This is a genomic window from Streptomyces sp. NPDC102437, assembly GCF_044765565.1.
Lineage (GTDB): Bacteria > Actinomycetota > Actinomycetes > Streptomycetales > Streptomycetaceae > Streptomyces.
Map to the genome: position 1 here is coordinate 111,749 of NZ_JBIWKI010000009.1, position 113,578 is coordinate 225,326.

Consider the following 113,578-nt stretch of genomic DNA (forward strand, 5'->3'; position numbering starts at 1 on the left):
GCCATCTGACGGTCAAGCTGTCCTGGTCCCCCGGCGCGACGGAGGCGGTACCCGCGGCTCCCACGCCCCCGGCAGCACCTGCGGTGCCTGCGGCTCCGGCGGAGCCGACCGTTCCGGCGCCCGCGCCCCCGCCCGCGCCGTAGGAGCCACTCAGTCGCCGGACTCCTCGTCCCGCTTCTCCGCGCTCGGCTTCTCGGGGTCGGACTTCTCCGGGGTCGGCTTCTCCGGCTCCTTGTCGCGGCTCGGCTGCAGCCTGGACACCACATCGTCCGGCGGCAGGAACTTCGACCAGCGCTCCGGGAACTCGGAGGGCATGTACGGGCTGTCGCCGTCGTCGCTCCCGTCCTCATCGTCGTCATCGTCGTCGGCCCAGGGCTCCTCCTGGTTCTCCGCCTGCGTGCGGGCGACCAACTCCGCCGCCTGGGCCGCCCGTACCCGGTCGTTCGCCGCGCGGGCCGCGGCCGTCGCCAGCGAGGGCCACACCCGGTCGATGGCCGCGTTCACCGCCGCTCCGACCAGTACCGCGAACGCGGAGATGCCGATCCACAGCAGCACGGCGATCGGGGCCGCCAACGAGCCGTAGATCGTGGGCCCCTCGACCGTGCTCGTGAGGTAGATCCGCAGCAGGAAACTGCCGAGCACCCACATCGCGAGCGCGACCAGCGCACCCGGCATGTCCTCGATCCACGGCGAACGGACCGGCACGGACACGTGGTAGAGCGTCGTCAGGAACGCGATCGACAGCAGGATCACCAGCGGCCAGTACAGGACGCTTATGAGCTCGGTGCCCCACGGGACGAACTCCACGACCCGGTCCGGGCCGACGACGAGCAGCGGCAGCACCACGGAGCCGAGCAGCAGCGCGACGACGTACAGCAGGAAGGAGAGCAGTCGCGTCTTGACGATGCCGCGCTGGCCGTCGAGGCCGTACATCACGGTGATCGTGTCGATGAAGACATTGACCGCGCGGGAGCCGGACCAGAGCGCGATCGCGAAGCCGATCGAGATGACGTCGGGCCGGGCGCCGGTGGTGACGTCCGCCAGGAGCGGCTTGGCGAAGTCGTTGACGCCTCGCTCGCTGAGCACGGTCTGCGCGGCGTTGAGGATGTTGCGCTCGATGGAGGCGACCGTGGTGGTGCTGGTCCACTCGTCGACGTATCCGAGCAGTCCGATCAGGCCGAGGAGCAGGGGCGGCAGGGACAGCAGGGTGAAGAACGCCGCCTCGGCGGCAAGACCGAGAATGCGGTACTCCATGCACGAGTTGACGGTGTCCTTGAGCAACCGCCAGGCCATCTGCCGCTTGGAGACGTTGCGGTAGAGGACTCGGGCCCGGTGGAGCCGGCCCGGTGGCCGCTCGGGTGTTTCATTTGCTGCCTGCACATCCTTACCGTATCGGCATGGCAGCCACCACCCACACCGTGTCCAACCAGGTACCACCGCTCACCGGCTACGACGTCTTCGCCACCGACCGGGCGCTCTCCGAGGCGGTGCAACGTCACACGTCACCCGACCTCCAGGCCGAAGTACGGGGCGAACTCGGTGGGCTGGGCCGCGCCGCGGGCTCCGCGCAGGTGCAGGAGTGGGGCGCGCAGGCGAACGCGAATCCGCCGGTGCTGCGTTCGCACGACCGGTACGGGCATCGCATCGACGAGGTCGAGTTCCATCCGGCCTGGCACCGGCTGCTCGGCCACGCGGTCGGCGCCGGCCTGACCAATGCCTGGGGCCGGCCCGGCGGCCATGTGCGGCGGGCGGCCGGTTTCCTGGTGTGGACACAGGCCGAGGCGGGGCACGGCTGCCCGGTGTCGATGACGCACGCGGCGGTGCCGGCGCTGCGCACCGATCCGGAGCTGGCCGCCGCGTGGGAGCCGCTGCTCACCTCGCCGGTGTACGAGCAGGGGCTGGGGCCCGCCGAACGGAAGGCCGGTGCGCTCCTCGGGATGGGGATGACGGAGAAGCAGGGCGGCACGGACGTACGGGCGAACACGACCCGCGCCGAGCCGCTGGCCGCGGCGGGCGAGTATCTGCTCACCGGGCACAAGTGGTTCTGTTCGGCACCGATGTCCGACGGCTTCCTGGTGCTGGCGCAGGCGCCCGGCGGACTGACGTGTTTCCTGCTGCCCCGGGTGCTGCCCGACGGCACCCGCAACCCGTTCGCGATCCAGCGGCTCAAGGACAAGCTGGGCAACCGGTCGAACGCCTCGGCCGAGGTCGAGTTCGACGGCACCTGGGCGCGCCGGGTCGGTGAGGAGGGGCGCGGGGTGCGCACCATCATCGAGATGGTGGCGGCGACCCGGCTGGACTGCGTGGCCGGTTCGGCGGCGCTGATGCGGCAGGCGGTCGCGCAGGCGATCCACCACTGCACGTACCGCAGCGCGTTCGGCGGCGTGCTGATCGAGAAGCCGCTGATGCGCAATGTGCTGGCGGATATGGCGCTGGAGTCGGAAGCCGCGACGGTGCTGGCGATGCGGCTGGCGGCGGCGTACGACGACGGCTCGGACAGCGAGCTGGCCTTCCTGCGGATCGCGGTGCCCGCGGCGAAGTACTGGGTGACCAAGCGGTGCACGCCGCTGGTGGGCGAGGCGCTGGAGTGTCTCGGCGGCAACGGCTACGTCGAGGAGTCCGGGATGCCGCGGCTGCTGCGCGAGGCGCCGCTCAACTCCATCTGGGAGGGCGCCGGGAATGTGCAGGCGCTGGATGTGCTCCGGGCGCTGCAGCGTGAGCCGATGGCACTGAACGCGTTCCTCCAGGAGGTCGGCAGGGCGCGCGGGGCCGATCACCGGCTGGACGGGGCGATCAGGGACATGTTGACGGAACTGGCCGATCTGGACGGGATCGAGGCGCGGGCCCGCCGACTGGCGGAGCGGATGGCGCTGGTGCTCCAGGGGTCGCTGCTGGTGCGGTGGGCACCGCCGGAGGTGGCCGACGCGTTCTGCGCCTCGCGGCTGGGCGGGGACCGGGGCGCCGGCTTCGGCACGCTGCCGCACACACTCGACCTGGCGTCGGTCGTCGAACGGGCGCGGCCCGTCGCGCACTGAGAACCGCCCCGGCACACGGCAACGGAGGGTGGTGCTGCGCCGACACGGCACCACCCTCCTTGCTGTGCACACCGGGCTGAGGGGCAGGGGCTCCGCCGCGCGGTGTTCCACCACTCTCGTACGGACCCGTACCCTCTCGCCAGAGTTGCAAAGGGTTGCAACCATTGTGTGGAGTGCACGGTGCCGGGCCCCTCGCGGCGGCAGGATGGGGCCGTGGAGCGTCGAGCCGGCCCTGGCATGTGGGGGGATACGAGAGTGGAGACCAGCGCCTCGGGGGTTCCCCGGCCCGCTGTCCCGCAGTCCGGGGGAGCCGTCCGCGCGATCCACGGGGCCAGGGAGGCCGTGCTCGTCGGCGAGCGCCCGGCTCTCACCCCGCGGGCCGAGATCGGCGCCTCGTGGGACCGGGTGCTGCGCAGCGGCATGGACCCGGACCAGTCCACCGACAGCCTGCTGCTCGATGTGGACGAGATCGAGCACCGGCGCCGGAGCTCGACGCTGGGCGAGGTCATGCCGCTGCTCAACGACGGCCTGCTCACCCTGGCGGACGCCGCCCAGCAGATCATGGTGGTCACCGATGTGGAGTGCCGGGTGCTGTGGCGCCGGGGCAACGCGGCGGTGCTGCGCCGGGCGGACGACGTCTGTCTGGCGGAGGGCGCGGCCTGGGCGGAGGAGAGCACCGGAACGAACGCGATCGGTACGGCGCTGGTCTCCCGCGTCCCGGTCCGGGTCCACTCCTCGGAGCACTTCGTCCGCACCCTGCACAGCTGGACGTGCGCGGCCGCACCGGTCCGTGACCCGCGCGACGGCAAGGTGATCGGCATCCTCGACATGAGCGGCCCCGCCTCCACGTTCCATCCGACGACGCTCGCCCTGGTCAGCTCGGTGGCCAGGCTGGCGGAGAGCGAGATCAGGAACCGGCACCTGCAGGCGATCGACCGGCTGCGGTCGGTGGCAGCACCGCTGGTGTGCCGGCTGGGCGGGCGTGCGCTGGCGGTGGACACCCACGGCTGGCTCGCCGCGGTGACCGGGATGCCGCCGGTCGACCGGCTTCCGCTGCCCAAGTCGTTACGGCCGGGCCGGGTGTGGCTGCCGTCGCTCGGGATGTGCCGCGTCGAGCAGCTGCCCGGCGGCTGGCTGCTGCAGGTCGCGGACGGGCCCTCGGACGGGGCGCCGCAGCGGGTGGTGCTGGATCTGAGCCGGCCACGCGCCCTCACGGTCAATGTGGTGGGCGCGGTGGGCACCTGGACGCAGCGGCTCTCACCTCGCCACGCGGAGCTGCTGTACGCCCTGGCGCTGCACCCCGAGGGGCGTACGGCCTCCGAGCTGGCCCAGGACATCTTCGGTGACGCGACCCGGACGGTGACGGTGCGGGCGGAGATCTCACGGATGCGCCGCCATCTCGCCCAGGTGCTCGCGCACCGCCCGTACCGCTTCGGCGAGGACGTCGAGGTGGAGGTGATCCACCCGGACCACCCGGCCGATCTGCTGCCGCACTCGACGGCTCCGGTGGTGGCCGGGGCGCGTACGGCCGGCTGAGGGCAGTCGCGTTCCGGTTCCGGTTGTGGGCCCGCTCCGTGGGCGGTTCCGCTGTCCGTGGACCGGGACCGGCTTTCGCGCAGGGAGCAGGGCGTGGTTCCCTGGCAGCCATGAGCAACCCCGCATACAGCACTGCCGCAGCCACCACCGAAGTGACCATCTGGTCCCTGGAACAGACCTCCCCCGACGATCTGCGGCCCGCCGCGGCCCCGGAGGGTGATGTGCGGATCGTGCGGTCGGAGATTCCGCTTCCCGAGTTCAGCCGGTTCCTCTACACGGCGGTGGGCGGCGACATCCGGTGGACCGACCGGCTCGGCATGACGTACGCGCAGTGGCAGGAGGCCCTGGACCGCCCCGGCGCCGAGACCTGGGTGGCGTACGAGAACGGCACCCCGGCGGGGTACGTGGAGCTGGACCCGCAGGACGACGGCGCCGTCGAGATCATGTACTTCGGGCTGATTCCGGCCTTCCGGGGGCGACGGATGGGCGGCCATCTGCTCTCGTACGGGATCGCCCGCGCCTGGGACCTGGCGGAGCGCTGGCCGGAGCGGACGCCGACGAAGCGGGTGTGGCTGCACACCTGCTCCAAGGACGGCCCGTACGCCATGGACAACTACCTGCGGCGCGGCTTCCGGCTCTTCGACACGAAGGTGGAGCTGGAGCCGGAGGTGGAGACGCCCGGACCGTGGCCGGGCTCCGGGCGGTAGTACCGGGCGGGGCCGGGGCGGGGTTACGACGGGAGGGCCGCACTCCACTTCCCCCGCACCTTCCAGTGGCAGACAGGGGGGATTGCCGCCATTACGGACAGGCGGACCAGGATACTTTCCGTGATGAGTGCCACTTCATCTCGCATGACGGGACACTCTCGTCCACATCCTGGATAGTGGTGGACTGGCCCGAGATTCGCGTGCCACGCTTCCGCCATGCCTGGAACTGGAATTGCCTTGGTGAGTCGACGCCACGTCGACCTCGGCCGCGTGTCCAGCGCCATCTGTCCGGCGAGCTGAGAGTCCCAGCACCGCCGCGATCCCCCTTTTCTCTGCCCCCCCTGCGCACCGCCGCGCCTCAGCGCGAGTGTGCAGTTCAGAGCCGCCCTCCTGCAGTCCCGAAGGACGTACTGTCATGGCCGCTACCCCGGAACAGCCTGCGACCACCACGCCCCGCCGCAAGGCCGGACGCCACCGTGGCGAAGGCCAGTGGGCCGTGGGGCACCACACCCCGCTCAACGGCAATGAGCAGTTCAAGAAGGATGACGACGGTCTCAATGTGCGGACACGCATTGAGACGATCTACTCCAAGCGCGGTTTCGACTCGATCGACCCCAACGATCTCCGCGGCCGGATGCGCTGGTGGGGTCTGTACACCCAGCGCAAGCCCGGGATCGACGGCGGCAAGACCGCGATCCTGGAGCCGGAGGAGCTGGACGACCGGTACTTCATGCTGCGGGTCCGGATCGACGGCGGCCGGCTGACCACCGCACAGCTGCGGGTGATCGGCGAGATCTCGCAGGAGTACGCGCGCGGCACCGCGGACATCACCGACCGGCAGAACATCCAGCTGCACTGGATCCGCATCGAGGACGTCCCCGCGATCTGGGAGAAGCTGGAGGCCGTCGGGCTCTCCACCACCGAGGCGTGCGGCGACTGCCCCCGCGTGATCATCGGCTCCCCCGTGGCCGGCATCGCCGCCGACGAGATCATCGACGGCACGCCCGCCGTCGACGAGATCCACGACCGGTACATCGGGAACAAGGAATTCTCCAACCTGCCGCGCAAGTTCAAGACCGCGATCTCCGGTTCGCCGGTGCAGGACGTGGTCCACGAGATCAACGACATCGCGTTCGTCGGCGTGGTCCACCCCGAGCACGGTCCGGGCTTCGACGTCTGGGTCGGTGGCGGACTCTCCACCAACCCACGGCTCGCCGAACGGCTGGGCGCGTGGGTGCCGCTCGACGAGGTCCCGGACGTGTGGGCCGGAGTCGTGGGCATCTTCCGCGACTACGGGTACCGGCGGCTGCGCAACCGCGCCCGGCTGAAGTTCCTGATGGCCGACTGGGGCCCGGCGAAGTTCCGCCAGGTGCTGGAGGACGAGTACCTGAAGCGTCCGCTGACCGACGGCCCCGCGCCCGAGCAGCCCAGCAGCCGCTGGCGCGACCACGTGGGTGTGCACCAGCAGCAGGACGGCCGCTTCTACGTAGGTTTCGCCCCCCGGGTCGGCCGGGTGGACGGCTCCACGCTCGCCAAGATCGCCGACCTGGCCGCCGCGCACGGTTCGGACCGGCTGCGGACCACCGTCGAGCAGAAGATGATCATCCTCGATGTGGCGCAGGACCAGGTGGACTCCCTAGTCGCCGGGCTGGAGGCGCTCGACTTCCAGGTGCGGCCCTCGCCTTTCCGGCGCGGCACGATGGCCTGCACCGGCATCGAGTTCTGCAAGCTGGCGATCGTCGAGACGAAGGCGCGCGGCGCCGCGCTCATCGACGAACTGGAGCGCCGCCTGCCGGACTTCGACGAGCCCCTCACCATCAACATCAACGGCTGCCCCAACGCGTGCGCCCGCATCCAGACCGCCGACATCGGCCTCAAGGGCCAGCTGGTCCTGGACGACGACGGCAACCAGGTCGAGGGCTATCAGGTGCACCTGGGCGGCGCACTCGGCCTGGAGGCCGGGTTCGGCCGCAAGGTCCGTGGTCTGAAGGTCACTTCGGCCGAGCTGCCCGACTACGTCGAGCGGGTCCTGGGCCGTTTCCAGGAGGAGCGCGAGGAAGGCGAGCGGTTCGCGACCTGGGCGGCGCGGGCCGGTGCGGAGTCGCTGTCATGAGCGAGCGCGCCGCGCCGTTCCACTGCCCGTACTGCGGGGACGAGGACCTGCGCCCGCACGAGAGCGGCCACGGCGCCTGGGAATGTGCCTCCTGCAACCGCGCGTTCCAGCTCAGGTTCCTGGGTCTGCTGACCCGGGGACTGCGGCGCAACGACGTTGAAGGGGACGGGATATGACGGACACCCTGCAGACCGGAGAAGACCTTGAGGCCCTGGCCGCGCGGGCGGGCCGGGAGCTGGAGGACGCATCCGCGACGGAGATCCTGAAGTGGGCCGCCGACACCTTCGGCGGGAAGTTCTGCGTCACCTCCTCCATGGAGGACGCGGTCGTCGCGCACGTCGCCTCGCGGGTCTTCCCCGGCGTGGACGTGGTCTTCCTCGACACCGGCTACCACTTCCCGGAGACGATCGGCACCCGTGACGCGGTCGAGGCGATGATGGACGTCAACGTCATCACACTGACGCCCCGCCAGACGGTGGCCGAGCAGGACGCCGAGTACGGGCCGAAGCTGCACGAGAGGGACCCCGACCTGTGCTGCGCGCTGCGCAAGGTCAAGCCGCTCCGGGAGGGCCTGACCGGGTACACGGCCTGGGCGACCGGGCTGCGCCGCGACGAGTCCCCGACCCGGGCGAACACCCCGGTCGTCGGCTGGGACGCGAAGCGGCAGAAGGTGAAGGTCTCACCGATCGCCCGCTGGACGCAGGACGACGTCGACGCGTACGTCGCGGAGCACGGCGTACTCACCAACCCACTGCTGATGGACGGTTACGCCTCCGTGGGCTGCGCCCCCTGCACCCGCCGGGTGCTGGAGGGCGAGGACGCCCGCGCCGGGCGCTGGGCCGGACGGGGCAAGACCGAGTGCGGGCTGCACGACTGATGACGGCTGATCAGGAGACTTCGATGAGCGTGACGGAGACGGGAGCCACCATCTGGCTGACCGGTCTGCCGAGCGCGGGCAAGACCACCATCGCGTACGAACTCGCCGGGCGGCTGCGCGGCGAGGGTCACCGCGTGGAGGTGCTCGACGGGGACGAGATCCGGGAGTTCCTCTCCGCGGGACTCGGCTTCTCCCGCGAGGACCGCCACACCAACGTCCAGCGGATCGGCTTCGTCGCCGAGCTGCTGGCGGCCAACGGCGTGAAGGTGCTGGTCCCGGTCATCGCCCCGTACGCGGACAGCCGGGACGCGGTACGCAAGCGGCACCAGACCGAGGGCACCGCGTACCTGGAGGTGCATGTCGCGACCCCGGTGGAGGTGTGCTCGGAACGCGATGTGAAGGGTCTGTACGCCAAGCAGGCGGCGGGCGAGATCAGCGGACTCACCGGGGTCGACGACCCGTACGAGGCCCCCGAGTCGCCGGACCTGCGGATCGAGTCGCACCGGCAGACCGTGCAGGAGTCCGCGGCGGAGCTGTACGCGCTGCTGAGCGAGAGGGGTGCGGCATGACGACCGTCGCGACCGTGTCGGAAGGCACCGGCAATCCGTACGCACTCAGCCACCTGGACTCCCTGGAGTCCGAGGCCGTGCACATCTTCCGCGAGGTGGCGGGCGAGTTCGAGCGGCCGGTGATCCTGTTCTCCGGCGGCAAGGACTCCATCGTGATGCTGCATCTGGCGCTCAAGGCGTTCGCGCCCGCGCCGGTGCCGTTCACCCTGCTGCACGTCGACACCGGGCACAACTTCCCCGAGGTGCTGGAGTACCGCGACCGCACGGTGGCCCGGCACGGGCTGCGGCTCCATGTCGCCTCCGTGCAGGAGTACATCGACGCCGGGAAGCTCCGCGAGCGCCCGGACGGCACCCGCAACCCGTTGCAGACCGTGCCGCTGACCGAGGCGATCCAGCAGCACCGCTTCGACGCCGTGTTCGGCGGCGGGCGCCGCGACGAGGAGAAGGCGCGCGCCAAGGAGCGGGTCTTCTCGCTGCGCGACGAATTCTCCCAGTGGGACCCGCGCCGCCAGCGCCCCGAGCTGTGGCAGCTGTACAACGGCCGGCACGCCCCCGGTGAGCACGTCCGGGTCTTCCCGATCTCCAACTGGACCGAGCTGGACGTCTGGCAGTACATCGCCCGCGAGTCCATCGAACTCCCGCAGATCTACTTCGCCCACGAGCGCGAGGTCTTCAACCGCAACGGCATGTGGCTCACCGCCGGCGACTGGGGCGGCCCCAAGGACCACGAGAGCGTCCAGACCCGGCAGGTGCGCTACCGGACGGTCGGCGACATGTCGTGCACCGGTGCCGTCGACTCGGACGCGACGACGCTGGACGACGTGATCACCGAGATCGCCGCCTCCCGGCTCACCGAGCGGGGCGCGACGCGTGCCGACGACAAGATGTCCGAGGCCGCGATGGAAGACCGTAAGCGCGAGGGGTACTTCTAAATGACCACACACACCCAGCACGCAGAGCAGTTGTCGACGACCACCCTGCTGCGGTTCGCCACCGCGGGCTCCGTCGACGACGGCAAGTCCACCCTCGTGGGACGTCTGCTGCACGACTCCAAGTCGGTCCTCACGGACCAGCTGGAGGCCGTCGAGCACGCCTCGCGCAGCCGGGGCCAGGAGGCGCCCGACCTGGCCCTGCTGACCGACGGGCTGCGGGCCGAGCGCGAGCAGGGCATCACCATCGATGTCGCCTACCGCTACTTCGCGACGCCGCGCCGCCGGTTCATCCTGGCCGACACCCCGGGGCATGTGCAGTACACCCGGAACATGGTGACCGGCGCCTCGACGGCCGAGCTGGCTGTCGTCCTGGTCGACGCCCGCAACGGCGTCGTCGAGCAGACCCGCCGGCACGCCGCCGTCGCCGCGCTGCTGCGGGTGCCGCACGTGGTGCTGGCCGTCAACAAGATGGACCTGGTCGACTACGCGGAGCCGGTGTTCGCCGCCATCGCCGAGGAGTTCACCGCGTACGCGGCCTCGCTCGGCGTCCCGGAGATCACCGCGATCCCGATCTCCGCGCTGGCCGGTGACAACGTCGTGGAGCCGTCCGCGCACATGGACTGGTACGGCGGCCCGACGGTCCTGGAGCACCTGGAGACGGTACCGGTCAGCCATGACCTCACCGCCTGCCACGCCCGCTTCCCCGTCCAGTACGTGATCCGGCCGCAGACCGCCGAGCACCCCGACTACCGGGGCTACGCGGGCCAGATCGCCGCCGGCGCGTTCCGGGTGGGCGAGGCCGTCACCGTCCTGCCGTCCGGCCGTACGTCGACGATCGCGGGGATCGACGCGCTCGGCGAGAGCGTGGACATCGCCTGGGCGCCCCAGTCGGTGACCATCCGGCTGGCCGACGACATCGACATCTCGCGCGGCGACCTGATCGCACCGGCCGCCGACGCGCCGGCCGTCACCCAGGACGTCGAAGCGACCGTCTGCCACGTCGCCGACCAGCCGCTCGCCGTCGGCCAGCGGGTGCTGCTCAAGCACACCACCCGCACGGTCAAGGCGATCGTCAAGGACATCCCCTCGCGCCTGACGCTCGACGACCTGTCCCAGCATCCGGCGCCCGGACAGCTCGTCGCCAATGACATCGGCCGGGTCGTCGTCCGTACCGCGGAGCCGCTCGCGCTCGACGCGTACGCCGACTCCCGGCGCACCGGATCGTTCCTGCTGATCGACCCGGCGGACGGCACCACGCTGACGGCCGGCATGGCGGGCGCCTCGTTCGCCGCCGCGGCCGAGCCCGGTGCGGCGGCCGCCGACGACGCCGGGTGGGACTTCTGATGACCGTCGACATCTTCTCCACGTTCGCGAAGGAGGGCGGCCGCATCGGCAGCGGTGCCCTCGGGAGTGGCCAGGGCGGGGTCGCGCGATGTGCGCGATGACGTACGCGCACTGCCTGCGCGCCCACTCGCTCCAACCGCACCGCCAGTTCAGACGAAGACCTGCCGACTTCCCGGCCGCGTCCCCGTAATCGACCGGGACGCGAGGACCGGGCCAACGAGAGGAAAGCCTCCCGTGCCTGTCCCCCGTACCACGCCGCGCCGCGCCCTCGCCGCCGTCGCCGCCCTGCCGCTGCTCGCCCTGGCGCTCACCGCCTGCGGCTACGGCTCCGAGGCGAAGCAGGACGACGTCAAGGCGGCTGACGCCCCGACCGGCGGCAAGAAGCTTTCCACGGACACCGTGAAGATCGGCTACTTCCCCAACCTCACCCACGCCACGGCCCTGGTCGGCATCCAGGAAGGCATCATCGCCAAGGAGCTCGGCTCCACCGCGGTCAAGCCGTCGACGTTCAACGCGGGTCCGTCCGAGATCGAGGCGCTCAACGCGGGCTCGATCGACATCGGCTTCATCGGCCCCTCCCCCGCCATCAACGGCTTCACCAAGTCCAAGGGCAAGAGCCTGCGGATCATCGGCGGTTCCGCTTCCGGCGGAGTGAAGCTGGTCGTCAACCCGAAGAAGATCAAGACCCTGGACGACATCAAGGGCAAGAAGATCGCCACCCCGCAGCTCGGCAACACCCAGGACGTGGCGTTCCTCAACTGGATCTCCGAGAAGGGCTGGAAGGTCGACGCCAACAGCGGCAAGGGCGATGTCTCCGTGGTCCGTACGGACAACAAGGTGACGCCGGACGCCTACCGGTCGGGTTCCATCGACGGTGCCTGGGTGCCGGAGCCGACCGCCTCCAAGCTGGTCGCCCAGGGCGCGAAGGAGATCCTGGACGAGTCGACGCTGTGGCCGGACAAGAAGTTCGTGATCACGAACATCATCGTGTCGCAGAAGTTCCTGACCGAGCACCCGGACGTCGTAGAGGCGGTGCTGCGCGGCACCGTCGCCACCAACGCCTGGATCAACGCCGACCCGGACAAGGCGAAGGCCTCCGCGAACACCGCGCTCAAGGAGCTGAGCGGCAAGGCGCTGCCGGCCGAGGTCCTCGACCCGGCATGGAAGTCCGTCCAGTTCATCGACGACCCGCTGGCCGCCACGCTCGACGCCGAGGCCAAGCACGCGGTGAAGGCCGGTCTGCTGGAGCAGCCGGACCTGACGGGCATCTACGACCTGAAGCCGCTGAACAAGATCCTCAAGGCCGCGGGCAAGCCCGAGGTCGCCGACGCCGGTCTCGGCGTCAAGTAAGCGCGTCCGGCACCCGAACAGGATTCCCAGGAGGTGACGACCATGGCGACCACCACGCTCACCAAGGCCGAGGACCGCACGGCGGCCGGGCACGCCGCGCGCATCGACCACGTCTCGAAGTCCTTCGGCGGACCGGAGGGGCAGCAGCTCGTCCTGGACGACATCACACTCGATGTCGCTCCCGGCGAGTTCGTCACCCTCCTGGGCGCCTCCGGGTGCGGGAAGTCGACCCTGCTCAACCTGGTGGCCGGACTCGACCGCCCGACCGCGGGGTCCATCGAGACCCCCGGCGGGCGGCCTGCCCTGATGTTCCAGGAGCACGCCCTCTTCCCGTGGCTGACCGCGGGCAAGAACATCGAACTCGCGCTGCGGCTGCGCGGCGTCCCCAAGTCCGACCGCCGCACGGAAGCGGAACGGCTGCTCGAACTCGTACGGCTCGGTGGGGCGTACGGGAAGCGGGTGCATGAGCTTTCGGGCGGTATGCGGCAGCGGGTGGCGATGGCCCGCGCGCTCGCCCAGGACAGTCAACTGCTGCTGATGGACGAGCCGTTCGCCGCGCTCGACGCCATCACCCGGGACGTGCTGCACGAAGAGCTGACCCGGATCTGGCGCGAGACGAACGTCTCGGTCCTCTTCGTCACGCACAACGTGCGCGAGGCGGTCCGGCTCGCCGAGCGGGTCGTCCTGCTCTCGTCGCGGCCGGGCCGGATCGCCCGGGAGTGGACGGTCGACATCGACCAGCCGCGCCGCATCGAGGACACCGCGGTGGCCGAGCTGTCCGTAGAGATCACCGAACAACTGCGTGGGGAGATCCGCCGACATGGCCAGCACTGAGACCGCCGTCAAGGGCGCCGCCCAGGACCTGGCGGGCCTGGAGGCGGGGCTGGACGCACTCGACGAGGTGCGGGTGAGCCGGACCCCGGTCCGCGAAGTGCTGGTGCGCAAGGTGCTGCCGCCGGTCGTGGCCGTGGTCCTGGTGCTCGTCGTCTGGCAGATCCTGATCTGGGCGAAGGTCACCGACGACTACAAGCTGCCGTCGCCGTCCCTGGTCTGGAGCGAGGTGACCGACGCCTGGGCGCAGGGCACCCTGCTCGGCTACATCTGGACCAGCGTCTCGCGCGGTCTGCTCGGCTTCCTGCTGGCACTGGTCATCGGCACTCCGCTCGGGCTGCTGGTGTCCCGGGTCAAGCCGGTGCGCGCGGCGATCGGCCCGGTCCTTTCCGGGCTCCAGTCGCTTCCCTCGGTGGCGTGGGTGCCGCCCGCGGTGATCTGGCTGGGGCTCAACGACAAGATGATGTTCGCGGTGATCCTGCTGGGGGCGGTCCCGTCGATCGCCAACGGCCTGGTCTCGGGCGTCGACCAGATCCCGCCGCTGCATCTGCGGGCCGGGCGGACACTGGGCGCCACCGGGCTGCGCGGCACCTGGCACATCGTGCTGCCGGCCTCGCTGCCCGGCTATCTGGCGGGCCTGAAGCAGGGCTGGGCGTTCTCCTGGCGTTCGCTGATGGCAGCCGAGATCATCGCTTCCTCGCCCGATCTGGGGGTGGGCCTGGGCCAGTTGCTGGAACAGGGCCGGGAGACCAGCAGCATGTCGATGGTGTTCCTCGCCATCATCCTGATCCTCACCGTCGGCATCGCGATCGACCTGCTGATCTTCAGTCCGCTGGAGCGGTGGGTGCTGCGCAGCCGCGGCCTCCTCGTCAAGAACTGAGTCACGACCATGACCGCTCCGGTGCTCCTCGTCATCGCCCACGGCAGCCGCGACCCACGGCACGCGGCGACCGTCCACGCGCTCACCGCGCGGGTACGGTCGCTGCGGCCGGGGCTGCACGTGGAGACGGGCTTCCTGGACTTCAACGCGCCGTCGGTGCCGAGGGTCCTGGAACGGCTGGTCGCGCAGGGGGAGCAGGGGGTCATCGCCCTCCCCCTCCTCCTCACCCGGGCCTTCCACGCCAAGTCCGACATTCCCTCGGTGCTGCACGAGGCCCGGACCAGGCTGCCCCGGCTGCGGGTGCGGCAGGCCGAGGTGCTCGGCCCGTCACCGCTGGCGAACTCGGCGCTGGAACGGCGCCTGCACGAAGCCGGGATCCGTCCCGGTGACCGAAGCTCGACCGGGCTCGTCCTGGCCTCGGCGGGCTCCACGGACCCGGAGGCGATCGCAGTGATCGCTGAAATCGCGCGGGAGCTGCGGCACACCGGTTGGTGTTCCGTGCGGCCTGCGTTCGCCTCCGCCACATCTCCCGCGGGCTTCCCCCGTACCGAGGACGCGGTACGGGCCCTGCGGGACGAAGGCGCGCGCCGGGTGGCGGTGGCGCCGTACGTCATCGCCCCCGGCCGGCTCCCCGACCGGATCGCCGCAGGGGCGGCCGGAGCGGACGTACTGGCCGATGTACTGGGCCCCGCACCGGAGTTGGCACGGCTCCTGCTGGCCCGTTACGACGAGGCCCGCCGTCCGGCGGTCCGCCACGCCGCACTCACCGCGTAGCGCGGCGGACCGGTCACCCCACGTCCAGGCTGCCCGTACGGGTCCGCTTGAGCTCGAAGAGATCCGGGTTCCCGGCAAGCACCCGGAAGCTGTCGAAGACGCGTCCCGCCTCCTCACCGCGCGGTGCCGCCCGCAGCACGGGCCCGAACCACACCGCCCCGTCGACATGGATCGTGGGCGTACCGACGTAGCCGTCCGCCTCCGGGTCCTTGCCGGCGTCGTGGCTGCGCCGAAGCGCCTCGTCGTACGCCTCCGAGTGCGCGGCGGCGGCGAGCCCCGCGGGCAGCCCGAGCTCCGCGAGGGACTCGGCGATCACCTCGTCGAAGTCCTCGTTCTTCTGCCGGTGGATACGGACACCCATCGCGGTGTAGAGGTCGCGGAGCACCCCGTCGCCGTGGGCCTGGGCCGCCGCGACCGCGACCCGCACCGGGCCGATCGACCTGTCGACCAGGTCCCGGTACCAGTCGGGAAGCTCATTGCCGATGTTGTGCAGGTGAAGACTCATGACACGGAAGCGGAGATCGATGTCGCGCTGTTGCTCCACCTCCAGCATCCAGCGGGAGGTGATCCAGGCGAACGGGCAGGCCGGGTCGAAGTAGAAGTCGACGGTTGTTTTGTCCATACCCCGACCCTAACCAGGCATTGGCACCAATCTCCGGGCCATTCACCATGCGGCTGACTGGGCCACTTCACGGACGCCCCCGAGTCACTGCCATCCCCGGATCGCGGCGACTCGGGGGCGTCCCCGGATGCGAACCCTCGACACGCCGATCCCACATGCCGGGCAGAGGGCCTGGCCGTCAACGCAGTTCGACGCCAGGCCCTGCGGACACTCGTCCGGCTCAGGCTCCGGTCCACTGCGGGTCGCGTCCGCTGTGGGCCAGTGCCTGCTCGAAGACCGACGCCGACGCGGGCACCGTCACCTCGTCGGCGAAGCCGTCGTACTGCCGGTAGAGCGCGGCCATGCCGTCGACGATGCCGAGCACATGGGCAGCCGCCTCCTCGGAGAGCCGGAACTCCTCCCCGACGGCACGGGCCACGTCCCACCCGTGCAGGGCCGTCTCCGCGATGAGCATCGCCGCGATCTCGGAGGCCGCGGAGGCCGATCCCCCGAGGTCGATCTCCCCCTCCCAGACAGCCGGGTCCGCCCAGGCGGTGACGGCGCGGTCCAGTTGCCCGGCGTACTGCTGCGCCCAGTCGGCGTCGGCCGTGAAGTCCCGCCCGGCGAGCTCCTCCGGGAGGTCCTTGCGCAGGGCCCGGTGCTCCAGGCCGTGGGAGGTGTACAGCACCCAGTGGTTGACGAGCCCGCGCACATCCCAGTCACCGCAGGGCGTGTTGGGCGCGTCGAGCTGCTCGGCGCCGATGGAGCGGGCGATACGGGCCGCCTCGGCGGCGACTTCGGTCATGTGCGCGTGCTCGTTCTTCATGCCGCCCAGGCTATGACCGCGCCCCGCACCAGGATTGAAGAAAGGCGACACGTCCGGCACCGGTCCGGCGGGGGTGTTCCGGTGCCCGACCGGCCCCCGGAATCCGACGGGCTCGAATGCGGACGGGGCAGCACCCGCCCGCAAACGAGCCGACGTGATCAGCGGCCCCGAGCGGCGGGCGCTCAGCGAGTTCGTTGCCACGCCGGTTCCGGCGACCGCGAGTTCTCGGTGCGCTGTCGCACACGCTCGAAGAACGCGTTCTCGTCGGCCTCCGAACCGGCAAGCCTCGTCGACCGCCACGTATCCGGGTGGCTGGGTGTTCCCGCAGCCCCAGCACGTCCACCAGCCGCCGACGTTCTGACTCATCTGGTTGCCGCATTTGGCACACTTCATGGTGCCGTCCTCTCTCGCGGGTGGGTGTGGCTGAGACAGGCGCGGTGCAGACGTTCCGTCACGCTGTCGAGCGCGGATATCGCCTGCCCGCCGGAGCGCGGGCGGTACGCGTCGGCCCGGTCGGGGTTCGCGGCCCGGCGGCACTGCGGTGTTCGGTACCGGATTGTTCGCACCCGCTCGCACTGGTCGGCCCCGTACACCTTGATCGTCGTCATCGCCATCGCGGGTACGCCCCCTGTCGCAAGCAGTGAGTTCAGTACGGTTGACCGTAGGGATGGCGTGTGCGTACGCACTGGCAAAGGGCAGTTATGCGCGCACACTTCCCTCGTTAGGGATGCTCGGCGCACGCGACCTTGACGGGCGGTGCGGGGAGAGCCCGTACCGCGGCAAGGCTTCAGCTGTTCGCCATCCCGCCGACTGCCCGCCGCCATCCGGGCATCGGGTTCGCGCTCGTACCGTTCCGCCGGTCGAATCGATCAGGGGCCTGGAGGGGACATGCGAGACCACGTACGGATCGTCTGCCGCGCAGCGGCGGTAGCCATCGCGTTGGTGGCGGCGGGAGGATCTTTCGCCGTCCCGGCGGTCGCCGCGCCGGCCGGGATCACGCAGACCGCGGCGGCGCCGGCGCCGACCGGTCTGGTGTACGGCTATGACGCGGCCACCGAGCTGGTGACCGTCAGCTGGGATCCGAAGGATCCGGGCGACACCGTGACGACCGGCTATCGCGAGGGAGGTTGCAGCGGGCCCTCGACAGCCGACGGGCCGTGCTTCGTACGGGCCTCGGGACCGCTGCTGACCGGCAGCTCGTTCACGTTCCGCCTGGCCGCGGGCCGGACGTTCTACTTCCGGGTCTACGCCGAGAACGCGGCGCACCAGCAGACCGGATCGGTGATCCTCACCGTCACCACCTGAGGCAGCCCGGCACGGAGCCGGACCGTCGGACGTGTCCTGGTCGGCTGATCACCGTGCGCGGCACGGTTCTAGCATTGCGGGATGCCTTTCATGCCACGGCCGCTCGACGATACGTTCCTGCTCGGCGGCGAGGTTCCCGTACACCGGCTCGGCTACGGCACCGCTCAGCTGACCGGCCCCGGATACTGGGGGCCGCGCGGCGAGCGGGCGGATGCCGTGGCCGTGCTGCGGGCGGCCGTCGAGCAGGGGGTCACGCTCGTCGACACCGCCGACAACTACGGGCCGGGGCTGGCCGAGGAGCTCGTCGCCGAGGCGCTCCATCCGTACCGTGACGAGCTGGTGATCGCGACCAAGGGCGGTGTGGTGCGTACGAGCGACGACGCCTGGCACGTCGCGGGGCGTCCGGAGGAGTTGCGGGCGATGTGCGAGGCCAGTCTGCGACGGCTGCGCACCGACCGGATCGACCTCTACCAGCTGCACCGGCTCGACCCGGAAGTACCGATGGCCGACCAGCTGGGCACTCTGGATGCGCTGAGACAGGAAGGTAAGATCCGGTACATCGGTCTGGACACCCTTACCGCCGACCAGCTGGAGCAGGCCCTCTCCCTGACCGGGATCGCCTCGGTGCAGAACCGGTTCAACCTCCTCGACCGTTCGTCGGACGCGGTACTGAAGGTGTGCGAGGCCCACGGCCTGGCCTTTCTGCCCTGGTTCCCGCTGGCCAACGGCGCTCTGACCGGCGACTCGGCCGCAGCGCTCGCCGCGGTCGCCGATCGGCACGGTGCCACCCGCGGGCAGATCGCCCTCGCCTGGCTGCTGCATCGGTCCCCTGTGCTGTGCCCGACTCCGGGCACCGGTTCCACCGTCCATCTGGCGGAGAACCTGGGGTCCCGGGAGATCCGGCTGTCCGCCGAGGACCTGAGCAGCCTGGAGGCGCTCGCACCCGCATGAAGGAGTACCCGCACGTGACCGCACCTCGTTCCACCGCGCCCCGTTCCACCGCGCCCCGTTCCACCGCGCCCCCCGTCGCCGGTGTTCCCGCCCCGGCCCCCGCTCCCGCCGCCCCGGCCCCCGCTCCCGCCGTCCCGGTGATCCGGGCCGACGGTGTCTCGCTCGTGCGGGAGGGCAGGACGCTGCTCGACTCGGTCTCGCTGACCGTACGGAGCGGTGAGCACTGGGCGCTGCTCGGTGCCAACGGTGCCGGGAAGAGCACGCTGCTGGGGCTGCTCGGCGCGGTCGGTCACCCCACCCGGGGGTCGGTGGAGGTACTGGGACGCACTCTCGGCCGGGTCGATCTGCGGGAGCTGCGGTCGCTGCTCGGCCATGTCGATCCGCGTCATCCGCTGCGTTCCCCGCTCTCGGTGCGCGAGGTGGTGCTGACCGGTCTGACCAACTCGGTCGAGCCCGTGCCGCGCCGGGCGGTGAGCGAGGAGCAGCGGGAGCAGGCGGAGCGGCTGCTGAAGATGCTGGGCATGGGCGGCAAGTCGGGTTCGCGCTGGCCTGCGCTGTCGCAGGGTGAGCGGGGCCGTACGCTCATCGCCCGCGCGCTGATGCCGCAGCCGCGGCTCCTGCTGCTCGACGAGCCGGCCACCGGCCTGGATCTTGCGGCGCGTGAGCAGTTGCTCGACAGTCTGGACGTGCTGCGCGTGGAGCATCCGGAGCTGGCGACGGTCCTGGTCACCCATCACCTGGAGGAGCTGCCCGCGTCCACCACGCATGCGCTGCTGCTGCGGGGCGGCCGGTGCCTGGCCTCGGGTCCGGCGGACGAGGTACTGACCACGGACCGGGTCAGCGACTGTTTCGGGCATCCGGTGGAGATCTCCCGCACGGACGGCCGGTGGGCGGCGCGGGCGCAGCGCTTCGTCCGGTCCTAGGGCGTGACCCCGTCGGGGCCGGTGTCCGCGGTGTGCGCGGTGTCGCCGAAGGGTGTCGCCTGGTGGAAATAGAGCGCCCAGCCCTCTTCGGCCAGCCGCCACACCGAGCTGCGGTGGGCCAGGTGTCCCTTCGTCTCGGTGTCGTAGGTGAGGTGGACGAGGTCGGAGGCCAGCTGGATCCCGCTCATCCGGGACGCGGTCATCTGGCCGGGGCGCGGGGCGTCCGACGCGGTGAGCGAGGCGATCATGGTTTCGCGGTCCCAGACCCGGCCGGACGAGTCGATCTCGCGGTAGTCCGGGTGCAGCACCTGGGAGAGGAGTTCGGCGGAGGCGCGCACGGCCGGGTCCAGGAGGCGCAGCTCGCCCTCGACCGCAGCGGCCACGCCGGGTGGCGGTTCGGTCATGCCGGGGCTCCGTCGGGTACGGGTCCGGCGTGAGCCGTCTTTGGCGGTGCGGTCATCCGCACCAGCTTTTCCACGGTGTTCCAGTTGCGCGAGGTGGCGACGAGACCCTTGGTGACGGAGGTACGGGACAGCGCGTCGGCGAGCTTCGAGCGGCCCAGTCCGTCGGGGGCGTAGAGGTAGAGCGCGCGGTCGCCCAGGCCGAATGCCTCGGGCAGGTAGGCCGCTGCGTCGATCGCGGCGAAGCGGTCGTCGTCGACCGGCTGGTCGTAGTACGTGATGTGGAGCTGCCTGCCTTCGAGTTCGGCGGCCGGGAACGGGCAGGCCGCCGCAACTTCCGCCAGGTAGGCGCCGTCCCTGACCAGGCAGGGGACGGGGAAACCGAACCGCTTCTCGATCGCCTGCTCCAGTTCGGCGGCGAGGACGTTCTCGTCGTCCGACGCGCTGCTGAAGACGGCGTTGCCGCTCTGCAGATGGGTGCGGACGTCGCCGTGTCCCAGTTCCGTGAGCAGTGTGCGGAGTTCGGCCATCGGAACCCTCTTGTGGCCGCTCACATTGATCCCGCGCAACAGCGCCGCGTACATCGTCATGGGCACACCATAGGACGATCTCTTCGCGCGGAGCGGCCGCCGCGCCCCGTGGGGGAGGGCGCGGCGGCCGCCGAATCCGTTGTGCCGGGCATCCTTCGCCCGGTCACGGCTGCGGGGTCGGTTACTCGACGACCTTGAGCAGCTTGTTGGGGGTGCCCTCGGTCGCGTTGGAGATCGCGTCGGGGGTGGCTCCGTCGGTCAGCGCGGTGGCGACCTCCTCCGGAGTGGCGTCCGGGTGACCGGCGAGGTAGACGGCGGCGGCGCCGACGACGTGCGGGGTCGCCATGGACGTACCGGAGATGGTGTTGGAGGCGTCGTCGCTGTCGTTCCAGGACGAGGTGATGTCCGAGCCCGGGGCGTAGATGTCCACGATCGAGCCGTAGTTGGAGAAGGACGACTGCTCGTCGTCCACTGTCGACGAGGCGACCGTGATGGCCTCGGGGACACGGGCCGGGGAGCTCTCGCTCGCGTCGGCGGAGTCGTTGCCGGCGGCCACCGCGAAGGTGACTCCGGAGGCGATGGCCTTCTGGACCGCGGCGTCGAGCGCCTCGTCCGCGCCGCCGCCGAGGCTCATGTTGGCGACGGAGGGGCCCTCGTGGTTCTCGGTGACCCAGTCGATACCGGCGACGACCTGCTCGGTGGTGCCCGAGCCCGAGTCGTCGAGCACCCGGACGGCGACGATCTTGGCCTTCTTGGCCACGCCGTAGGTAGCACCGGCGATGGTGCCCGCCACGTGGGTGCCGTGGCCGTTGCCGTCGTCGGCGCTGTCGTCGTTGTCCACGGCGTCGTAGCCCGAGCTGGCCCGGCCCTCGAACTCGGTGTGCGTGGTGCGGACACCGGTGTCGATGACGTACGCGGTGACGCCCTCGCCCGCGCTGTCCGGGTAGGTGTACGCGTCGTCGCCGGCTGTCTCGGTCTGGTCGATCCGGTCCAGGCCCCAGGACGGCGGGTTGTCCTGGGTCTCGTCGATGTGGAACTTCTTGTTCTGGACGACCTTGGAGACGGCCGGGTCGGCCGCCAGGCGCTTGGCCTCGGTGAGCGAAAGACCGCTGGCGGAGAAGCCGTTGATGGCGGAGCTGTAGTTGCGCTTCAGCTTGCCGCCGTACTCCTTGGCGAGCTCCGCCTTGTCGGCCTTCTCGTTCAGCATGACGATGTAGCTGCCCGAGACGGCGTTCGCCGCGTCGGCGCCGTAGACGACGCCCATCGCGGGAGCGGGGGCGGCGCCGGCGAGCGAGGTGTTGAGCAGGGTGACTCCGGCGGCCGCGGCCACCGCGGTTATCGCCGCGGTCAGCTTGAACCGGCGTGCGCGCTTGTGAATTGCCATGAAGAGGGGTCTCCTCGTCATTCTTTGTGGGGGGATTGACCCTCGGCCGGAAGATCTCCGGGGGTTGGCTCGAAACCCTCGCCGATTGACGCGCCCAGATCAAGACCTTCATGCGGCTGTGACTTACTCAACAAAGTTTCGTAATAAAAAACCGGCCAGCCGCGCCCAAGTCGGGCACCGGTGCCGCAACATCCGCCGCGGGCACCGGGGTTACTGCCCGACCGGCACTCTTCACAGGCGGGGAGACGGCCCCCGTCGGGCCGCCCGGCCGGACGGGGCGGCGGCCGGATTCCACCCCCGTGTTCACAGAGCCCTCACGCGGTCATCAAATTGAGGTCGGGGCCGGTCGGGCCGTGGCGTCAGGGGCGGACGACCCGGACGTCGGCGACCCCCATCAGTCCGGCGAGCGGCACCTTCGCCGCGGTCTGCTCCGGACTCACCGTCAGGCCGTCGCCGCGCAGCACGTCGAGCAGCATCTCGGCGAGTGGCATCACCATGTGCCGGCCCCAACAGCGTTCGGAGGCATGGCCGAAGGGAAGGTAGCCGGGCTGGTCGTCGGGGTCGAGGCTGTCCCAGCGCTCGGGGCGGAACTCGTCGGGGTCCTCCCAGAGCGCGGGGTCGCGGTGGCTCAGCAGCGGCAGGAGCAGGATGTCGTCGGCCGCCCCGATCCGGGAGTCGAGGGCCGGGTACTGCGGTGACGCCCTGCGCAGGATGTTCCAGGAGGGCGGGAGCAGCCGCATGGCCTCGTACAGGATGTTGCGGTTCGAGGTGTCGTCGTCGAAGGGCGAGCCGAGCCAGAGCGCGTTGGCGACGAGCGTCGAGACGGTGAAGCAGACCGGGGCAGCCGCCCGCCGGTAGAGCCCCATCGCGTAGCGACGGTCGCCGTAGTTCGCCGCCTCGGCGGTCAGGCCCGCGATGGCCGAGACGGGTGCACCGGGGCGGAGCCGGCCGGGCAGCGCGGCCCCGGCCGCGATGACCGTCCAGGTGAGCTTGGGCGTCAGCTCCAGCGCGCGGTCCATGAGGATGCGCAGCCGGTACGGGTCGCCTTCGAGGACCAGATCGCGCAGGAACACATGGCCGACGTGCGGCCATTCACCGGACAGGTCGACCGCCCTGACGGGCTTCTTCAGTGCCGCCCGGACGTCCCGGCCGATGGCCTGCATGACCGTGGATGCCTCGGTGCGCGGAATGGACCGTCCGTGCAGCGGCTTGAACGTGGGGCGCTCGACCTCGGTGGCCGGCCTGGCGGCGAGGATCCGGTCCGTGAGTGCGGCCCCGGCGACACCGACGGTGCCGGGGTCGAGACGGAAGACCTCCTCGCCCCGGTGGTCTCGCAGGAGCGCCTGGAGTCTCGGCGCGAAGACGACGTCCCGGGCGCGGCTGCCGGTACCGGACATGTACATCGGTGGTCTCCAAGAAGCAGGAAGGGCCCGCGCCCGGCGGGCCGATGAGGCCTGGCCGGACACGGGCCCGAATCGACTGACCGTGTCCCTCGAAACGACGGACCGCCTGTCGGCCTAGTACCAGTGGTACCAGGCGTACGCCTTCAGGCTCTTCTCCGGCGTCATCTTGTCCTTGAGCAAGAAAAGGAACTTCATAACAGCACCTCCATCTTTTACTCTGAATTTACATTCCGACGTGCATGGATTGAGCCGTTCGCGACACCAACCCCCGACCCGGGGTCGGGAATTCGGAGCCGCTCACCGCCGAAAGGAGTGAAGCCCAACAGGAAAGGAATTGTCAATGACTTCTTTTTCAGGAAAGCGGAGGGGTATTCAGTTTTCTACAACCCTCCGAGGGACGCGGGGACTCCGCGATCAGACACCGTGTCACCAGGAACGACGTGGGATCCATACCGGCACGGACGCCCGGACACAAGAGCCCGAAGAGACTGATTCACGCCATTGAATGTCTGAATCGCCGACATTGAGGAATGCAAGGAATCCAGGCCGGTATCCGCGTGCGATTTCCCGGATACTTTCGGTTACTTACCGAAAGAAACGTACCGGTCGGTAATGGGCGGGTCGATCGGGACGGGCACTGCTTGGCCCATGAAACTGAACCGGCGGCCACCGCGAAGCCCTCCCCGCCCGCGCCCAGGTGCGGGCGGTCTCCGGCGGGGAGGGCTTCGGGGTTTCCTCAGCGCTGGTAGCGGGCCAGGACCCGGTTGCCGTCGTCCACCAGACGCTTCCTCAGCTCGTCCGCCCCGATGGCCCCGCTGTAGTACTCCTGGAGGGCCGGTGTGGCGACCTTGTCCTTCCACTCCGGGTAGCCCCGCACCGACTGGGCGGGCGCCGGCCGCAGTGCCTCAGCGACGGCCGCACCGGTCGCCCAGCCGTTCTCGGCGGTGTGCAGGGACGGGTCGGCGAGGGCCGCGGTGCCGGTCGGGAGCATCCAGTCGCCCTTGGCCAGCCGCACCATGTTCGGCGGCCGCAGCAGGAAGTCGATGAATTGCGCGGCCTCCTTCTTGTGCGGGCTGGCCTCCGAGACGGACAGGGTCTGCGGACTCACCCCCTGGGCGAGGCCCGCGCTGCCCGCGGGAGCCGGCAGGACCGTCCACTCGAAGCCCTCCGGGGCCTGTTCGACGACCTGCTGGCGGTACGAGAAGCCCAGTGGAACCATCGCGTACTTGCCGCCGAAGAACCCGGGAAGGGTGTCGGAGCCGCCCATGCCGAGTGCGGTGCGCGCGGCACTGCGGTCGGTGTTCACCTGGTCGTGGATGGTGCCGGGGACGAGCCGGTCGCCCTCGCCCGCGCGGATGGTGACCTTGCCGTCGGCACCGCGGTGGAAGAGCCGGCCGCCGCCGGAGAGCCCGAGGTTCAGCGTGACGGAGACCGGTTCCTTCAGCGGCCAGGCGATGCCGTACCGCCCCTTGACCGTCAGTTCCTCGGTGACCTGCCGGAACTCCGACCAGCTCCAGGGGTGTTCGGGTGTCGGGATGCGGACCCCCGACTCCGCGAGGATCTGGGTGTTGGCGATCAGGACGCGGGGCTCCTGGAGGAACGGCACTCCGTAGACGCCGTCCCCGAAGGTGGTGGTGGACCAGCTCTGCTGCGGGATGTCGGCGGTCAGCCGGCCTGGGAGGAGCCCGCGCAGGTCCGCGAGGTAGCCGCTGTAGGCGAAGTCGGCCAGGTCGTCGGAGGCGTCATGGATGATGTCCGGCGCCTCGTCGCCCTCGAAGGAGGTGAGCAGCTGGTCGTGGACGGTGTCCCAGCTGCCCTGGACGTAGCTGACGTGGATGTCCGGACGGGCCTCGTTCCACTCCTTCACCAGCTGCTTGTTGGCGTCGACGGACTCCTTCTGCCAGGCCAGCGACTGGAAGCTGAGCTCGATCCGTCCGCCGGTGTCCCGGCCGTCGTCCGTCTGGGCGCAGCCGGTGAGCAGCAGGGCCAGCGCGGTGGCCGCCGCGGCGGCCGTCCTGCGCAGCGATGCCCGCATCAGCTCTTCACCGCCCCGGCCAGCATGCCGCCCGTGATCCGCCGCTGGATGATCGCGAAGATGACCAGCGAGGGCAGGGTGGCGAGGAACGCGGCGGCGGCGAGCGGCCCGAGATCGGCCGCGCCCTCGGCACCGATGAAGTGGGTCAGTACGACCGGCAAGGTCTGCTTCTCCGGTGACTTGAGCAGGACGAGCGCGAAGAAGAGCTCGTTCCACGCGGTGATGAAGGCGAAGAGCGCGGTGGCGACGATCCCGGGTGCCAGCAGCGGGGCGGTGACCGAGACGAGCGTCCGCAGCCGGCCCGCTCCGTCGACCGAGGCGGCCTCCTCCAGCTCGGCGGGCACGGCCCGTACGTATCCGACCAGCATCCAGAGCGCGAAGGGCAGCGCCCAGACGACGTACACCATGATCAGCCCCCACAGGGTGTTGATCAGATGGAGGTTCTTCAGGATCAGGAAGAGCGGGATGATCAGCAGGACGAGCGGGAACGCCTGGCTGATCACGACCCAGCCGGTGGCCACCGTCGAGGGTTTGGAGCGGCGGCGGGCCATCACGTACGCCATGGGCGTGGCGACGAGGACCGCGACGAAGGCGGCACAGAGAGCGGCGATCAGCGAGTTGGCGGCGGCCTGCAACAGCGGCTGTTCGTCGAACGCCGTGCGGAAGTTGTCGAGCGTCGGGTTCTCCGGGATCCAGGTGGGATGCAGCAAGCCCAGTTCGCGGGCCGGTTTGAAGGCGGTGGAGATCAGCCACAGGAACGGGAACGCCAGGAAGACGAGGTAGCCGAGGAGTGCGGCGTACTGTCCGGCGCGTGCGGCTCTTCCGGTGCGCATGCTCATCGGTCCTCGCCTCCCCTGAGCCGGCCGGCGAGATACACGGCGAGGATCACGGAGATCACCGCAACCATCACACAGCCCATCGCCGCCGCGTACCCGAACTGTCCGTAGTGGAAGGCCTCCTCGTACGCGAAGAGCATCGGCAGCCGGGTGCGGCCGCCGGGTCCGCCGTTGGTCAGTACGTAGACCAGGGCGAAGGAGTTGAAGTTCCAGATGAAGTTGAGCGCGGTGATGGAGAGCGCGACGGGCCGGAGCACCGGCCAGGTGACGGTACGGAAGCGGCGCCAGGCACTGGCGCCGTCCAGGGCGGCCGCCTCGTGGAGTTCGTGCGGGGTGTTCTGCAGCCCCGCGAGCAGGGCGACGGTGGTCTGGGGCATGCCGGACCAGATCCCCACGACGATCACGGCGGGCAGGGCGGTGGCGAGCCCGGTGAGCCAGTCCCGGCCGTCGCCGAGGCCGAGGTCGCGGATGGTCTCGTTGAGGATGCCCGCGTCCGGGTTGTAGACGAGCCGCCACATGAGGCCCACCACCACCTCGGGCATCGCCCACGGAATGATCGCCAGGGCCCGTGCCAGCCAGCGCAGCCGCAGGTTCTGGTTGAGCAGCAGGGCGAGGCCGAGGGCCAGTACGAACTGCGGGACGGTGACACCGAACGCCCAGACCAGGCCGATCCGGAAGGAGTCCCAGAAGAGGGTGTCGTGGAGCAGGTCCTGGAAGTTCAGTCCGCCCACCCACTGGGTGGAGCGGGTACGGCCGGACTGGGCGTCGGTGAAGGCCAGCGTGATGCCGTAGAGCAGGGGGCCGACGCTCAGGACCAGGATCGGGATCAGCGCGGGCAGCACCAGGAACCAGGTACCGGCGCTCCGGTTGACCGGAGGGGACCGTCTGCCCTTCGGGCCGCCGGGTGGGCCATGCCTCTCGGAACGTACGGTTGCACTCGCTAATGTCACGAATCCGCCCCCCTTGCGTCATTCGATCGGATTCATACCGTTCTGGCCGCTCAGGTGGCCTCCGTCATCGTGCTGACGGTCCGTCGGTTCGTCAAGCAGGCCTGCACTGATGCGAAAATCGGGGTCATGAACGAGATGCGTGCGCGTGAGGTGCTGACCGCTGCCGGGCTGTCCGGCGGTGCGGAGCTGCTCGCGATGGGTGAGAACGCGGTGTTCGCCGTCGGCGACCTGGTGGTCAAGGTCGGCCGGGACGCCGTGCGCCACCCGGAACTGCGGGAACGGGCAGAACGCGAGGTGGCCGTCGCCCGGTGGCTGGCCGCCTCGGACGTGCCTGCCGTACGGGCCGCCGAGCCCGCGGCGCGCCTGGTCGAGGGGCACCCCGTGACCCTCTGGCACCGGCTGCCCGATGCCGTACGCCCCCCGGAGCCGCGGGATCTGGCGCCGCTGCTCACCCTGGTGCACGCGCTGCCCGCCCCGGAGGGTCTCGCCCTCCCGCGCCGCGAACTGCTGGGCGGGGTCGAACGCTGGCTGCGGCTCGCGGGCGATGCGATCGACCCGGCCGACGCCGGCTATCTGCGGGAGCGCCGCGACGGCTTCGCGGCGGCCGCCGCCGCTCTGGTCCCCCATCTGCCGCCGGGGCCGATCCACGGCGACGCGCTGCCCCGTAACGTCCATGTCGGTCCGGACGGTCCGGTGCTGGTCGATCTGGAGACCTTCTCCGCGGATCTGCGCGAGCACGATCTGGTGGTGCTGGCGCTGTCCCGGGACCGGTACGGCCTGGCGCCCGAGGCGTACGACGCCTTCACCGCCGCGTACGGCTGGGACGTCCGTGAGTGGGAGGGCTGCGCGGTGCTCCGCGGGGCCCGGGAGACGGCCAGCTGTGCGTGGGTGTCCCAGCACGCGCCGGCCAATCCGAAGGCGCTCGCGGAATTCCGCCGCCGGGTGGCCTCACTGCGCGACGGCGACACGGCGGTGCGGTGGTATCCGTTCTGAGCACCGCCCTCTGAAGTCGGCCTCGGGGCCGGGCCGTCAGCCGGTGGCGGCCCCGGCCGGCTCCCGCAGCGGCCAGTGGCCGTCGATCACCGCGTCGGCCGTCCCCTTGCGGCGCAGGAACTGCTGGAAGTCCGCCGCCCATTGCGCGTACCACTCGACCTGGCGCTCGTGCAGCTCGGCGGCGGTCAGCTCGGCCACCGAGCCGTGCCGCTCGGCTATGGCGTACGCCACCCGGACCGCGGCCAGCGCGTCCGCCCCCGCGTCATGGGCTCCGCCGTGCACCACGCCGTACTCGACGCAGACCGCCTCCAGGTTGCGCTTGCCCTTGCGGTAGCGGTCGACGGCCCGGTCGATGGTGTACGGGTCGATGACGGGGCCGATCCCGGCCCCGTCGAGCCGGTCGCTCAGCGACGGCAGTCCGTGCCGCCGCAACTCCGCCGTGAGCAGCGTCAGGTCGAAGGCCGCGTTGTACGCGACGACCGGCACGCCCCGGCGCCAGTAGCCGGTGAGGGTGTCGGCGATCTCGTCGGCCACCTCGCGCGCCGGCCGGCCCTCCGCCGCCGCCCGCTCGCTGCTGATGCCGTGGATCGCCGAGGCCTGCGCGGGGATCCGGATGCCCGGATCCGCCAGCCAGGCGCGCTGCCGCAACGGCTCCCCGTGCCGGCCGCCGACGCCGACGACCGCGGCTGTCACGATCCGGGCCTCCAGCGGTTCCGTGCCCGTCGTCTCCAGATCGAAGCCGACCAGCGCCTCCCGGTGCCAGCTCATCCCGTACCTCCTTCGTGGTGCTCTCCCCCAGGTGCTGACCACCCTCGCACGCGCCACTGACAACGCGGTCGCGGCCCCTCGTTCAGGAGACGGGCCGGGAGTCCGCCCACACCGACTCGAACTCCTCGCGGTATGTCTCGAAGAGTCCGTGCTCGTTGTCCTGCCCCGCCCGGACCACGGCGCGCCCGCCGCCGCGCAGCACCAGCACGGGCGCCTCCATGCCGCGTGCGCGCCGCAGATAGGTCTGGACGACGCCGACCGCGTCCGTCCCGTCCCCGTCGACCAGATAGGCCGTGAAGCGCGGGGTCTCGTCGAACACATGGATCTCGAAGGCGCCCGGATCGCGGAGCTTGGAGCGGACCCGGCGCATGTGGAGGATGTTCATCTCCACCGACCGGCTCAGCTCGCCCTTCTTCAGGCCCAGCTCCCGCTCCCGGCGCTTGACCGCGCTGCTCGCCGGGTTGATGAAGAGCAGCCGCACCCGGCAGCCCGACTCGGCGAGCCGGATGAGCCTGCGGCCGGAGAAGTTCTGCACCAGCAGGTTGAGCCCTATGCCGATCGCGTCGAGCCGGCGCGAACCGCCGAAGAGGTCCTCGGCGGGCAGCTGGCGCTGGAGCCGCACCCGGTCGGAGTGGACGGAGACCACGTCCGCGTACCGGTCGCCGACCAGCTCCTCGACGGCGTCGACCGGGAGCCGGTCGGCCGACGGGACCCCGGCGCCGCTGCCCAGGATCTCCAGGAGCCGGGCGGAGGCGCGCTCGGCCTGGGCCAGCACCGCCTCGTTCAGGGCGCGGTTGCGGGAGACCACGTTGCGGGCGACCTCCAGCTCGTCGAGTGCCAGCTCCACCTCGCGCCGGTCGTCGAAGTATGCCTCGAAGCACGGCCAGTGCTGGACCATCAGCTCACGCAGCTGGGGGAGCGTGAGGAAGCTGAGGACGTTGTCGTCGGCCGGGTCCAGCAGGTAGCCCTTGCGGCGCGAGACCTCGCGCACGGCGACGGCGCGCTGCACCCACTCCTGCCCGGCGGGCCCGGCGGCGGCCACCACCCAGTCCTCGCCGTGGACCGGCTCGTAGATGGGCCGGAGCACCGCGGCGACCACGGCTCGCAGCCGCTGCTCCACGAGATTCAGCCAGATGTAGGCCCGTCCGGCCCGCTGCGCGCGCGTACGCACCTCGCTCCAGGCGTCCGCTCCCCAGTCCAGCTCCGCGCCGATCTCCATGGGCTGCGCAAGCGATACCGCCCCTGGCGGGACATCGGTGGAGTCCCCCTCGTGACCCGGGTCACCTGGGGGCAGCTCGAATCCGCCCGAGCTCACCCGCGCACCGCCTTCCACTCCCCCACCAACGATCAAGGAAGGGTACTCCGGGAGCGGGAGCCGGTGCAGCCGGATGCAGATGCTGCTTCGTCAACTCCCCTGCGGCGCAGCCATGTTCCCGGCGACGAGATCGGCCGTAGTGAGAGGATTCATAGTGATTGACCACCCCGTCCGGGGCCCTGGACCGGTCGAGCGCCGGGTTTCCGGGACCGGATCCCGGTTCCGGGCGACACGGAGAGGCCCGAAGTTGACCGGACCGCGTGACGTGCCGGTCGGTCCTAGGTAGCCGCACCTCTTTCGGGGAAGATCTGGCTCAGGGCCTGTCGGGCGGATCAGGGGTCGGACCGGCCCTTGCAGCCGTAAGCCCCAGGCACCCGGATCAGGAGTGGAAGGGTCGAACCTATGCAGGTCTGGCCGGGACAGGCGTATCCCCTCGGTGCCACGTACGACGGCGCCGGGACCAACTTCGCGGTCTTCTCGGAGGCCGCCAGACGAATCGAGTTGTGCCTGCTGCACGACGACGGTTCAGAGACGGCGGTGGAGCTCAGGGAGACCGACGCCTTCGTCCGCCATGCCTACCTGCCCGGGGTGATGCCCGGTCAGCGGTACGGATTCAGGGTCCACGGGCCGTACGAACCGGAGCGCGGCGCCCGCTGCAATTCGGCCAAACTGCTGCTCGACCCGTACGCCCGTGCCGTCGCCGGGCAGATCCGGTGGGGCGAGGCGGTGTACGGCTATCCGTTCGGCCGGCCCGACGCGCGCAACGATCTCGACTCGGCGCCGCACACCATGACCTCGGTGGTGGTCAATCCGTACTTCGACTGGGGCGACGACCGGCGGCCCCGTACGGACTACCACCGCACGGTGATCTACGAGGCCCATGTGAAGGGCCTGACGATGCTCCACCCGGGGCTGCCGAAGGAGCTGCGCGGCACTTACGCGGGGCTGGCCCATCCGGAGGTGATCGCCCATCTGACGGAACTGGGCGTCACGGCCATCGAACTGATGCCGGTTCACCAGTTCGCCCAGGACCACCGGCTGGCGGACGCGGGGCTGGCCAACTACTGGGGCTACAACACCATCGGTTTCTTCGCCCCGCACAACGCCTACGCCTCCTGGGGCGACCGGGGCGAGCAGGTGCTGGAGTTCAAGCAGGCGGTACGGGCGCTGCACCAGGCCGGCATCGAGGTGATCCTCGACGTGGTCTACAACCACACCGCGGAGGGCAACCATCTGGGCCCGACGCTCTCCTTCCGGGGCCTGGACAACGCCTCGTACTACCGGCTGGCGGACGACCAGCGGTACTACATGGACACCACGGGGACCGGGAACTCCCTGCTGATGCGGTCGCCCCACGTGCTCCAGCTGATCATGGACTCGCTGCGGTACTGGGTGACCGAGATGCATGTGGACGGCTTCCGCTTCGACCTGGCGGCGACCCTGGCCCGGCAGTTCCACGAGGTGGACCGGCTGTCGTCGTTCTTCGACCTGGTGCAGCAGGACCCGGTGGTCAGCCAGGTGAAGCTGATCGCCGAGCCGTGGGACGTGGGCGAGGGCGGCTACCAGGTGGGGAACTTCCCGCCGCTGTGGACCGAATGGAACGGCAAGTACCGGGACACCGTGCGGGACCTGTGGCGGGGCGAGCCGCGGACCCTCGCGGAGTTCGCGGGGCGGCTGACCGGGTCGTCGGACCTGTACCAGGACGACGGGCGGCGGCCGCTCGCCTCGATCAACTTCACCACCTGCCACGACGGGTTCACGCTGCACGACCTGGTCTCGTACAACGACAAGCACAACGAGGCGAACGGCGAGGGCAACCGGGACGGCGAGAGCCACAACCGGTCCTGGAACTGCGGCGCGGAGGGGGACACCGACGAGCCGGAGATCCTCGACCTGCGGACGCGGCAGATGCGGAACTTCATCGCCACGCTGATGCTGTCGCAGGGCGTGCCGATGCTGAGCCACGGCGACGAGTTCGCGCGCACCCAGCGGGGCAACAACAACGCGTACTGCCAGGACAGCGAGTTGTCGTGGGTGCACTGGCCCGATCCGGACCAGCCTGCCGAGGAGGGGGCGGACGGCGCCGAGCGGGGCGGGGCGGACAGCGGGGGCAGCAGTCTGCTGGAGTTCACGCGGGCGATGGTGTGGCTGCGCCGCGACCATCCGGTCTTCCGGCGCCGCCGGTTCTTCCACGGCCGTCCGGTCGAGGGCACGCACGACGAGCTCTCGGACATCGCGTGGTTCACACCGGAGGGCGGCGAGATGAAGCAGCGGGACTGGCAGGCCGCGCACGCCAAGGCCCTGACGGTCTTCCTCAACGGTCACGCGATCTCGGAGCCGGGGCCGCGCGGCGAACGGATCTCCGACGACTCGTTCCTGCTGATGTTCAACGCGAGCGCGGAGACGCTGGAGTTCTCCGTTCCGGTGAATCACGGCCGGCAGTGGCTGGTGGTGGTCGACACGGCGCGCCCGGTCGGAGTCATGCCCGGCTCCGGGCCGAAGGTGGCGGGGGGCGATCGGGTGACGCTGGTCGGTCGCAGCATGGCGGTGCTGCAGCGGCCCGCGTAGGCCCGAGGGCCGTCCAGCCGCCGGAGAGGACACCGCCGGTCGAGCCTTTTGCGGCGTTCCGTGACACAGAAGCCGCCAGGCTGGGTACGAACGTCCGCATGACGCCCACCGCCACCTACCGGCTCCAGCTCCAGCCCGACTTCCCGTTCTCGGCCGCCGGGGAGGCCGTGCCGTATCTCGCCTCGCTCGGCGTCTCCCATCTGCATCTGTCCCCGGTCCTCGAAGCCGTACCCGGCTCCCGGCACGGCTACGACGTCGTCGACCACGGCCGGGTACGCGACGAGCTCGGCGGTGAACAGGGGCTGCGGGAGCTGGCCCGCACGGCGCGCGGACACGGTCTCGGACTGATCGTTGACATCGTGCCGAACCACATGGCCGCCGTCCCCCGCCACAACCACGCGCTGTGGGAGGTGCTGCGCGAGGGTCCCGGATCGCCGTACGCCCGCTGGTTCGACATCGACTGGGCGGCGGGCGGCGGGAAGGTGCTGCTGCCGGTGCTCGGCGGGCCGATCGGCGACGAACTCGGCGGGCTCCGGGTGGACGGCGAGGTGCTGCGCCACGGCGAGCAGGAGTTCCCGCTGCGGACCGGCACCGCCGGGCTGCCGCTGCCGGAGCTGCTGGACGCCCAGCACTACCGGCTCGGCTGGTGGCGGCTGGCCCGCACCGAGCTGAACTACCGGCGGTTCTTCACGATCTCGGAGCTCATCGGGGTACGGGTGGAGGACCCCGAGGTCTTCGCCGCCACCCACGGCAAGATCCTCGAACTGGTCCGGGACGGTGTCGTCGACGGGCTGCGCATCGACCACCCCGACGGACTGGCCGAGCCCGCGGCGTACCTGGAGCGGCTCTCGGCGGCGACCGGCGGGCGGTGGACGGTGGTGGAGAAGATCCTCACCACCGGCGAGGAGCTGCCCGCGGACTGGGCCGCCGCTGGGACGACCGGGTACGACGCCCTGCACCGCGTGGACGGCCTGTTCGTCGACCCGATGGGCGCCGCGGAGCTGGTCGGCCGGTACCGGGAGTACGCGGGACCCGCCGGCGACCGCGGCGGGTACTGGACGGCGACCGTCCGCCGCGCCGCGTACCGGGTGGTGACTCACGAACTGGCCGCCGAGACCGAGCTGCTGACCCGGCTCGCCGCACGGATCTGCGCCGCCGCGCCCGCGCTGCGCGATCACGCCCCGTGGACACTGCGCGCCGCCGTGCGCGAACTGCTGGTGCGGATGCCCGTCTACCGCGCGTACGTGACGGCCGGAGGGACCTGCACCACGACGGCCGAGGAGACGCTGTCGGACGCGGTCGTGCGGGACGCGAAGGCGATGTTCACCGTCGCGGAGGAGGCGTCGGCCGTCGACGTGGTCCGGGAGCTGGCGCTGGGGCGGTTGGGCGAGGGGCCCGAGCGGGCCGCCTTCTGCGTCCGGTTCGCCCAGACCGCCTCGGCGTTGCGCGCCAAGTCGGTCGAGGACACGGCGTTCTACCGGTACGTGCCGCTGATCTCGGCGAACGAGGTGGGCGGCGATCCCGGGCAGCCCGCGGTGAAGCCGGAGGAGTTCCACGCGTTCTGTGCCCGGCTGGCCCGCGACTGGCCGGCCACCGGCACGGCGCTGACCACCCATGACACCAAGCGGAGCGCCGATGTCCGGGCCCGGATCGCGGTGCTGACGGAGTGCCCGCAGTCGTGGTCCGGGCTGCTGACGGAGCTGGACCGGGCGACCCCGGCCACCGCTCCGGATCCGCAGCTCGCCTGGCAGGCCTGGCAGACGGCGGTGGGCTGCGCGAAGCTGCCGGACGGCGAGATGGCGGGCCGTCTTGAGCCGGCGCTGCTGAAGGCGGTCCGCGAGGCGGGGCTCTTCACCGGCTGGACCGAGCCCGATGCGGCGTACGAGCGGGCGGTGACGGACTTCGTGGCGGCCGGGCCTGCCGCGAGCGGCGGTCCGGTGCGCGAGACGCTGGAGCGGTTCGCGAGCACGCTCGACCCCTATGTGCGGGCCAATGTGCTGGGGGCGGCGCTGGTGCAGCTGACGATGCCGGGTGTGCCGGATCTGTACCAGGGAACGGAGCGGGAGTACGTGGCGCTGGTCGACCCGGACAACCGGCGGCCGTTCTGCGAGCCGTCCCTGGCCGGGGCCCTCGGTGAGAAGGGCGAGCTGACGGCGGCAACCCTGCGGCTGCGGCGCGAGCGGCCGGAGGTGTTCGGCGAGTCCGGTACGTACGCCCCGCTGGACGCGCGGGGTCCGGCGGCCGCGCACTGTCTGGCGTTCTGCCGCTCCGGCGAGGTGGTCGCCGCGGTGACCAGGCTGTCGTTGCGGCTGGCGGAGTCGGGCGGCTGGCACGACACGGAGCTGGTGCTGCCGGACGACGGGCCGTGGACCGATCTGCTGGCGTCCGGTCGGAAGTTCACCGGGAGCTCGGTCGCGCTCGCCGAACTCTTCGACGCGCGGCCGGTGGCGCTGCTCAGCCGGGCTGGACGAGTAGGGCCCGCGGACCTCGGGTGAGCAGCCCGGTGCCGGCCGGGCGGAATCCGTCCGCCCAGCGGAGCCGGGGCATCGCGTCGAGCAGCGCGCGCAGGCCCTGGCGGGCCTCCAGCCGGCCGAGCAGGACAGCGGGGCAGGACACGGGTCCGGTGAGGGACCGGCCCTGGTCGCGGCGGAAGGGGTCGAAGAGGTCGGGGGCGGCGAACCGTTCCGGATCGCGACCTGCCGCGCCGATCAGGCAGGCGACGTCCGCCCCGGCGGGCAGGGTGCCGCCGCTGAGGGTGACCTCGGTGACGGTGCGGCGCAGCACCACCTGGACCGGCGGGTCGCGACGCAGCGACTCCGTCCAGGCCCGGTCGGCCAGGGCTGGTTCGAGGCGCAGGACGGCGAGGAGGTCGGGGGCGTCCAGCACATTGGCGAGGAGGGAGGCGAGCGCCCTCTCGCGGAGGCCGGTGTGCCGGGTGCAGGGGGTGGCCGCGTTCGCGGTGCCGGTCACGGTGCCGGGCGGGGGGCCGTACGCGATGCCGGGCGTAGTGCCGGACAGCCGGTCGGCGTAGCGTCGGGCACTCGCGCCGGGTGCGGCGCCGAAGGGCAGCCAGCGGCAGAACTCCTCGACGAGATCGGCCTGTTGGCGGCCAGAGATGCGGCGCGCCAGCACGTACGCGGTCCGCTCGATGCGTGCTGCCATGTGACGTGGCACCGCCGCGAGCTCCGGCATGTGACGTGGTACCGCTCCGAACTCCGGCATGTGACGTGGTACCGCTCCGAACTCCGGCATGTGACGTGGTACCGCTCCGAACTCCGGCATGTGACATGGCACGGGTCCGGGTGTCGCCGGCCGCTGATCGCGGGGCACGCAGCGGGGGCTGCCGTGGCAGAGCCCGAGCGGGGCGGGGGCGCCGCGGGGTGCGGTGTCGTGCGGGAGGCCGGTGAAGCGGGGGTCGGTGAGGGCCGTGGCCACGTCCGCGTACCGGCTGACCAGCCAGGCGCGCAGGGGCGCGTCGTAGCTGAGCGGGTGCTCCTCGCGCAGGACCCGGTAGAGGCGGTACGGGTCACGCGCCGCGCCGGGCGCGAGCAGGCTGGGGCCGGCGTCCGGGCGGGCGCCGCGCACCGGGCGGCGCCCTCGGCGGCCGAGGTCCGGTGCTGATATGCCTTCCGGCACGTCGGCCTGCATCCGTACCCCCGGGGCGTCAGGGCGCCGGTGTACGGCGCGGTTCCCCATCAGGGGAACACCGGCAGGGGCGTCGCGCAGTCGGAGCACGGCCGGACGGGTGAGGGCAACGCTCCCGGGCCGGGCGGCCTCAGCCCGTCGTCGTACGGGAGCCCAGTGGCCCGGAGCCCGCGAGGAGATCCGTGAACGCGGCGACGGCCCCCGTGAGTTCCACGCGGGAGAAGACCGCCAGCCCACGCCGCCACGGAGGTTCGACGGCGAGGACCGCGCAGTCCTCGCCGACCGCCCCCCGCACGACATGCGCCGGCGCCGTGGCGACGCCGACCCCGGCCGCCGCCATCCGTACCGCGGTCGATGTGTGTTCGGTACGCACCGCCGTAGGGGGTGTGAAGCCGGCCTGCCCGCAGTCCTCGGGGTGCATCTCGTCGGGCCGCAGGTCTCCGAGATGATCGCCGAGAGCCAGCTGATCGTCGGCTGGGACGCCGAACCCACCGATGTGGCCCGCCACGTCCACGCGCATCCGACGCTCTGCGAGGCGGTCGGCGAGGTCTTTCTCACCCTCGGCGGGCGCGGGTTGCACCAGCGGTCCTGAGCCGGACGCCGCCGGACCGTGGAAGGGCCGGAGAAGCTCGGAAGGAGCTCGGAAGGCCCTGGAATTCGCCTCTCAGGCCGGAGGGCCGAGGACGGGTGCGGAGAGCCGGAAGCTCATCCGGCCGAAGCTCACCTGGTCCCCGTCGCGGACCGGGACCGCTCCGGTGACCCGCTGGCCGTTGACGCAGGTGCCGTTGGTCGAGCCGAGGTCGCGCAGCAGCCAGCGGCCGCCCTGGGCGGTGAGCTCCGCGTGGAGCCGGGAGACCGTCTCGTGGTTGAGCCGCAGCCCGTTGCCCGGATCGCGGCCGATCAGCAGGGGGTGCGGGCTCGGGGCGGGGAGCAGGAGCTTGGGGAGCCGCTCGGTCTGCCAGACCCGGCGCACCCGGCCGGGAAATCCGGAGACCCCGCCCACGACCCGGAGTATCCGCCGGGACCAACGGCCCTCGCCCTCCAGGTCGGCGGTGAGTGCCTCCAGTTCCTCGGAGCGCCGGGCGGTGAGGGCCAGCTCCATGCGCCGCATGAAGGTGTCGTGGGAGAGCCTGCCCTGTGCCGCACCGTCTCTGAGTACGCCGAGCACACGGTCGCGCTGGGCGTCGGACAGCCGCACGGGATACGTGTGGGACTCGAAGGAGGACGTCACACCGCCAATTGTCGGTCCGACCGCCCCGGAGTGTCCAGAACGTGCCCGTGTCCCGCCCCTGGGCGCGAAGGGAACGCCGCGCCGGGCAGGGAGCGCGTGGCCGCGAATATCCCCGCGCACGGCGGTGGAGTCGTTGCTACTGTCTCCCGCCGCAGGCCGCCCGGCATCCGCTGGAAGGCACGCCTGCGCATCTCAAGGAGCTTGTGTGACCCCTGCGCCACAGGAACTGACCATCCGTCCGCTCGCCGGTCCCGAGGAGCTCGGGCTCTTCCTCCGGCTGTCGTACACCCTCGATCACGAACTCGCCGACGACCTGGAGAGCGGGCGTCGCCGTCCCGAGTGGATGTGGGTGGCGCTGCGCGGCGAACGCCTGGTGGCGCGGATCGCGTGGTGGAGCCTGGGCGGGGAGGAGCCGCTGCTCCTCGACTTCTTCGACCTGGACGACACCCTGCCCGAGCCCGAACGCGGCGAGATCGGGCTTGAGCTGCTGGAGACGGCGACGGCGGCGGTCGTGCCCGCCGGCGCCCCGCGGCCCGAGTACGGCCGCTTCGTACCGGCCGACTGGCGCGAGGACCCAGCCGCCCGCGAGGTCGTCGAGGCCCGGATCCGGGTGTTGGAGCGCTCCGGTGCGCGGATGCTGGTCGAGCGGCTCCGGCTGGAGTGGCGCGCCGGTACGGCGGTCCCCGCCGACAGCGGCCGGCTCCGGTTCCGTCCGGTCGACGGGCGCGAGGACCTCCTCGCGCTGATGACACCGGTGATGGAGGGCACCCTCGACGCCCACGGGCAGGCCGATCTGGCGACCGGGCTCAGTGCCCGCGAGGCCGCCGAGAAGCACTACGACGAGGAGCTGGCGAAGTACCGGACCCCGCGCGAGTGGTGGCGCATCGCCGAACTCCCGGACGGTGAACCGGTCGGGTTCGTCATCCCGGCCCGCAACAACTACAACCCGATCGTCGCGTACATCGGTGTGCTGCCCGCCCACCGCGGCCACGGCTACATCGACGACATCCTCGCCGAGGGCACCCGGGTCCTGGCCGCGCAGGACGGCGTGGAACGCATCCGGGCCGCCACCGACCTCGGCAACGTACCGATGGCCAAGTCCTTCGCGCGCCTCGGGTACGTGAACTTCGAGCGCTCGTTCGACATGGTCTGGGACCGAATTGGGGACTGAATACGGTGGACGGTCCGCCGGACCACCGGTTACGGTGACGGCTCCGCCCGAGAACAGAGGAAGGAGGCGAGAACAGTGCGTACACCCACCATTTCGTTCCCGCGCTCCCGTCCCGTTCGCCGGGCGGCTTCGGTTTCTGTCTGACCGGGAGCGCACCGCTTCTTCCGGAGGACTGTTCCATGACCGATCCGGTCATCCGCGCGCTCACCGAGAGCGACGCACATCTTTTCCACACCATGCGGGGCCGTGACCTCGTAGGCCGCGCCGCGTTCGGGCACCGGTACGCCACGACGGACGACGGCGGCGACTACCGCCCCGAGTGGACCTGGGTCGCCCTGCGCGACGGTGTCGTGGTGGCCCGTGCCGCCTGGTGGGGCGGGCCCCACGACACCGAGCCGGTGGTGCTCAACTGGTTCGACTTCGCCGACGGCGAGGAGGCGGCGGGCGCCGAACTGCTGCGCCGCGCCCCGCTGCACGCCGAGTACGAGCTGATCCTGCCGGCCGACTGGCGGGAGCGGCCCGATGTCCGGGCCGCCGCCGAGGGGCGGATCTCCGCCGCCCGCGAGGCCGGGATGAAGCCGCTGGTCGAGCGGTACAGCTACCGGTGGACACCGCGGTTCGGCCTGCCCGAGCGGCCGGGGCGGCTGGAGTTCCGGCCGGAGCCGGACGACGAGGTGATCCTCGACGTACTGCGCCGGGTCCACACCGTCACGCTGGACGCCCATGCCCAAAAGGCCATCGAGGCCGGCGGTCTGGAGCAGGCGGCGCGGGAGGAGCTCGACTTCTTCCACTGGTGCCCCTCGCCCCGCTCCTGGTGGCGGTTGGCGTACACCCGCGAGGGCGAGCTGGCGGGCATCCAGGTGCCCGCCCACAACCCGGCCGGGCCGTGCGTCGGCTTCATCGGGGTCGTGCCCGAGCAGCGGGGGCACGGCTACGGGTACGACCTGCTCGCGGAGTGCACGCACTTCCTCGCGGCCGAGGGCGCCGAGTTCATCGCGGGCGCCACCGACCGGGGCAATGTGCCGATGGCGGCCGCGTTCGCGCGGGCCGGTCACCGCATCACCCAGGAACGCATCCATCTGGTGTGAGTTCACGGGTGAGTTCCGCCGGCCAGTCCAGGCGGAGCCGCTGCGCGGCGGGGTCCTTCGCGTCCTCGCCGCGCGGCCCCACGCCGATCAGCCAGCCGTTGGACATCGGTGAGCGAGCCGGGCCAGGCGATGTCGTTCCAGAGGATGTCGGGGCGGTAGCGGCGGATCAGTTCGCGCCTCCGGGCGCCCGCGTACGCCTGGTAGCTGCCGCTCGGGACGGCAGAGACGATGTCCGCGCCGGTGCCGATCGGGCGGTCGTCGAAGGTCCGGTCGAGTCCGCCGGAGTAGTGGACCCCGAAGCGCAGCCCATCGGCCCGGACGGCTTCGGCGAATTCACGACGGCATCGCGTGCGGTGTGCCGGCCGGCCCGGTGCGGGTCGGCTGCCTCGGAGGCCCAGGGGCAGAAGCCGTCGTGGTGCTTGGTGAGAGCCGGCGTAACGGGCGCCGCCGCACGGAAGTCGCGGGCCCACGCGGTTGGGTTCCAGTTCGCCAGGGCATCGTTGAAGTCGCCCCCGAAGGCGGCGTACGGGCGGGCTCCGTAGGTCGCGCGGTGGTGGGCGGCGACGGGGCTCGCGTGCGTCAGGTCACTGGGCCGGGCTGCCGGTCTTCTGTGCGCGGATCAGATCGCGGTACCAGGCGTAGGAGTCCTTGGGGGTCCGGCGCAGCGTCTCGTAGTCGATGTGGACCAGGCCGAATCGCTTGCTGGCGCCCTCGGTCCATTCGACGTTGTCGGTGAGCGACCAGGTGAAGTAGCCGCGCACGTCGACCCCGGCGTCGATGGCGGTGCGCAGGGCCCGCAGATGTCCTTCGAGGTAGGCGATCCGGCGGGTGTCCTCGGCCGGCTCGTCGACGGCGCAGCCGTTCTCGGTGATGTAGAGCGGCGGGAGCCGGTCGCCGTAGCGGCTGTGGAGCTGGACGAGGGTCTCGCACAGGCCGTCGGGGACGACGGGCCAGCCGAAGTCGGTCTTCTCGTAACCCTCTATCTCGCGGATGCCGAAGGGGAGTTCGGGGGGCATCCGGTAGCCGGAGAAGGTTTCCGGGGTACTGGTGCCGGGGGCGCCGACGAGGGTGGGGTTGTAGTAGTTGACGCCGTACCAGTCGAGCGGGGTGGAGATGGTCCTCAGGTCGTCCTCGACCGGGCCGGGCATCATCGCGGCGAAGTTCTCGTCGGGGTAGCGGCCGGTGAGGACGGGGTCGGCGAACAGCCAGTTGGTGATCGTGTCGTAGAGCTCCGCGCCCAGGCGGTCCTCCTCGCGGTCCCCGGCGGTCCAGACCGGGGTGTGCGAGACGGCGATGCCGATGTTGTCCGCGCCCGCGCCGCGCAGCGCGCGCACGGCGAGGCCGTGGGCGAGGAGCTGGTGGTGGGCGGCGGGCAGGGCGTCGAAGAGGAGGGCCCGGCCCGGTGCGTGCTCGCCGAGGGCGTAGCCGAGCAGTGTCACCTCGGCCGGTTCGTTGATGGTGATCCACATCGGTACGCGGTCGGCGAGGCGCTCGGCCACGATGCCCGCGTACTCGGCGAAGCGGTAGGCGGTGTCCCGGTTGAGCCAGCCGCCCTCCTCGTCGAGCGGCAGTGGGGTGTCCCAGTGGTAGAGCGTGGGGGCCGGGGTGATGCCGTGGGCGCAGAGCTCGTCGACGAGCCGGTCGTAGAAGTCGAGCCCCTGCGGGTTGATCGGTCCGCTGCCGCCGGGCACCACGCGGGGCCAGCTGACGGAGAAGCGGAAGGCGTCGGCGCCGAGGCCGGCCAGCAGGGCGACGTCCTCGCGGTAGTGCTGGTGGAAGCCGGTGCCCCGGGTGGTGTCGGTGCCGTCCTTGATCCGTCCGGGTTGCGCTGCGAAGGCGTCCCAGCCGGAGGGGCCCTTCCCGTCGGTGTCGGCGGCCCCCTCGGTCTGGAAGGCGGACGCTGAGGCCCCCCAGAGGAAGCCCGGCGGGAACGACGGCACGGTCATCTCGGCCTCCACAGCCGTACGAGGGAGTGCGTATTGAGCAGAACCCGATGGGGCAATGATCAGAACCAGACCTTAATCGCCAGTAACGGGCTCGATCCAGTGTCGTGGGCCGGTGATCGTGTCTGTTGCCGACGACGGGGCACGGGGCACAGGGGCGATCAGACGAGGAGCGTTGCATGCTGTTCGAGGTATGGGCACCGGATGCGGACGAGGTGGGGCTGCGGCTGGCGGGCGAGCCACAGGCGATGGAGCGTGATCCGGCCCGGTCGGGCTGGTGGACGGCCGAGGCGCCGGCGTCGGACGGGGACCGCTACGGCTTCGTCCTGGGCGGGGGCGGGAGCGACGGGAGAGTGCTCCCCGATCCGCGTTCGCGCCGTCAGCCGGACGGGCCGGACGGCGAGAGCGCCGTCGTCGACCATTCGCTGTTCGAGTGGCACGGCGACTGGGCCGGCCGGGGGCTCCCAGGAGCCGTTCTGTACGAGCTGCACATCGGTACGTACACCGAGGAGGGGACCTTCGACGCGGCGGCCGCCCGGCTGGGGCATCTGGCCGAACTGGGCGTCACCCACGTGTCGCTGATGCCGGTCTGCCCGTTCCCCGGAACGCACGGGTGGGGGTACGAGGGGGTATCGCTCTGGGCCGTGCACGAGCCGTACGGCGGACCCGACGGGCTCAAGCGATTTGTCGACACGGCGCACGGTCTCGGGCTGGCGGTCCTGCTGGACGTGGTCCACAACCATCTCGGCCCGTCCGGCAATCACCTGCCGGCCTTCGGCCCGTACTTCACAAAGACCCATCACACGCCGTGGGGGGCGGCGGTCAATCTCGACGCCCCCGGTTCGGACGAGGTACGGGCGTTCCTGCTGGGCAGCGCGCTCGCCTGGCTGCGGGACTACCGGCTGGACGGGCTGCGGCTCGACGCGATCCACGCCCTGGCCGACGCACGGGCGCTGACCTTCCTGGAGGAGCTGTCCACGGCGGCCGACGCGCTCGCCGCGGAACTGGGCCGTCCGCTGCCGCTGATCGCCGAGTCCGACCTCTGCGACCCGAGGACCACTACCCCGCGCGAATCCGGCGGCATCGGACTGCACTCCCAGTGGAACGACGACTTCCACCACGCCCTGCACACCGCGCTGACCGGTGAGTCCCAGGGCTACTACGCGGACTTCGCCCAGGCTCCGCTGGCCGCCGTCGCCAAGACCGTGACCAGTGCGTTCTTCCACAACGGCACGTACTCCAGCTTCCGGGGGCGGACCCACGGCCGCCCCGTCGACATCGTCCGCACGCCCGCCCACCGCTTCGTCGGCTACGCCCAGACCCATGACCAGATCGGCAACCGGGCGCTGGGCGACCGGCTCTCCGCGACGCTCTCCCCCGGCCTGCTGGCCTGCGCCGCGACCCTCGTCCTGACCGGGCCGTTCACGCCGATGCTGTTCATGGGCGAGGAGTGGGGCGCGCGTACCCCCTGGCAGTTCTTCACCGACCACACCGATCCGGCCCTCGCCGAGGCGGTCCGCAGCGGCCGGCGGCGGGAGTTCGCGGCGCACGGCTGGTCGGCGGACGACATCCCGGACCCGCAGGACCCGGCCACCCGGAACCGTTCCTGCCTGGACTGGAGCGAGCCGTCACGGGAGCCGCACGCCCGCCTGCACGCCTGGTACCGCGAGCTGATCGCACTGCGCCGCTCCCTGCCCGACCTCCACGACCCGGATCTGGCGTCGGTGCGCACCGCCCACGACGAGCAGGCGCGCTGGCTGGCGTACCGCAGGGGCGATCTGCGGATCGCGGTCAACCTGGGCGAGAAGCCGGCCACGATCCCGCTGGGCGGCGGGCGGCGCCGGGGCGGCGGGGACCGGGTGGTGGCGGCGTGGGAGCCGGTGGATGCCGCGGGCGGCGACGGGCTGCTGCATCTGCCGCCGGAGTCGTGCGTGGTGCTGGCCGACGGCTGAGGGGCGGGCGGGGGCGGGCGAACCTCGCGGCCGCCCCGCCCCGTGTCCGGCTACTCGACGATCGCCAGCTCCCGCGCCGTGCTGTTGAGGCGTCGGCCGCCGTCCTCGGTCACGGTCACGATGTCCTCGATCCGTACGCCGAACCGGCCCGGCAGATAGATGCCCGGCTCCACGGAGAAGCACATCCCGGGCACCAGCGGCTGCTCCTCGCCCTCGATCATGTACGGCGGCTCGTGGGTGGTGACACCGATGCCGTGGCCGGTGCGGTGGATGAAGCGTTCGCCGTAGCCGAACTCGGTGATGACCGCGCGGGCCGCCCGGTCGATCTCCTGGCAGGCCACCCCCGGCCGGACCGCGTTGCAGCCCGCCTCCTGCGCCTCGCGCACGATGTCGTGGACCCGCTGCTCCTCGGCGGTGGGTTCGCCGACGTGGACCGTGCGGGAGGTGTCCGAGCCGTAGCCGTGCTTGAGGCCGCCGAAGTCGAGTACGACCATGTCGCCCCGCTCGATGGTGCGGTCACCGGCCTCGTGGTGCGGGTTGGCACCGTTGGGGCCGGAGCCGACGACCGTGAAGTCGACCTGGGAGTGCCCGAACCGCTTGAGCAGTTCGGCCAGTTCAGCCGCGATGTCGGTCTCCTTGCGGCCCGAGAAGCGCACCTTGAGGATCTCGCCGTACGTGGCGTCGGCGGCGGCTCCGGCGGCGGTGATCCGCTCCAGCTCGTGGGCGTCCTTCACCGCGCGCAGCATCGGCAGGGCCTCGGTGAGCGAGACGTACGAGGTGTCCGGCAGGGTGCGCTGCAGGCCGAGCAGATGCATCGCCCAGGAGTTGTCGCTGATCCCGAACCGGCCCTGGCCGTCGAGCAGCGGGGCGGTGACGGCGTAGGGGTCCTTGCCGTCGGTCCAGTCCCGCAGGGTGAACGCGGGGGCGCCGACTGCCTTCTCGGCATCCGGGGCCTCCAGCGTCGGGACGACGAGGACCGGGTCCTGGCCCGGCGTGAGGACGAGGACGGTGAGGCGTTCGGTGTTCACGGGCCGGTAGCCGGTGAGGTACACGAGGTCGGGGCCGGGCGCGACCAGTACGCCGGCGAGCCCGGCCTCGGCGGCGGTGTCGGCCGCGCGCGTCATGCGGGCCCGGTAGTCGTCGGCGGTGAACGGCACGGGCTGGCTCTGGCTGGACATCGGGACCTCCTGGCGACGCGACACGGCACACAGCATCCTGCCCGTCCGGGCCGCCCGACGCGAGCGGGGCCGACGAGGCCGGGGCTCAGGATTCCGGATCCGGCCGTACGACGAGGTCGGCGCGGGTGCGGCCCCGCTCGACCAGGCGCGCGTTGGGTTCGTCGGACCGCGCCACCCAGCGCTCGGCGTACGCTCGCGGTTTCCCGAACCGCACATGGCGCTCGACCAGCCGCCGAACCCGCAGCCCCGGGTCGGTCTCCAGGAACCACACCTCGTCGAGCAGCCCACGCACGGGCGCCCAGGGGCCCTCGTCGTGCAGCAGGTAATTGCCCTCGGTGATGACCAGCGGGATGTCCGGGGGTACGGGGACGGCTCCGGCGATCGGCTCCTCCAGGGCGCGGTCGAAGGCAGGGGCGTACACGGTGGTACCCGCCTCCGGCGCGCGCAGGCGTCCGAGGAGGGCGGCGTACCCGGCGGCGTCGAAGGTGTCGGGGGCGCCCTTGCGCGCGGCGCGGCCGAGCCGTTCCAGTTCGACCCGGGCGAGGTGGAAGCCGTCCATGGGGACGAGGACGGCGAGGCCGTCCAGCGCGTCGACGAGCTGGGCCGCCAGGGTGGACTTCCCGGCCCCGGGCGGCCCCGCGATGCCGAGGATGCGGCGGTGGCCGGGGACGGCGAGGCGGCGGGCGCGGGCCGCCGCCCCGGTGGGATCGCTGGTGGCCGGGTCGCCGGTGGCCGGGTCGCCGGTGGCCGGGTCGCTGATGTCCATGCGGGGCATTGTCGCGAACCGGGGGCGTCAGCGCGCCCCCTTGCCCTCCAGGTACGCCAGTACCGCCAGCACCCGTCGGTGCACCGTGCCGTCGTCGGGTTCCAGGCCGAGCTTGGCGAAGATCGAGCCGATGTGCTTGCTCACCGCCCTTTCCGTCACGACGAGTTCGGTGGCGATGGTGCCGTTCGCCTTGCCCTGCGCCATCAGTTCCAGCACTTCGCGCTCGCGCGGTGTGAGGCTCCGCAGCGGCTCGGCCGACGACTTGCGGGTCAGCAGCTGGGTCACCACCTCGGGATCGAGCGCCGTACCGCCGCCCGCCACGCGTTCCAGTGCCTGGAGGAACTGGTCGACCCGGCCGATCCGGTCCTTCAGGAGGTAGCCGATGCCCTGCGCGCCCCGGGCGAGCAGCTCGGCGGCGTACGTCTCCTCGACGTACTGGGAGAGCACCAGGATCGGCAGTTCGGGCAGCTCGGCGCGGGCGGCGATCGCGGCGCGCAGCCCCTCGTCGCGGAAGGTGGGCGGGAGCCGTACGTCGAGCACCGCGGCGTCCGGACGGTGTTCCAGCAGGGCGGGCAGCACCTCGGGCCCGGTCGCCGCGTCGGCCACCACCTCGTGGCCCGAGCTGGTGAGCAGCAGGATCAGACCCTCCCGCAACAGCGCGTTGTCCTCGGCGATCACGATCCGCACGGCAGCTCCACTTCGATGTCCGTCGGCCCCCCGACGGGGCTGCTGATGCGGGTGGTGCCGTCCAGCGCGGCGATCCTCCGACCGATGCCGACCAGCCCGCTGCCGGTGGAAGGGTTCTGCGAGGTGCCGCGCCGTTCGTCCGCGCCGCCGCAGCCATTGTCGCTGATGGTCACCCGCAGGCTGCCGGGGGTGCGGGCGATGCGCACGGTCGCGGCCGTCGCACCGCTGTGTTTGCTGATGTTGGTGAGCGCCTCGGCGATGACGAAGTAGGCGGCGGTCTCGATCGCGGCGGGGAGGCGCCGGCCGTCCTCGACGCCGTCCAGTTCCGCGGCGACGGGCACGCCCGCGTCGGCGGCCAGCGCCCTTACCGCACCGGCCAGGCCGCGGTCCGTCAGCACCGGGGGGTGGATGCCGCGCACCACGTGCCGCAGTTCCGCGAGGGCCGCCTCCGCGCCGTCCTGTGCCTCGTCCAGACGGATGCGCGCGGCGGCCGGGTCGCTGTCGAGGAGCTGTCTGGCCAGGCCGATGCGCAAGGACAGTGCGACGATCCTGGCCTGGGCGCCGTCGTGAAGATCGCGTTCGATGCGGCGCAGTTCGGCTCCGTGCGCCTCCACCGCACCGGCCCGGCTCTCGGTCAGCTGGGCGATGCGTTCGGCGAGCGCGGTGGACGGCGAGGACGTGAGCAGGGACCTGGTCCAGCCGGCCGACAGGTCCGCGAGCACGCAGTGCCAGCGCAGCACCCACCCCGGCCGTTCGGGCAGCGGTGTGCCGTACTCGTCGGCGGCCCGCCGGTCCAGCAGGCGCACGACAGGCAGGGCGACCCCGTCCACGAGGAGCCCGACCGGCCACAGCACCATCGCCAGATATCCGACGGCATTGCCCATGAGCGCCTGCAACGGCAGCCAGAGCGCGTCGCGCCACACGGTCGGGTCGTTGAGTACGCGCCGTACCCGCTCGGAGAGTTCGGCGCTGTCCAGCGAGGGATAGGGCGTCGGCGTGAACGGAACGCCCAGCCGTGCCGCTGCCCTGCGCCGCTCGGACTCCGCGAACCTGCGCAGCACCTTGGCGGCCTCCGGCAGCGCGGGCAGCCCGATGATCACGGCGGCGAACAGCAGGACCGCCAGCACCAGGAACGCGCTCAGATAGGCGAGCAGCGCGACCGCGATGCCGACGGCCAGATAGCGCGAGGCGTCCCACGAACGCCTGATGGCGGTGGTCAGCGGGGCGGGTGCGGTGCTCATGAGGGACCACGTTACGGGGGGTTCGCCGGCCGCTGGAGTGGAGCCCTCCCCCGAGGTCCGGTGGAGCTGGCTGCACCCCCGTTCCGGGACCGCGTACCCTCGCCCGGCCGGGCCGCTGTTCTTAGCGTTTATCCAGGTCAGAAGGCACATGGCGGGGCAGAGGAAAGAATGGTGGAGTCGACGGTGGACACGATCACGGCGGTGCGGGCGTCCGCGCTGAGTCTGGAGTCGGTGAGCCGGCGCCACGGCCGGGGCGACGGGGGGACCACCGCGCTCGACGCGGTCAGCTGCGCGGTCCCGGTGGGAAGTTTCACCGCGGTGGTGGGGCCTTCGGGCTCTGGGAAGAGCACGTTCCTCCAGTGTGCGGCGGGGCTGGACCGCCCGACGTCGGGCACGGTGCGGATCGGGGGCACCGATCTCGGTGCGCTCTCCGAGGCGGCGCTGACCCGGTTGCGCCGGGACCGGATCGGCTTCGTGTTCCAGTCGCACGCCCTCAACCTGGTGCCGTCACTGAACATCGAGGAGAACGTCGTGCTGCCGCTGGTACTGGCGGGCGCGGATCCGGAGGACGAGCGGGTGCTGAGCCGTGGGCGGGACCTGCTGACCCGGGTCGGCCTGGCGGGCCGCGGCGCACAGGGTCCGGCGACACTCTCCGGCGGGCAGCAGCAACGCGTCGCGGTGGCACGCGCGTTGGTGACGGAACCCGAGGTGATCTTCGCGGACGAGCCGACGGCCGCCCTGGACCCGGAGTCGGCGGCGCTGGTGCTCGGTCTGCTGCGGGACGCGGTGCGGATCGACGGCCGTACGGTCGTCATGGTCACCCACGACCCGGTGGCGGCGAGCTGGGCGGACACCGTGCTGACGATGGACGGCGGCCGGCTGCGATGAGCAGGAAGAGCGGGAGTGCGAGCGGGAGCGGCAGTGCGGGCGAAGGGGTGAGTGAAAGCATGGCACGGCCCGGGTCGGATGCGCGGGCCGGAGTCCGTCGGGCGTCGGCGTTCCTCGCCCGGCGTTCGCTGAAGGCCCATCGCCGGGCCTGGGGCGCGGTGTTCACGGCGACGGCGGCGGCAGCCGCGCTGATCGGGGCCTTCGCCCTCGTCGTGGGTTCGCTGCTGCTTGCGCAGCCGCCGGTGGAGCGTTACGCGGGGGCCGACGCGGTGGTGGCGGCCGATCAGCGGGTGACGTACACGGCGAAGCCGTGGGGCAGCCAGCCGCAGACCGCGACGGCGTATCTGCCCGAACGGGTAAGGATCGACCGCTCCTTGGTGGCGGAAGCGGCCGCCGTGCACGGCGTCGCGAAGGCCGTCGCGGACGATTCGGTGCCGGTGACCGTGGGCGGAGAGGGCGGCGCGACGGCGGGCACCGGCCGGTCCTGGGCGGCCGCCGCGCTCACCCCGTACCGGCTGTCGGAGGGCCGCGCGCCGAGGACCGCCACCGAGGTGGTCCTCGACGGCGCGCTGGCGGCGGCCACCGGGAGCAGGGTCGGTGGCCATGTGACATTGCAGGCGGACGGGGCTCCCCGGCGGTACACCGTGAGCGGGGTCGCAGGCACCGGTCACCGGGGCGGCTCCCCCGCCGTCTTCCTCACCGAGCGGCACCTCACCGCCCTGGCCGGACACCCCGGCACGGTCGACGCGATCGGCGTCCTCGCCGAGGAGGGCGTCTCCACAAACACGCTGCGGGCATCGCTTGAGAAGGCACTGCCCGACCGGGCCCGTGGCGACCGTGACGTCCGGGTGCTCACCGGCCCGGAGCGCGGGCAGGCCGAACACCCGGACGCGCTCGGCGCCCGCGGCGAACTGCTGCCGCTGCTGGCCTCGATCACGGGCACGGTCTTCATGGTGGCTCTCCTGGTGATCGCCACCACCGTCTCCCAGGCGGTCCACCAGCGCGCCGGTGAGCTGGCGCTGCTGCGTGCCGTGGGGGCGACACCGCGTCAGCTCAGGTCGGCGGTCGGCCGCGAGGTGAGCCGGGTGGCCGGGGCGGCGGCGGTGCTGGGCGGGGTCGCCGCGGTGCCGTTGGGGCTGCTGATGCGGTCGCTGCTGACGACGGACCCGCTGCCGCTGCCAATGCCGGTCTGGCTGCCGCTCGCCGCGAGCGCCGCGGCCGCTGTGCTCGTCGCGCTCGCCGGCCGGCCGGTGGCGGTCCTCGCGGCCAGGGGCGTCACCGGGCTGCGGCCCGCCGTCGCGCTGGGCGCGGCCCGTGCGCCCGAGCCGGGCGAGCCGGGGCGGGTGCGTACGGTCGCCGGGGCCGTGCTGGCCATGGGCGGCGTGAGCGCGGCCGGTGCGGCGACGGCGCAGGGCGGGCAGGCCGCCGCGGTGGCCGCGTCGGGTGCGGCCACCTCACTGATCATCGCGGTGGCGCTGCTCGGTCCGTGGATCGCCCGGGTGGCGACGCGGGTCCTCGGCACGCCGGTACGGCGCGCCGGCGGGGTCTCGGGGTTCCTCGCCGCCAGGTCCGCCGCCGCGCACCATCGGCGCCTGGGCGCGGCCATCACCCCGATCGTGCTGGTGGTGGCGTTCGTCTGCGTGCAGTTGTCGGCGGGCTCGACGCTGGAACGGGCCGCCGGCCGGCAGGCCGCCGCCGCGCTCCGGGCCGACCTGGTGGTGACGGGCCCGGCCGCCGGGCTGCCGGCCGGCGCGGTGCGCGCCGTGCGCGAGGCTCCCGGGGTGAAGGCGGCGACCGGTGTGCTGCGCTCCGGCGTCGTACTCGCCCACCGCGAGATGGGCGAGCCGAAGCTGGACCGGTTCCCCGTGCTGGGTGTGACGGCGGACCGGCTGTCCGGCACGCTCGACCCGCGCGTCACGGCGGGCGATCCGGCGGACCTCACCGGCAGGGGCACGGTGGCGGTCGGCGAGGACCGGGCGTCCGATCTCGGTGTCGGCGTCGGCGACTCGGTGGAGCTCCGTCTCGGCGACGGCACCGAGGTACGGCTACGGGTGGTGGCGCTCTACGAACGGGCCCTGGGACTCGGTGAGTTCATGCTGCCGCGCGAGGCACTGGCCGGACACGTATCGGTCCCGCGCGACCAGCGGATCCTGGTCAGCTCGGCGGACGCCGGGGCGGCCCCGGCCGTACGGCGCGCGCTCGCCGCGTACCCGGGTGTGCGCGTTCGGCCCGCGACGGCCGACGACGTGCGGATCGCACCGCCGTCCTCGGACCAGGACGACGCCATGATCATCATCGGGGTCGGGGTGATCGGCGGCTTCGCGCTGCTCGCGGTGGTGAGCACGCTGTCCCTGATCACGGTGGGCCGCCGCCCCGAGTTCCGCCTGCTGCGGACGGTCGGTGCGGGGCGCCGTCAGGTGCGGCGGATGCTGGTGCTGGAGACGGGGCTGGTGGCGGTGGTCGGGCTGGCCATCGGCACGCTGGTCGCGGCGGTCCCGCTGCTGGCGTTCGCGTTGTCCGTGACCGGTTCGGTGCCGTATCTGTCACCGGCCCGGTACGGGATGCTCGCGCTGGCCGTGACGGTGGCGGCTGGTGCGGGGGCGCTCGGGCCGGCCTGGTCCGGCGGCGGCCGGTCCGTACCCGGGCGGCGGACGTGAGGGCGGCCGCCCCGACGCGTCACGGCGACGCGGGCAGGGGCAGCGCCCCCTCCCGTGCCGCCGCCGCGGCCAGCGCGTCGAGCACCGGGGCGATCAGCGGATGCCCCTCCGCCCCGTGCCGCACCGCGGCGAAGACCCGGCGGGTCGGCGCGCTGCCCTCCACCGGCCGCACCACCACCCCGGTCAGCTCCATACCCAGCAGCGCCGACCGCGGCACCAACGCCACCCCGGCGCCCGCCCCCGCCAGCGCGACCACCGCGCGGAAGTCGTCCGAGGAGTGCTCCATCCTGGGCTGGAAGCCGGCGAACTCGCAGGACAGGACCACCACGTCGTGGCAGGGGTTGCCGGGGTACGGGCCGATCCACGCGTCCTTCTCCAGGTCCGCGATCGCCACCTGGTCCCGGCCGGCCAGCGGATGCCCGACCGGCAGCACCGCGTCGAACGGTTCGGAGTACAGGGGCACCCGGGTCAGCCGCCGGTCGTCCTCGTCCGGGGCACCCCGGTACTCGACGGCGACCGCCACATCGACCTGCCGGTCGAGCACCATCGGCACGCTCGCGTCGCCCTCGGCGTCCTGGACCCGGACTCGGATGCCGGGCGCGGTGCGGGTCAGTGCGGCGATCGCGGGGGCGAGGACCAGGCCGATGCCCGTGGCGAACGCGGCGACGGTGACTGTGCCCGCGTCCCCCGAGCTGTAGGCGGCGAGCTCCGCCTCGGCCCGTTCCAGCTGGGCCAGCACCGCGTTGGTGTGGGTCAGCAGGATCTCCCCGGCGGGTGTGAGCCGGGCGCCGCGCGCGCCCCGTTCGACGAGCCGGTGGCCGGTCTCCTGCTCCAGCGCGGCGAGCTGCTGGGAGACCGCGGAGGGGGTGAGATACAGCGCGGCGGCGGCTGCGGTCACCGTGCGGTGGTCGGCCACCGCACGGAGGATGCGCAGCCGCCGTGAATCGATCATGTGACCCATTGTCCCAGGTCATGGGTGGAACCCCACCTCCCGGCCGGGCCTCGGGTGTGCTACTCCCCCAGCGCGGCCCGCGCGTCGACGAACGCGTCGACGGCCCGGTTCACGTCCTGTGTGGAGTGCGCGGCGGAGAGCTGGACGCGGATGCGGGCCGCGCCCTGCGGGACCACCGGGTAGGAGAACCCGATCACGTACACACCGCGCTCCAGGAGGAGCTCCGCCATCCGGCCTGCCTTCGCCGCGTCCCCGATCATGACGGGGGCGATGGCGTGGTCGCCGGGCAGGATGTCGAAGCCCTCCTCGGTCATCCGGTTACGGAAGAGCGCGGTGTTGGCGTTGAGCTGCTCGCGCAGGTCGCCGGCGGCCTCCAGCAGGTCGAGGACCTTGAGCGAGGCGGCCGCGATGACCGGGGCGAGGGAGTTGGAGAAGAGGTACGGGCGGGAGCGCTGGCGCAGCAGCGCGACGATCTCGGCACGGGCCGCGACATACCCGCCGGACGCACCGCCCAGCGCCTTGCCGAGGGTGCCGGTGATGATGTCGACCCGGTCCATCACGTCGTGCAGCTCCGGTGTGCCACGGCCGCCGGGGCCGACGAAGCCGACGGCGTGCGAGTCGTCGACCATGACCATGGCGTCGTAGCGCTCGGCCAGGTCGCAGATCTCGCGCAGCGGCGCGACGTACCCGTCCATGGAGAACACGCCGTCGGTGACGACGAGCCTGCGCCGGGCGCCGGACGCCTCCTTGAGCTGCTTCTCCAGGTCCTCCATGTCGCGGTTGGCGTAGCGGAACCGCTTGGCCTTGGAGAGGCGGATGCCGTCGATGATGGAGGCGTGGTTGAGGGCGTCGGAGATGACCGCGTCCTCCGGGCCGAGGACGGTCTCGAAGACACCGCCGTTGGCGTCGAAGCAGGAGGAGTAGAGGATCGTGTCCTCCTGGCCGAGGAACGTGGAGAGCCGCTGCTCCAGTTCCTTGTGGACCTCCTGGGTGCCGCAGATGAAGCGGACCGAGGCCATGCCGTAGCCCCAGCGGTCCAGCGCCCGGTGGGCGGAGGCGATCACATCGGGGTGGTCGGCGAGGCCCAGGTAGTTGTTGGCGCAGAAGTTGAGCACCTCACCGGGGCGGCCGCCCGCGGTGACGGCGACCGACGCGGACTGCGGGGTGCCGATCACGCGCTCGGGCTTGTGCAGTCCGGCGGCCTCGATCTCTTCGAGGGTGGTGCGCATGTCGTCGCGTACGGAGTCGAACATGAGGGGTGTCTCCCGGCTCGATAGCTGGATACTCGATAGCTGGATACGGGTGGTCAGGAGGTCCAGTCGAGGATGACCTTGCCGCCGCGTCCGCTCGCCGCGTCGTCGAAGGCCGCCTCGAAGTCGCGGTAGCCGTACCGGCCGGTGATCACGGGGGCGAGATCGAGGCCCCCCTCCAGCAGCACGGACATGGCGTACCAGGTCTCGTACATCTCGCGGCCGTAGATGCCCTTCACGGTGATCATCGAGGTCACGATGCGGGCCCAGTCGACGGCGAACTCCTCGGACGGCAGTCCGAGCATGGCGATCCGGCCGCCGTGCGTCATGTTCGCGATCATGTCGCGCATCGCCTCGGGCCGGCCGGACATCTCCAGGCCGACGTCGAAGCCCTCGCGCAGTCCGAGGTGCTTCTGGCCGTCGGCGATGGTCTCCTCGGCGACGTTCAGGGCGAGGCTGACGCCGACCTTCCGGGCCAGCTCCAGGCGGGCCTCGCTGACGTCGGTGATGACGACGTTGCGGGCGCCCGCGTGCTTGGCGACGGCTGCGGCCATGATGCCGATCGGTCCGGCGCCGGTGATCAGTACGTCCTCGCCGACCAGCGGGAACGACAGCGCGGTGTGCACGGCGTTGCCGAACGGGTCGAAGATCGCGGCGATGTCGAGGTCGACGGGGACCCGGTGCACCCAGACGTTGGACGCGGGCAGGGCGACGTACTCGGCGAACGCCCCGTCCCGGCCGACGCCGAGCCCGAGCGTGGAACGGCACAGGTGGCGGCGGCCGGCCAGGCAGTTGCGGCACTTGCCGCACACCAGGTGGCCCTCGCCGCTGACCAGGTCGCCGACGTTGATGTCGACGACGTCGGCACCGGTCCGGGCGACCTCGCCGACGAACTCGTGGCCGAGCACGAGCGGGGTGCGTACGGCCTGCTGGGCCCAGCCGTCGTAGTCGCGGATGTGCAGGTCGGTGCCGCAGATACCGGTACGGAGGACCTTGATCAGTACGTCCGTGGGGCCGATCTCCGGCTCCGGCACGTCCATCAGCCAGAGTCCCGGCTCGGCCTTCTGCTTCACGAGTGCCTTCACGGCTGCGGCTCCCTGCGCTGGTGCGGCGTTGAGCACCCCGGGCCGGGGGCATGCCAGAGGAAGCCTGCGGCCCGGGGAGGATCGAGAGGGACGGGACACGTAGGCAGCGCGCGTCGATCGGCTGCCGCGCACCATCCTCGGCCGTCACGGAGAAATCTGCCGCACCCCGCGCCACAGGTCCATCGAGGTTTTCTTAAGCGCGCCCGAAGATCCGCTTCATGCCGTCGGCACGGTTCCCCCGTCCGGCGCGCGGGGCCCGGCTCAGACCTCGGTGTAGGGCCCCAGGAAGCGGGCCCGTCCGTTCTCGACCCGGTAGAGGTGGATCCCCGTCTCGTACCGCACCTGCCGGTTGGCGTAGAAGGACACTGTCCGGGTGATGCCCGGGTGGGTGGTCCGGAACAGGCGCTGGGCGATGCCTTCGCGTTCCGCTCCGGTGGCGCTGGTGTCGCGGGCCGCGTCGGCTGTCAGCCCGACCGCGTCGTACGCCTCGGCGGCCCAGCGGGCGGGGGCGCCGTCGCACTTCTTCCGGTGCGCAGCGGCGAACTCCTTCGCGGCGGGGGCCGCCGCGCCGACACAGGGCGAGACGAACTCCCAGCCCTCGGCGGCGTCCCCGGCGTCCTTCGGGAAGCGGGCGCCCATGGCCGTGTGCATGGCCATGCGGGGTCCTTCGTAGGGGGTGGCGGCGAGCGTCCGGGCGACGCGGGTGGCCCCGGCCTGGTCCCCGGCGTGGAAGGACGCGTCGCTGCCGTGCGCGGGCAGGTCGGCGACGACCGGGGTCGGGTCACGGGTTCCGCCGGGCACCACGCGCCGGAGCTCCCGGTGTCGTCGTCGCGCAGCCACTCGCGTACGGCGAAGACGCCGCCGCCCGCGACGGCCACCGCTCCGGCGCCCGCGAGGAGAAGCAGCCCGCGCCGGGCCGGTGCGGGGCGCGGGCGGCGGGTTCTCGGCCACCGTGGCGTCGATGCCGGGCAGAGCCAGGGTCGCGGCTGCCCGGTCGGGGATCAGCCGTACGACGTTCTCGGGCAGCCAGCCGATCGAGCCGTTCGGGGGGGGCGGCCGGTTCCCGCAAGAACTGTCGTTCCGTCAGAATCCTTCGGGTCGCGGGTCCTTGGCGAGCCGGGCGTGCAGATGCTCGTCGTGGTACTCGCCGTCGCCGAAGCGGTGGGAGTCGCGAAGGACGCCCTCGGGGAGGTAGCCGCAGCGGTCGGCCACCCGGCAGGACGCCGGGTTGCCGACGGCGTGGGCGATCTCGACACGGCGGGCGTCGGCGGTGTCGAAGCCCCAGTCCGTCACCGCCGCGACCGCCCTGGTCATGAGGCCCCGCCCACGGGCGGCGGGCGCCAGCCAGTATCCGGCCATCGCCAGCCCGTCCTCGCGGTCGACCCAGCGCAGGGCGACGCCGCCGAGCACCGCGTCGTCGGCGGCGTCCCGTATGGCGAAGGCGGCGACCGTACCGCGTTCCCACCCGGCGTCCCGCGCCTCCACCCAGGCGCGGGCGGCGTCCCGGTCGGTCGTCGCTATCGGGTTCCACAGGGCGATCGCCGGATCCGCTACGGCGGCCACCAACGCGTCCAGCACGGTCTCCGAATCGGCGTCCGCCCGGCTCCAGGGGCGCAGTACGGCGTCCACCAGATCGAACTCGGTGCGGATGAAGGTCTTGCGGTCGGCGGGGGCGGGGCCCGGGGCAGGGGCGGAGAGAGTACTCATGGCCCCATTTCTACTGAAGCACCAGAACTCTGACCAGCGATTTTCCCGGCCCGTCGGTGCCTACGCCCCCGAGCGGCACCGCACCGCACACCGAGGTCGGTACCGGTGCGCGGCGCGGCGGGCCTCACGGGGCCTGTGCCGGACGGCGGTTCAGGAGAGGGTCAGTTCCGTGACGTCGCCCGCTTCCAGGACCCAGGTCGCGCCGAGCCCGCCCTCCTTCACCCGCGCGTCGCCGTCGCCCTTGAGGACGCCGATGCGGTTGCCGGACAGGGCGATCTGAATGGCGTGGGTGTACTCGTGGACCCAGTTCGCACCGAGGCCGCCCTCCTTCACGTACGCGTCGCCGCTGTCCTTGAGGACGCCGACGCGGTTGCCCGACAGTTCGAGCTGGATGACGTCGTCGGCCTCGCGCACCCAGGCGGCGCTGAGGCCGCCTTCCTTCACCCAGGCGACACCGTTGCCGACGAGGACGCCGATGCGGTTGCCCGCCAGGTCGATGCCGATGGCGTTGTCGGACTCGCGCACCCAACTGGCGCTGAGGCCGCCCTCCTTCACCCAGGCGACACCGTCTCCGGTGATGACACCGATGCGCTTGCCGGAGAGTTCCAGTTCCTTGAGCTTGTCGGACTCCTTGACCCAGGTCGCGCCGAGGCCGCCCTCCTTCACGTACGCCTCGCCGTTGTCCTTGAGGACGCCGATGCGCTTGCCGGACAGGGCGATCTGCTTGACGTCGGTGGCCTCCTTGACCCAGGTGGCGCTCAGCCCGCCCTCCTTCACCCACGCGACGCCGTCACCGGTGAGGACGCCGATGCGCTTGCCGGAGAGAGCGACCTGCTTGACGTTCCCGGACTCCTTGACCCAGGTGGCACCGGGGCCGCCCTCTTTCACGTAGGCGTCGCCGTTGACCCGCAGGGTGCCGATGCGGTTGCCGCCGTCGCCGGAGACCGTGCCGGGCACCGCGCCGGCCGTGCTCGGACCCGCGAGACCGCCCAGCGCCAGAACGGCAGCGGCGGCAGAGAGAGATTTGAGATTCAACGGAGTGACTCCTGTACACAGAGGGACCCTTGGGACCGATGAGCTGTTCCCTCGGGGGATTGAGCAATCCGATGACGGTCAACGACCGGGGGCCCGTAGGGTGCGTGTGCCATTGGGGTGAGGGAGGCGCATTGAACGGGGCCTGCCGCGCACCGGGGCGCACGGGTCCGGCACGCTCCGGACGGAGGTCCGGGTGACCTTCCCGCGGGGTGCGTGCGGGGCGGCGCGCCTTGATAGCGTCGCTCCCGCGATTGCGGACCGCTCCCCGCCGGGGTCGTCGCTGCGCCCCGGACGTCCTGCCCTCGACGGGCGGTCCGCGGAGCGGGCGTGCTGACGCTACGGGGACGTTCGCGGCAAGGACGAAGAGGGCCGACGCATGAGCCTCGCGCAGTTGCACTACACCTCTGCCACCGCGGGGGACGACGGGGGTGGCGCGCGGTTCACGGCGGTCGGCGCCGGCATACCCACGCCGGTGCTGGCGGAGGCCGAGCAGCTCCTCGGGTACGAACCGCCCGCGGGAGCCCCGTACCACCCCACCGCGGGCGAACTCCGTTCGTTTCCCGAGGCGTTCAGCTTCAGTTCGCTGTCCGACGGCAGTCATCTGCTGAGCCGCACCGTGGCGCTCGGCGGCCCCGGCGCCGGCGGTTTCCACGCGCACGCGGTGCATCTTCCGGCCGGTACCCGGCTGCCGGGCGACGCGCTGCCGATCACGGCCTGGCGGTCGCCGAGCTGGGCCTCCGCCGCACCGGGGGGCCCCGCCCCCGGCCCCCTGTCCGCCCTGCCCGCCTCCGCCTCCTTCGGCCCCGAGGCGCTCAAGGACTTCGCGGTCTCCCGGAGCCCCTGGCTGGCGGCGGTCTTCGCCGATCTGCGCCGGGTGTGCGAGGAGCCGGCGTCCTCGCGGCTCGTTCTCGTGGAGCGGAGTTGTGCCGATGTGGCCCGGTGGATCGCCCTGGCCGGGTCCGTACTGCCGCCGGAGACCGCCCGGCGGCTGACCTTCACGACGTACACCCGACGCCCGGCCGACTCCCCGCACCAGGTCGTCGGGGTGCGGCCGGAGGACGCCCCCGCACCGGCCGGCCCGGACAACAGCCTCCTGGTGCGTGACTGCACCGGGGCACGCCCCGGGGAGACGGTGGGCGATGCCTGGGCGGAGAGCTGCGCCCGGATCTGGCGCAACCGGTCCCCGGAGCTGTTCCGGGTGGCGGCGGAGCTGCCCGGCGAGCCCTTCGCGGCCGGACCGCTCGCCGTGACGGCGCTCTGCGCCGGCGTACCGCTCGGTGCCGACGGGCGTGCCGCGGCGGCGCATTGGGCGGCCGAGCGCCCGTACGCGCTGGACGAGGAGCGGACACGACGGCTGACCGATGCGCTGACCGCCCCGGACCTCGACCGCACGGATGACGAACTCCGCGCCGTCGCAAGGCTGTTGACCGCTCTCGACGGACGGTCGGGCGACACCGTGACCGCGTCGCTCGGCGCTCTGCTGGTGACGGAGGCGGTACGTGGCGGCGGCGTCGCACTCGAACCGCCCGCGCGCTCGGTCTTCGCCGGACCGGCCGGGGAGCGTGCCGTCGCCGCACTCCTCACGGCTCTGGGCGACGACCTGTGTACCGAACTCGCCACCGGTACGCCCCTCGCGGCCCCCGCGGCCGTTGTTCCCGGACGGACCGTGGGGCGTGCGGTGCAGTTGCTGCGGATCGCGCGGCTGCTCGATGTGGACTGCGCCGAGTTGCTCCCCGATGTGGTGGCCCGGATGGCCCGGTCCCTGCTGGACGAAGGGGCGGGCGACTACGGGCCGGTGCTGCTCGACCTCCTGGACGAGCAGTTCGACGTCCGTACGGCGCTGCTCGGCGAGCTGGACCGGATCACCCCGCACGACCCGTCGGGGACGGAGCGGCTGCTGGCGGAGGTCGCGCTGCCGTTCACCGGAGCGCAGGCGCTGCCGCATCTGCGGATGTGCGCGGCGGCGCCGGAGGCCAGAGCGAGCGGCGGCGACGACCGGGTGAAGGTGCTGAACGCGGTGCTGCGTGCCGGTGGAATGTCACCTTTCACCGAGCCGCTGGTGCTGCGGACGGCGGTCGGTCTGGTCTGGGGCGACGGCGTCCCCACGGCGGGCGAGGCGCGGCTGCTGCTGGCCGGGAGCACGTCCGACGCGCATCGCACGGCCGGTACGTGGTCCGTGCTCGTCGCGGCGGCGCTCGGCGCCCCGGCCGACGACGCGGAGGCCCCCGAACTCGCCCATGATCTGCTGCGCGGCTTCCCGCAGGAGATCGACGCGCGGGCGCGCGGCGCGCTGCATCTCCTGGAGTTCGCGCGGGACGTCCGGTCGGGGGCGGCGGAGCCGGGCTGGGCGGAGCAGGCCAGGAAGCTGCGCGCCGGGGCGGAGCCGGTGGAGGCGGGCGTGCGCGAGCAGGCGTTCGGTGCCCTGGCCGGGCGGCTGCTCGACCCGGACCGGCCGGAGGCGGAGCTGTACGCGTTCGTCCACAGCGACGACCCTGATCTCATCGCGGCCTACGGCACCGCTGCCCGGCAGGACGCGGTGCTCGCCCGGCTGCGCTCCGACCCGGCCTATGTCGCGGACTGCTTCACCGTCTGGAGCTCCCACCCGCACGCGGGCCGCGCCTGGAGCGGGACCCGGGAAGCGCTGCTGGCGGAGGTGCTGCGTCCGGTGGTGCGCGGCCTGTCGGCCGGTGAGGTGGCTGCGGTGGAGGAGGCCGCCGAGCGTGCGGGCAGCAGCCGTACGGCGGAGGCGTTCCGGGCGTGGAACCGGCCGGACGGCTTGCGCAAGCGGCTCGGCAACAGGCTGGCGGCCCGCGTGCGCCGGTCGTGAACGGCATCCCCGGCGGTCGTGAACGGCATCCCCGGCGGTCGTGAACCTCGTCCCCGGCGGTCACGGGCGGGCCACGGAGGTCGTGGCCCGTCATGGGTGACCGGTACCGTGTGACATATCGATCTCTCGTGCGCTCCCGGCGGGCTGCGTGACACCCCCAGGAGGAACAGATGACGACGAACCGCGGACGCAAGGACGTCATCCGGGACCGGATGGCCGCGACCGGCGAGTCGTACAACGTTGCCGCCCGCAATCTGAAGGCCATGAAGGACATGGGCGCCACGCGTGAGGCCGTCCTCACCCAGCGCTGGCACCCCGCCGACACGCTCGACGTGCCGTGCCCCTGCGGCGGCACGTGCGAGCCCGGCGAGCGGTGCGAGCGCTGCCACGCGCTCCACCGTCACGTGGCGCGCTACCCCGGCAGTGTCACGGACGTGGAGACCTGGGCCGACCGCTACGACTGCATGGGCTGCGCGTCCTCGTACATCCTGACCGTGGTGCTGCCCGGACGGCCCTGGGGCGTCGCCGAGACGGTGATCCGGGGCGGCTCCGCCGAGCCGGTCGTGCAGGCCCGGGTGTTCCCGGGTGTCGCCCATCCGCTGCTGCGGCCGGAAGGCGCCGGGGACGAGACCGAGGACTGACCCCCGGCCTCGGCACCCGCCCCGGCCACCCCGAAGTCACCGGCTCCGCTGCCCGGAGTCACCGGCCACCCCGGAGCCACCCGACGGCCCGCAGTCACCCGACGGCCCGGACGACGGACGCTCCCACCACGACGGCGAGGACCAGCGCCACGACGACCAGGGACCGCGGGTTGCCGAGGTTGACCGTCCAGCCGATGCCGACCCGCTTGGGCACCAGGATCGCGGGATCGTCGGCATTGACGTAGACCGTGCCGGCGCCGCGCCAGAAACGGTCGTCGTCGCGCGGCACCAGTCCGGTGCTCTCCTCGCCCGTGTCCTCCCGCAGCCTGCTCCCGGCGGGCCCGACGCGCAGGACGAGCCAGGCGGTCACGGCGAGGACCCCGACGAGCGGCACACCCGCGGCGGTCAGGGTCATGCCCGTGGAGCGGGTGTCGCTCCACATCAGCGCGGACAGCCCGAGCAGCATCAGGTTCACCAGGGCGGTGATGCCCAGCATGGAGCGGGCCGTGACGGTGAGATAGCGGCGGTACCGTGCGGCGCCGGCCACGGGGCGCGCCACATCGAGGTCGGCGCGGGCCCGGAGCAGCCCGGCGACGGTGGCGACCATGGTGAGGGTGAGCAGGACCTGGCCGAGGACGAACCCGAAGGCGGTCCACACACTGGTCGGGTACGTGCGGTAGACGGTGCCGCCGAGCGAGCGTTCGGGCAGTGCGATGTGGTCGGGCAGGCCGGGGTAGACGACGACGCCCGCGACGACGCTGACGGCGATCACGACGAGCGCGGGGACCGCCCAGCCCCAGGGGAAGCGGACCGGGTCGGTGCGCAGGGACGTGTCCACGACGGCGCCCTGCCGGGCCTGCCGGTACCACCCGCCCTCCGACTTCGCGCGGGAGATGGCCCGGTGGGCGCGTCCCCACAGGACGGCGGCGAGGGCGCAGAGCAGCAGCGAACCGGCGACCGGGGCGGCGGGGGTGCCGAACGCGGCGCCGAGCGCCGTGGCGGGCACGGTGACGACGGCCGCGGCGACGAGCATCGCACCGCGGTAGCGGTGGCGCTGTTCCTCGACGGCGGCGGAGCGCGCCTGGTCCGGCGGTACGCGGACGCCGAAAGGTACGGCGGAGGGGCTGAGGAGGGGGCTGGGGGCGGTGTACAGCACGGCGCTGAGCACCGCGAGTATGCCGAAGTCGAGAGCTGCGTCGACCACCAAGGTGTTCACCTGTCCCTTCCTTTCACTGATCCCGACGGGGCGGGGCGCCGCGCCGGAGCCCGGCGCGGCGTTTCGGGTGTGCGTTTTCCGGGACGGCCCCGAGGGTCAGGGCGTCCCGTCCTCCCTCGCGGGGAAGCGGTCCAGAACCGCCGCGACATGACTCATCACCTCCGCCTTCGCGATCCCTCGTACATCCAGCTCGGCGAGGAGGGTGCGCATGCGCGTCTCCCAGTCGACGCCGGCCCGCAGTTCGTCCGACGGCTGCTTGACGTCGGGCCGGACCACCGCGCCGCTCTTGCGGTTGATGCGGATGATCCCTTCGCGTCGTAGCAGGTCATAGGCCTTGTTGACGGTGTGGAAGTTGATCGCCAGGTCGACGGCAAGCTGCCTGGTGGACGGAAGTCCGGCACCGGGCGCCAACGCGCCTTCCGCGATGGCTTCCACCACCCGGTCCCGGATCTGCTGATAGATCGGCACCTCGCTGTCGAGGTCGAGCACTAGGTACACGCCATAACCCTATCTGCTATACATCTAATAGAACAGACGCTCAGGCTTCGCTGGAGGATGAATCCCCATGGCACTGATGAACATCTGCGACACCGGCCGTGCCATCGCCGGGTCCAACCGATGAGCGGCAGGCCGCAGGGCCTGTCCATCGAAGTCAGCGGGCTGACCAAGCGGTTCGGAGCCGTACGCGCCGTCGACGACCTGAGTTTCACTGTGCGGCCGGGCGTCGTGACGGGCTTCCTCGGCCCCAACGGCGCGGGCAAGACCACGACGATGCGGATGATCCTCGGCCTGGTGGCTCCCACCGCGGGCACCGCCACCATCGGCGGCAAGCGGTACGCGGAGCTGTCCAGGCCCACCGCCACCGTGGGCGCCGTGCTCGACGCCTCTGCGGTCCACCCCGGCCACACGGCCCGCGACCATCTGCACATCTACCGCACCATGGGCGGCCACCCGCCCGAGCGGGTCGATCGGCTGCTGGACCGGCTGGGGCTCGCCCAGGCGGCCGACCGCCGTACCCGCACCTTCTCCACGGGCATGCGGCAACGGCTCTCGCTCGCCACGGCACTGCTGGGCGACCCGCGGGTACTGCTGCTGGACGAGCCGGGCAACGGGCTCGACCCGGAGGGCATCGCCTGGCTGCGCGGGCTGCTGCGCGCTCTGGCCGCCGAGGGCCGCACCGTGCTGGTGTCGAGCCATGTGCTCAGCGAGGTGCAGCAGATCGTCGAGGACGTCGTCGTGATTCGCGAGGGCCGGCTGGTGGCGGCGGGACCGATGGCGGAGGTCGAGCGGCTCGCCCCCTGCACGGTGCTGGTCCGCTCCCCGGACGCGGCGGCGCTGCGCGCCGCACTGCTGCGCGGCACCGCGCGGGACGGGGCGGCCGACCGGGTGGACCTCCTGCCGGACGGGACGCTGCGGGTGTACGGGATGGCGGACGCCGCCGTCGCCGATCTGGCCGCCGCCGAGCGGCTGCGGGTGCACGGGCTGACCGCCGGGGGCGGCCTGGAACAGCTCTTCCTCCGGCTGGCGGGGGACGGCGAACCGGCAGGCCCCGGCCAGTCGGCGGCACTGATGGACAGGGGGCAGAACCGGTGATGAACGCACTGATCAAGGCGGAGTTCCGGCGGCTGGCCGCCACCCGCCTGTGGCTGTGGGCGCTCCTCGCGGCCGTCGTCCTGGGCGGCGGCATGGTGGGGCTGATGACACTGGTCGGGCCGGAGAACTTCGACCCGCCGGCGCCCGGCCTGGACACCGAGGCCGGTGTCCGCTCCGTACTCGGCATGCTGAGCTTCACGGTGTTCCTGCCGGCCGCGCTCGGCACCCTGGCGATGACGTCGGAATACCGGCACCGCACCGCCACGTACACCTTCCTGCACGCCCCGCGGCGCCGGCAGGTGCTCACCGCCAAGCTCTTCACGTACGGCGTCGCCGGTCTGCTGTACGGACTGGTGCTCACCGGCACGGCGGCGATCGCCTTCTTCGGGGGTGTGGCGGCGCGCGGGGTGACCCCGGGGATGGCCACCGGCGAGGTGCTGGGGCTGCTCGTGCGGCCGGCGGTGGCGATGGCGGTGTACACCCTGCTGGGCGTGGCGGCCGGGGCGCTGATCCGTCATCAGGTCGCGGCGCTGGCCGTCGTCATCGGCTATCTGTACGCGGGCGAGTACCTGCTGATGATGATACCGGGCGTCAAGCTGCTCTACCCTCTGCTGCCGGGCGGCGCCACGGCGTCCCTGACCGGCTTCAGCTATGTGGCGGACACGATGGCCGATGAGCTGGCGACCGGCCCGGTGCCGCTGCTCTCCCCCGTCGGCGGCGGACTGCTGCTCGCCGGGTACGCCCTGGTCGCGGCGGGCGTCGCGGTCCTGGTGCCGATGCGCAGGGACGTGCACTGAGCCCGGACGACGGAGCGGGTGCCCCGGAACGTTTTCCGGGGCACCCGCTCCGTCTCTCGTCCCTCAGCCCTCGTCCGGGGTCAGGCGCAGCGAGATCGAGTTGATGCAGTACCGCTGGTCCGTGGGGGTCGGGTAGCCCTCGCCCTCGAAGACATGGCCGAGGTGCGATCCGCAGCGTGCGCAGCGGACCTCGGTGCGGACCATGCCGTGGCTGCGGTCCTGGATCAGTTCGACCGCGTCGCTGTCCTTCGGGTCGTAGAAGGACGGCCAGCCGCAGTGCGACTCGAACTTGGTGTCCGAGCGGAAGAGTTCGGCGCCGCAGGCCCGGCAGGAGTAGACGCCCGTGGTCTTGGTGTCGGTGTACTCACCGACGAAGGCGGGTTCGGTGCCGGCCTGGCGCAGGACCGCGTACTCGGCCGGCGTCAGCTCCGCCCGCCACTGCTCGTCCGGCTTCTCGATGTCGTACGACACGTCGCTCCCTCAGCTCGACAGGTGGTCCAGGATCTGCGGGCCGAGGTCCGTGACATCGCCCGCTCCCATGGTGAGAACGAGGTCGCCGGGCTTCGCCATTCCCGCGACCACCTCGGGGACCGCGGTCTTGTCGTGGACGGCGGTGGCGTCGGCGCCCGCGGCCCGCGCCGCGTCGATGATCAGGTCGCTGGTGATGCCGGGGATCGGGTCCTCGCGGGCTGGGTAGATGTCCAGCACCACGGAGGCGTCGGCCAGCGCGAGGGCCTGGCCCATCTCGGTACCGAGCTCCTGGGTGCGGGAGAAGAGGTGCGGCTGGAAGACGACCAGGAGGCGGGCCTCGGAGGCGGCGCCGCGCATCGCTTCGAGGTCCGCGGTCATCTCGGTGGGGTGGTGCGCGTACGAGTCGATGACCTGCACGCCCGCCGCCTCGCCCTTGAGCTGGAGGCGGCGCTTGACCCCGGTGTACTTGCCGAGGGCCGAGGCCAGATTGTGGGCCGGGACGCCGAGGGCGACACCGGCGGCGAGGGCCGCGACGGCATTGAGGGCGTAGTGGCGGCCGGGCACGGAGACCGTGAACGTGAGGTACTTCCCGTTCAGGACGACCGTGACCTCGCTGGTCAGTCCGCGCGGGGTGATCTTGTGGACGCGTACGTCGGCGTTCTCGGACTCGCCGTAGGTGACCACGTTCAGCGAGGGCAGGGCCCGGACCCGCTCCGTCAGCTCGACGGCGCCCGCCTGGTCGGCGGAGATCACCAGGGTGCCGCCCGGGACGATCTTGCCGGCGAAAGCCTCGAACGACTCGTAGATCTCGTCCATCGAGGCATAGTTCGCGTGGTGGTCCAGCTCGACGTTGAGGACGATCGCGACCTCGGGGTCGTACTTCTGGAAGCTGCGGTCGCTCTCGTCCGCCTCGGCGACGAAGATCGCGCCTTCGCCGTGCGCGGCGTTGGTGCCGGGGCCGGCGAGGTCGCCGCCGATGGCGTACGAGGGGTCGAGGTTCAGCTCGGTCAGGGCGACGGCCAGCATCGACGTGGTGGTCGTCTTGCCGTGCGTGCCGGCCACCGCGATGGCGCGCAGCCCGCCCATGAGCGAGGCGAGCGCGTCGGAGCGATGCACCACCGGGACCGACAGCTCGGCGGCGCGCAGCAGCTCCGGGTTGTCGGCGCGGATGGCGCTGGAGACGACCACGCACGAGGCGTCGTCCGCCAGATGTCCGGCGGCGTGCCCGATGTGGACGGTCGCCCCCAGCGCCCGCAGTGCCTCGGCGGTACCCGACTCCTTGGCGTCGCTGCCCGCGACCTTGGCGCCGCGCTGGGCGAGGATCTTCGCGATGCCCGACATTCCGGCGCCGCCGATGCCGATGAAGTGCGGCCGTTCCATGGCGGCAGGAATACCGGGTGCCATGCGTGTGTCTCCCAGAGGTCGATGCGAGTGGCCGAGTCGGGATGCGAGTACCCGATTCGGTACGAGGTGCCCGCCCAGCCTATTCGCTGTGCGCGAAGAGCTTGAGCACCGGTACGCCGACCTTGTGGCGGGCCCTGGACGCCCAGTCCCGGTGGAAGAACTCCTCGACGTAGTGCGGAGCGGTCAGCACGATGACCTCGTCCGCCTCCGCGTCGTCGACCACGGACTTCAGCTTGTCCAGGGGGTGGTCCTCGATCACCTGTCCGACCGCTTCGGAGCCTGCCTGGCGCAGTGCCTCCAGGGAGACTTCGAGCGCGAGTTCGGCGGGCTGTCTGGCATTCTTGCCTTCTGGCTCCTCGCCCTCCCGGGCGGCTTCCTTCAGCTCTCCCATCGCCAGGTCGTCGATGGCTCGCAGCAGCACATCTGCCTGGTCACCGCGGGGTTGCATGAGCACGACGAAGGAGGTCGACTCCTCTCCGTGCAGAGTGGTGACGAACTCGACGTCCTCGGAGGTGAGGGGCTTCTCGATCATCAAAACGCTGGTGAACACCACGGGCGCCCTTCTGCTTCAGTGGCCGTCGCCGGTCACTGCTGAAACCATCCTTCCCCGTGCTCCCACGGGGTCTGCGAGAGTAATTGTGCCCACCGGAAGCTAACCGGAACGACATATTCCGCTGATTGTCAGCTCCGACGGTACCGAGTGAAGAGGAACCCGGCCTCTTCCAGCATCGACGCCAGGGTGAATCGTTCCGGCACGGCCACCGAGGGGCCGCCCGCGATCCGCTGCGCGTCCCCGGCGGTCAGCATCGGCGAGAGGGTCAGACAGAGCTCGTCCAGCACCCCGGCGGCCACGAACTGGCCCAGCATCCGGGGGCCGCCCTCGGTCAGCTGCCGCTTGAGTCCGCGGTCCGCCAGCTCCCGTACGGCCCTGGCGGGGTCCACCCGGGAGCCCTCCCCCGCGATCACCACCTCGGCGCCCGCCCGGCGCGCCTCCTCGATCCGGCCCGGCGGGGCCCCGGCGCCGGTCAGCACCAGGGTGGGGACGAGTGGCCCGGTGAAGAGCGGCAACGAGAAGTCGAGGTCCAGGCTGCCGCTCACCACGGCGATCGCGGGCGCCGGCCCCTGCCCCGCCGCGGCCCGGCGGGCGGCGAACGCCTCGCGGGCCCTGGCGGGGCGGTAGCCCTCCAGGCGCACCGTCTCCGCCCCGGCCAGGACCACATCGGCCAGACCTCGCAGGGTGCCGAAGATCCGCATGTCGCTCGCGCAGGAGATCGGCTGCGAGCGGCCGTCGTGCTGGGCGGCACCGTCGAGCGTCGAAACCATGTTGGCGCGCAGCCAGGGTCCGTCCTGTTCGGGGTAGGCGTAGGCATCGGCCAGGGCGTCCAGACTCCACTCCTCCTCGTGGTCAGCCGGTGTCGGGTCGGTCACAGGGAAGAGGCGTCGCATGTTCTGCAGTCTGGCACGGCGCTTAAGGTTGGGAGTTGTGTCGTCCTCCACAGCCCTGCCGGGGCAGAGCCCCATAGCCGAAACGGCTCCCCTTTCCCTGTGCGCTCTAGAGCCCCGCGTACCCGCCGACCGGCTGGTCGCCGAGATGGTGCCGCCGCCACGCTTCGACTCCGTGCGTTTCGACACCTATGTGCCGGACCCCAAGCAGCCGAGCCAGACGGAGGCGGTCGGGGTCCTGAGCGGCTTCGCGGCCGGGCTCGGCGGCGCGCACGCCAGCGGCTCGGGCAAGCGCAAGTGGTTCAGCAGGAAGCCCGCGGCCCCCTCGGCCCCGCTCGGGGTCTACCTCGACGGTGGCTACGGCGTCGGCAAGACCCATCTGCTGGCCTCCCTGTGGCACGCCACCCCCGCCGCCCCCTCGCTGAAGGCTTTCGGCACCTTCGTGGAGCTGACCAACCTGGTCGGCGCGCTGGGCTTCCAGCAGACCGTGCAGACGCTGAGCGGGCACCGGCTCCTGTGCATCGACGAATTCGAACTGGACGACCCGGGCGACACCGTGCTGGTGTCGTCGCTGCTGAGCAGGCTGGTCGAGGCGGGGGTCGCGCTCGCCGCCACTTCCAACACGCTGCCCGGCAAGCTCGGCGAGGGCCGGTTCGCCGCGGCCGACTTCCTGCGGGAGATCCAGGGCCTGTCCGCCCACTTCCGCCCGCTGCGGATCGACGGCGAGGACTACCGCCACCGAGGGCTGCCCGAGGCCCCCGCGCCGTACTCCGACGAGCAGGTCACCAGGGCGGCGTACGCCACCGAGGGCGCCAGCCTGGACGACTTCCCCTCGCTGCTCGACCATCTCGCCCGGGTCCATCCGAGCCGCTACGGCGCGCTGACGGACGGCCTGCGGGCGGTCTGCCTCACCGACGTCCGGCCGGTCCCCGACCAGTCGACCGCGCTGCGGCTCGTAGTTCTCGCGGACCGGCTGTACGACCGGGAGGTCCCGGTGCTCGCCTCCGGGCTGCCGTTCGACCGGCTGTTCAGTGAAGAGATGCTGAACGGCGGATACCGGAAGAAGTACTTCCGGGCGATCTCCCGGCTGACGGCGCTGGCGCGCGACGCGAAGGGGCTGGTGGCGCAGTAGGTTCGGGAACGTACCGCCCCTCGGACCCTTGGGCCCCGAGGGACTCCGGTACCAACCGCGCACACCGTTCGAAGGGAATCGGCATGGCAACCACGCGTCAGGCTCACACGGTCTGGGACGGCAACCTGATCGAGGGCAAGGGGGTCGTCACCTTCGACTCCTCCGGCATCGGCGAATTCGACGTCTCCTGGCCGTCCCGCGCGGAGAAGGCGAACGGCAAGACCTCCCCCGAGGAGCTCATCGCGGCGGCCCACTCCAGCTGCTTCTCGATGGCGCTGGCCCACGGTCTGGCCTCGGCCGGCACCCCGTCGACCCAGCTGACCACCACCGCCGACGTCACCCTCCAGCCCGGCACCGGGATCACCGGAATCCACCTCACCGTCCAGGGCCAGGTGCCCGGCATCGACGAGGCGGACTTCGTCAAGGCCGCCGAGGACGCCAAGGCGAACTGCCCGGTCAGCCAGGCGCTGACCGGCACGACGATCACGCTCTCCGCCTCGCTGATCTGACCGCAGGGGCCACTCCCGGCCCGGGACGCGACCAGGGCCTCAGTGACCCGCATGGTTCCCGCGCGGCGATACGCGTGCTACACACATGCGGGTCACTTCTCCTGTCCGCCAGCAGGGAGTTGCCTCATGTCATCAGAAACGTCACGCGTGACCGAAGAAACGTCACGGCCGACGGCCACACGTCGTCAGGTCCTGGCCGGCAGCGGCGCGGCCGTCGCCTCCATCGCCTTCGCCGGAGCGTTCTGCGAACTCTTCGCGGGCACCGCCGCCGCCCGGGGACACAGCGGGTACGGCCCGCTGGTGCCCGACCCCGACGGTCTGCTCGACCTTCCGAAGGGCTTCCGCTACCGGGTGCTGTCCCGGGAGGGCGACCAGCTCCGCTCCGGCGAGGGCCAGGTCCCCAGCAACCACGACGGCATGGCCGCCTTCGCCGGCCGTCACGGCCACGTACGGCTCGTCCGCAACCACGAGAACCGCGTCACCGCGAAACGCCCGGTCCCGACCGTCGAGGGTCTCACCTATGACCCGATGGGCAAGGGCGGCTGTACGGCCCTGGAGCTGGACGGCCGCAACAACGTCCTCGGCGAACGGGTCGCCATCGCCGGTACGGCGGTGAACTGCGCGGGTGGCCGTACCCCGTGGAACACCTGGCTGACCTGCGAGGAAACCGAGGACAGAGCCGGTACCAACGGATACACCAAGGACCACGGCTTCATCTTCGAGGTCGACGGCGCCGATCCGCACCGCACCGGGGCCGTGCCGCTCACCGCGATGGGCCGCTTCCAGCACGAGGCCATCGCGATCGACCCGAAGAACGGGATCGTCTACGAGACGGAGGACGCGTTCCAGAAGCCGTTCGGGCTCTTCTACCGCTTCCTGCCGAACAAGCCGCTCGGCGGTACGGGCTCGCTGCGGGCCGGCGGCCAGCTGGAGGCCATGCGGGTGCCGGGCGTCGCCGACCTCTCCATGGTCCAGGAGACCGGCGCGAGCTTCGAGGGCATCGAGTGGGTTCCCGTACCGGATCCGCTGGCGGCCGGGACACCGATCCGGTTCCAGGACTTCGGCCCGAAGGGCATCACGCACGCCCAGAAGCTGGAGGGCTGCTACTGGGGCGGGTCCTCGGTCTACTTCGTCTCCAGCTTCGCGCACAGCGCGGAGGGGTCCGCCGCCGACCACTACGGCCAGGTGTGGCGGTACGAGCCGAAGCGGCGCCGCCTCACGCTCGTCATCGTCTTCGGCCCCGGCACCGACGTACAGCTGCCGGGCGAGTCCCCGGACAACATCTGCCTCGCCGCCGACGGCGGGCTGATGGTGTGCGAGGACGGCGGCGGCGCGCAGCATGTGTTCGGCCTGACGCGACGCGGCGAGGTGTACCCGATGGCGCGGGGCCGGCAGAACATCGGGACGCCGGAGGAGCCCGAGTGGGGAGAGTTCGCCGGGGTCACGTTCGCGCCGGACGGCGGAACGATGTACGTGAACTGCTACACGCCGGGGACGACGTTCGCGGTGACGGGGCCGTGGCGCTGACGCGCTGACGTGCTGGTCCATTGAGATCCCGGAGGGGGCGGGCAGCGGGTGCCCGCCCCCTTCGCGCTGCCCGGGACGGGGTCCGTGTTCTGCCCGGCGGAACGGTCGGCGGACCGGGCGGACGAACAGCCCGGGGCCCGACGGGTATTGACCGGAGAAGCCGCGGCGGGCGGGACCGCCGCGTACTCTCCAGCCAAGGCCGTGGACGGCTACGCCCGCCCGTACACCGGTCCGCACATGTGGGTCTCCGAGCCGCTCCGGGACGGCGTCGGGGCCTGTCTGGAGCTGACCTGTCCGCAGCCGGTCACGCTCAGCCGGATCGACGTGCTCGCCGACGACGACGTCAACGAGGACCTGATCAACCCGCATCAACCTCGGACCCCCTTCGACACGCTGCCCACCCTGCTGCGGGACTGCCGCGTCGAGGCACGCGAGGCGGACGGCAACTGGCGGACCGTCGCCCGTACGACGGACAACCGGCGGCGCCACCAGGTGCACACCCTGGTCGAGCCGGTCACGTCGACGGCGCTCAGGACCGTCGTCGAGGCGACCAACGGGGCACCTTCGGCACACGTCGTCCCCGTCCGCGCCTACGGATGGGAGCGGACCGTGCCGGGCGGGCCGGTCAGGCGGCCCGGCCCGGTCGATCCGCCCGACCGACTCGACGGCCCGGGTGAATCCGGGCGCGACTCCGACGAAGCAAGGCCCCATATAAGACTTTTATTCGGATAAGCCGATATTTTTCGCTGGTGAATCATTCGAACCACTCGACTCATTCAGCCCATTCGAACAATGCTGTGATGAAAGTGACGTCTCTGTCCGTTCTCGGTGTGGTGCTCGGCGGCCTCGCCGGCTGTGGCGGCCCCGACGGCTCCCCGGCCGCCGGGCGTGCGCCCGCGGCGGCCCACGCCCCGTCGCACGCCGCCTCGGCGCCGCCGACCATGGCTCCGGGGCCCGACGGGCGGACGCCGGTCTTCGAACACGGGGCGATGGATGGCGAGAAGGTGGTGGCGCTGACCTTCGACGCCGACATGACCGCCGCCGAGGGAACCCGCGCGGCGGCGGGCGAGCAGTTCGACAATCCCGAACTGATCGACCTGCTGCGCGACTTGGAGGTGCCCGCCACGGTGTTCATGACGGGGCGGTGGGCCGACGAGTATCCGGCGCAGGCCAGGTCCATCGGCGCCGACCCCCTCTTCGAGGTCGCCAACCACTCGTACAGCCACTACGCCTTCAAGTCCCCCTGCTACGGGCTGCCGACCCTGACCAAGAACGGTATGCGCGCCGATGTGGCGCGGGCCTTCGACTCGTTCCGGAAGGCCGGTGTGCGCAATACGGTGCCGTACTTCCGCTTCCCCGGCGGCTGCTACGACAATGCCTCGCTGCGCGCGCTCGCGCCCGAGAAGGTGACGGCGGTGCAGTGGGACGTCGTCAGCGGCGATGCCTTCGCGACGGACGCGGACGCGGTGGCCGAACTGGTGCTGGACGGGGTGCGGCCCGGCTCACTGGTCGTCATGCACTGCACGCGAAGCGCGGCACCGGTCACGGACGAGGCGGTCCGCCGAGTGGTCCCGGAGCTGCGGGAGCGCGGGTACCGCTTCGTGAAGGTCTCCGACCTGATCCGGGCGGCACAGCGCTGAGAGGCCGCCTGGCGGTCGCTCAGCCGGAGCACGCCGTGCGCTGGGCCTCCTGCCATTCGCAGACCGGGCAGAGGGTGATGCCCCTGACCGACTCCGGGTACTCGGTCGGCTTCCGGCAGAGCACGCACTCGGCGTACGGAGGCCTTGCGGCGGCCTCCGTCCCGGTGGGTGCCGGGTTCGCGGTGGGTGCACCGCAGTACGCCTCTTCCCTGCGCTCGTCCATGCGTACGAGCCTACTCAGGCGCGCAGGGACGTCATCTTGCAGACGAGCGTCGCCGCCGCGGCGGCGAGGGCGGCGGCAGCGACGAGCGGCAGGACGGGGAAGTGCACCGTGCCGGTCCGCGAACCGGTGACCAGGCCCGTCACGGCGGTGTTCGCGGGCGAACCGGCGGTCACCAGGGCCAGCAGCGCGCCGAGCACGGTGGCGGCGACGGACCAGCCGCGCCGGTGCAGCAGCGGCCGGGTGCAGAGCGCGCCGACCACCGCCCCCAGCAGCACACAGCAGGCGGCGGCCAGCAGTCCGGCGGCCCCGGCGGGCAGCAGCGGCACCCGGACGGAGTTGTCGGCGCCGGCCGGCTTGCTGATCAGCAGCACGGTCAGGGTGGCGGCCGCACCCAGCACCCCGGCACAGCCGAGCGCGGCGAGCAGCGCCGCCAGATGCGCCCTCGGCGACCCCACCACCGCGGCGGTGACGGTCCGGGCGGCGGGCGGTTCCTGGTTGGCACAGAGCTGTACGAGCCAGGCGGTGACGGGCAGGAGCCCGGCGGCCGCGTAGCCGAGCGAGTCGAGGACGGGCTGTCCCCACTGCACACCGACGGAGACGAAGGCCGCGTACAGGAGCACCGGGGCGAGCCAGCGCTGGGAGCGGACCAGCAGGGCGGTCTGGTAGCGCAGGAGCGCGGTCATGGTGCCTCGTGGGCCGGGAGGCCGCGTGGGTCCGTGGCGGCCCCGTGCGGGCCGGGGTTCTCGGTGCGGACGGGCGCGGCGGCCACCTGCCGGATGTGCCAGGGCGGGTGCGCGGTGAGCAGGGCGCGCAGCAGCGCGTCGGAGTGTGCGGCCGGGACGGTGAGCCGTACGCCCCCGTCGGCCGCGGGCGTGTGCTCCGGGGCGCCCGGCAGTCCGGCGGGGAGCGATGCGCCGGGCGGGCCCGCCGCCTCGATCCGTACCTGCGGGCCGGTCTCCCCGGCCCGTGCCCCGGGGGCGGGGAGCAGGCCGTCGCCCTCGATCCGGAACACGGCGTCGACCGCCCCGGCGAGCCTGCGCGGGTCGTGGTCGACGAAGACGACGGTGGCGCCGGCCGCGACCCGTTCGGTCACGGCCCGGTCCAGTTCGTCGCGGGCCGCCGTGTCGAGCCCGGTCCATGCCTCGTCCAGGATCAGCAGTTCGGGCTCGGCGAGGAGCGCCTGGGCGACGGCGACCTTCTGGCTGGTGCCCTTGGAGAGTTCCGGAAGCGGTGTACGGGCATGGGCGGCGGCGCCGAAGCGGGCGAGCCAGGACCGGGCACGGTCGGCAGCTTCGGAGGTCCGCAGGCCGTGGATACGGCCGAGGTGGACGAGGTACCCGGACGCGGTGAACGGCAGCGCGGCCGGGAAGCGCTCGGGGACGTATGCCGTACGCGCCCCACGGCCGGTGATCCGGCCCTCCGTCGGGGCGTCGATCCCGGCGAGCAGCCGCAGCAGGGTCGACTTGCCGGTGCCGTTGGCCCCCTCGATCCGGACCAGGGCGTGCGTGGGCAGGTCGAGATCGATCCCACGCAGCACCCAGGGGCCGCCGAGTCCGTACCGGCGGCCGACCCCGGTCAGCCTCAGTTGGCGGTCTTCTCGGGCTTGGCCTCGCTGGGCCGCACGATCACGAATCCCTCCCCGTCCAGCCGCAGTTGGACGGCCTCGCCGGATCCGCCGCGGATCATCGAGCCGACGCTCTGCGAACGGTGCAGCGACGTGGTCAGGTTGGCGCTCCAGCCGACCACCGCGTCCGTGTCGACGCAGACCGGCTGCTGCGGCGTGACGGGAATCACGATGGGGTGTCCCTCGCACATCAGGCCGAGCTTGCCGTAGCCGGTGAAGACGCTGTTGAAGAGCCCGCCGCCGGTCATCCCGGCGCCCTTCACGGTCTTGATCTCGTAGGAGATCGTGGGGTCGAAACAGAGCACGTTGCGGCCGTTGATCGTGAGGACGTCGCCGTGCTCCATCTCCACGATGAAACAGTTGGCGGCCTCGTGCGCGAACCATGCCTCGCCCTGGCCGCGGACCGCCATCAGCGGCAGCCCCTCTCCGGTGACGGCGCGCTTCAGCATGCCGCCTATGCCCTGGCCCTTGCGCTCGAACTGCAGATCACCGCGGAAGGCGATCATCGCTCCCTGGCGGGCGTGCATCTCGCCGTTGACGGCGTACTTGATGGATTTGGCGTTCTGCAGGGTCATCCCGGGGGCCGTCGCCTGCTGTGCCAGGTTCTCGCTGGAAAAGAGATCGCTCTTCATGCGGTGCATCCTCACCCGGAGCGGTCCATTCCGCCAAGAAGCCCGGATCGGGCGGCTGGCAGACTGGACCGGGTGAGCAGCAATGACATTCCCGCGTCCTCGTCCACTCCCCATTCGCCCGCGGCGGACAGCCCGTTCAGGTCCGAGCCGACGAGCCGCGACGAGGCGCCGCAGTACGTGCTGCCGTTGGTCGTGCACATCGAGAAGACCGCTCCCCCGGCCCGTACCGACGCGTTGCGCACCGCGGCCCGCGCGGTGCTCGTGATGCTCTCCGACGAGCGCTCGGTGGGCGAGGGCGAGTGGGCGCGGGCGATGCGGGACTGGCAGGACGCCCGGATCCGCAAGGTGGTGCGGCGGGCGCGCGGCGCGGAGTGGCGCAAGGCGTCCGCGCTGCCGGGCATCACGGTCACGGGCGAGGGCGCCGAGGTGCGGGTCTTCCCGCCGGTGCCGCTGGACGGCTGGCCCAAGGAGCTGGCGAAGCTCCAGGTGTCGGGGACGGATCTGGACGACCCGGAGCCGCCTGCCGCGCCCGGTCGCCGGGGCCCGGTGCTGTGGCTCAACCCGGAGCTGGACATGTCGGCGGGCAAGGCCATGGCGCAGGCCGGGCACGGCGCGCAGCTCGCCTGGTGGGAACTGTCGGACACGGAACGCAAGGCGTGGCGCGAGGCGGGCTTCCCGCTCTCGGTCGCCACCGCGGAGGCGGGGCGCTGGCCGGAGCTCACGGCGAGCGGGCTTCCGGTGGTGCAGGACGCCGGGTTCACCGAGATCGCCCCCGGGTCGTGCACCGTGGTCGCCGACCACCCGGCGCTGCGACGCGGCTGAGTGCCTGAGCTCCTGAGCTCCTGAGCTCCTGAGCGGGAACCTCAAATCGACCTCTGAACGTCCCCCTGTTCGGATTCACCACCGCCCTTTGGGGCCATGAGCCCTGCACGGAGCGGAGGAGGGGGACGGCATGAAGCTGGGTATCGGGATCGGCTGGCGGCCGGAGATCGCGGATGCCGTCGAGGCGCTGCCGGGGATCGACTGGGTGGAGGCGGTCGCGGAGAACATCTGCACCGGTCATGTCCCCGATTCGCTGGTGCGGCTCAGGGAGCGCGGTGTCACGGTCGTCCCGCACGGCGTCTCGCTGGGCCTCGGCGGAGCCGACCGCCCCGACCCGGGCCGGCTCGCCGATCTCGCCGCCCGCGCCGAACTGCTCTCCGCGCCCCTGGTGACCGAGCACATCGCGTTCGTACGGGCCGGGGGGCCGCGCACCTCCTCGCCCGGGCTGGAAGCGGGTCATCTGCTGCCCGTCCCGCGCACCCGGGACGCACTGGACGTGCTGTGCGAGAACGTGCGCATGGCGCAGGAGTCGCTGCCGGTGCCGCTGGCCCTGGAGAACATCGCGGCGCTGATCTCCTGGCCCGACGAGGAGCTGACCGAGGGGCAGTTCCTGGCGGAGCTGGTCGAGCGGACCGGGGTCCGGCTGCTGATCGACGTCGCCAATCTGCACACCAACCATGTCAACCGGGGCGAGGACCCGGCCACCGCGCTCGACGAGCTGCCGGTGGAGGCCATCGCGTACGTGCATGTGGCGGGCGGTATCGAGAAGGACGGTGTCTGGCACGACACCCACGCCCACCCGGTCACCGGGCCCGTACTCGACGTCCTGGCCGAGCTCCGTTCCCGGGTCGACCCGCCCGGTGTCCTGCTGGAGCGGGACGACGACTTCCCGCCGGCCGAGGAGCTGGCGGGCGAACTGGACACGATCCGCGCCACCTTGGCCCGGGCGGCGGGGGACACGAAGCGGCCCGTCCCTCGCGTCCGGCCCTCCGCGCGGTCCGGTGCGTCCACGCCCCCCGACACCACGCGCGACCGGCTCGCGGCCGCCCAGACCGGACTGCTCTGCGCGCTCGTCGCCGGTGGCCCCGCGCCGCAGGGCTTCGACCGGCGGCGCCTCGGGGTCCAGAGCCGTGCGCTGGCCGCCAAGCGGGCCGGGGTCGTCGCCAAGGTGGCGCCGGAGCTGCCGGAGATCCTGGGCACCGGCTACCGAGACGCATTTCTCTCGTACGCCGCGACCCGCCCCATGTCCGCCGGCTACCGGCGCGACGCGATGGACTTCGCCGAGAACCTGCTGATCGCGGGCCGGCCCGCCGACGACGCGGCCCGGCGCCGGCTGACCCACTGGTGGCAGGACCGGGCCGGCGCGCGCCCGCCGCGCCGCACCACCCGGCTCGTACGAGCGGCCCGCGCGGCCCTGATCGGAAGGTGACCGGCATGAACACCGTCGCACTGCTCGTGGACCTCGGCGTCGTGGTCTCCTCCGTGCTCCTGGTCGTGGGGCTCTCACGGGCCCGTGGCGGCACCGGCGGCGCCGTCCACGACGTCTACGAAGCCGCCTTCCTCAACGGCGGTCCGGGCAGGGTCGCGGACGCCGCGCTCACTGCGATGCAGGCGGACGGCCGGCTCGCCGTCGGCGGCCCCGGAATCGTCACCGTCCAGCGGGCCGAAGCCCATGACCCGGTGGAGCGCGCGGTGCTCCAGGACCACGCCACGGCTCCCAGCGGCGCGCTGCACACCCTGCGCGAGGCGGTGATGCGGCACCCCGCGGTGCAGGAGGTCGGGGACGGGCTCGCGGCCCGCGGTCTGCTGGCCGCACCCGCCGCGAGCCGGACGTGGCGCCGCCGGGGCCGTGTCCAGGGAATGGTCTGCCTCCTGGCCGTCCCCCTCAGCATCGTGGCGACCGTCCTGGATCCCCTGTCCGCGGACTTCTTCGCCGTTCCCTTCTTCTTCAAGGTGTTCCCGGTCCTGATCGTCGGTATCTTCACCGGCTTCATCTGCGCCGGCGTCGCCCGGGGACGCGTCACCAGGTCGGGGCGCCGGGCCGCCGAGGCGTCCCGCACCGCCCAGGCGTACAACCCGGACCCGGCCCACGCGGTGGCCGCGCACGGGCTGCGGGCGATCCCCGACCCCGTGTTCCAGGAGCAGCTCATCGCGGCGGCCCGGATGCAGCAGCACGGCCGGACGGCAGGGCGGCGTGCCCACGCGGCGGCTGCGACCACGGGCGCCTCCGCCCTGCTCCTCGCGCCGGTGGTGTGGTGCGCCGGTACGAGTCCCGGTCACGGCAGTTGCGGAAGCTCCGGCGACGGGGGCGGCACGGGCGGCGGTGGCGGGTGCAGTTCCGGGTCGAGCTGTGGATCGAGCGGGTCCGGCTGCGGCGGATCGAGCGGCTCCGGCTGCGGTGGCAGCAGCGGTTCCAGTTGTGGCGGCGGATCCAGCTGCGGCGGTTAGGGCCTGTCCGGCAGATCAGGGTCGGACAGGGCGCGGCGCCTGGTGCGTTCCCGGCGCCGCCGCTGCTGCGCACGTCATCGGGTCCGGTCCCTCAAGCCGCGGTGTGCGGTGGTGCGTGTCGATGAGGACGCCGGTGCGGCGCGCTGGACGCGCGCCGCACCCGGAGCCGAACCCGGTGTCGCTGGAACGACGGGCAGCGCGATGCGCCGGTGCCCGCCCTCTGATCTTCCGGGTCGGGGTGGTCGGAGCCCGCTCGCTACGCGAGCCCGGCCACCAGGTCTGCAACCGACTTCCTGCGCCCCGTGTAGAACGGGACCTCTTCGCGGACGTGCATCCGCGCCTCGGAGGCCCGCAGGTGACGCATCAGGTCGACGATGCGGTAGAGCTCGTCGGCCTCGAAGGCGAGGATCCACTCGTAGTCGCCGAGCGAGAAGGAGGCGACGGTGTTGGCCCGGACGTCGGGGTAGCCGCGCGCCATCTTGCCGTGGTCCGCGAGCATGCGACGGCGGTCCTCGTCCGGCAGCAGGTACCAGTCGTAGGAGCGCACGAAGGGGTAGACGCTGATGTAGTTGCGCGGCGTCTCGTCGGCCAGGAAGGCGGGGATGTGCGACTTGTTGAACTCGGCGGGGCGGTGCAGCGCCATGTTCGACCAGACCGGCTCCAGCGCCAGGCCCAGCTTGGTGCGCCGGAAGAGGTTGTACGCCTCCTGGAGCTCATCCGCCGTCTCGGCGTGCCACCAGATCATGACGTCGGCGTCGGCACGCAGGCCGGAGACGTCGTAGGTGCCGCGGACGGTGATGTCCTTGGCCGCGAGCTGGTCGAACAGCTCCTGGACCTCGTCGGCGTAGCCGGCCCGGTCCGCGGGCAGGACGTCGCGCAGCTTGAAGACGGACCACAGCGTGTAGCGGATGACCTCGTTGAGGTCCTTGGCCTTCTTACCCGCGTTGGGGCCCTTGCTTGATTTCACAGTCTCAGGCGCACTCATACGGCTATTGTCCCGCCTCGCTCCGTGTGCCCTTCACCAGGGTCGACGTGGCGATGATCTCTTCCGCGGGGCGGCCGGTGATGTCAGCCGCGATTTCGTCCGCGGCGCGGTGGGCGCTCGCGATGCAGGCCGGGATGCCGACGCCGTCGTAGACCGCCCCGCAGACGCGCAGCGCGGGCAGCTTGGCGACCTCGTCGCGGATCCGGGCGACCCGGGAGAGATGGCCCACCGGGTACTGGGGCAGCCCGCCGATCCACCGGGTGACCTCGGTGTCCACGGGCTTCGCGGCCAGTCCGGTCGCCTCGACGAGGTCGCGCAGCGACACGTCGACGATCTCGCCGTCCTCGCGGTGGATGTGGTCCTCCTCGCCGTAGCGGCCGACGGAGGTCCGCAGCACGAAGAGGTCCGGGGCCGCGTCGGCGACCCAGTTCCACTTGTGGGAGGAGAAGGTGGACGCCTTGATGGTGCGGCCGTCGACCGGGGGGACGAGGAAGCCGGAGCGGCCGTCGAGTGCGGTCGTGGCGGCGACGTCGGAGCGGCGGAAGGCCATCGTGACGAGCGCCATCGACGCGTACTCGACACCGGCGAGTTCGGCGGAGGCCGCCGGGCACTCGGCGGCGAGCAGCGTGGAGGCGGACCAGGCGGGGGCGGCGAGCACGATGCCGTCGGCATTGATGACCCGGGTGTCCGTACGGACGTCCCAGCCTTCGGCGGTACGGGTCAGGCCGAGGACGGGGGTCGCGGTGAGGATCTCCCCGCCGCCCGCGCGCACCGCGTCGGCGACCGCTCGGGGCAGGGTGCCGATGCCGCCCTCGATGCCCTGGAACACCGGTCCGGTCTGCTGCCGGGCGGTGGCCCGCTCCTGGATGCGCAGGACGGCGTCGAGCAGCGAGCCGCCCTCCCGCGCCGCCTCGAAGAGCTGCGGTACGGCTGCGCGCATCGAGATCCGGTAGGCGTCGCCCGCGTACACGCCGCCGAGCAGCGGCTCCACGAGCCGGTCGACGACCTCGCGGCCCAGCCGGTCGGCGACGTACGCGCCGACGGCGACGTCGTCACCGACGGGGGTCGGGGTGAGCTCGCGCTCCTGCGCGATGCGGGCGAGGCCCTCGGGGGTGAGCAGTCCGGTCAGCACGGCCGGGTCGCCGGGGACGCCCATCACATGACCCTTGGGCATGGGGCGCAGGGCGTCGCGCGTCCAGACCGAGGCGGTGACCGTGGCGGGCGGCTGGAGGCGGTCGCCGAGCCCGACTTCGCGTGCCAGGCCGACCCCCTCCGGGCGGCGGGCGAGCATCGACTCCGCACCGAGGTCGACCTGGGTGCCGGCGATCTCCCCGGTCATGAGCTTGCCGCCGAGCCGCTCGGTGGCCTCCAGCACGGTGACCCGCAGGCCGGTCCCCAGGAGCCGGTGGGCGGCGGCGAGACCGGCGATGCCACCGCCGATGACGACGACATGTCCGGTGCCCGGGTCCGCGCGGTTTATTGAACGCTGCATGCCCCCACTCTCTCAAACCCTTTCCGAGTCCTGAACGTGACTGCTTCGAAACCGGGATCCGGCAACCCGGGCCCCGGTCCGGCACGTCGAACCGCCACCATCGACGACCCGCCTTGGGGGGCATTCATGCAAAGACACCGGCATCCTGGCCGTTCATCGGTCCGCCGTCCGCGCCTGGTCCTGGCGGCCGGCCTCGTGGCCGGCCTGCTCGCGCTGAGCGGCTGCGGCGGCTCGGACAGTGCGAGCGACGCGAGTTCCGGCGACAGCAAGAGGGCGATCGGTGCTCCGGAGCGGGGCGCCGCCGACGCGGCGGCCGGGCCGGCGGAGCAGGAGACGGGCGGTTCGCCGTCGCAGCAGAAGTCACAGGGTGGGTCGCAGGGGAAGAAGAGCGACGCACTGCCCTCCGGTACCCATGTCATCCGTACCGCCTCGCTCTCGGTGGAGGTGGAGAACGCGCCGAAGGCGGCCGCGCTCGCCCGTTCGGCCGCGGAGAGCGCGGGCGGTCTGGTCGCCGGCGAGGAGACCGAGCGGGTCGACGACACGCATGAGGTGTCACATCTCGTGCTGCGCGTTCCGCAGGGCGAGTACGAAGCGGTGCTGAAGCGGCTCGCGGGCACCGGGAAGCTGCTGTCGCGCACCTCGTCGGCGAAGGACATCACCGACCAGGTGGTCGACGTGGAGAGCCGGATCGCCACCCAGCGGGCGAGTGTGGCGCGGGTACGGAAGCTGATGGACCAGGCGGAGAAGCTCAGCGACGTGGTCACGCTGGAGGGCGAACTGAGCAGCCGTCAGGCGTCCCTGGAGTCGCTGCTGGCCCAGCAGGCTTCGCTGAAGGACCGCACCACGCTCGCCACGATCACCCTCGACCTCTCCGAGCCGGAGACGGTGGCGAAGGACGACGATGACGGGCCCGGCTTCCTGGACGCGCTGAGCGGCGGCTGGCACGCGTTCGTGACGGCGCTGCTGTGGCTGGCGATGGCGGTGGGCGCCGCGGCCCCGTTCCTGGCGGCGCTGGCCGTGCTCCTGCTGGTGTGGCGGCTGCTGCGCCGTCGGCTGGCCGGACGCCGTGCGCGGCGGACCTCCGGGCCGGGCGGGTCCTCGTCCGCTCCCCCGGCGCCGTAGCGTGGTCCCTTCGGACTGGGGACGGACCCCAGGTGTCGAAGGGACCGGGCATGACGGCGGAGCGACTGGTGGTCATCGGCGGTGACGCGGCGGGCATGTCCGCCGCGTCCCAGGCCCGCAGGCTCAAGGGCCCCGACGAGCTGAGCATCGTCGCCTTCGAGCGCGGCCATTTCACCTCGTACTCCGCCTGCGGCATCCCGTACTGGGTCAGCGGCGACGTCAGGGCGCGGGACGACCTCATCGCGCGTACGCCCGAGGAGCACCGCGCCCGCGACATCGACCTGAGGATGCGCACCGAGGTCACGGAGATCGATGTCGCCGGGCAGCGGGTGCGGGCCCTGGACCTCACCACCGGCGAGGCGTACTGGACGGGCTTCGACAAGCTGGTGATCGCGACCGGGGCCCGCCCGGTACGCCCGGCGCTGCCCGGCATGGACGCGCCCGGGGTGCACGGGGTGCAGACCCTGGGCGACGGGCAGGCGCTGCTGGAGTCCCTGGACCGGGCGCCGGGCAGCAGGCGGGCCGTCGTCGTCGGGGCGGGCTACATCGGCGTGGAGATGGCGGAGGCCATGCTCAAGCACGGCTTCGAGGTGACCGTGCTCAACCGCGGCGAGCAGCCGATGGCGACGCTCGACCCCGACATGGGGCGGCTGGTGCACGACGCGATGGACGGCCTGGGCATCACCACGGTCAACCGGGCCGAGGTCACCGCGATCCGCGCCGGTTCGCACGGCCGGGTCCACGCGGTCGTCACCGGCGACGCCTCCTACCCGGCGGACGTGGTGGTGCTCGGGATCGGCGTCGAGCCGGAGACGACGCTGGCGCGCGCCGTCGGCCTCCCGGTGGGCCCGCACGGCGGGCTGCTGACCGATCTGTCGATGCGGGTCGTCGGGCACGACAACATCTGGGCGGGCGGTGACTGCGTGGAGGTCCTGGACCTCGTGGCGGGCCGCACCCGCCACATCGCGCTGGGCACCCACGCCAACAAGCACGGCCAGATCATCGGTTCCAACGTGGGCGGCGGCTACGGGACGTTCCCGGGGGTGGTCGGCACGGCGGTGAGCAAGGTGTGCGATCTGGAGATCGCCCGCACCGGTCTGCGCGAGAAGGACGCCCGCGCAGTGGGTCTGCGGTACGTCACGGCGACGATCGAGTCGACGGGCCGGGCGGGCTACTACCCGGGGGCGCGGCCCATGACGGTGAAGATGATCGCGGAGTACCGCACGGGCCGACTGCTCGGGGTGCAGATCGTGGGCCGGGACGGGGCTGCCAAGCGGGTGGACATCGCGGCGGTGGCGCTCACGGCCGGGATGACGGTGGAGCAGATGACCGCCCTGGACCTGGGCTACGCCCCACCGTTCTCGCCGGTCTGGGACCCCGTCCTGGTGGCGGCCCGCAAGGCGGTGACCGCGGTGCGGCGGGCGGGCACCGCCTGACAGCCTGTCGGGTGGCCTTCGACCGGAGAGCGGACGCGATCCGGTGCGTGCGATTCCAAGGCGCCGGGATGTTCTCGGGTGGGGCCTCCCCTGCTCGTTGAGAGCTTGGGGAAGGAGCCACCAGGACATCCCGGCAACACGGGAAGCGTGCCTGACAGGGCGTGGCCGCCCGGTCAGAGGCCACCCGGCAGGCCCGGGGTGCGCGATGCCCGGCCCCGGCCGCTCAGCGCTCGGTGCTGGTGTGCACGTACTCGACGAGCCGGGTCAGCGCGTCGGGGTCCATCGACGGCATCACGCCGTGACCCAGGTTGAAGACGTGGCCTTCGAGACCGGCGGCCGCGTCCAGGACCTCCTGGGCCTTCTCCTCCACCGTCGCCGTCGGCGCGAACAGCACCGCGGGGTCGAGGTTGCCCTGGAGCGCCTTGCCGGGACCGACCCGGCGGGCGGCCTCGTCCAGCGGGACGCGCCAGTCGACGCCGACGACGTCCGCGCCCGCCTCGCCCATCAGGCCGAGGAGTTCGCCGGTGCCGACGCCGAAATGGATGCGCGGGACGCCGTACGGGGCGACGGCCTCGAAGACCTTCGCCGAGGCCGGCAGCACCGAGCGCCGGTAGTCGGCGGGGGCCAGCGCGCCCACCCAGGAGTCGAAGAGCTGGACGGCCGAGGCGCCCGCCTCGATCTGCACCTTGAGGAAGGCGCCGGTGATCTCGGCAAGCCGGTCAAGGAGGTCCGCCCAGAGCTGCGGGTCGCCGTACATCAGGGCCTTGGTGTGCTCGTGGTTGCGGGACGGGCCGCCCTCCACGAGGTAGCTGGCGAGGGTGAACGGCGCCCCGGCGAAACCGATCAGCGGGGTGGCGCCCAGCTCGGCGGTGAGCAGGCCGATGGCCTCGGTGACGTAGGCGATGTCCTCGGGCGTGAGGTCACGCAGCCGGGCCAGGTCGGCGCGGGTGCGGACCGGGTCGGCGATGACCGGGCCGACACCGGGCTTGATGTCGAGGTCGATCCCGATGGCCTTGAGCGGTACGACGATGTCGCTGAAGTAGATCGCGGCGTCGACCTTGTGGCGGCGGACGGGCTGCATCGTGATCTCCGCGACCAGCTCCGGCATCATGCAGGAGTCGAGCATCGGGATGCCCTCGCGCACCTTCAGGTACTCCGGCAGCGAGCGCCCCGCCTGGCGCATGAACCAGACCGGTGTGTGCGGAACGGGCTCGCGTCGGCACGCCTTCAGGAACGCCGACCCATGGGTGGCGGAGGTCTTCGTCTGCTGGCCCGTGGGGCGGTCGTTGGCACTCACACTGGAATCTTCGCACGAAGCCGTGACGACCTCGCTCACTGCCCGATCGTGGAGAGGTCGTAAGCAGCGGAGCCCGCCCCGGGTGTCTCTCCCTGCGCGAAGCGCCGGTTCCGCCTACTCTTCCCCGCATGGCTCCGGCTCAGGGACAGTTCTCCGATCAAACCGATGGCGCTGACAGCAAGGACAGCGAGGAGGGTGGTTCCGTCCCGCCCGCGTTCCGGTCGGCGGTGGACGCGCTGCATTCCGCGCGCCTTCGCCCCGAGCTGGAGGTGGAGTCGACGAGGCCGCCCAAGCGTCTCGCGCCGTACGCGTATGCCCTGGAGGCGGCGGTCGTCGACGGCGAGGACGATCTCGCCGACGGCCGCCTCGTGCTGCTCCACGACCCCGCCGGGCACGACTCCTGGCAGGGCACCTTTCGCCTGGTGACGCTGGTGCGGGCCGAGCTGGAGCCGGAGATGGCCGCCGATCCGCTGCTGCCGGAGGTGTGCTGGTCCTGGCTGACCGGTGCGCTGGAGGCGCGCGGTCTGTCGTACGGGGAGGCGGGCGGCACGGTGACCCGGGCGGGGTCGCACTACTTCGGCGCGCTGGGCACGCGGCGCCCGGCGACCCAGATCGAGATCCGGGCGTCGTGGACGCCCAGGGAGGGCCGAGGCGGGGTGCCGGACACGGCGGCGCATCTCATGGCATGGGGCGACCTGCTGTGCCAGATCGCCGGCCTGCCGCCGTCGGGCCCCGCCGACGCGGCGGTGGTGACTCTCCCGCAGCGACGCGGTCCGCAGGTTCCCTGACCTCCTGCTCCGAATTCTCTGGCCGGAACTCTACTCTCGCCGGTAACTGTGCGTCATATTTCATGCACGGTTACCGGCGTTCTTTTCGTACAATCGATCGCATGTCCGATTTGCCCGAATTGTTACTCACTAAATCGTGATCTTCCCCTAAAGGAGCAGGGGTCTGCTGCCGAAGAGGTCAATGACCCTTCAAGCACGGTTCGCCCCGGCTTCATCCCCGAGCCGGCCCGTCCCGTCCACGCCCCCAGGAGGCCTGGTGTCCGTTCTCCTAGAGCAGCCCGCAAGCCTGGTCGCCTACCGCCCGAACAAGCCGACGGCCATGGTCGTCGTGGCCGACCCGCGCGTCCGTTCCACCGTCACCCGCCATCTGTGGGCACTCGGAGTTCGTGACGTCATCGAGGCGTCGTCCATCGCGGAGGCTCGTCCCCGCGTCGGCAATCCGCGCGACATCTGCGTAGCCGACGTCCACCTGCCCGACGGTTCCGGGCTGACCCTGTTGTCCGAGACCCGAGCAGCCGGCTGGCCGAACGGCCTCGCCCTCTCCGCCGCCGATGACATCGGCGCCGTGCGCAACGCCCTCGCGGGCGGCGTGAAGGGCTATGTAGTCACCGGCACACGTACCAATATCGGCCACCCCACCCGTCCCGGCGTCGCTCCCATCGGCGCCAATGCCGCCCGTATGCACCGCCGGCCCCCCGGCACCCCGAGCCACCCGGGCGGCTACCGCGAACTGTCCGGCCGCGAGGTCGAGGTCCTCCGGCTGGTCGCCGAGGGCCAGTCGAACAAGGCCATCGGCGTCTCGATGGGCCTGTCCGCCCTTACCGTCAAGAGCCACCTCGCCCGAATCGCCCGCAAGCTCGGAACCGGGGACCGCGCCGGAATGGTCGCCGTCGCCCTGCGAACGGGAATCATCCACTGACACCCGCACCCCGGCAGGTCCGCGCAGCCACGGACCGGCTGGTTTGCATTCATTCGCGCCCGTCGACGGAACGTTCCGTCGACGGGCGCCGTACATACACAGATACCCTTGACACGTGACCGACGCCCAAGAGACCGCAGCAGACACTTCACTGCGAACCACCGGGGGCGCTCCCCCGGACGACGTCGCCCCGGCGCCGACCCCCTTGCTCGAACCTCGCGAGGGCATTCCCCCGGTGGTGGCATCCGACGACGCCCTCGCCCAGGTGATCGCCGCCTTCGCGGCCGGCTCCGGACCGGTGGCCGTCGACGCCGAGCGAGCCTCCGGCTACCGCTACGGCCAGCGCGCCTACCTCGTACAGCTGCGCCGTGACGGCGCGGGCAGCGCCCTGATCGACCCCGTCGGCTGCCCCGACCTGTCGGGGCTCGGCGAGGCCCTGAACGGCAGCGAGTGGATCCTGCACGCCGCCACCCAGGACCTGCCGTGCCTGCGCGAAATAGGAATGACCCCCACCGGGCTCTTCGACACGGAGCTGGCCGGGCGGCTGGCCGGCTTCCCGCGCGTCGGCCTCGGCGCCATGGTCGAGAGCGTGCTCGGCTACTCGCTGGAGAAGGGCCATTCCGCCGTCGACTGGTCCACCCGCCCGCTGCCCGACCCCTGGCTGCGCTACGCGGCGCTCGACGTCGAGCTGCTGATCGATCTGCGCAACTCCCTGGAGGAGGAGCTCGACCGGCAGGGCAAGCTGGAATGGGCCCGTGAGGAGTTCGACTCGATCGCCTCCGCGCCGCCCGCTCCCCCGCGCAAGGACCCCTGGCGCCGCACGTCCGGCATGCACAAGGTCCGCCGTCGTCGCCAGATGGCGGTGGTACGGGAGCTGTGGACGGCACGCGACCAGGTCGCCCGACGCCGTGACATCTCGCCGGGCAAGGTGCTGGGCGACGCCGCGATCGTCGAGGCCGCTCTCGCGCTCCCGCCGAACGTCCAGGCGCTGACCGCGCTGCCCGGGTTCGGCCACCGCATGGGGCGCCGACAGCTGGAGCAGTGGCAGGCGGCCGTCGACCGGGCCAAGGCGCTGCCGGACACCGAACTCCCGCAGCCCGGCCAGACCCTCGCCGGCCCGCCGCCGCCCCGCGCGTGGGCGGACAAGGACCCCGCCGCGGCGGCCCGGCTCTCGGCCGCCCGCGCCGCGGTGTCCGAGCTCGCCGAGCGGCTGCACATGCCGCAGGAGAACCTGATCACTCCGGACACGGTGCGCCGGGTCTGCTGGGAGCCGCCCAAGCACCTGACGCCGGACACGGTCGAGACCGCGCTCGCCGGGTACGGGGCGCGCCGCTGGCAGATCGAGCAGGTGGCGCCGCTGCTGGTCCGCGCACTGGCGTCGGCGGCCTGAGCGGCCGTCACCGAGGGGCGTAATCGCGCCAGGTTGTGCGGGCCGCGGCCACGACGCGTTCCCGATCGCCGGACGGGGCTGGATCCAGCCCCGTCCGGCGATCGGCGTATCGGGCCGGAACGGCTCCCGCACCCGGCCCCGGCGTATGTGACCTTCGCCGCTCCCGCCGCAGGGGGTGGGCAGTCTGGTTACCCGCAAGTAGCATGATGGTGGTGGCGCGCTTCCGGGCGTGCCGCGCAGCAGTGCCATCCCGCACCCTGGAGGAGAGCCACCGTGCCTCGTACCATCCGGGACGTCGTCTTCGTCGACGGCGTCCGCACCCCGTTCGGCAAAGCGGGCCCGAAGGGCATCTACCACGAGACCCGCGCCGACGATCTCGTCGTGAAGGCCATCCGGGAGCTGCTGCGCCGCAACCCGGACCTGGACCCCGCGCGGATCGACGAGGTCGCCATCGCCGCGACCACCCAGATCGGCGACCAGGGCCTCACGCTGGGTCGTACCGCCGGAATCCTGGCCGGGTTGCCGCAGTCCGTGCCCGGTTACTCCATCGACCGCATGTGCGCCGGCGCCCTGACCGCCGTCACCTCGACGGCCGGCTCCATCGCCTTCGGCGCGTACGACGTCGTCGTCGCCGGTGGTGTCGAGCACATGGGCCGTCACCCGATGGGCGAGGGTGTGGACCCGAACCCGCGCTTCGTGTCGGAGAAGCTGGTCGACGAGTCGGCCCTGTTCATGGGCATGACCGCGGAGAACCTGCACGACCGGTACCCGCAGATCACCAAGCTCCGTGCCGACGAGTACGCGGTCCGCTCGCAGGAGAAGGCCGCCAAGGCGTACGCCAACGGCAAGATCCAGCAGGACCTGGTGCCGATCTCGGTGCGCCGCACCAACGCCGAGGCCGGCGAGACCGGCTGGGGTCTGGTCACCGCCGACGAGCCGATGCGCCCGGGTACCACCCTGGAGTCGCTCGCCGGTCTGAAGACCCCGTTCCGTGCCCACGGCCGGGTCACCGCCGGTAACGCCGCCGGTCTCAACGACGGCGCCACCGCCTCCCTGCTCGCCGCCGAGGACGTCGCCCGCGAGCTGGGCCTCCCGGTCAAGATGCGCCTGGTCTCGTACGCCTTCGCGGGCGTCGAGCCGGAGGTCATGGGCTACGGCCCGATCCCGTCGACCGAGAAGGCCCTGGCCAAGGCCGGGCTGACCATCGACGACATCGGTCTGTTCGAGATCAACGAGGCGTTCGCCGTCCAGGTGCTCGCCTTCCTCGACCACTACGGCATCGCCGACGACGACGCGCGCGTCAACCAGTACGGCGGCGCCATCGCCTACGGTCACCCGCTGGCCTCCTCCGGTGTGCGTCTGATGACGCAGCTGGCCCGCCAGTTCGAGGAGCAGCCGGAGGTCCGCTACGGCCTGACGACGATGTGCGTCGGCTTCGGCATGGGCGCCACGGTCATCTGGGAGAACCCGAACTTCAACGGAGGCAACAAGTGAGCTCCACCACTGAGCTTCTGAAGGGTGCGGCCGAGCTGTTCCCCGGCGAGGTCGTCACCCAGGCGCACGTGCGCCACCTGGACCTTCCGGCCGGCGCGGGCCGCTTCGCCCTCATCACGCTGGACAACGGCCTGGACCACACCAAGCCGACCACCTTCGGACCGCAGTCGCTGGCGAACCTGAACGCCGCCGTCGACCAGGTGGAGAAGGAGGCCGCCGAGGGTGCGATCACCGGTATCGGCATCACCGGCAAGCCGTTCATCTTCGCGGTCGGCGCCGACCTCAAGGGCGTCGAGCTGCTGAAGAACCACGACGACGCGCTCGCCATCGGCAAGGGCGGCCACGACGTGTTCCGGCGCCTGTCCGGCCTCGCGGTCCCGACGTTCGCGTACTACAACGGCGCGGCGATGGGCGGCGGTGTCGAGGTCGGTCTGCACTGCACGTACCGCACCGTCTCCAGGGCGCTGCCCGCCTTCTCGCTGCCGGAGGTCTTCCTCGGTCTGGTTCCGGGCTGGGGCGGCTGCGCGCTGCTTCCCAACCTGATCGGTGCCGACCGCGCGGTCTCGGTCATCATCGAGAACTCGCTGAACCAGAACCGTCAGCTCAAGGGCAAGCAGGTCTTCGAGCTCGGGATCGCCGACGCTCTCTTCGAGGGCGCGGACTTCCTGGAGCAGTCGCTGATCTGGACCGCGGACGTGCTGAACGGCACGGTCACGGTGGAGCGTCCCGAGGTCGACCGCGGTGACGCCTGGGACCAGGCCGTCGCGCGGGGCAAGGCGATCGCCGACTCCAAGGTGCACGGCGCCGCCCCGGCCGCGTACCGCGCGCTGGAGATCATCGCGGCGGCGAAGGACGGCGACCTGGGCGCCGGCTTCGACGCCGAGGACCAGGCCCTCGCGGACCTGATCATGGGCGGCGAGCTGCGCTCCGGGATCTACTCCTTCAACCTGGTCCAGAAGCGCGCCAAGCGCCCGGCCGGTGCCCCGGACAAGAACCTGGCCCGCCCGGTCACCAAGGTCGGCGTCGTCGGTGCCGGTCTGATGGCCTCGCAGCTGGCGCTGCTGTTCCTGCGCCGCCTGGAGGTGCCGGTCGTGCTGACCGACATCGACCAGGAGCGGGTCGACAAGGGTGTGGGCTACGTCCACGCCGAGATCGAGAAACTGCTCGGCAAGGGCCGCATCAACCAGGACAAGGCCAACCGCCTCAAGGCCCTGGTCTCCGGTGTGCTGGACAAGGCGGAGGGCTTCTCCGACGCCGACTTCATCATCGAGGCCGTCTTCGAGGAGATCGGCGTCAAGCAGCAGGTGTTCGCGGAGGTCGAGGCGGTCGCCCCGGCGCACGCGATCCTCGCCACCAACACCTCGTCCCTCTCGGTCACCGAGATGGCGTCGAAGCTGAAGCACCCCGAGCGGGTCGTCGGCTTCCACTTCTTCAACCCGGTCGCGATCCTGCCGCTGCTGGAGATCGTCCGCGGCGAGCAGACCGACGACGCCTCGCTGGCGACGGCGTTCGGTGTGGCGCGCAAGCTGAAGAAGACCGCGGTGCTGGTGAAGGACGCCCCGGCGTTCGTCGTCAACCGCATCCTCACCCGCTTCATGGGCGAGATCCAGAACGTCATCGACGAGGGCACCCCGGTCGAGGCCGCCGAGAAGGCCATCGAGCCGCTCGGCCTGCCGATGTCCCCACTGGTGCTCCTGGAGCTGGTCGGCCCGGCCATCGGCCTGCATGTCTCCGAGACCCTGAACCGCGCCTTCCCGGAGCGTTTCACCGTCTCCGAGAACCTCGCGGCCGTCGTCAAGGCCGGCAAGCGCGGCTTCTACGTCTACGATTCCGGCAAGCCGGAGCTGGACCCGGAGGTCGCCGCGCTCCTCAAGCAGGGCGATGTCGTCCTGCTTGAGGAGCAGGTCCGCGACCGGGTCCTGGACGCGGTGGCCCAGGAGATCGGTCTGATGCTGGACGAGGGCGTCGTCGCCGAGGCCCAGGACATCGACCTGTGCCTGATCACCGGCGCGGGCTGGCCCTTCCACCTGGGCGGCATCACGCCGTACCTGGACCGTGAGGGCGTCTCGGAGCGGGTGAACGGCAAGAAGTTCCTCGCGCAGGGCGTGGCGAGCGTTCCGGCGTAACGCCGGGTCGGTATCGACGGAACGGGCCGTACGGGAATCTCCCCGTACGGCCCGTTCCGTGTACACCGGCTTCGCCGGACGGGCGCCCCGGCCCGACGTCCCTGCTCCACCGCCGACAACGGCGGCGGAGCCGGCGGGCAGCCCGCGGACGAAACAGCCCGGCGGCCACGATGTTCCCCTTCTCCGCCCGCGCGTGCGCTTCCGTTCAGCGTTCCAGGACGACCAGCGCGTCGGCCACGGCGCGTTCCTGTACCGGCGCTCCCTGCACGCCCCTGGGCCGGTTGTGGAGCCGCCCGTTCACCACCATCGTGCTGGAACCGCCGCCGTCGAGGTTGAGTGCGTCCACCGCCCCCAGCTCGCGCATCAGCTCCGCCGCCTCCCGCAGTGTGACGCCCGCGCTGTCCGGGCCACGGCCGTCGAAGACGGCGAGGAGCAGCGTGCCGTCCGCCTCGATGCCGACGACCGTACGGGGCTGGCGCTCGGTCGATGTGTCGCCGGTGAACCCGTTGGCCGCGCCATTGATCCAGGTCTCTCCCCCGCGCAGCAGCGCGGGGCCGGCGCCCAGCACGGACGCTCCCGGGGCGAGGACCTCGTGCCCGCTGCTGTCCGTCACGCTGGTCTGCCGGCCCAACGGCAGCCCCTGACGTGCGTGCGTCCGCAGCCAGCCGGCGCCCTCCCCGACGCCGGTGAGGGCGGAGCCGGTCCGGGGGATCTCCCCGCCCGCTGGGCTGCGGAGCTCCGTCACCCGCCCGTCCGCGTCGAGCACCGCCTCCGCGCTGCCGGGTGCGCCGGGTGGGGTACGCGCGCCCCAGTCGGGGGTGAAGGCGACGATCTCGCTGTCGTCCAGGCAGAGTTGGTTGTGCCGGGGCCGCTGCTCCGGCAGCCCCGTACTGGCCAGTCGGTCCCCGCCCGTGCCTCCGCAGCCGACGATTCTTCCCGGCGCCCGGTTCACCCCGTCCAGCTCGCGCACCACTCCGTCCGGCGCGGTCAGCCACATCTCGGAACGTACTTCGTCGATGCGGGGCCGGTCTCCGGGGCCGGGCAGGATCAGCGCGGTGCGTCCGTTCGCGGCCTCGCTGAGCACTCGGCCGTCGATGGCCAGAGCGCCCAGCGGATCTCCTGGGTAGCCGCTGGAGACGGCGGACCCCGCGGTGTCGAAGAAGGAGCCGTTCACCGCGGCCACGGCTCGTTCGCGCCGCGCCGTCCGGCCGACGGTCTCGGTGGTCGCGAGATGGTCGCCGGCGTCCGGCTTCACCGTGACCCGGGCGGACGGCCGGACGGTCACCGTGCTGATGAGGACCTGTGCCCCGTTCGCCAGCCGGCGGGTGATCCGCTCCGCCGCCACCCCGCAGCACCCGTCGGCCGACGGGGACGAGCGCGGCTGGTCGTCGCGCCGGGCGGGACCTCGGCCGGTGCACCCGGCGGCCGTCACCCCCAGGACCAGCAGGACCGCGCACCACTGCACGAGGCGGTCCCGGTGCCGTCTCACGGTGCCGGTGCCCAGCCTCCGAGCACGCCGGGCGTCGCGCCGAGGTCGCCGACATGAACGGTCACCCGGCCGGAGACCAGGCGGCCGCCGCCGGCGTCCAGCACGTAGTCGAACCAGTCGTAACCCAGATGGCCGTTGAACGGGTGGTACGTCACCGCTCCGTCCACCTCGACGCTCGTGACCCCGTGCCGGGCGGGGCCGACCCCGACCAGCCTGACGTCCTCGCCCATCCCGGCGGTGAGGTCGGTCAGCACTCCGCGGTGTCCGGGCACCACCGTCATGCTCCGTCCCTGCGGGGGCAGCGGGGCGACCCGGAAGCCGTGGTTCTTCAGGGAGAACGTGGTGGAGGTGAGACCTTTCCCGCCGTCGGCGATGATGCCCGCCCGCAGGACGGGCACGAGGAAGGCATCGGGTGCGACGTGCCGGTTCACCTGGAGCGTGAACCTGGCGACACGCTCGACGCCGGGGCCCGTCGATGTCGCGTACCGGTCACCCGAGGGCAGCAGGCTCATTCCGGCCATGTTCTCGATGGTGGCGACCTTGTCGAACGAATCGGCCATGAGATAGCCGTAGTAGCGGGTGCCGTCGCCCTGCGGGGTGAGGATCCATTCGAAGTCGATCCGGCTGCCGGGCCCGACCGGCAGCCGGGGGTCGGCGGAGGACCGCAGCTCCATGTGCGCCACGATCGAGGGGTTGTCCTGCTGGACGCTGCGCATTCCGGTGAGGGTGAAGGTGCTCATGATCGTCCGACTCTCAGTTCGAGCCCAGCGTGCGTGACCTGGTCAGTTCGGCGTGTGTCTCCTCGTCGAGCCAGCTCACCCACTCCGGAGGAAAGTCCGCGCGGTCGAGGTTGACGGCCCAGTGCGGTGGCACGATCCGCTGCTCCACCAGCGCGTAGGCGACATAGCGCGCGCACGCGATGGCTCCCTCCGGCGTCATGTGGCCGGGGTCGTGGAACCCCTCCGCATAGTTCGGGTGTTCCCCCGGCTCCAGGTGGATGAAGAAGGGGCGCACGCCTTCCGGGCCCAGCCCCTCCCACCAGCCGTGGGTCTGGTCGTAGAGGTTGACGTAGGGAACGCTGCACTCCGCCGCGAGGTCGCGCATCGCCATCACGTACTCCGTGATGCTCCTCGGCAGGTTGCCGTGCACATCGTGGGTGTCCCGCTCCGGCGGGCTGATCAGCACCGGATGGGCGTTGCGTTCGCGCGCGCCGTCGACGAACTTCCGCAGGTGGTGCGGGAAGTCACCGTACGCCTCCGTACGGAGCCACTCCTCCGGCTTGGCGTCGTTGATGCCGAACGAGGTGAACAGGTAGTCCCCGGGGCGGATGTTCTGGAGAATCCAGTCGAGCCTGCCCCGCTCGCTGAACGTGCGGGCGCTCGCTCCGGCCCGTGCGCAGTTGACGACCTCCACCTCCTGCGAGCTGAGGAAGAAGTGGAGCACCTGGCCCCAGCCCGTCATCGGCGCCTTGCTCGCTTCCCGCGTCACCGCGGCGGAGTCGCCCGCGAGGAAGATCCGGCGGGGCCTGCCCTGCTCGGGATTCCAGTCAGACAGCACGGTCCCACCCGTTCTCGTTCGTTCCCCGGCCGACCATGTCCAGAGCCGCGGCACCGACGTCCGGTACACCGTGCATGTCGTCGTCCCGGTGCGCGCGGGTGACGGGCAGGGCGGCGACTGGGCCAGAGGGTCCGAGATCGGCGGCGCTCGCCGTCCCCAGGGCGTCGATCGCCTCGTACACCCGCTCGCAGTTGCCCTCGCCACGGTGCGCGAAGAAGTGTTCCGCGCGCTCGCGGTACGGGCTCTCGACGGTGAAGCCCCTGGCCATCGAGGCGATGATCTCGTCCACGGCCTGGTCGACCGTGCGGCAGACCGGGCCGAAGCCGTGCTCCGTCAGGTTGAAGTAGCCCCGCTTGTAGTGCCGTCCGTAGAAGTCCTCCTCGTCGAAGGGCACATGGACGAGCGGAATCCCCATGTAGGCCACGTCGAAGAAGACGGAGGAGTAGTCCGTGACCATGAGGGAGCACTCCTTCATGGCTTCCTGGACGTTGCGCGTACCGGGGTCGGCGACCTCGATCGCGGGCGAGTCGATCCGGAAGTTGTGCAGGTAGGGCCGGATCTCGTAGTGCGGGAAGAACTCCAGGTCGACGCCGAAGTGCTCCAGGGCCGCGGCGAGCCGCCGGTCGGAGAGCAGCGAGCGGTAGAACCGGAAGTACTCGGACTGGGTGAAGGCGGTCTTGGCCGGGCCCGCGGACTTCTTGTAGGAGGCCGTGACGATCCACTGCCGCCAGGTCGGCATGAGCAGGATGCGCGGACGCTCCCCCGGCTCCCGCCGCAGCGCGTCGAACCTGGGCAGGCCCGCCAGCACGGCGCGGTCGCCGAAGCCGGCCTCCTTGGCCAGGTAGGCGCGCTCCTGACGGCCGGTGGTCACGATCATGTCGTAACTGGTGATCCGCTGGTCCACACCGGAGGTCACGTCGTTGTAGATGATCCCGTGCTGGAGGAAGACCCGCTGGTACTTCAGCAGCTCACCGAAGCGGTGCAGGAAGAGCACCTTCCGGTAGCCCTCGGGCAGCAGGTACGACTCGGAGTCGTACGACCCGATCAGCTTGGTCGCGTGCAGCAGATACATCCGGTGTTTGAACGAACCGAGCTTGATCACCCGGCCGTAGGGGGCGACCTTCTTGTAGTCGGGGGAGTTCCCGTCGATGACGTAGTACGCCTTGCGGCGCTTGCGGTGGGTCCGCATCCACTTGAAGAAGTGGTACGAGTTGTCCTGGGCCGTGTCCGACCGCTCGCCTATGAGCCAGATCTCACGGGAGTTGAGGAACGGGTACATGAGCCAGTAGGCGAGTCGCATGCGCCAGCCCGGGTTGCGGGTCTTGAGGATGCGTATCTCGCGGGCCGTCCGCCACAGGGCGTGCTTCGCCCGCGCGACGGGCTTCCGGTCGATCAGCCGCAGGTGCAACGCGTCCTGGCCACCGATGGTCAGCATGTAGGGGTGGCCGGCGATCCGGCCGGGGCCCTTGAGCCGGTGCAGCGGAAGGCGCGCCTTCATGACGACATTGCGCTGCCGCGAGCGGTCCACGCGGTGCACCCGGAGCCGGAAGTCACCGACCCCGAATCCGCCGCGCGTCAGGTCCTTGACCGGGACCTCCGCGTACCAGCCGGCGTACAGGTCGCGGCCGTTGCGGGTGTTCCACAGGTCGCGGCGGGCGACCTGGCGCAGCGGTACGACGACCTTGGCCTGCGCGGTCTGGTAGACGAACTCCAGTTCGTTCTCCATGGCGCCGCTGATGTCCATGCCGGGGAAGGCCAGACAGCCCTCCACGACCAGCACGTCGCCCCGGGTACGGACCGACTCGACGACGACGTTGGGGTCGTTGACGCGGGCGGTCCGGGTGTTCTGAGTGCCGCCCGGGAAGGTCCGGTGGAAGCCGTCGTCGTCGATCTCCAGCGCCAGCGGGGCGTTCTCCAGCGCCGGTTCCGGGTTGCAGAAGAGCTCGAAGTTCCCGCTCTTCGCCGCGTAGTGGTCGAGCTGCTGGGCGGGGTTCGTGGCGTATTCGAGGATGACCTCGTCGGGTATCTGCGCGTAGTGGCGGCGGATGCCCGGGAACATCTCCTCCAGCTGCGTACGGCCCATGACGTTACGGGCGTTGCACAGGAAGCCCTTGTAGGTGCGGGTCACATAGCGCTGGAACATGTGCCGGACGTCGGCCCGCTCGGCGGCGGTGTAGTCCAGCAGGAAGTGGTTGAGCCGCAGATGGTCCCGGTAGTTCGCCGGCTTGCTCCACAGCGAGTCCATGATGGAGGACCCGTCGGGGCGCCCGCGGTAGTAGTACACCGGGCGGTCGACCAGGCTGATGGTGTTGGCACGCAGCATGCTCGGCAGGGTCACCCAGGAGTCCTCGAAGTGGACCCCTTCGCCGAAGCGCACCCCGAGCCGGCGCAGCAGTTGGGTGCTGAACAGCTTGTTGCACGCGGATCCGCTGAAGATCAGGTCGGGTACGGAGGCGAAGTCGTCTATGACGCGGTCGCCCTTGCCGAAGTACTGCTTCCACGGGCCGTAGGGCCGGTCGGGGAAGTTCACCAGGTCGCCCACGACCAGCTCGGAGCCGTCCCGCCAGGCCGCCTGGAGCATGTGCGACAGGGCCCGCTCGCCGAGGATGTCGTCGGAGTCGAGGAAGGTGACGTACGGCGCGGTGACCCGGTCCAGGCCGTTGTTCCGGGCGTTTCCGAGTCCGCCGTTGGTCTGGTGGACGACCGTGACGTTGGCGTAGTACTGCGCGAAGTTGTCGAGGATCCGGGGCGTCTCGTCGGTGGCGCCGTCGTCCACCAGGATGACCTGGGTGGCGGCGAAGCCCTCCTGGGCCGCGATCGAGCCGAGGCAGTCGTCCAGGTACTTGGCCACGTTGTAGCAGGGCACGACGACTGCCATCTCGAAGGGATGGTCCAGGCGGGAGATCGGCGGGTGGATCCGGCCGCGCCACCACATCCACGGCGCGTCGGGGTCGTTCTGCGCGGACTCGAAGGACTTGCGGCCCGCCGTGGCGGCCCGCAGCGCGAGGTTGCCGCTGATCGTGCGGTAGCCCTCCAGCTCCTCCCCGTTCGCCAGGAAGGTCAGCCCGGAAAGGTCCACGTCGCGCACGTTGAGCGGGGAGCGGGACCGGGCCCGGTTCCACTCGACGACGACCGACACGTTCCAGACCGTGCTCTCGGAGAAACCGTCGCCGAGGACAGCGGGCAGGTCGACGGTGCCGCCGAAGCCGACGAACCGTTCGTCGATGTCGACGCCGTCGACCGGGACGGTGACGTCCTTCTTCGTGTGGCGGTTGCGTACGGCCAGGGTCAGCTTGAGGTCGTGTCCGGTCTCGATCCGCCCGAAGCGGTTGACCAGCCTGCCCTCGAACCGGAGCTCCCCGTCGTCCACGGACCACTCGTCGAGCTGGGCGAAGAGCGGCTCCTGGGCGAGCTTGGCCGCCGAGAGGCCGAGCTCCGTCACATCGAGCATGCGCCGGGCGTCCGGCAGGTGCAGATGATCGCCCGACCAGTACACCCGGCCGTCCTCCTCCACGAGGAAGGACGACAGCACGCTCTTGCGCTGCACGTAGTCGAGCGTGGTGAGCGCGGCCTCGATCTCCTGGTACATGACGAGGTAGGCCCTGACCCGGTCGACCGGATCGCACAGCTCGAACGCCTCGTCGCTGATGGAGAAGAGGTAGTTGCTCGCGATCTCGGCGAACCCCTGCTGGAACTCCGGGTCGCCCTCCGCGAGCGCCCGCATGTACAGGCGCAGGTCGTGGGCGAGGAACTTGGAGTCCTTGCGGACCTTGAGCTGCCACAGACCGCGGTCGAGGAGGAACGCGTCGGTGGCGCGGTGCACCGCGACCCGGTCGCTGATGGAGCGCAGCTCGCCCGTGCGGCCGGTGATCGATCCGCCCTCGGGTTCCCACATCCACCGGTAGACGGGGTCGGTGATGACGGTGATCCCGTCGGCGAGGCAGCCCGCCACGGTGGAGAAGTACGTGTCCTCGTAGAAGACGCCCTCGGGGAACCAGACCCCGCCCGAGCGCAGGAAGTCCACCCGGTACAGCTTCGCCGCCGCGATCGGGTCGGCCAGCATCAGCGGGAACTCCACCAGGCCTGGCACGGTGCGCGCCAGCGCGTACACCTCGGGGGCCCAGCCCTCGCTCTCGCCGGTGGCCCGGTTGACCCGGACGGCCTTTCCCGCGGTGATGTCGCTCCCGCTCTCCAGCGCACCGGCCAGCAGCAGCTCGCAGGCGCGGGGCGGCAGCTCGTCGTCGGCGTCGAGGAACATCACGTACCGGCCTGCGGCCTGCGCGATGCCCAGGTTGCGGGGCGCGCCGACGCCGCCGCTGTTGGTGGGCCGGCGCAGCACGCGGACGCGGCCGTTGGTTCCGGCGAAGTTCTTGACCACGTCGAGGGTGTTGTCCGTGGAGGCGTCGTCGACGACGACGACCTCGACCAGCTCGTACGTCTGGTTGACGGCGGACTGGAGCGCCTTGCCGATCGTCGTGGCCGCGTTGTACGCGGGGATGACCACCGTGACCCAGACGTCGGGTGTGTCCTGCTCGTGGTTCATCCGACGCCCTCTCGATCGCCCGGGTACCCGTGGTTCGGTGGCATGGCACCGGGGGCGCCGTACACCGGCCGGCCCTGCGCCTGCTGGTCGTACCCCTGCGTCCGGACCTGCTGGTACGCCTGTGTCATCTGCTGGTACGCCGGCGTCGGCTGCTGGTCCGGGGACGGCCGGCCCGGTGCCCCGTACGACGTGTAGGGCTCGGGGTACGGCTGGAATCCGGGGTCCTCGTAGGCGGGCGGCGCCTGGAACTCCGGGGCGGAGAGCGGGTCGCCCTGCACACCGCGGCGGTGCCGGCCCCGGTGGAGGTGGGGGGCGATGGAGCCCGCGCCGGACGGCGGCTCGGCCAGCTCGGCCATCACATGGGTGAAGTCGCGGGTGGAGAGCCAGAACTTGTACATGATGATCAGCTCGAAGATCCCCAGCAGGACCGCGGAGATCACCGTGGTCAGGAGGATCTGGCCGATCAGCGGTCCCACGATGAAGACGAACATCTGGAACTCGATGCCGCTGATGAGGTGCGGCCTGATCCGGCTGCGCAACAGCGCCTGCCGCACCCGCAGGTACCAGGGGAAGCGGTGACGGAACTGGGCGTGCAGGTCCACGACGTGTCCGGCGCCGCCCGCCTGTTCCTTGAGCAGCTCCGCCTCGGCCTCGGGATTCTCCCGCAGCAGGTCCTCCATGAACCGGATCTGCTGCGCCTCGGGCTCCGCCGGGCCCTCGGCGGCGGCCGCGCGTTCGGCCTCCTGGCGTTCCCGGGTGACCTTCTCGATCTTCGTCCGCATCGACATGCGCATCTTGTAGATCTGGAGCGCGTCGACGTACCGGAGCATGTCGAGGAAGACGACCATCAGCGCGGCGAGCAGAAACCTTTCATCACCGTTGCGCAGGTACTGCCCGCCCATCAGGGCGAGGGCGCAGAAGAGCACTCTGATGCGGTCGAAGACGTAGTCGAGCCAGCCGCCGAAGACGGTGCCGTTGCCCTTGAGCCTCGCGAGCTTTCCGTCGATGCAGTCGAGGATGAAGCTCAGGTGGTAGAGCGCAGCCCCGATGATCAGGGACTGCATGTCGCCCTTGAGGAAGAACCCGGCGGAACCGAGTCCGACGAACAGCGCCGCCCACGTCACACGGTTCGGCGTGATGAAGTTGAACCGCGCCATCACGATGAGCATCCGTGTGGCCACGGGATCGACCAGGATCACCGTCCACCAGGCGTCACGCTTCTTGCAGGTGAGCTTCTGGACGGCACGCAAGGACAGCTTGGCCATAACCCCTCAGTCACGAGAACGAAAGCGGCAGGCCCCCGTCGATCCATACACGGTCAGGGGACATCCGAATGTTCACGAGACTCCCCCGAATCCTTCACATGAAAGATTCGCAGATTTTATCAAGAACTTAACAGGTTTCAGCCAACCGGGTGGCAAAAAAGATCACCAGAGCCACCGAACCGTCACACTGCGTGCCAGACATCGAAGTCAAATCCGTCAGAAGGTGACTCTCGGTGAGAGATCCTCAGTCGCGATCCAGCCACGAGGGTCGCCAAGGTAACAACCCCCGCGCGATCCCGGACAACTGCGGGCATCACGGCGGAATCCGCAGGAAGTGCGTTCCACCACACGCCCGCGTCCGCCCGGCCCTCGGCGTGCACCCCGACCGCGGCGGCGCCTCCGGGTCCGGACCGGACCAGCAGGGAGTACGACCAGCCGTCCGCCTCGACGCCCCGGACACCGGTGACCGGTCCCGCACCGTCGTCGCCGCCGCCGAGCGGCAACGGTCCCGTCGCGCCCGGCCACCAGACACAGGGCTCGTTGGTCCTCGCGTCACGGAAGAGAACCGTCCCCGGCTCGGGCCCGGCCGCCAGGGATCCGGGACGGGGCGAGAACGGCACCGCCCGGTCCTCGGTCCACGCGCCGTCGGGCCCGGAGCGGTACCAGCGCAGCACGGCGGCCGAGTCCCTGGCCCGCGCGAAGAGTTCGACCCCTCCACCGGCCGTGGTCACGGTGACGAGCTCGTCGGCGACGCGGACGCCGCTCAGATGCTGCCAGGGGGTCCAGACGCCGTCGGCCCCCTGATGCCGGTAGCTCACGCTGTGCCCGAAGTTGCGTACGAAGACGAAGAGGCCGCCCGCGCCGTCGAACGCGGCCGTCGGGAAGCCGACCTCCCGGCTGCGGTGCTGGTGGCCGGAGTTCGGGCTGCCCAGGGAGTGCCACGGGGTGAGCGGGTGCCCGGTGCGGTACTGGGTGGCCCGCACCACCGCGACGTCCTCGCCGCCGCCCTTGAGCGGGGTCCGGCGCAGCGCGAAGAGGTGCGGGAAGCCGTGCGCGTCCCGCACCACCCGGAGGCCGGGCATCAGCCGCGGGCCGGGAAGGAGCTCCGGCCCCTGCCAGGCCGCACCCCCCGGCTCGCGCTGCGTCCATCGCACGACGCCCGCCGCCGAGGGCAGAAAGGCGGAGAGCCTGCCGTCGAATCCCTCGGTCAGCCAGTTCGCCGGGTGCGGGTAGCGCGGCTGCGGAGCGGTACCGGGCTGCCCGTCCGCACCGGCGCGGTGACAGTCGACGAAGACCGGGACGCCCGATTCCAGCTGGTGTTCGCGGGCCGCGGCCAGCGCGGCGAGCGCCGAGTCGGCGTTCCCGGGCGGCTCGTCGTGGACGGGGACGTCGCGTTCCTTGTCGTACGACACGTGCACCGGATCGGGGTCCGCCAGGCGCACCCGCTGCGGGCGCAGTGCGCGCAGCTCCCGCAGCAGCGCGTCGCCGTCCTGCGTACCGACGGTGCGGGGGGCGCCCACGACCTTGCAGCCGCGCCGTTCGGCGTCCGCGAGCGCGCGGTCCAGTGCCGCCCGGCCGTCCTTGCCGTCCTCCTCGACGCAGAGCACGCCGATCTCCGCGCCGGCTCCCTCCGCCTCGACGAGCGCCACCGCCTCGCGATGGCGTGCGGCGACGATCGTCACCCGCTCGGCCGGGCCCGTGGCGCTCATACCCGGCTCCAGTCTCCGAGGGTCAGCCCCTGGCCGTCCTCCTGGCGTGCGACGGCCAGTGAGCCGTCGGTGCCGAGAGCCGCGACGACCGCCCTTCCGTAGCCGTCGGCCGCCAGGGCCGGATCTCCGGTACAGCTCATTCCGGTGCCGGTCCACCAGAAGCCGGACTGCTCGCCCTCGGTCGCACAGACCCCGAGGTTGACCGTCCCGTCGGCCCCGCGGACCGCGAGCACCGTGCAGTCGAAGCCGTCCACCGTCGTCCGGACTGCGGCGATGCGGCCGTCCCCGGGGTTGCCCCCCAGCGGTACGGGCCAACTGCCCGCCCGGACCGCGACCACGCCGCCGCCCCGCGCGTCGGTCAGGTAGTACGTCAGCCGGCCCGGGGCGGTCTCCAGAGCGGTCACCGATCCGGGCAGCGGCGGCACGGCCGCGTCGTGGCCGCGTACGAAGGCGCCGCCCGGCTCCGGCTGCCGGAGCTGTAGGGCCGCGGTACGGGTGGGGACGAGGACCTCCACCAGGCCGGACGAGGTCGCCGCGGGCGCCAGGCCGTCGGTGGCGCCGGACACCTGGAGCTGGGTCCAGGCCTCCCAGCGGCCGCGCTTGTCCTCGCGGCGCAGGGCGACGCCGCCCGGTCCGGTCGGGACACAGACGTGCAGCGCGCCGTCGCTGGTGACCGCGGCGGCCGGGACGCCCGTCTCGACCGCCTTGTCGATCTCCTTGAACGGATTGCCCAGCGAGCGCCACTGCGTCATCGGACGGGCCGTCTGGTACTGCGTGGCGTACATGATGTCCACGTTCGTCCAGCCGTCGGCCCGGGGCCGGACCCGGCGCCCCAGCAGATGGGCGTAACGATTCTGCCCCTGCACCACGGTGAGCCGTTCGATGTCCTTCGCGGGCAGGACGTCCGGCCCCGTCCACCGCCGGCCGCCGGGGGCGGACTCGGTCCAGCGCAGCACGGCGCCCTCGACGTGGACGTACGCGGTCAGCCTGCCGTCGTGTCCGGTCAGCAGCCAGGGGCCGCCGAGGGCCCGGTCGAGCTGTGCGGGAGCCTCCGCCACCGGCTCCTTCCGCTGCTTCGTCGCTTCACGTGGGGAGGCGCTGCGCATCGCTGTTCGTCACCCTCCCTGGGAGCAGGCCCGTGCAGGTCACGGGTGCTGGATCGAGACATCATAAACAAGCCATGGCATGCTCAGGTCGAGCTGGTGGCGGGGGCGGTCCGACGCGCACCGGGGTGCCTCAGGCACCAGCCCTCCCATGCGGAGGCGACCATCTCGCGGGCGTCGTGCCGGGCGGACCAGCCCAGTTCGGTACGGATCCGGTCGGCCGAGGCGACGACCCTGGCCGGGTCGCCCGCCCTGCGCGGCGCCGAGACCGGGGCCGCCTCGGCCCCGTACCCCGTCACGTCACCGATCAGTTCGATCATCTCGCGCACCGAGACGCCCTCGCCGCGGCCGATGTTGACGGTCAGGTCGGCACCCGGCTCCCGGTCGAGGAGGGCCCGCGCCGCGGCGAGGTGGGCCGAGGCGATGTCGTCGACGTGGATGAAGTCGCGTACGCAGCTGCCGTCCGCGGTGTCGTAGTCGTCGCCGAAGACCACCGGGGCCTCGCCGCGCGTCAGCTTCTCGAAGACCATGGGCACCAGGTTGTGTACGCCCGTGTCGGCGAGGGAGGGGGTGGCCGCGCCGGCCACGTTGAAGTACCGCATCGACGCGGTGGCGATGCCGTGCGCCTTGCCGGCCGCGCGCACCAGCCACTCGCCCGCCAGCTTGGTCTCGCCGTAGGGGTTGATCGGGGCGCACGGGGTCGTCTCCGTGACGAGCCGCACATCGGGCATGCCGTAGACGGCCGCCGACGACGAGAAGAGGAACGCCCGCACCTCGCTGTCGGCCGCGGCCTCCAGCAGGGTCTGCAGTCCCTGCACGTTCTCCCGGTAGTAGAACAGCGGGCGCTCGACGGACTCCGCCACCTGCTTCTTCGCAGCGAGATGCACCACCCCGCGCACCCGCAGCTCCGCCAGGGTGCTCCGAAGCAGGTCCGCGTCGAGCGTCGAGCCCTGAATGAAAGGGACATCGGCGGGCAGACGCGAGCGGTCGCCCGTCGAGAGGTCGTCGTACACGGCGACCCGCTCACCGGCCTCGCTCATGGCACGGACGACATGCGCCCCGATGAAACCGGCCCCACCCGTGATCAACCAAGTCATGAACGAATAGTAGTTCGGGCTGCTCAGATCATGATTCCAGGGCCTAAAACACCCATTCGACCGATCCTCTGTTCTATAGTGCACGCTCAGTCATGCACGCACGGACCGGCCACACCCCCCACCCGAGTCCCACGCACTCCACAGCCCACCCCGGGCCACGAGATTTGAGGACTCGACCACGATGAGCCACGACGCCATGTCCCAGTCCCCGGGCACGCGCGAAGGCCGTTCGGCGTCACATGGCGGCGGACGCAAGCGCGGGGAAGGCCCTCGCAAGCGCCGCCGCGGCCTCAAGATCACCCTCGGCGTCCTGCTCGTCCTGGTGCTCGCGGGCGGCGGCACCGCCTACTGGCTCTACAGCCGCCTCGACGGAAACATCCAGGGCGTGGACATCGACAAGGCGCTCGGTGAGGACCGCCCCGAGAAGCTGCCGACCAGCGGCCAGAACCTGCTGGTGCTGGGCTCAGACTCACGGGCCGGTGCCGAGAACAAGGAGCTGGGCGGCGGCGGTGACGTCAGCGGCGCCCGCTCCGACACCGCGATGGTGGTGCACATCCCCGAGGGCCGCTCCAAGGCGGTCGCCGTGTCCATACCCCGCGACACCCTGGTGACCCGGCCCGAGTGCACCAAGGCGGACGGCTCGACGGTGCCGTCGGCGAACCGTGTGATGTTCAACTCCGTCTACTCGCAGGTCGGCCCGGCCTGCGTGGTCAAGACCGTCGAGAAGATGTCCGAGGTCCGGATCGACCACTACCTGGAGATCAACTTCGCCGGGTTCAAGGATCTGGTGGACGCCATCGGGGGCGTCACGATCGATGTCCCGCAGGACATCCACGACAAGTCGTCCGGCCTCGACCTCACCAAGGGCACGCACAAGCTCGACGGCACAGAGTCCCTCGCCTACGTCCGTACCCGCCACGGCATCGGGGACGGCAGCGACCTCGGCCGGATCGGGCTCCAGCAGCAGTTCCTGCTCGCCCTGCTGAGCGAGGTCAAGTCGCAGGACTTGCTGGGCAGTCCGACCAAGTCCTACAAGATCGCCAGCTCGGCCACCAAGTCGCTGACCACCGACGAGGAGCTCGCCTCGCTCAAGTCCCTCGCGCAGTTCGGCCGGTCGATGAACGGCGTGGACCCGGGCACCATGGAAACGATCATGCTTCCGGTGGCGTACGACAAGCAGGACCGCAACCGCGTGGTGGCGGCCCAGCCGCAGGCCGACGACCTCTGGAAGGCCATCCGCGAGGACGCCACGATCCCGGAGTCCGCGAAGAAGTCCCCCGCCACCGGCGGCTGACGGCGAGTCCGGCCGGTGCCTGACACTCCGTCGCGCACCGGCCTTCTGCCGCGGCCTCGCGCTACGGCCGGCCCACGGGCTCGTTGATCCGGCTGTGTGCACGCCCGTAGGCGAAGTAGATGACCACACCGATGACCATCCAGACGCCGAACCGCAGCCAGGTCTCCGCGGGCAGATTGAGCATCAGCCACACCGAGGCGGCCACCGACAGGATGGGGATCAGCGGCACCCACGGCGTGCGGAAGGCCCGGTGGAGATCGGGGCGGGTTCGGCGCAGCACCAGCACGCCCAGGGCCACGACGACGAACGCGAAGAGCGTGCCGATGTTCACCAGCGTCGCCAGCTCGTTGATGCTGGTGAATCCGGCGACGATCGCGATGATCACGCCGAGCAGGATGGTCGGGCGGTACGGGGTGCCGAACTTCGGGTGGGTCTTGGAGAAGAACCTCGGGAGCAGCCCGTCACGGCTCATCGCGAAGAAGACCCGGGTCTGTCCCAGCAGCAGGATCAGGCAGACCGTGGTGAGCCCGATCGCGGCACCGAAGCTGATGAGCCCGGCGTAGACGGGACGGCCGACGGCCTTGAAAGCGTCGGCCAGCGGGGCCTCCACCGACAGTTCGGTGTAGTGCTCCATGCCCGTGACCACCAGCGATACGGCGACGTAGAGCACGGTACAGATGAAGAGCGAGGCGAGGATGCCACGTGGCATGTCACGTTGCGGCTGCTTGGTCTCCTCGGCGGCGGTGGCCACCACGTCGAAGCCGATGAAGGCGAAGAAGACGACGGAGGCGGCGGTGAAGATGCCCATGACGCCGAAGTTGGTGGGCGCGAAACCGAAGATCAGCTGGACCAGCGGCGCGGTCAGCCCGGAGCCCGGGGGCTGCGGCTGTGCCTCGGGGATGAACGGCGAGTAGTTGGCGGCCTTCACGAAGAACAGCCCCGCGATGATCACGATCAGGACCACCGCGACCTTGATGGCGACGACGACGGTGGTGATCCGGGCGGACAGCTTCATGCCGAGCACCAGCACCACGGTCAGGACGAGCACCAGGGCGAAGGCCAGGATGTCGAAGCCGAATCCTTTTGCCACATCGGGTCCGGAGAGCACGGTGGGCATGTGCCAGCCGAAATTGTCCATCAGTGAGCGGACGTAGCCGGACCAGCCGACCGCCACCACCGCCGTGCCCAGCGCGAATTCCAGCACCAGGTCCCAGCCGATGATCCAGGCGACCAGTTCGCCCAGCGAGGCGTACGAGAACGTGTAGGCGGAGCCGGCGACCGGGACGGTGGAGGCGAACTCGGCGTAGCAGAGCGCCGCCAGCGCGCAGACGACGCCGGCGACCACGAAGGCGAGTGCGGTGGCGGGTCCCGCCGTCTCCTTGGCCACCTTGCCGGTGAGGACGAAGATGCCGGTGCCGATGATGACACCCACTCCGAAGACCGTGAGGTCCAGGGCGGAGAGGGACTTGCGAAGTGCGTGCTCCGGCTCCTCGGTGTCGCGGATGGACTGCTCGACCGTCTTGGTCCGGAACAGTCCGTCACTGCTGGGTGGTGTGTCCTGCTGGGCAGTCACCGGCGTACCTCCACGCACTCGTCGTGTACGCCATGATTGGGACCGCATCTGCGGCCCAGCGCGCCGGACCGGGCGATTTCACGCGAATGGGCCGGACGGACCACCCGTACAGGGTGACCCGACCGGCCCACCGGTCGTATCGGTGTCCGCCGTCCTGACGAAGGACCTGGCGTCAGTCGCGGGCGGGCTCGATCACGGAGCGGCTGTCGGCAGCGCTCTCGAAGCGGCCGTCCAGCTTGGCCACGAGGCCGGTGACCTGGCGGGCGATGTCCGGCGCGGTCAGCCCGATCTCGGCCATGACCTCCTTGCGGGAGGCGTGGTCGAGGAAGCGCGGCGGGATGCCGAAGTCACGCAGCGGTACGTCGACCCCGGCGTCGCGCAGCGCCTGGGCGACGGCGGAGCCGACGCCGCCGGCCCGGCTGTTGTCCTCGACGGTGACGACGACCCGGTGCTGCTCGGCGAGCGGGGCCATGGCCTCGTCGACCGGTTTGACCCAGCGCGGGTCGACAACGGTCGTCGAGATGCCCTGGGCCTCCAGCAGATCGGCGATCTCCAGGCACATCGGGGCGAGCGCGCCGACGGAGACCAGCAGTACGTCCGGACGGATGGTGCCGGGCTCGCGCAGCACGTCCATGCCCCCGACCCTGCCGACGGCCTTGACCGCCGGGCCGACCGCGCCCTTGGAGAAGCGGACCACCGTCGGTGCGTCATCGACCTCGACGGCCTCGCGCAGCTGGGCGCGGACCTGGTCGGCGTCGCGCGGGGCGGCGATCCGGAGCGTGGGCACGCACTGGAGGATCGACATGTCCCACATGCCGTTGTGCGAGGCGCCGTCGGTGCCGGTGACACCGGCCCGGTCCAGGACGAAGGTCACACCGCACTTGTGCAGCGCGACGTCCATCAGGACCTGGTCGAAGGCGCGGTTGAGGAAGGTGGCGTACACCGCGAAGACGGGGTGCAGTCCGCCGGTGGCGAGGCCGGCCGCGGAGACCGCGCCGTGCTGCTCGGCGATACCGACGTCGTAGATCCGGTCCGGGAACGCCTTCTCGAACTTGGTCAGGCCGACCGGCTGGAGCATGGCCGCCGTGATCGCGACGATGTCCTCGCGCTCCTTGCCGAGCTTGACCATCTCCTCGCCGAACACGGAGGTCCAGTCGAGTCCGGAGGTGGCGACCGGGAGGCCGGTGTCGGGGTGGATCTTGCCGACCGCGTGGAAACGATCCGCCTCGTCGAGCAGGGCAGGGGTGTAGCCGCGGCCCTTCTCGGTGAGGCAGTGCACGATGACGGGTCCGCCGAAGCGCTTGGCGCGCTGGAGCGCGGACTCCAGGGCCTCGATGTCGTGGCCGTCGATCGGGCCGACGTACTTCAGACCGAGGTCCTCGAACATGCCCTGCGGGGCGATGAAGTCCTTCAGCCCCTTCTTGGCGCCGTGCAGCGTCTCGTACAGCGGCTTCCCGACGACGGGGGTCCGCTCCAGGAGGTCCTTGCCGCGGGCCAGGAACCGCTCGTAGCCGTCGGTGGTGCGCAGCGTCGCGAGGTGGTTGGCGAGGCCGCCGATGGTCGGCGCGTAGGAGCGCTCGTTGTCGTTGACGACGATGACGAGCGGGCGGTCCTTGGCGGCGGCGATGTTGTTCAGCGCCTCCCAGGCCATGCCGCCGGTGAGCGCGCCGTCACCGATGACCGCGACGACGTGGTCGTCCTTCTTGAGGACCTCGTTGGCCTTGGCGAGGCCGTCGGCCCAGCCGAGGACCGTCGAGGCGTGCGAGTTCTCGATGACGTCGTGCTCGGACTCGGCCTGCGAGGGGTAGCCGGACAGGCCGCCCTTCATCTTGAGCCTGGAGAAGTCCTGGCGGCCGGTGAGCAGCTTGTGCACGTAGCTCTGGTGGCCGGTGTCCCAGAGGACCTTGTCCTTCGGTGAATCGAAGACCCGGTGCAGGGCGATGGTCAGCTCGACCACACCCAGGTTGGGGCCGAGGTGGCCACCGGTCTTCGATACGGCGTCGACCAGGAAGGTCCGGATCTCTTCGGCGAGCTGGTCCAGCTGCTCGGGAGTGAGCCGGTCCAGGTCACGCGGTCCACCGATGCGGGTCAGCAGGGCCACCCGTGCCTCCTTGGCGTATTGAGCTGGTCGAGCATGCCGATCCGATGAGTCTAATGTTCCGTCCGCCCGCGCGGGCATCGGGCATGGAGAGTGCTGTCACACCCGGCGCACCCGCACCCGGCAGTGCCCGGCTCCCTGTCGGGGCGCCGGGCACTGAGCGGTGCCTATGTGATATTTCAAGGCTGTTCGTAAGGCCTTTACGCGCGTCGCAAGGCCTGCTGGGCGCGGCCCACGGTCTCCCTTACGCGCGACCTGCGGTCTTCTGCGTGCGGCGGGAGACCGAGTCGATGACCACGGCGGCCAGCAGCACCGCGCCGGTGATCATGTACTGGATGGCGTTGGCCATCCCGATCATGTTCAGGCCCTGCTGGATCGACTGGATCACGATCATGCCGAGCAGCGCGGACCAGACCTTGCCCCGGCCGCCGAAGAGGCTGGTGCCGCCGATGACGGCGGCCGCGATGACCAGCATCAGTGTGTTGCCGCCGCCGACGCTCTTGGTGGCGCCGCCGGAGAGGCTGGCGATGAAGAGGCCGCCGAAGGCGCCCAGCATTCCGGAGAGCGCGAAGACGGTGATCCGGATCCGGTCGACGTTGATACCGGCTCGGCGCGCGGCCTCCGGGTTGCCGCCGACCGCGAAGACCTGGCGGCCGAAGGTGGTCCGGCGGGCCACGAAGTCAGCGACGACCAGCACGGCGAGGAAGATCACCAGGGCCAGCGGCAGGCCGCGGGCGCCGGAGGGCTCGTTCAGGACGTACGCGACGGCGAAGCAGAGGATCGCGACGATGCCCGTGCGGAGCAGGACCTCGGTGGTGGGACGGGCGGGCAGGCCCGCGGCCCCGCGGCGCCGGCTGTCCATCAGGAGCGAGGCGGCGTAGGCGAGGACGGCAACCAGGGCGACTCCGTACGCGACGGCCTTGTCCTCGAAGAAGTAGTTGGTGAGGTTCTCGACGATGCTGCCGGACGGCGTGTTGATCGAGCCCTCACCGCCCATCATCCACTCCTGCAGACCGCTCCAGCCGAGGAAACCGGCCAGGGTGACGACGAAGGCCGGCACCCCGATCTTGGCGAAGAAGAAGCCGTGCAGCGCGCCGAGCACCATGCCGGAGAGCACCGCGACGAGCACCGCCGACCAGTCGTTCCAGCCGTGGTTGACGTTGAGCACGGCCCAGACTGCCGCGCCGACACCGGCGACCGAGCCGACGGACAGGTCGATCTCGCCGAGCAGCAGCACGAAGACGATGCCGACCGCCATGATGCCGAGGCCGGAACTGTAGACGGCGACGTTGGCGATGGAGCTGGCGGACAGGAAGTTGCTGTTCTGGAACTGGAAGACGACCGCGATGATGATCAGGCCGACCAGGACCGGCAGCGAGCCGAGCTCGCCGCCGCGCACCTTGCGGGTGAACTCGGACCAGTAGCCCTTGAAGCCCTCCTCGCGGACGAGCAGGCGCGGGTCCACCGCGGGGGCGGGGGCAGCCGACGGCTCGGCTTCGGGTGTCGCCGCGGCGGGCTTGTCGGCAGCGGTTTCGGGGGACTTGGCGAGGTCGCTCACTTCGCGCCCTCCTTCGTGACTGTGCGGGCCTGACGGCGCGTGACGGCGTTGTCCGTGGCACCGGTGATCGCGGAGATGATCTCCTCGTGGGACGTGGTCGCCACGTCGAAGACTCCGTTGTTGCGGCCCAGCCGCAGCACTGCCACCTTGTCGGCGACGGCGCGCACGTCGGCCATGTTGTGACTGATGAGGATGACGCCGTGGCCGCGCTCGCGCAGCCGCTCGACGAGGTCGAGGACCTGGGCGGTCTGCTCGACGCCGAGGGCGGCGGTCGGCTCGTCGAGGATGACGACCTTGGGGTCACCGATCAAGGCGCGGGCGATGGCCACGACTTGGCGCTGACCACCGGAGAGCGAGGCGACCGGGATGCGGACGCTGGGTATCCGGATGGACAGCGTGTCGAGCAGTTCCTTGGCTCGCTTCTCCATCCCGATCTCGTCGAGGACGGAGGCCTTGCGCAGTTCGCTGCCGAGGAAGAGGTTGGCGACCACATCGAGGTTGTCGCAGAGCGCCAGGTCCTGGTAGACGGTGGCGACTCCGAGTTCCTGGGCGTCGTTGGGCCGGTTGATCCGGACCGGCGTGCCCTCCCACTCGATGGAGCCTTCGTCGATCGGGTGGACACCCGAAATGGTCTTGACGAGCGTCGACTTGCCGGCGCCGTTGTCGCCGACCAGGGCGACCACTTCGCCGGAACGAATCTCCAGGTCCACATCGGTGAGCGCCTGGACGGCGCCGAACCGCTTGGAGATTCCGCGCAACGCCAGCACGGGCGTAGCGGACACGTGAATCATCTCCTTCGCCGCCTGACCGGCGGGGATGGTGCTGCTGAGCACAGGGGGCGGTGGCGGTCACCGGGCCGCCGGGCGGCCCGGAACGCCTTCACCGGTCCGCCTCGGAACGTCGTCGCCGGGGGACGACCACGCGCCGAGATGGCGCCCGGGAAGGGGGTTCCGTGCCGGCCGGGGCCCAGGCTGTGCCCCGGAGGGCGGCCGTGTGCGGTGACCGGGACCGGTGAGAAGTCCGGCGCCCGCCCCTTGCTGCGGGGCATGGACGGGGCGGGCGCCGGACCGGACCGGGTGACGTCTGCCGGCGGGTGACTACTTGACGCCGGCGGCATCGCAGGCCGCCTTGTACTGGGCGGTGCAGATCTCCTCGACCTTGTAGACCTTGTCGGCGACGATCGTGGAGGCGATGTTCTCCTTGGTCACGACCGAGGCGTCGTACAGCTTGGACGGGATGCCCTTGAACTCGCCCGAGAGGCTGTCGACCTTGACCGGGGCCAGGTCGTCGAACTTCTCACCCTTGAGCAACCGGACGGCGATCTCGGCGGTGGTCTCGGCCTCCGGCTTGATCTGCTTGTAGATCGAGAAGGACTGCTCGCCCGCGAGGATGCGCTGCAGACCGGCGAGCTCGGAGTCCTGACCGCCGACCGGGACCTTCACGCCCTGCTTCTTCAGTGCCGTGATGATGCCGCCGGCCATGCCGTCGTTGGCGGAGTAGACGCCCTGGAAGCCGTCCTTGCCCAGGGAGTCGATGGCCGCTCCCATCTTCTTGTTGGCCTCGTCCGCCGACCAGTCCGGGATGTCCTGCTCGTACACGACCTTCTTGACCTGCTTGTCGAGGACGCTGTGCGCGCCCTTCTTGAAGAAGGGGGCGTTCGGGTCGGTCGGCGAGCCGTTGATCATGACAACGTTGCTGTCCTTGGCCTTGGCTCCCATCGCCTTGACCAGCGCCTCGCCCTGGAGCTGGCCGATCTTCTCGTTGTCGTACGACACATAGGCGGAGATCGGGCCCTCGGCGAGACGGTCGTACGCGACGACCTTGACGTCCTTCTTCGCGGCCTGCTGGACCCAGGACTTCGCGGCCTTGTAGTCGACGGTGTCCAGGATGATGACCTTCACACCCTGCGTGACGAGCGCGTCGAACTGCTTCTTCTGGGTCTCGCTGTCCTGCGCGGCGTTGTTGTACTTGACCTCGCAGTCGGAGCACAGCGCCTTGATCTTCGCCTCCATGATGGGGCGGTCGAACGTCTCGTAACGCGTGGTCTTGTTCTCCGGCAGGAGCAGGCCGATGGTCTTGCCGTCGCCGCCGCTGCCGGAGTCCTTGTCGTCGCCGGCCTTGCCACAGGCCGCGAGGGAGACGGCCATGGAGACTGCGGCCGTTCCTATGACGATGCGTCGCGTCGTTGCGTTCATTACGGGTTGCCTCCCTGACGAGGCCGCAACGTTGCGGCCGAGGTGGCTGGCAGTCAACTCGGCCGCAACGTCAGCGTCAAGGAGTAAATCCTTAACGAGATGACAACGGTGCCATTCGTTATCTAAGTGAAGGCAGGAGTGGCCTTCGGCAGGGTGCTCTCCAAAAGGGTCGAATCCCCCATCTCGCTGAGCACCAGGGCCAGTGCGCCCAGGACTTCGGCCCGGCCGCCCAGCGCCCCCGGCAGCACCGAGAGCTGCCGGGCGGCGCTCGGAATGGCGTAGCGCGAGACCGAGTCACGGATCGGTGCGAGCACCAACTCGCCCGCCTCGGCGAGCGATCCACCGAGGACCACCCGGCTGGGGTTGAGCAGGTTGCAGAGATTGGCCACCCCGCTGCCGATGTGCCGCCCGACGTCCCCGATCACCCGGCGGCAGCCCGGATCGCCCTCGCGGGCCAGCTGGACCACCCGTTCCATGGTGAGATCGGGCCCGTGGCTGGGCTGGAGCAGCGGCAGCACGTACCGGGCGGCCGTGAAGGTCTCCAGACAGCCCCGGTTGCCGCAGCGGCAGACCGGGCCCGACTCGTCGAGCGTGATGTGCCCGATCTCGCCGGCCGTGCCGCCCGGGCCCCGGTAGATGCGCCCGTCGATCACCAGGCCGGCGCCGACCCCGCTGGCGACCTTGATGTAGGCGAGGTCCTTGACGCCCCGGCCGCTCCCCCACACCAGCTCGCCGAGCGCGCCGAGGTTGGCGTCGTTGTCGACGTACACCGGCACTCCGAGCCGGCCCTCCAGTTCCCTGCTCGGGTTGATGCCCGTCCAGCCCGGCAGGATCGACGTGGAGCCCAGCGTGCCGGACTCCACGTCGATCGGGCCGGGTACACCGA

At 71.5% G+C, this 113,578-nt stretch carries 100 protein-coding genes and 3 pseudogenes (2 of these 103 cut by a window edge); 47 read left to right on the top strand and 56 right to left on the bottom strand.

Annotated features, from left to right (window positions below):
- A protein-coding gene (locus ACIRJP_RS14060; protein WP_404172858.1) for a CU044_2847 family protein crosses the window boundary here: on the top strand, positions 1-143 show its 3' end. Its footprint begins 283 nt before the window's first position; 143 of the gene's 426 nt are visible here — the last part of the coding sequence; the start codon falls outside the window, past its left edge; it ends in the stop codon at positions 141-143.
- A 7-nt stretch (positions 144-150) separates the two neighbouring features.
- On the opposite strand, the gene ACIRJP_RS14065 is transcribed toward ACIRJP_RS14060, so the two are convergent.
- A complete protein-coding gene (locus ACIRJP_RS14065; RefSeq protein WP_404172860.1) occupies positions 151-1,293 on the bottom strand; it encodes a YihY/virulence factor BrkB family protein in 1,143 nt (380 codons plus the stop codon).
- A 104-nt stretch (positions 1,294-1,397) separates the two neighbouring features.
- Here ACIRJP_RS14065 and ACIRJP_RS14070 point away from each other — a divergent pair, with 104 nt between their 5' ends.
- The 14 genes from ACIRJP_RS14070 (at position 1,398) to ACIRJP_RS14135 (ending at position 14,948) form a co-directional block, all read left to right on the top strand.
- The gene (locus tag ACIRJP_RS14070) at positions 1,398-3,035 is read left to right on the top strand and encodes an acyl-CoA dehydrogenase family protein (protein WP_404172555.1); all 1,638 of its coding nucleotides are present in this window, start codon (positions 1,398-1,400) and stop codon (positions 3,033-3,035) included.
- Between the two features lie 237 nt (positions 3,036-3,272).
- Complete coding sequence (locus tag ACIRJP_RS14075; protein ID WP_404172863.1) at positions 3,273-4,571, top strand: GAF domain-containing protein; 1,299 nt, start codon at positions 3,273-3,275, stop codon at positions 4,569-4,571.
- 110 nt (positions 4,572-4,681) lie between these two features.
- The gene (locus ACIRJP_RS14080) at positions 4,682-5,278 is read left to right on the top strand and encodes a GNAT family N-acetyltransferase (protein WP_404172558.1); all 597 of its coding nucleotides are present in this window, start codon (positions 4,682-4,684) and stop codon (positions 5,276-5,278) included.
- A 216-nt stretch (positions 5,279-5,494) separates the two neighbouring features.
- Positions 5,495-5,578, top strand: a complete 84-nt coding sequence (locus ACIRJP_RS14085; RefSeq protein ID WP_317864749.1) for a putative leader peptide — start codon at positions 5,495-5,497, stop codon at positions 5,576-5,578.
- Positions 5,579-5,693: 115 nt separating this feature from the next.
- A complete protein-coding gene (locus ACIRJP_RS14090; RefSeq protein WP_351252676.1) occupies positions 5,694-7,391 on the top strand; it encodes a nitrite/sulfite reductase in 1,698 nt (565 codons plus the stop codon).
- Positions 7,388-7,567: a hypothetical protein gene (locus ACIRJP_RS14095; RefSeq protein ID WP_351252675.1), complete on the top strand. Its 180-nt coding sequence runs from the start codon at positions 7,388-7,390 to the stop codon at positions 7,565-7,567. The genes ACIRJP_RS14090 and ACIRJP_RS14095 overlap by 4 nt, the downstream gene beginning before the upstream one ends.
- Positions 7,564-8,268, top strand: a complete 705-nt coding sequence (locus ACIRJP_RS14100; protein WP_404172563.1) for a phosphoadenylyl-sulfate reductase — start codon at positions 7,564-7,566, stop codon at positions 8,266-8,268. Before ACIRJP_RS14095 ends, ACIRJP_RS14100 begins: the two co-directional genes overlap by 4 nt.
- Positions 8,269-8,291: 23 nt before the next feature.
- Positions 8,292-8,837 carry an adenylyl-sulfate kinase gene (cysC, locus tag ACIRJP_RS14105; RefSeq protein ID WP_266428495.1) on the top strand — a complete coding sequence of 182 codons (546 nt, stop codon included), beginning with the start codon at positions 8,292-8,294 and terminating at the stop codon, positions 8,835-8,837.
- Positions 8,834-9,769: a sulfate adenylyltransferase subunit CysD gene (gene cysD / locus ACIRJP_RS14110; RefSeq protein WP_404172567.1), complete on the top strand. Its 936-nt coding sequence runs from the start codon at positions 8,834-8,836 to the stop codon at positions 9,767-9,769. Before cysC ends, cysD begins: the two co-directional genes overlap by 4 nt.
- Positions 9,770-11,113, top strand: coding sequence for a sulfate adenylyltransferase subunit 1 (locus ACIRJP_RS14115; RefSeq protein ID WP_404172570.1), 1,344 nt, complete (start codon positions 9,770-9,772; stop codon positions 11,111-11,113).
- Positions 11,114-11,347: 234 nt separating this feature from the next.
- Positions 11,348-12,463, top strand: coding sequence for an aliphatic sulfonate ABC transporter substrate-binding protein (locus ACIRJP_RS14120; RefSeq protein WP_404172573.1), 1,116 nt, complete (start codon positions 11,348-11,350; stop codon positions 12,461-12,463).
- Positions 12,464-12,505: 42 nt separating this feature from the next.
- The gene (locus ACIRJP_RS14125) at positions 12,506-13,297 is read left to right on the top strand and encodes an ABC transporter ATP-binding protein (RefSeq protein WP_404172575.1); all 792 of its coding nucleotides are present in this window, start codon (positions 12,506-12,508) and stop codon (positions 13,295-13,297) included.
- On the top strand, positions 13,284-14,174 hold the full coding sequence (locus ACIRJP_RS14130; protein ID WP_404172578.1) for an ABC transporter permease: 891 nt from the start codon (positions 13,284-13,286) through the stop codon (positions 14,172-14,174). Before ACIRJP_RS14125 ends, ACIRJP_RS14130 begins: the two co-directional genes overlap by 14 nt.
- 9 nt (positions 14,175-14,183) lie before the next feature.
- Positions 14,184-14,948 carry a sirohydrochlorin chelatase gene (locus ACIRJP_RS14135; protein WP_404172581.1) on the top strand — a complete coding sequence of 255 codons (765 nt, stop codon included), beginning with the start codon at positions 14,184-14,186 and terminating at the stop codon, positions 14,946-14,948.
- Between the two features lie 13 nt (positions 14,949-14,961).
- On the opposite strand, the gene ACIRJP_RS14140 is transcribed toward ACIRJP_RS14135, so the two are convergent.
- The 3 genes from ACIRJP_RS14140 to ACIRJP_RS14150 form a co-directional block, all read right to left on the bottom strand.
- On the bottom strand, positions 14,962-15,570 hold the full coding sequence (locus tag ACIRJP_RS14140) for a DsbA family protein (RefSeq protein WP_404172584.1): 609 nt from the start codon (positions 15,568-15,570) through the stop codon (positions 14,962-14,964).
- Positions 15,571-15,790: 220 nt separating this feature from the next.
- The gene (locus ACIRJP_RS14145; protein WP_404172587.1) at positions 15,791-16,375 is read right to left on the bottom strand and encodes a TIGR03086 family metal-binding protein; all 585 of its coding nucleotides are present in this window, start codon (positions 16,373-16,375) and stop codon (positions 15,791-15,793) included.
- 389 nt (positions 16,376-16,764) lie between these two features.
- Positions 16,765-16,989 (bottom strand): hypothetical protein, encoded by a 225-nt coding sequence (locus tag ACIRJP_RS14150; RefSeq protein ID WP_404172590.1) that lies wholly within the window; start codon positions 16,987-16,989, stop codon positions 16,765-16,767.
- A 274-nt stretch (positions 16,990-17,263) separates the two neighbouring features.
- On the opposite strand from ACIRJP_RS14150, the gene ACIRJP_RS14155 reads away from it, so the two are divergent.
- The 3 genes from ACIRJP_RS14155 (at position 17,264) to ACIRJP_RS14165 (ending at position 19,554) form a co-directional block, all read left to right on the top strand.
- A complete protein-coding gene (locus ACIRJP_RS14155) occupies positions 17,264-17,680 on the top strand; it encodes a fibronectin type III domain-containing protein (RefSeq protein ID WP_404172593.1) in 417 nt (138 codons plus the stop codon).
- 81 nt (positions 17,681-17,761) lie between these two features.
- The gene (locus ACIRJP_RS14160) at positions 17,762-18,631 is read left to right on the top strand and encodes an aldo/keto reductase (RefSeq protein WP_404172596.1); all 870 of its coding nucleotides are present in this window, start codon (positions 17,762-17,764) and stop codon (positions 18,629-18,631) included.
- Positions 18,632-18,768: 137 nt separating this feature from the next.
- Positions 18,769-19,554 (top strand): ABC transporter ATP-binding protein, encoded by a 786-nt coding sequence (locus ACIRJP_RS14165; RefSeq protein WP_404172867.1) that lies wholly within the window; start codon positions 18,769-18,771, stop codon positions 19,552-19,554.
- Here the strand turns inward: ACIRJP_RS14165 and ACIRJP_RS14170 are convergent.
- From ACIRJP_RS14170 to ACIRJP_RS14205, 8 genes are all read right to left on the bottom strand, one after another.
- The gene (locus tag ACIRJP_RS14170) at positions 19,551-19,958 is read right to left on the bottom strand and encodes a DUF4440 domain-containing protein (protein WP_404172599.1); all 408 of its coding nucleotides are present in this window, start codon (positions 19,956-19,958) and stop codon (positions 19,551-19,553) included. The genes ACIRJP_RS14165 and ACIRJP_RS14170 overlap by 4 nt on opposite strands.
- Positions 19,955-20,545, bottom strand: coding sequence for a DUF1697 domain-containing protein (locus ACIRJP_RS14175; RefSeq protein ID WP_404172602.1), 591 nt, complete (start codon positions 20,543-20,545; stop codon positions 19,955-19,957). Before ACIRJP_RS14175 ends, ACIRJP_RS14170 begins: the two co-directional genes overlap by 4 nt.
- A gap of 121 nt (positions 20,546-20,666) precedes the next feature.
- The gene (locus ACIRJP_RS14180) at positions 20,667-21,869 is read right to left on the bottom strand and encodes a S8 family serine peptidase (RefSeq protein ID WP_404172605.1); all 1,203 of its coding nucleotides are present in this window, start codon (positions 21,867-21,869) and stop codon (positions 20,667-20,669) included.
- Between the two features lie 359 nt (positions 21,870-22,228).
- The gene (locus ACIRJP_RS14185; RefSeq protein WP_404172608.1) at positions 22,229-23,272 is read right to left on the bottom strand and encodes a cytochrome P450; all 1,044 of its coding nucleotides are present in this window, start codon (positions 23,270-23,272) and stop codon (positions 22,229-22,231) included.
- Between the two features lie 114 nt (positions 23,273-23,386).
- The gene (locus ACIRJP_RS14190; RefSeq protein ID WP_350985409.1) at positions 23,387-23,467 is read right to left on the bottom strand and encodes a tryptorubin family RiPP precursor; all 81 of its coding nucleotides are present in this window, start codon (positions 23,465-23,467) and stop codon (positions 23,387-23,389) included.
- A 541-nt stretch (positions 23,468-24,008) separates the two neighbouring features.
- Positions 24,009-25,307, bottom strand: a complete 1,299-nt coding sequence (locus tag ACIRJP_RS14195) for an ABC transporter substrate-binding protein (protein WP_404172611.1) — start codon at positions 25,305-25,307, stop codon at positions 24,009-24,011.
- The gene (locus ACIRJP_RS14200; RefSeq protein WP_404172613.1) at positions 25,307-26,146 is read right to left on the bottom strand and encodes a carbohydrate ABC transporter permease; all 840 of its coding nucleotides are present in this window, start codon (positions 26,144-26,146) and stop codon (positions 25,307-25,309) included. The genes ACIRJP_RS14195 and ACIRJP_RS14200 overlap by 1 nt, the downstream gene beginning before the upstream one ends.
- Positions 26,143-27,093, bottom strand: coding sequence for a carbohydrate ABC transporter permease (locus tag ACIRJP_RS14205; protein ID WP_404172616.1), 951 nt, complete (start codon positions 27,091-27,093; stop codon positions 26,143-26,145). Before ACIRJP_RS14205 ends, ACIRJP_RS14200 begins: the two co-directional genes overlap by 4 nt.
- 126 nt (positions 27,094-27,219) lie before the next feature.
- Here ACIRJP_RS14205 and ACIRJP_RS14210 point away from each other — a divergent pair, with 126 nt between their 5' ends.
- On the top strand, positions 27,220-28,086 hold the full coding sequence (locus ACIRJP_RS14210) for an aminoglycoside phosphotransferase family protein (RefSeq protein ID WP_351252657.1): 867 nt from the start codon (positions 27,220-27,222) through the stop codon (positions 28,084-28,086).
- A 36-nt stretch (positions 28,087-28,122) separates the two neighbouring features.
- Here the strand turns inward: ACIRJP_RS14210 and ACIRJP_RS14215 are convergent, their stop codons facing one another.
- The gene (locus tag ACIRJP_RS14215; protein ID WP_404172619.1) at positions 28,123-28,854 is read right to left on the bottom strand and encodes a 3'-5' exonuclease; all 732 of its coding nucleotides are present in this window, start codon (positions 28,852-28,854) and stop codon (positions 28,123-28,125) included.
- A gap of 82 nt (positions 28,855-28,936) precedes the next feature.
- On the bottom strand, positions 28,937-30,169 hold the full coding sequence (locus ACIRJP_RS14220; protein WP_266729035.1) for an SAV2148 family HEPN domain-containing protein: 1,233 nt from the start codon (positions 30,167-30,169) through the stop codon (positions 28,937-28,939).
- Positions 30,170-30,571: 402 nt separating this feature from the next.
- On the opposite strand from ACIRJP_RS14220, the gene glgX reads away from it, so the two are divergent.
- Positions 30,572-32,737, top strand: a complete 2,166-nt coding sequence (gene glgX, locus ACIRJP_RS14225; RefSeq protein WP_404172622.1) for a glycogen debranching protein GlgX — start codon at positions 30,572-30,574, stop codon at positions 32,735-32,737.
- A gap of 98 nt (positions 32,738-32,835) precedes the next feature.
- On the top strand, positions 32,836-35,232 hold the full coding sequence (gene treY, locus ACIRJP_RS14230) for a malto-oligosyltrehalose synthase (RefSeq protein ID WP_404172625.1): 2,397 nt from the start codon (positions 32,836-32,838) through the stop codon (positions 35,230-35,232).
- Here treY and ACIRJP_RS14235 read toward each other — a convergent pair.
- Both ACIRJP_RS14235 and ACIRJP_RS14240 read right to left on the bottom strand, forming a co-directional pair.
- Positions 35,192-36,385 (bottom strand): cytochrome P450, encoded by a 1,194-nt coding sequence (locus tag ACIRJP_RS14235; protein ID WP_404172628.1) that lies wholly within the window; start codon positions 36,383-36,385, stop codon positions 35,192-35,194. The genes treY and ACIRJP_RS14235 overlap by 41 nt on opposite strands.
- Before the next feature lie 47 nt (positions 36,386-36,432).
- Positions 36,433-36,788, bottom strand: a pseudogene (locus tag ACIRJP_RS14240) (LysR substrate-binding domain-containing protein); the annotation flags it as partial.
- Between ACIRJP_RS14240 and ACIRJP_RS14245 the strand changes: the two are divergent.
- Positions 36,786-36,974 (top strand): annotated as a pseudogene (locus ACIRJP_RS14245) (dihydrolipoyl dehydrogenase); the annotation flags it as partial. The pseudogenes ACIRJP_RS14240 and ACIRJP_RS14245 sit on opposite strands and share 3 nt — an antisense overlap.
- A 72-nt stretch (positions 36,975-37,046) precedes the next feature.
- Here the strand turns inward: ACIRJP_RS14245 and ACIRJP_RS14250 are convergent.
- A complete protein-coding gene (locus tag ACIRJP_RS14250) occupies positions 37,047-37,613 on the bottom strand; it encodes an FHA domain-containing protein (protein WP_383720829.1) in 567 nt (188 codons plus the stop codon).
- A gap of 205 nt (positions 37,614-37,818) precedes the next feature.
- Between ACIRJP_RS14250 and ACIRJP_RS14255 the strand changes: the two genes are divergently transcribed.
- A complete protein-coding gene (locus tag ACIRJP_RS14255; protein WP_404172632.1) occupies positions 37,819-38,784 on the top strand; it encodes a GNAT family N-acetyltransferase in 966 nt (321 codons plus the stop codon).
- Positions 38,785-38,963: 179 nt separating this feature from the next.
- Positions 38,964-39,872, top strand: a complete 909-nt coding sequence (locus ACIRJP_RS14260) for a GNAT family N-acetyltransferase (RefSeq protein ID WP_404172635.1) — start codon at positions 38,964-38,966, stop codon at positions 39,870-39,872.
- Positions 39,873-39,958: 86 nt separating this feature from the next.
- Here the strand turns inward: ACIRJP_RS14260 and ACIRJP_RS14265 are convergent.
- Together ACIRJP_RS14265 and ACIRJP_RS14270 are read right to left on the bottom strand one after the other, a co-directional pair.
- A pseudogene (locus tag ACIRJP_RS14265) lies at positions 39,959-40,443 on the bottom strand (alpha-L-fucosidase); the annotation flags it as partial.
- Positions 40,444-40,456: 13 nt separating this feature from the next.
- Positions 40,457-41,818 carry a GH1 family beta-glucosidase gene (locus tag ACIRJP_RS14270; RefSeq protein WP_404172638.1) on the bottom strand — a complete coding sequence of 454 codons (1,362 nt, stop codon included), beginning with the start codon at positions 41,816-41,818 and terminating at the stop codon, positions 40,457-40,459.
- A 176-nt stretch (positions 41,819-41,994) separates the two neighbouring features.
- Between ACIRJP_RS14270 and treZ the strand changes: the two genes are divergently transcribed.
- On the top strand, positions 41,995-43,767 hold the full coding sequence (treZ, locus tag ACIRJP_RS14275; RefSeq protein ID WP_404172641.1) for a malto-oligosyltrehalose trehalohydrolase: 1,773 nt from the start codon (positions 41,995-41,997) through the stop codon (positions 43,765-43,767).
- 50 nt (positions 43,768-43,817) lie between these two features.
- On the opposite strand, the gene ACIRJP_RS14280 is transcribed toward treZ, so the two are convergent.
- From ACIRJP_RS14280 to ACIRJP_RS14295, 4 genes are all read right to left on the bottom strand, one after another.
- Positions 43,818-44,945, bottom strand: a complete 1,128-nt coding sequence (locus ACIRJP_RS14280; RefSeq protein ID WP_404172644.1) for a M24 family metallopeptidase — start codon at positions 44,943-44,945, stop codon at positions 43,818-43,820.
- An 85-nt stretch (positions 44,946-45,030) separates the two neighbouring features.
- Positions 45,031-45,711, bottom strand: a complete 681-nt coding sequence (locus ACIRJP_RS14285; RefSeq protein ID WP_404172647.1) for a nucleoside/nucleotide kinase family protein — start codon at positions 45,709-45,711, stop codon at positions 45,031-45,033.
- Between the two features lie 27 nt (positions 45,712-45,738).
- Complete coding sequence (locus ACIRJP_RS14290; protein WP_356079337.1) at positions 45,739-46,398, bottom strand: response regulator transcription factor; 660 nt, start codon at positions 46,396-46,398, stop codon at positions 45,739-45,741.
- Positions 46,386-47,639 (bottom strand): sensor histidine kinase, encoded by a 1,254-nt coding sequence (locus tag ACIRJP_RS14295; RefSeq protein WP_404172650.1) that lies wholly within the window; start codon positions 47,637-47,639, stop codon positions 46,386-46,388. Before ACIRJP_RS14295 ends, ACIRJP_RS14290 begins: the two co-directional genes overlap by 13 nt.
- Positions 47,640-47,807: 168 nt before the next feature.
- Between ACIRJP_RS14295 and ACIRJP_RS14300 the strand changes: the two genes are divergently transcribed.
- Together ACIRJP_RS14300 and ACIRJP_RS14305 are read left to right on the top strand one after the other, a co-directional pair.
- Complete coding sequence (locus ACIRJP_RS14300; protein WP_404172652.1) at positions 47,808-48,527, top strand: ABC transporter ATP-binding protein; 720 nt, start codon at positions 47,808-47,810, stop codon at positions 48,525-48,527.
- 59 nt (positions 48,528-48,586) lie between these two features.
- Positions 48,587-51,184: an ABC transporter permease gene (locus ACIRJP_RS14305; RefSeq protein ID WP_404172655.1), complete on the top strand. Its 2,598-nt coding sequence runs from the start codon at positions 48,587-48,589 to the stop codon at positions 51,182-51,184.
- Between the two features lie 19 nt (positions 51,185-51,203).
- Here the strand turns inward: ACIRJP_RS14305 and ACIRJP_RS14310 are convergent, their stop codons facing one another.
- The 6 genes from ACIRJP_RS14310 to ACIRJP_RS14335 form a co-directional block, all read right to left on the bottom strand.
- Entirely contained in the window at positions 51,204-52,136 is a 933-nt protein-coding gene (locus tag ACIRJP_RS14310) for a LysR family transcriptional regulator (RefSeq protein WP_266729063.1), read from the bottom strand.
- 59 nt (positions 52,137-52,195) lie between these two features.
- Positions 52,196-53,389, bottom strand: a complete 1,194-nt coding sequence (locus tag ACIRJP_RS14315; protein WP_404172658.1) for a glycine C-acetyltransferase — start codon at positions 53,387-53,389, stop codon at positions 52,196-52,198.
- Positions 53,390-53,442: 53 nt separating this feature from the next.
- Entirely contained in the window at positions 53,443-54,471 is a 1,029-nt protein-coding gene (gene tdh / locus ACIRJP_RS14320) for an L-threonine 3-dehydrogenase (RefSeq protein WP_404172661.1), read from the bottom strand.
- A gap of 261 nt (positions 54,472-54,732) precedes the next feature.
- Positions 54,733-55,275, bottom strand: a complete 543-nt coding sequence (locus tag ACIRJP_RS14325; protein ID WP_404172664.1) for an ABC transporter substrate-binding protein — start codon at positions 55,273-55,275, stop codon at positions 54,733-54,735.
- Between the two features lie 279 nt (positions 55,276-55,554).
- Positions 55,555-56,178, bottom strand: a complete 624-nt coding sequence (locus ACIRJP_RS14330) for a GNAT family N-acetyltransferase (RefSeq protein WP_404172667.1) — start codon at positions 56,176-56,178, stop codon at positions 55,555-55,557.
- Between the two features lie 150 nt (positions 56,179-56,328).
- Positions 56,329-57,213: a peptidase S1 gene (locus ACIRJP_RS14335; RefSeq protein WP_404172670.1), complete on the bottom strand. Its 885-nt coding sequence runs from the start codon at positions 57,211-57,213 to the stop codon at positions 56,329-56,331.
- 376 nt (positions 57,214-57,589) lie between these two features.
- Here ACIRJP_RS14335 and ACIRJP_RS14340 point away from each other — a divergent pair, with 376 nt between their 5' ends.
- Positions 57,590-60,040 (top strand): GTPase-associated protein 1-related protein, encoded by a 2,451-nt coding sequence (locus ACIRJP_RS14340; RefSeq protein WP_404172673.1) that lies wholly within the window; start codon positions 57,590-57,592, stop codon positions 60,038-60,040.
- A gap of 170 nt (positions 60,041-60,210) precedes the next feature.
- Positions 60,211-60,681 (top strand): hypothetical protein, encoded by a 471-nt coding sequence (locus ACIRJP_RS14345; RefSeq protein ID WP_383720778.1) that lies wholly within the window; start codon positions 60,211-60,213, stop codon positions 60,679-60,681.
- A 94-nt stretch (positions 60,682-60,775) separates the two neighbouring features.
- Here ACIRJP_RS14345 and ACIRJP_RS14350 read toward each other — a convergent pair whose 3' ends face one another.
- The gene (locus tag ACIRJP_RS14350) at positions 60,776-61,897 is read right to left on the bottom strand and encodes a DUF1648 domain-containing protein (RefSeq protein WP_404172676.1); all 1,122 of its coding nucleotides are present in this window, start codon (positions 61,895-61,897) and stop codon (positions 60,776-60,778) included.
- A gap of 96 nt (positions 61,898-61,993) precedes the next feature.
- Positions 61,994-62,386, bottom strand: a complete 393-nt coding sequence (locus ACIRJP_RS14355) for a GntR family transcriptional regulator (RefSeq protein ID WP_404172679.1) — start codon at positions 62,384-62,386, stop codon at positions 61,994-61,996.
- 129 nt (positions 62,387-62,515) lie between these two features.
- Between ACIRJP_RS14355 and ACIRJP_RS14360 the strand changes: the two genes are divergently transcribed.
- Positions 62,516-63,490: an ABC transporter ATP-binding protein gene (locus ACIRJP_RS14360; protein WP_404172682.1), complete on the top strand. Its 975-nt coding sequence runs from the start codon at positions 62,516-62,518 to the stop codon at positions 63,488-63,490.
- On the top strand, positions 63,490-64,287 hold the full coding sequence (locus ACIRJP_RS14365) for an ABC transporter permease (RefSeq protein ID WP_404172685.1): 798 nt from the start codon (positions 63,490-63,492) through the stop codon (positions 64,285-64,287). The genes ACIRJP_RS14360 and ACIRJP_RS14365 overlap by 1 nt, the downstream gene beginning before the upstream one ends.
- Positions 64,288-64,350: 63 nt before the next feature.
- Here ACIRJP_RS14365 and msrB read toward each other — a convergent pair whose 3' ends face one another.
- From msrB to ACIRJP_RS14385, 4 genes are all read right to left on the bottom strand, one after another.
- Complete coding sequence (gene msrB / locus ACIRJP_RS14370) at positions 64,351-64,758, bottom strand: peptide-methionine (R)-S-oxide reductase MsrB (RefSeq protein ID WP_266729075.1); 408 nt, start codon at positions 64,756-64,758, stop codon at positions 64,351-64,353.
- Between the two features lie 9 nt (positions 64,759-64,767).
- A complete protein-coding gene (gene murC, locus ACIRJP_RS14375) occupies positions 64,768-66,162 on the bottom strand; it encodes a UDP-N-acetylmuramate--L-alanine ligase (RefSeq protein ID WP_404172688.1) in 1,395 nt (464 codons plus the stop codon).
- A 79-nt stretch (positions 66,163-66,241) separates the two neighbouring features.
- The gene (locus tag ACIRJP_RS14380) at positions 66,242-66,694 is read right to left on the bottom strand and encodes an indole-3-glycerol phosphate synthase (protein WP_404172691.1); all 453 of its coding nucleotides are present in this window, start codon (positions 66,692-66,694) and stop codon (positions 66,242-66,244) included.
- A 149-nt stretch (positions 66,695-66,843) separates the two neighbouring features.
- The gene (locus tag ACIRJP_RS14385) at positions 66,844-67,608 is read right to left on the bottom strand and encodes a pyrimidine reductase family protein (protein ID WP_404172694.1); all 765 of its coding nucleotides are present in this window, start codon (positions 67,606-67,608) and stop codon (positions 66,844-66,846) included.
- Between the two features lie 37 nt (positions 67,609-67,645).
- Between ACIRJP_RS14385 and zapE the strand changes: the two genes are divergently transcribed.
- From zapE to ACIRJP_RS14410, 5 genes are all read left to right on the top strand, one after another.
- A complete protein-coding gene (gene zapE, locus ACIRJP_RS14390) occupies positions 67,646-68,737 on the top strand; it encodes a cell division protein ZapE (protein WP_404172697.1) in 1,092 nt (363 codons plus the stop codon).
- A gap of 83 nt (positions 68,738-68,820) precedes the next feature.
- On the top strand, positions 68,821-69,246 hold the full coding sequence (locus tag ACIRJP_RS14395; RefSeq protein WP_383720759.1) for an OsmC family protein: 426 nt from the start codon (positions 68,821-68,823) through the stop codon (positions 69,244-69,246).
- 126 nt (positions 69,247-69,372) lie between these two features.
- Complete coding sequence (locus ACIRJP_RS14400) at positions 69,373-70,773, top strand: alkaline phosphatase PhoX (protein WP_404172701.1); 1,401 nt, start codon at positions 69,373-69,375, stop codon at positions 70,771-70,773.
- Positions 70,774-70,821: 48 nt separating this feature from the next.
- A complete protein-coding gene (locus tag ACIRJP_RS14405) occupies positions 70,822-71,505 on the top strand; it encodes a hypothetical protein (RefSeq protein ID WP_404172704.1) in 684 nt (227 codons plus the stop codon).
- A gap of 68 nt (positions 71,506-71,573) precedes the next feature.
- On the top strand, positions 71,574-72,413 hold the full coding sequence (locus tag ACIRJP_RS14410; RefSeq protein WP_404172707.1) for a polysaccharide deacetylase family protein: 840 nt from the start codon (positions 71,574-71,576) through the stop codon (positions 72,411-72,413).
- Positions 72,414-72,432: 19 nt separating this feature from the next.
- Here the strand turns inward: ACIRJP_RS14410 and ACIRJP_RS14415 are convergent, their stop codons facing one another.
- The 4 genes from ACIRJP_RS14415 to ACIRJP_RS14430 are packed head-to-tail and all read right to left on the bottom strand — an operon-like array spanning position 72,433 to position 74,892.
- Positions 72,433-72,636 carry a hypothetical protein gene (locus tag ACIRJP_RS14415; protein ID WP_404172710.1) on the bottom strand — a complete coding sequence of 68 codons (204 nt, stop codon included), beginning with the start codon at positions 72,634-72,636 and terminating at the stop codon, positions 72,433-72,435.
- A gap of 14 nt (positions 72,637-72,650) precedes the next feature.
- Entirely contained in the window at positions 72,651-73,319 is a 669-nt protein-coding gene (locus tag ACIRJP_RS14420; RefSeq protein WP_404172713.1) for an ABC transporter, read from the bottom strand.
- Positions 73,316-74,173 (bottom strand): ATP-binding cassette domain-containing protein, encoded by an 858-nt coding sequence (locus ACIRJP_RS14425; RefSeq protein ID WP_404172716.1) that lies wholly within the window; start codon positions 74,171-74,173, stop codon positions 73,316-73,318. The genes ACIRJP_RS14420 and ACIRJP_RS14425 overlap by 4 nt, the downstream gene beginning before the upstream one ends.
- Before the next feature lie 44 nt (positions 74,174-74,217).
- Entirely contained in the window at positions 74,218-74,892 is a 675-nt protein-coding gene (locus ACIRJP_RS14430) for an AIM24 family protein (protein WP_351256646.1), read from the bottom strand.
- Positions 74,893-74,964: 72 nt separating this feature from the next.
- Between ACIRJP_RS14430 and ACIRJP_RS14435 the strand changes: the two genes are divergently transcribed.
- From ACIRJP_RS14435 to ACIRJP_RS14445, 3 genes are all read left to right on the top strand, one after another.
- Positions 74,965-75,714, top strand: coding sequence for a peptidyl-tRNA hydrolase (locus ACIRJP_RS14435; RefSeq protein ID WP_404172719.1), 750 nt, complete (start codon positions 74,965-74,967; stop codon positions 75,712-75,714).
- 130 nt (positions 75,715-75,844) lie between these two features.
- Positions 75,845-77,143 (top strand): DUF692 domain-containing protein, encoded by a 1,299-nt coding sequence (locus tag ACIRJP_RS14440; RefSeq protein WP_404172722.1) that lies wholly within the window; start codon positions 75,845-75,847, stop codon positions 77,141-77,143.
- A gap of 5 nt (positions 77,144-77,148) precedes the next feature.
- Positions 77,149-78,162, top strand: a complete 1,014-nt coding sequence (locus ACIRJP_RS14445; protein ID WP_404172725.1) for a TIGR04222 domain-containing membrane protein — start codon at positions 77,149-77,151, stop codon at positions 78,160-78,162.
- A gap of 256 nt (positions 78,163-78,418) precedes the next feature.
- On the opposite strand, the gene hemQ is transcribed toward ACIRJP_RS14445, so the two are convergent.
- Positions 78,419-79,147 carry a hydrogen peroxide-dependent heme synthase gene (gene hemQ / locus ACIRJP_RS14450; RefSeq protein ID WP_266729089.1) on the bottom strand — a complete coding sequence of 243 codons (729 nt, stop codon included), beginning with the start codon at positions 79,145-79,147 and terminating at the stop codon, positions 78,419-78,421.
- A gap of 4 nt (positions 79,148-79,151) precedes the next feature.
- Positions 79,152-80,639: a protoporphyrinogen oxidase gene (gene hemG, locus ACIRJP_RS14455; protein ID WP_404172728.1), complete on the bottom strand. Its 1,488-nt coding sequence runs from the start codon at positions 80,637-80,639 to the stop codon at positions 79,152-79,154.
- A 126-nt stretch (positions 80,640-80,765) separates the two neighbouring features.
- Here hemG and ACIRJP_RS14460 point away from each other — a divergent pair, with 126 nt between their 5' ends.
- Together ACIRJP_RS14460 and ACIRJP_RS14465 are read left to right on the top strand one after the other, a co-directional pair.
- Entirely contained in the window at positions 80,766-81,761 is a 996-nt protein-coding gene (locus ACIRJP_RS14460; RefSeq protein ID WP_404172731.1) for a DUF4349 domain-containing protein, read from the top strand.
- Positions 81,762-81,811: 50 nt separating this feature from the next.
- Entirely contained in the window at positions 81,812-83,197 is a 1,386-nt protein-coding gene (locus ACIRJP_RS14465) for an FAD-dependent oxidoreductase (RefSeq protein WP_404172734.1), read from the top strand.
- 223 nt (positions 83,198-83,420) lie between these two features.
- Here the strand turns inward: ACIRJP_RS14465 and hemE are convergent, their stop codons facing one another.
- Entirely contained in the window at positions 83,421-84,494 is a 1,074-nt protein-coding gene (gene hemE / locus ACIRJP_RS14470; protein WP_404172737.1) for a uroporphyrinogen decarboxylase, read from the bottom strand.
- 128 nt (positions 84,495-84,622) lie between these two features.
- Between hemE and ACIRJP_RS14475 the strand changes: the two genes are divergently transcribed.
- From ACIRJP_RS14475 to ACIRJP_RS14495, 5 genes are all read left to right on the top strand, one after another.
- Positions 84,623-85,282, top strand: coding sequence for a DUF3000 domain-containing protein (locus tag ACIRJP_RS14475; protein ID WP_404172740.1), 660 nt, complete (start codon positions 84,623-84,625; stop codon positions 85,280-85,282).
- Between the two features lie 256 nt (positions 85,283-85,538).
- The gene (locus ACIRJP_RS14480) at positions 85,539-86,201 is read left to right on the top strand and encodes a response regulator transcription factor (protein ID WP_024488613.1); all 663 of its coding nucleotides are present in this window, start codon (positions 85,539-85,541) and stop codon (positions 86,199-86,201) included.
- Between the two features lie 115 nt (positions 86,202-86,316).
- Positions 86,317-87,591: an HRDC domain-containing protein gene (locus tag ACIRJP_RS14485; protein ID WP_404172743.1), complete on the top strand. Its 1,275-nt coding sequence runs from the start codon at positions 86,317-86,319 to the stop codon at positions 87,589-87,591.
- 273 nt (positions 87,592-87,864) lie between these two features.
- Entirely contained in the window at positions 87,865-89,085 is a 1,221-nt protein-coding gene (locus ACIRJP_RS14490) for an acetyl-CoA C-acyltransferase (protein ID WP_266729096.1), read from the top strand.
- On the top strand, positions 89,082-91,211 hold the full coding sequence (locus tag ACIRJP_RS14495) for a 3-hydroxyacyl-CoA dehydrogenase NAD-binding domain-containing protein (protein ID WP_404172746.1): 2,130 nt from the start codon (positions 89,082-89,084) through the stop codon (positions 91,209-91,211). The genes ACIRJP_RS14490 and ACIRJP_RS14495 overlap by 4 nt, the downstream gene beginning before the upstream one ends.
- Positions 91,212-91,416: 205 nt before the next feature.
- Here ACIRJP_RS14495 and ACIRJP_RS14500 read toward each other — a convergent pair whose 3' ends face one another.
- The 8 genes from ACIRJP_RS14500 to galE form a co-directional block, all read right to left on the bottom strand.
- On the bottom strand, positions 91,417-92,700 hold the full coding sequence (locus ACIRJP_RS14500) for a phosphodiester glycosidase family protein (RefSeq protein ID WP_404172749.1): 1,284 nt from the start codon (positions 92,698-92,700) through the stop codon (positions 91,417-91,419).
- Positions 92,697-93,440 carry an Ig-like domain-containing protein gene (locus ACIRJP_RS14505; protein WP_404172752.1) on the bottom strand — a complete coding sequence of 248 codons (744 nt, stop codon included), beginning with the start codon at positions 93,438-93,440 and terminating at the stop codon, positions 92,697-92,699. Before ACIRJP_RS14505 ends, ACIRJP_RS14500 begins: the two co-directional genes overlap by 4 nt.
- Before the next feature lie 13 nt (positions 93,441-93,453).
- A complete protein-coding gene (locus ACIRJP_RS14510) occupies positions 93,454-94,257 on the bottom strand; it encodes a rhamnogalacturonan acetylesterase (RefSeq protein WP_404172755.1) in 804 nt (267 codons plus the stop codon).
- Positions 94,247-98,800, bottom strand: a complete 4,554-nt coding sequence (locus ACIRJP_RS14515; RefSeq protein WP_404172757.1) for a glycosyltransferase — start codon at positions 98,798-98,800, stop codon at positions 94,247-94,249. Before ACIRJP_RS14515 ends, ACIRJP_RS14510 begins: the two co-directional genes overlap by 11 nt.
- Complete coding sequence (locus ACIRJP_RS14520; protein ID WP_404172760.1) at positions 98,797-100,065, bottom strand: CDP-alcohol phosphatidyltransferase family protein; 1,269 nt, start codon at positions 100,063-100,065, stop codon at positions 98,797-98,799. The genes ACIRJP_RS14515 and ACIRJP_RS14520 overlap by 4 nt, the downstream gene beginning before the upstream one ends.
- A gap of 182 nt (positions 100,066-100,247) precedes the next feature.
- The gene (locus ACIRJP_RS14525) at positions 100,248-101,774 is read right to left on the bottom strand and encodes a hypothetical protein (protein WP_404172763.1); all 1,527 of its coding nucleotides are present in this window, start codon (positions 101,772-101,774) and stop codon (positions 100,248-100,250) included.
- Positions 101,771-102,832, bottom strand: a complete 1,062-nt coding sequence (locus ACIRJP_RS14530) for a hypothetical protein (protein WP_404172766.1) — start codon at positions 102,830-102,832, stop codon at positions 101,771-101,773. The genes ACIRJP_RS14525 and ACIRJP_RS14530 overlap by 4 nt, the downstream gene beginning before the upstream one ends.
- A gap of 131 nt (positions 102,833-102,963) precedes the next feature.
- Positions 102,964-103,974: a UDP-glucose 4-epimerase GalE gene (gene galE / locus ACIRJP_RS14535; RefSeq protein ID WP_404172769.1), complete on the bottom strand. Its 1,011-nt coding sequence runs from the start codon at positions 103,972-103,974 to the stop codon at positions 102,964-102,966.
- A 196-nt stretch (positions 103,975-104,170) separates the two neighbouring features.
- Between galE and ACIRJP_RS14540 the strand changes: the two genes are divergently transcribed.
- Positions 104,171-105,268, top strand: a complete 1,098-nt coding sequence (locus ACIRJP_RS14540; protein WP_404172871.1) for an LCP family protein — start codon at positions 104,171-104,173, stop codon at positions 105,266-105,268.
- A 61-nt stretch (positions 105,269-105,329) separates the two neighbouring features.
- Here the strand turns inward: ACIRJP_RS14540 and ACIRJP_RS14545 are convergent, their stop codons facing one another.
- The 6 genes from ACIRJP_RS14545 to ACIRJP_RS14570 form a co-directional block, all read right to left on the bottom strand.
- Positions 105,330-106,841, bottom strand: coding sequence for an amino acid permease (locus tag ACIRJP_RS14545; protein WP_404172772.1), 1,512 nt, complete (start codon positions 106,839-106,841; stop codon positions 105,330-105,332).
- A 172-nt stretch (positions 106,842-107,013) separates the two neighbouring features.
- Positions 107,014-108,942 (bottom strand): 1-deoxy-D-xylulose-5-phosphate synthase, encoded by a 1,929-nt coding sequence (gene dxs / locus ACIRJP_RS14550; protein ID WP_351256702.1) that lies wholly within the window; start codon positions 108,940-108,942, stop codon positions 107,014-107,016.
- Positions 108,943-109,183: 241 nt separating this feature from the next.
- Positions 109,184-110,497, bottom strand: coding sequence for a sugar ABC transporter permease (locus ACIRJP_RS14555; RefSeq protein WP_404172777.1), 1,314 nt, complete (start codon positions 110,495-110,497; stop codon positions 109,184-109,186).
- Complete coding sequence (locus tag ACIRJP_RS14560; protein WP_383720680.1) at positions 110,494-111,288, bottom strand: ATP-binding cassette domain-containing protein; 795 nt, start codon at positions 111,286-111,288, stop codon at positions 110,494-110,496. The genes ACIRJP_RS14555 and ACIRJP_RS14560 overlap by 4 nt, the downstream gene beginning before the upstream one ends.
- Before the next feature lie 306 nt (positions 111,289-111,594).
- Positions 111,595-112,692, bottom strand: coding sequence for a substrate-binding domain-containing protein (locus ACIRJP_RS14565; RefSeq protein WP_404172780.1), 1,098 nt, complete (start codon positions 112,690-112,692; stop codon positions 111,595-111,597).
- Positions 112,693-112,814: 122 nt separating this feature from the next.
- Positions 112,815-113,578: the 3' portion of an ROK family transcriptional regulator gene (locus ACIRJP_RS14570; protein ID WP_266729112.1), read on the bottom strand. 436 nt of this gene lie beyond the right edge of the window; 764 of the gene's 1,200 nt are visible here — the last part of the coding sequence; its start codon lies off the right edge, out of view; its stop codon occupies positions 112,815-112,817.

Coding starts and splice junctions, on each gene's coding strand:
- ACIRJP_RS14360 (WP_404172682.1), top strand. CDS start 62,516: ATGAGCGGCAGGCCGCAGGGCCTGTCCATCGAAGTCAGCGGGCTGACC.
- ACIRJP_RS14340 (WP_404172673.1), top strand. CDS start 57,590: ATGAGCCTCGCGCAGTTGCACTACACCTCTGCCACCGCGGGGGACGAC.
- ACIRJP_RS14385 (WP_404172694.1), bottom strand. CDS start 67,608: ATGCGACGCCTCTTCCCTGTGACCGACCCGACACCGGCTGACCACGAG.
- ACIRJP_RS14125 (WP_404172575.1), top strand. CDS start 12,506: ATGGCGACCACCACGCTCACCAAGGCCGAGGACCGCACGGCGGCCGGG.
- ACIRJP_RS14085 (WP_317864749.1), top strand. CDS start 5,495: ATGCCTGGAACTGGAATTGCCTTGGTGAGTCGACGCCACGTCGACCTC.
- ACIRJP_RS14175 (WP_404172602.1), bottom strand. CDS start 20,545: ATGACGATGTACGCGGCGCTGTTGCGCGGGATCAATGTGAGCGGCCAC.
- ACIRJP_RS14210 (WP_351252657.1), top strand. CDS start 27,220: ATGAACGAGATGCGTGCGCGTGAGGTGCTGACCGCTGCCGGGCTGTCC.
- hemQ (WP_266729089.1), bottom strand. CDS start 79,147: ATGAGTGCGCCTGAGACTGTGAAATCAAGCAAGGGCCCCAACGCGGGT.
- ACIRJP_RS14170 (WP_404172599.1), bottom strand. CDS start 19,958: ATGACCGAACCGCCACCCGGCGTGGCCGCTGCGGTCGAGGGCGAGCTG.
- ACIRJP_RS14395 (WP_383720759.1), top strand. CDS start 68,821: ATGGCAACCACGCGTCAGGCTCACACGGTCTGGGACGGCAACCTGATC.
- ACIRJP_RS14185 (WP_404172608.1), bottom strand. CDS start 23,272: ATGTACATGTCCGGTACCGGCAGCCGCGCCCGGGACGTCGTCTTCGCG.
- ACIRJP_RS14465 (WP_404172734.1), top strand. CDS start 81,812: ATGACGGCGGAGCGACTGGTGGTCATCGGCGGTGACGCGGCGGGCATG.
- ACIRJP_RS14400 (WP_404172701.1), top strand. CDS start 69,373: ATGTCATCAGAAACGTCACGCGTGACCGAAGAAACGTCACGGCCGACG.
- ACIRJP_RS14295 (WP_404172650.1), bottom strand. CDS start 47,639: ATGAGCACCGCACCCGCCCCGCTGACCACCGCCATCAGGCGTTCGTGG.
- ACIRJP_RS14540 (WP_404172871.1), top strand. CDS start 104,171: ATGTCCCAGTCCCCGGGCACGCGCGAAGGCCGTTCGGCGTCACATGGC.
- ACIRJP_RS14180 (WP_404172605.1), bottom strand. CDS start 21,869: ATGGCAATTCACAAGCGCGCACGCCGGTTCAAGCTGACCGCGGCGATA.
- ACIRJP_RS14090 (WP_351252676.1), top strand. CDS start 5,694: ATGGCCGCTACCCCGGAACAGCCTGCGACCACCACGCCCCGCCGCAAG.
- ACIRJP_RS14155 (WP_404172593.1), top strand. CDS start 17,264: ATGCGAGACCACGTACGGATCGTCTGCCGCGCAGCGGCGGTAGCCATC.
- ACIRJP_RS14330 (WP_404172667.1), bottom strand. CDS start 56,178: ATGAGTACTCTCTCCGCCCCTGCCCCGGGCCCCGCCCCCGCCGACCGC.
- ACIRJP_RS14380 (WP_404172691.1), bottom strand. CDS start 66,694: ATGATCGAGAAGCCCCTCACCTCCGAGGACGTCGAGTTCGTCACCACT.
- ACIRJP_RS14080 (WP_404172558.1), top strand. CDS start 4,682: ATGAGCAACCCCGCATACAGCACTGCCGCAGCCACCACCGAAGTGACC.
- ACIRJP_RS14345 (WP_383720778.1), top strand. CDS start 60,211: ATGACGACGAACCGCGGACGCAAGGACGTCATCCGGGACCGGATGGCC.
- ACIRJP_RS14160 (WP_404172596.1), top strand. CDS start 17,762: ATGCCTTTCATGCCACGGCCGCTCGACGATACGTTCCTGCTCGGCGGC.
- ACIRJP_RS14115 (WP_404172570.1), top strand. CDS start 9,770: ATGACCACACACACCCAGCACGCAGAGCAGTTGTCGACGACCACCCTG.
- ACIRJP_RS14145 (WP_404172587.1), bottom strand. CDS start 16,375: ATGAAGAACGAGCACGCGCACATGACCGAAGTCGCCGCCGAGGCGGCC.
- ACIRJP_RS14190 (WP_350985409.1), bottom strand. CDS start 23,467: ATGAAGTTCCTTTTCTTGCTCAAGGACAAGATGACGCCGGAGAAGAGC.
- hemG (WP_404172728.1), bottom strand. CDS start 80,639: ATGCAGCGTTCAATAAACCGCGCGGACCCGGGCACCGGACATGTCGTC.
- ACIRJP_RS14565 (WP_404172780.1), bottom strand. CDS start 112,692: ATGAACGCAACGACGCGACGCATCGTCATAGGAACGGCCGCAGTCTCC.
- ACIRJP_RS14525 (WP_404172763.1), bottom strand. CDS start 101,774: ATGAGCGCCACGGGCCCGGCCGAGCGGGTGACGATCGTCGCCGCACGC.
- ACIRJP_RS14305 (WP_404172655.1), top strand. CDS start 48,587: ATGGCACGGCCCGGGTCGGATGCGCGGGCCGGAGTCCGTCGGGCGTCG.
- ACIRJP_RS14215 (WP_404172619.1), bottom strand. CDS start 28,854: ATGAGCTGGCACCGGGAGGCGCTGGTCGGCTTCGATCTGGAGACGACG.
- ACIRJP_RS14300 (WP_404172652.1), top strand. CDS start 47,808: ATGGTGGAGTCGACGGTGGACACGATCACGGCGGTGCGGGCGTCCGCG.
- ACIRJP_RS14440 (WP_404172722.1), top strand. CDS start 75,845: ATGAAGCTGGGTATCGGGATCGGCTGGCGGCCGGAGATCGCGGATGCC.
- ACIRJP_RS14135 (WP_404172581.1), top strand. CDS start 14,184: ATGACCGCTCCGGTGCTCCTCGTCATCGCCCACGGCAGCCGCGACCCA.
- ACIRJP_RS14410 (WP_404172707.1), top strand. CDS start 71,574: ATGAAAGTGACGTCTCTGTCCGTTCTCGGTGTGGTGCTCGGCGGCCTC.
- ACIRJP_RS14140 (WP_404172584.1), bottom strand. CDS start 15,570: ATGGACAAAACAACCGTCGACTTCTACTTCGACCCGGCCTGCCCGTTC.
- glgX (WP_404172622.1), top strand. CDS start 30,572: ATGCAGGTCTGGCCGGGACAGGCGTATCCCCTCGGTGCCACGTACGAC.
- ACIRJP_RS14235 (WP_404172628.1), bottom strand. CDS start 36,385: ATGCAGGCCGACGTGCCGGAAGGCATATCAGCACCGGACCTCGGCCGC.
- ACIRJP_RS14130 (WP_404172578.1), top strand. CDS start 13,284: ATGGCCAGCACTGAGACCGCCGTCAAGGGCGCCGCCCAGGACCTGGCG.
- ACIRJP_RS14200 (WP_404172613.1), bottom strand. CDS start 26,146: ATGAGCATGCGCACCGGAAGAGCCGCACGCGCCGGACAGTACGCCGCA.
- ACIRJP_RS14520 (WP_404172760.1), bottom strand. CDS start 100,065: ATGGCCAAGCTGTCCTTGCGTGCCGTCCAGAAGCTCACCTGCAAGAAG.
- ACIRJP_RS14560 (WP_383720680.1), bottom strand. CDS start 111,288: ATGATTCACGTGTCCGCTACGCCCGTGCTGGCGTTGCGCGGAATCTCC.
- ACIRJP_RS14420 (WP_404172713.1), bottom strand. CDS start 73,319: ATGACCGCGCTCCTGCGCTACCAGACCGCCCTGCTGGTCCGCTCCCAG.
- ACIRJP_RS14070 (WP_404172555.1), top strand. CDS start 1,398: ATGGCAGCCACCACCCACACCGTGTCCAACCAGGTACCACCGCTCACC.
- ACIRJP_RS14065 (WP_404172860.1), bottom strand. CDS start 1,293: ATGGCCTGGCGGTTGCTCAAGGACACCGTCAACTCGTGCATGGAGTAC.
- murC (WP_404172688.1), bottom strand. CDS start 66,162: ATGGCACCCGGTATTCCTGCCGCCATGGAACGGCCGCACTTCATCGGC.
- ACIRJP_RS14515 (WP_404172757.1), bottom strand. CDS start 98,800: ATGAACCACGAGCAGGACACACCCGACGTCTGGGTCACGGTGGTCATC.
- treZ (WP_404172641.1), top strand. CDS start 41,995: ATGCTGTTCGAGGTATGGGCACCGGATGCGGACGAGGTGGGGCTGCGG.
- ACIRJP_RS14430 (WP_351256646.1), bottom strand. CDS start 74,892: ATGAAGAGCGATCTCTTTTCCAGCGAGAACCTGGCACAGCAGGCGACG.
- ACIRJP_RS14365 (WP_404172685.1), top strand. CDS start 63,490: ATGAACGCACTGATCAAGGCGGAGTTCCGGCGGCTGGCCGCCACCCGC.
- ACIRJP_RS14415 (WP_404172710.1), bottom strand. CDS start 72,636: ATGGACGAGCGCAGGGAAGAGGCGTACTGCGGTGCACCCACCGCGAAC.
- ACIRJP_RS14460 (WP_404172731.1), top strand. CDS start 80,766: ATGCAAAGACACCGGCATCCTGGCCGTTCATCGGTCCGCCGTCCGCGC.
- treY (WP_404172625.1), top strand. CDS start 32,836: ATGACGCCCACCGCCACCTACCGGCTCCAGCTCCAGCCCGACTTCCCG.
- cysC (WP_266428495.1), top strand. CDS start 8,292: ATGAGCGTGACGGAGACGGGAGCCACCATCTGGCTGACCGGTCTGCCG.
- cysD (WP_404172567.1), top strand. CDS start 8,834: ATGACGACCGTCGCGACCGTGTCGGAAGGCACCGGCAATCCGTACGCA.
- ACIRJP_RS14445 (WP_404172725.1), top strand. CDS start 77,149: ATGAACACCGTCGCACTGCTCGTGGACCTCGGCGTCGTGGTCTCCTCC.
- ACIRJP_RS14310 (WP_266729063.1), bottom strand. CDS start 52,136: ATGATCGATTCACGGCGGCTGCGCATCCTCCGTGCGGTGGCCGACCAC.
- ACIRJP_RS14315 (WP_404172658.1), bottom strand. CDS start 53,389: ATGTTCGACTCCGTACGCGACGACATGCGCACCACCCTCGAAGAGATC.
- ACIRJP_RS14260 (WP_404172635.1), top strand. CDS start 38,964: ATGACCGATCCGGTCATCCGCGCGCTCACCGAGAGCGACGCACATCTT.
- ACIRJP_RS14475 (WP_404172740.1), top strand. CDS start 84,623: ATGGCTCCGGCTCAGGGACAGTTCTCCGATCAAACCGATGGCGCTGAC.
- ACIRJP_RS14270 (WP_404172638.1), bottom strand. CDS start 41,818: ATGACCGTGCCGTCGTTCCCGCCGGGCTTCCTCTGGGGGGCCTCAGCG.
- ACIRJP_RS14100 (WP_404172563.1), top strand. CDS start 7,564: ATGACGGACACCCTGCAGACCGGAGAAGACCTTGAGGCCCTGGCCGCG.
- ACIRJP_RS14195 (WP_404172611.1), bottom strand. CDS start 25,307: ATGCGGGCATCGCTGCGCAGGACGGCCGCCGCGGCGGCCACCGCGCTG.
- ACIRJP_RS14150 (WP_404172590.1), bottom strand. CDS start 16,989: ATGGCGATGACGACGATCAAGGTGTACGGGGCCGACCAGTGCGAGCGG.
- ACIRJP_RS14505 (WP_404172752.1), bottom strand. CDS start 93,440: ATGAGCACCTTCACCCTCACCGGAATGCGCAGCGTCCAGCAGGACAAC.
- galE (WP_404172769.1), bottom strand. CDS start 103,974: ATGACTTGGTTGATCACGGGTGGGGCCGGTTTCATCGGGGCGCATGTC.
- ACIRJP_RS14075 (WP_404172863.1), top strand. CDS start 3,273: ATGTGGGGGGATACGAGAGTGGAGACCAGCGCCTCGGGGGTTCCCCGG.
- ACIRJP_RS14095 (WP_351252675.1), top strand. CDS start 7,388: ATGAGCGAGCGCGCCGCGCCGTTCCACTGCCCGTACTGCGGGGACGAG.
- ACIRJP_RS14280 (WP_404172644.1), bottom strand. CDS start 44,945: ATGTCCAGCCAGAGCCAGCCCGTGCCGTTCACCGCCGACGACTACCGG.
- ACIRJP_RS14285 (WP_404172647.1), bottom strand. CDS start 45,711: ATGGACATCAGCGACCCGGCCACCGGCGACCCGGCCACCGGCGACCCG.